At 51.1% G+C, this 114,953-nt stretch carries 115 protein-coding genes and 9 tRNA genes (2 of these 124 only partly in view); 23 read left to right on the top strand and 101 right to left on the bottom strand.

All coding sequences use genetic code 11. The annotated features are described in order from the left end of the window. The 6 genes from HMPREF0044_RS07025 to alr all read right to left on the bottom strand — a co-directional run. Positions 1-1,472, bottom strand: the 5' portion of a protein-coding gene (locus tag HMPREF0044_RS07025) for a fumarate reductase/succinate dehydrogenase flavoprotein subunit (RefSeq protein WP_006547437.1). Its footprint begins 502 nt before the window's first position; only the first 1,472 of its 1,974 coding nucleotides appear in the window; it begins with the start codon at positions 1,470-1,472; its stop codon lies beyond the left edge, outside the window. Positions 1,473-1,483: 11 nt separating this feature from the next. After that, positions 1,484-2,188, bottom strand: coding sequence for a succinate dehydrogenase cytochrome b subunit (locus HMPREF0044_RS07020; RefSeq protein ID WP_006547436.1), 705 nt, complete (start codon positions 2,186-2,188; stop codon positions 1,484-1,486). A gap of 217 nt (positions 2,189-2,405) precedes the next feature. Next, positions 2,406-2,957, bottom strand: a complete 552-nt coding sequence (locus HMPREF0044_RS07015) for a GNAT family N-acetyltransferase (protein WP_006547434.1) — start codon at positions 2,955-2,957, stop codon at positions 2,406-2,408. A gap of 4 nt (positions 2,958-2,961) precedes the next feature. Further along, entirely contained in the window at positions 2,962-3,639 is a 678-nt protein-coding gene (tsaB, locus tag HMPREF0044_RS07010) for a tRNA (adenosine(37)-N6)-threonylcarbamoyltransferase complex dimerization subunit type 1 TsaB (RefSeq protein ID WP_006547433.1), read from the bottom strand. Beyond that, entirely contained in the window at positions 3,639-4,202 is a 564-nt protein-coding gene (gene tsaE / locus HMPREF0044_RS07005; protein ID WP_006547432.1) for a tRNA (adenosine(37)-N6)-threonylcarbamoyltransferase complex ATPase subunit type 1 TsaE, read from the bottom strand. The genes tsaB and tsaE overlap by 1 nt, the downstream gene beginning before the upstream one ends. 36 nt (positions 4,203-4,238) lie before the next feature. Continuing rightward, on the bottom strand, positions 4,239-5,432 hold the full coding sequence (alr, locus tag HMPREF0044_RS07000; RefSeq protein WP_006547431.1) for an alanine racemase: 1,194 nt from the start codon (positions 5,430-5,432) through the stop codon (positions 4,239-4,241). A 120-nt stretch (positions 5,433-5,552) separates the two neighbouring features. Here alr and coaA point away from each other — a divergent pair, with 120 nt between their 5' ends. Next, on the top strand, positions 5,553-6,521 hold the full coding sequence (coaA, locus tag HMPREF0044_RS06995) for a type I pantothenate kinase (RefSeq protein WP_006547430.1): 969 nt from the start codon (positions 5,553-5,555) through the stop codon (positions 6,519-6,521). A gap of 93 nt (positions 6,522-6,614) precedes the next feature. Here coaA and glmM read toward each other — a convergent pair whose 3' ends face one another. The 48 genes from glmM to HMPREF0044_RS06760 form a co-directional block, all read right to left on the bottom strand. Next, positions 6,615-7,970, bottom strand: coding sequence for a phosphoglucosamine mutase (glmM, locus tag HMPREF0044_RS06990; protein ID WP_006547429.1), 1,356 nt, complete (start codon positions 7,968-7,970; stop codon positions 6,615-6,617). Between the two features lie 233 nt (positions 7,971-8,203). Beyond that, positions 8,204-8,695: a 30S ribosomal protein S9 gene (gene rpsI, locus HMPREF0044_RS06985; RefSeq protein ID WP_006547428.1), complete on the bottom strand. Its 492-nt coding sequence runs from the start codon at positions 8,693-8,695 to the stop codon at positions 8,204-8,206. Between the two features lie 44 nt (positions 8,696-8,739). After that, positions 8,740-9,183, bottom strand: a complete 444-nt coding sequence (gene rplM / locus HMPREF0044_RS06980; protein WP_040313215.1) for a 50S ribosomal protein L13 — start codon at positions 9,181-9,183, stop codon at positions 8,740-8,742. A 225-nt stretch (positions 9,184-9,408) separates the two neighbouring features. Next, positions 9,409-10,317 carry a tRNA pseudouridine(38-40) synthase TruA gene (gene truA, locus HMPREF0044_RS06975; protein WP_006547426.1) on the bottom strand — a complete coding sequence of 303 codons (909 nt, stop codon included), beginning with the start codon at positions 10,315-10,317 and terminating at the stop codon, positions 9,409-9,411. Continuing rightward, positions 10,317-11,111, bottom strand: a complete 795-nt coding sequence (locus HMPREF0044_RS06970) for an ROK family protein (RefSeq protein WP_006547425.1) — start codon at positions 11,109-11,111, stop codon at positions 10,317-10,319. The genes truA and HMPREF0044_RS06970 overlap by 1 nt, the downstream gene beginning before the upstream one ends. A gap of 137 nt (positions 11,112-11,248) precedes the next feature. Beyond that, positions 11,249-11,746 (bottom strand): 50S ribosomal protein L17, encoded by a 498-nt coding sequence (gene rplQ, locus HMPREF0044_RS06965; RefSeq protein WP_006547424.1) that lies wholly within the window; start codon positions 11,744-11,746, stop codon positions 11,249-11,251. A 54-nt stretch (positions 11,747-11,800) separates the two neighbouring features. Continuing rightward, complete coding sequence (locus HMPREF0044_RS06960; protein WP_040313214.1) at positions 11,801-12,790, bottom strand: DNA-directed RNA polymerase subunit alpha; 990 nt, start codon at positions 12,788-12,790, stop codon at positions 11,801-11,803. A 132-nt stretch (positions 12,791-12,922) separates the two neighbouring features. Next, positions 12,923-13,327 (bottom strand): 30S ribosomal protein S11, encoded by a 405-nt coding sequence (gene rpsK, locus HMPREF0044_RS06955; protein WP_006547422.1) that lies wholly within the window; start codon positions 13,325-13,327, stop codon positions 12,923-12,925. Between the two features lie 38 nt (positions 13,328-13,365). After that, complete coding sequence (rpsM, locus tag HMPREF0044_RS06950; RefSeq protein WP_006547421.1) at positions 13,366-13,734, bottom strand: 30S ribosomal protein S13; 369 nt, start codon at positions 13,732-13,734, stop codon at positions 13,366-13,368. A 139-nt stretch (positions 13,735-13,873) separates the two neighbouring features. Beyond that, positions 13,874-13,990 carry a 50S ribosomal protein L36 gene (rpmJ, locus tag HMPREF0044_RS08110; RefSeq protein WP_006547420.1) on the bottom strand — a complete coding sequence of 39 codons (117 nt, stop codon included), beginning with the start codon at positions 13,988-13,990 and terminating at the stop codon, positions 13,874-13,876. Between the two features lie 36 nt (positions 13,991-14,026). Continuing rightward, on the bottom strand, positions 14,027-14,248 hold the full coding sequence (gene infA, locus HMPREF0044_RS06945; RefSeq protein WP_006547419.1) for a translation initiation factor IF-1: 222 nt from the start codon (positions 14,246-14,248) through the stop codon (positions 14,027-14,029). A 221-nt stretch (positions 14,249-14,469) separates the two neighbouring features. Beyond that, on the bottom strand, positions 14,470-15,312 hold the full coding sequence (gene map / locus HMPREF0044_RS06940) for a type I methionyl aminopeptidase (RefSeq protein ID WP_006547418.1): 843 nt from the start codon (positions 15,310-15,312) through the stop codon (positions 14,470-14,472). A gap of 135 nt (positions 15,313-15,447) precedes the next feature. Then, positions 15,448-16,053, bottom strand: coding sequence for an adenylate kinase (locus tag HMPREF0044_RS06935; RefSeq protein WP_006547417.1), 606 nt, complete (start codon positions 16,051-16,053; stop codon positions 15,448-15,450). Next, positions 16,050-17,342: a preprotein translocase subunit SecY gene (gene secY / locus HMPREF0044_RS06930; protein WP_006547416.1), complete on the bottom strand. Its 1,293-nt coding sequence runs from the start codon at positions 17,340-17,342 to the stop codon at positions 16,050-16,052. Before secY ends, HMPREF0044_RS06935 begins: the two co-directional genes overlap by 4 nt. A 235-nt stretch (positions 17,343-17,577) precedes the next feature. Beyond that, positions 17,578-18,030, bottom strand: coding sequence for a 50S ribosomal protein L15 (rplO, locus tag HMPREF0044_RS06925; protein WP_006547415.1), 453 nt, complete (start codon positions 18,028-18,030; stop codon positions 17,578-17,580). A gap of 2 nt (positions 18,031-18,032) precedes the next feature. Beyond that, on the bottom strand, positions 18,033-18,215 hold the full coding sequence (gene rpmD, locus HMPREF0044_RS06920) for a 50S ribosomal protein L30 (protein WP_006547414.1): 183 nt from the start codon (positions 18,213-18,215) through the stop codon (positions 18,033-18,035). Further along, on the bottom strand, positions 18,215-18,907 hold the full coding sequence (gene rpsE, locus HMPREF0044_RS06915) for a 30S ribosomal protein S5 (protein ID WP_006547413.1): 693 nt from the start codon (positions 18,905-18,907) through the stop codon (positions 18,215-18,217). The genes rpmD and rpsE overlap by 1 nt, the downstream gene beginning before the upstream one ends. A 26-nt stretch (positions 18,908-18,933) precedes the next feature. Further along, complete coding sequence (gene rplR, locus HMPREF0044_RS06910) at positions 18,934-19,302, bottom strand: 50S ribosomal protein L18 (protein ID WP_006547412.1); 369 nt, start codon at positions 19,300-19,302, stop codon at positions 18,934-18,936. Continuing rightward, positions 19,302-19,838: a 50S ribosomal protein L6 gene (gene rplF, locus HMPREF0044_RS06905; protein ID WP_006547411.1), complete on the bottom strand. Its 537-nt coding sequence runs from the start codon at positions 19,836-19,838 to the stop codon at positions 19,302-19,304. The genes rplR and rplF overlap by 1 nt, the downstream gene beginning before the upstream one ends. A gap of 11 nt (positions 19,839-19,849) precedes the next feature. Further along, complete coding sequence (gene rpsH / locus HMPREF0044_RS06900) at positions 19,850-20,248, bottom strand: 30S ribosomal protein S8 (RefSeq protein WP_006547410.1); 399 nt, start codon at positions 20,246-20,248, stop codon at positions 19,850-19,852. A 71-nt stretch (positions 20,249-20,319) separates the two neighbouring features. After that, entirely contained in the window at positions 20,320-20,505 is a 186-nt protein-coding gene (locus HMPREF0044_RS06895) for a type Z 30S ribosomal protein S14 (RefSeq protein ID WP_006547409.1), read from the bottom strand. 4 nt (positions 20,506-20,509) lie between these two features. After that, the gene (rplE, locus tag HMPREF0044_RS06890; RefSeq protein WP_006547408.1) at positions 20,510-21,055 is read right to left on the bottom strand and encodes a 50S ribosomal protein L5; all 546 of its coding nucleotides are present in this window, start codon (positions 21,053-21,055) and stop codon (positions 20,510-20,512) included. After that, the gene (gene rplX / locus HMPREF0044_RS06885) at positions 21,052-21,498 is read right to left on the bottom strand and encodes a 50S ribosomal protein L24 (protein WP_006547407.1); all 447 of its coding nucleotides are present in this window, start codon (positions 21,496-21,498) and stop codon (positions 21,052-21,054) included. Before rplX ends, rplE begins: the two co-directional genes overlap by 4 nt. Next, a complete protein-coding gene (gene rplN, locus HMPREF0044_RS06880) occupies positions 21,498-21,866 on the bottom strand; it encodes a 50S ribosomal protein L14 (RefSeq protein WP_006547406.1) in 369 nt (122 codons plus the stop codon). Before rplN ends, rplX begins: the two co-directional genes overlap by 1 nt. 400 nt (positions 21,867-22,266) lie before the next feature. Continuing rightward, the gene (rpsQ, locus tag HMPREF0044_RS06875; RefSeq protein WP_040313093.1) at positions 22,267-22,539 is read right to left on the bottom strand and encodes a 30S ribosomal protein S17; all 273 of its coding nucleotides are present in this window, start codon (positions 22,537-22,539) and stop codon (positions 22,267-22,269) included. A 5-nt stretch (positions 22,540-22,544) separates the two neighbouring features. Then, entirely contained in the window at positions 22,545-22,781 is a 237-nt protein-coding gene (gene rpmC, locus HMPREF0044_RS06870) for a 50S ribosomal protein L29 (protein WP_006547404.1), read from the bottom strand. Next, positions 22,781-23,200, bottom strand: coding sequence for a 50S ribosomal protein L16 (gene rplP, locus HMPREF0044_RS06865; RefSeq protein ID WP_040313092.1), 420 nt, complete (start codon positions 23,198-23,200; stop codon positions 22,781-22,783). The genes rpmC and rplP overlap by 1 nt, the downstream gene beginning before the upstream one ends. Positions 23,201-23,203: 3 nt before the next feature. Beyond that, positions 23,204-24,019, bottom strand: a complete 816-nt coding sequence (gene rpsC, locus HMPREF0044_RS06860) for a 30S ribosomal protein S3 (RefSeq protein ID WP_006547402.1) — start codon at positions 24,017-24,019, stop codon at positions 23,204-23,206. Further along, the gene (rplV, locus tag HMPREF0044_RS06855; RefSeq protein ID WP_006547401.1) at positions 24,020-24,388 is read right to left on the bottom strand and encodes a 50S ribosomal protein L22; all 369 of its coding nucleotides are present in this window, start codon (positions 24,386-24,388) and stop codon (positions 24,020-24,022) included. A 41-nt stretch (positions 24,389-24,429) separates the two neighbouring features. Then, positions 24,430-24,711 (bottom strand): 30S ribosomal protein S19, encoded by a 282-nt coding sequence (gene rpsS, locus HMPREF0044_RS06850; protein ID WP_006547400.1) that lies wholly within the window; start codon positions 24,709-24,711, stop codon positions 24,430-24,432. A gap of 15 nt (positions 24,712-24,726) precedes the next feature. Further along, a complete protein-coding gene (rplB, locus tag HMPREF0044_RS06845; RefSeq protein ID WP_006547399.1) occupies positions 24,727-25,563 on the bottom strand; it encodes a 50S ribosomal protein L2 in 837 nt (278 codons plus the stop codon). Between the two features lie 24 nt (positions 25,564-25,587). Then, complete coding sequence (gene rplW, locus HMPREF0044_RS06840) at positions 25,588-25,890, bottom strand: 50S ribosomal protein L23 (protein WP_006547398.1); 303 nt, start codon at positions 25,888-25,890, stop codon at positions 25,588-25,590. Further along, positions 25,887-26,525: a 50S ribosomal protein L4 gene (gene rplD / locus HMPREF0044_RS06835; protein ID WP_006547397.1), complete on the bottom strand. Its 639-nt coding sequence runs from the start codon at positions 26,523-26,525 to the stop codon at positions 25,887-25,889. Before rplD ends, rplW begins: the two co-directional genes overlap by 4 nt. Before the next feature lie 2 nt (positions 26,526-26,527). Then, positions 26,528-27,193 (bottom strand): 50S ribosomal protein L3, encoded by a 666-nt coding sequence (gene rplC, locus HMPREF0044_RS06830; protein ID WP_006547396.1) that lies wholly within the window; start codon positions 27,191-27,193, stop codon positions 26,528-26,530. A 14-nt stretch (positions 27,194-27,207) separates the two neighbouring features. Continuing rightward, positions 27,208-27,516 (bottom strand): 30S ribosomal protein S10, encoded by a 309-nt coding sequence (gene rpsJ / locus HMPREF0044_RS06825; RefSeq protein ID WP_006547395.1) that lies wholly within the window; start codon positions 27,514-27,516, stop codon positions 27,208-27,210. A gap of 381 nt (positions 27,517-27,897) precedes the next feature. Then, positions 27,898-29,085 carry an elongation factor Tu gene (gene tuf, locus HMPREF0044_RS06820; RefSeq protein WP_006547394.1) on the bottom strand — a complete coding sequence of 396 codons (1,188 nt, stop codon included), beginning with the start codon at positions 29,083-29,085 and terminating at the stop codon, positions 27,898-27,900. A gap of 245 nt (positions 29,086-29,330) precedes the next feature. After that, complete coding sequence (gene fusA / locus HMPREF0044_RS06815; protein WP_006547393.1) at positions 29,331-31,448, bottom strand: elongation factor G; 2,118 nt, start codon at positions 31,446-31,448, stop codon at positions 29,331-29,333. Positions 31,449-31,491: 43 nt separating this feature from the next. Then, entirely contained in the window at positions 31,492-31,962 is a 471-nt protein-coding gene (gene rpsG, locus HMPREF0044_RS06810) for a 30S ribosomal protein S7 (RefSeq protein ID WP_006547392.1), read from the bottom strand. Further along, entirely contained in the window at positions 31,962-32,336 is a 375-nt protein-coding gene (rpsL, locus tag HMPREF0044_RS06805) for a 30S ribosomal protein S12 (RefSeq protein ID WP_006547391.1), read from the bottom strand. Before rpsL ends, rpsG begins: the two co-directional genes overlap by 1 nt. Positions 32,337-32,769: 433 nt before the next feature. After that, positions 32,770-36,681 carry a DNA-directed RNA polymerase subunit beta' gene (locus HMPREF0044_RS06800; protein WP_006547389.1) on the bottom strand — a complete coding sequence of 1,304 codons (3,912 nt, stop codon included), beginning with the start codon at positions 36,679-36,681 and terminating at the stop codon, positions 32,770-32,772. 15 nt (positions 36,682-36,696) lie between these two features. After that, positions 36,697-40,272, bottom strand: a complete 3,576-nt coding sequence (gene rpoB / locus HMPREF0044_RS06795) for a DNA-directed RNA polymerase subunit beta (RefSeq protein WP_006547388.1) — start codon at positions 40,270-40,272, stop codon at positions 36,697-36,699. 273 nt (positions 40,273-40,545) lie between these two features. After that, a complete protein-coding gene (gene rplL / locus HMPREF0044_RS06790) occupies positions 40,546-40,926 on the bottom strand; it encodes a 50S ribosomal protein L7/L12 (RefSeq protein ID WP_040313088.1) in 381 nt (126 codons plus the stop codon). 119 nt (positions 40,927-41,045) lie between these two features. After that, a complete protein-coding gene (rplJ, locus tag HMPREF0044_RS06785; protein WP_040313087.1) occupies positions 41,046-41,567 on the bottom strand; it encodes a 50S ribosomal protein L10 in 522 nt (173 codons plus the stop codon). Between the two features lie 445 nt (positions 41,568-42,012). Further along, entirely contained in the window at positions 42,013-42,729 is a 717-nt protein-coding gene (rplA, locus tag HMPREF0044_RS06780) for a 50S ribosomal protein L1 (RefSeq protein WP_040313085.1), read from the bottom strand. A 67-nt stretch (positions 42,730-42,796) separates the two neighbouring features. Next, positions 42,797-43,228: a 50S ribosomal protein L11 gene (rplK, locus tag HMPREF0044_RS06775; RefSeq protein ID WP_006547384.1), complete on the bottom strand. Its 432-nt coding sequence runs from the start codon at positions 43,226-43,228 to the stop codon at positions 42,797-42,799. A gap of 144 nt (positions 43,229-43,372) precedes the next feature. After that, complete coding sequence (nusG, locus tag HMPREF0044_RS06770; RefSeq protein ID WP_006547383.1) at positions 43,373-44,110, bottom strand: transcription termination/antitermination protein NusG; 738 nt, start codon at positions 44,108-44,110, stop codon at positions 43,373-43,375. A 139-nt stretch (positions 44,111-44,249) separates the two neighbouring features. Beyond that, entirely contained in the window at positions 44,250-44,474 is a 225-nt protein-coding gene (gene secE / locus HMPREF0044_RS06765) for a preprotein translocase subunit SecE (RefSeq protein WP_006547382.1), read from the bottom strand. 40 nt (positions 44,475-44,514) lie between these two features. Beyond that, positions 44,515-44,587, bottom strand: a tRNA-Trp gene (locus tag HMPREF0044_RS06760). A 163-nt stretch (positions 44,588-44,750) separates the two neighbouring features. Here HMPREF0044_RS06760 and HMPREF0044_RS06755 point away from each other — a divergent pair. After that, positions 44,751-45,998, top strand: a complete 1,248-nt coding sequence (locus HMPREF0044_RS06755) for a pyridoxal phosphate-dependent aminotransferase (protein WP_006547381.1) — start codon at positions 44,751-44,753, stop codon at positions 45,996-45,998. A gap of 151 nt (positions 45,999-46,149) precedes the next feature. Here the strand turns inward: HMPREF0044_RS06755 and HMPREF0044_RS06750 are convergent, their stop codons facing one another. Further along, positions 46,150-46,935 (bottom strand): alpha/beta fold hydrolase, encoded by a 786-nt coding sequence (locus HMPREF0044_RS06750; protein WP_006547380.1) that lies wholly within the window; start codon positions 46,933-46,935, stop codon positions 46,150-46,152. A gap of 140 nt (positions 46,936-47,075) precedes the next feature. On the opposite strand from HMPREF0044_RS06750, the gene HMPREF0044_RS06745 reads away from it, so the two are divergent. Both HMPREF0044_RS06745 and HMPREF0044_RS06740 read left to right on the top strand, forming a co-directional pair. After that, positions 47,076-48,095, top strand: coding sequence for an adenosine deaminase (locus tag HMPREF0044_RS06745; RefSeq protein WP_141553869.1), 1,020 nt, complete (start codon positions 47,076-47,078; stop codon positions 48,093-48,095). Beyond that, positions 48,074-49,645, top strand: a complete 1,572-nt coding sequence (locus HMPREF0044_RS06740) for an alpha/beta hydrolase (RefSeq protein ID WP_006547378.1) — start codon at positions 48,074-48,076, stop codon at positions 49,643-49,645. Before HMPREF0044_RS06745 ends, HMPREF0044_RS06740 begins: the two co-directional genes overlap by 22 nt. 587 nt (positions 49,646-50,232) lie before the next feature. Here the strand turns inward: HMPREF0044_RS06740 and HMPREF0044_RS06735 are convergent. From HMPREF0044_RS06735 to HMPREF0044_RS06710, 6 genes are all read right to left on the bottom strand, one after another. Continuing rightward, positions 50,233-51,402 (bottom strand): UDP-N-acetylmuramate dehydrogenase, encoded by a 1,170-nt coding sequence (locus tag HMPREF0044_RS06735; protein ID WP_050754377.1) that lies wholly within the window; start codon positions 51,400-51,402, stop codon positions 50,233-50,235. A gap of 47 nt (positions 51,403-51,449) precedes the next feature. Then, positions 51,450-52,652 carry an MFS transporter gene (locus tag HMPREF0044_RS06730; RefSeq protein ID WP_006547376.1) on the bottom strand — a complete coding sequence of 401 codons (1,203 nt, stop codon included), beginning with the start codon at positions 52,650-52,652 and terminating at the stop codon, positions 51,450-51,452. Positions 52,653-52,749: 97 nt separating this feature from the next. Further along, a complete protein-coding gene (gene rpmG / locus HMPREF0044_RS06725) occupies positions 52,750-52,920 on the bottom strand; it encodes a 50S ribosomal protein L33 (RefSeq protein ID WP_006547375.1) in 171 nt (56 codons plus the stop codon). 90 nt (positions 52,921-53,010) lie between these two features. Then, positions 53,011-53,084, bottom strand: a tRNA-Met gene (locus HMPREF0044_RS06720). 49 nt (positions 53,085-53,133) lie between these two features. Next, positions 53,134-53,206, bottom strand: a tRNA-Thr gene (locus tag HMPREF0044_RS06715). Between the two features lie 100 nt (positions 53,207-53,306). Then, a tRNA-Tyr gene (locus HMPREF0044_RS06710) sits at positions 53,307-53,387 on the bottom strand. A gap of 220 nt (positions 53,388-53,607) precedes the next feature. Here HMPREF0044_RS06710 and HMPREF0044_RS06705 point away from each other — a divergent pair. Next, on the top strand, positions 53,608-54,102 hold the full coding sequence (locus tag HMPREF0044_RS06705; RefSeq protein ID WP_006547373.1) for a YajQ family cyclic di-GMP-binding protein: 495 nt from the start codon (positions 53,608-53,610) through the stop codon (positions 54,100-54,102). A 147-nt stretch (positions 54,103-54,249) separates the two neighbouring features. On the opposite strand, the gene htpX is transcribed toward HMPREF0044_RS06705, so the two are convergent. Both htpX and HMPREF0044_RS06695 read right to left on the bottom strand, forming a co-directional pair. After that, positions 54,250-55,116, bottom strand: a complete 867-nt coding sequence (htpX, locus tag HMPREF0044_RS06700; RefSeq protein ID WP_006547372.1) for a zinc metalloprotease HtpX — start codon at positions 55,114-55,116, stop codon at positions 54,250-54,252. 159 nt (positions 55,117-55,275) lie between these two features. Continuing rightward, positions 55,276-56,706 (bottom strand): FAD-dependent oxidoreductase, encoded by a 1,431-nt coding sequence (locus tag HMPREF0044_RS06695; protein ID WP_006547371.1) that lies wholly within the window; start codon positions 56,704-56,706, stop codon positions 55,276-55,278. A 685-nt stretch (positions 56,707-57,391) separates the two neighbouring features. Here HMPREF0044_RS06695 and HMPREF0044_RS06690 point away from each other — a divergent pair. Together HMPREF0044_RS06690 and HMPREF0044_RS06685 are read left to right on the top strand one after the other, a co-directional pair. Next, positions 57,392-57,751 (top strand): DUF11 domain-containing protein, encoded by a 360-nt coding sequence (locus HMPREF0044_RS06690; RefSeq protein ID WP_006547370.1) that lies wholly within the window; start codon positions 57,392-57,394, stop codon positions 57,749-57,751. A 35-nt stretch (positions 57,752-57,786) separates the two neighbouring features. Beyond that, complete coding sequence (locus HMPREF0044_RS06685; protein ID WP_006547369.1) at positions 57,787-58,815, top strand: LPXTG cell wall anchor domain-containing protein; 1,029 nt, start codon at positions 57,787-57,789, stop codon at positions 58,813-58,815. A 255-nt stretch (positions 58,816-59,070) separates the two neighbouring features. Here HMPREF0044_RS06685 and HMPREF0044_RS06680 read toward each other — a convergent pair whose 3' ends face one another. From HMPREF0044_RS06680 to HMPREF0044_RS06600, 17 genes are all read right to left on the bottom strand, one after another. After that, a complete protein-coding gene (locus HMPREF0044_RS06680) occupies positions 59,071-60,069 on the bottom strand; it encodes a polyprenyl synthetase family protein (RefSeq protein WP_006547368.1) in 999 nt (332 codons plus the stop codon). Positions 60,070-60,076: 7 nt separating this feature from the next. After that, entirely contained in the window at positions 60,077-61,645 is a 1,569-nt protein-coding gene (nuoN, locus tag HMPREF0044_RS06675; protein ID WP_006547367.1) for an NADH-quinone oxidoreductase subunit NuoN, read from the bottom strand. Then, on the bottom strand, positions 61,642-63,186 hold the full coding sequence (locus HMPREF0044_RS06670; RefSeq protein ID WP_006547366.1) for an NADH-quinone oxidoreductase subunit M: 1,545 nt from the start codon (positions 63,184-63,186) through the stop codon (positions 61,642-61,644). Before HMPREF0044_RS06670 ends, nuoN begins: the two co-directional genes overlap by 4 nt. A gap of 18 nt (positions 63,187-63,204) precedes the next feature. Continuing rightward, positions 63,205-65,175 carry an NADH-quinone oxidoreductase subunit L gene (gene nuoL / locus HMPREF0044_RS06665; RefSeq protein ID WP_006547365.1) on the bottom strand — a complete coding sequence of 657 codons (1,971 nt, stop codon included), beginning with the start codon at positions 65,173-65,175 and terminating at the stop codon, positions 63,205-63,207. Between the two features lie 10 nt (positions 65,176-65,185). Continuing rightward, the gene (gene nuoK / locus HMPREF0044_RS06660; protein WP_006547364.1) at positions 65,186-65,485 is read right to left on the bottom strand and encodes an NADH-quinone oxidoreductase subunit NuoK; all 300 of its coding nucleotides are present in this window, start codon (positions 65,483-65,485) and stop codon (positions 65,186-65,188) included. Continuing rightward, complete coding sequence (locus tag HMPREF0044_RS06655) at positions 65,482-66,447, bottom strand: NADH-quinone oxidoreductase subunit J (RefSeq protein ID WP_006547363.1); 966 nt, start codon at positions 66,445-66,447, stop codon at positions 65,482-65,484. Before HMPREF0044_RS06655 ends, nuoK begins: the two co-directional genes overlap by 4 nt. Beyond that, positions 66,444-67,112, bottom strand: coding sequence for an NADH-quinone oxidoreductase subunit NuoI (gene nuoI / locus HMPREF0044_RS06650; RefSeq protein WP_006547362.1), 669 nt, complete (start codon positions 67,110-67,112; stop codon positions 66,444-66,446). Before nuoI ends, HMPREF0044_RS06655 begins: the two co-directional genes overlap by 4 nt. Continuing rightward, a complete protein-coding gene (gene nuoH / locus HMPREF0044_RS06645) occupies positions 67,105-68,463 on the bottom strand; it encodes an NADH-quinone oxidoreductase subunit NuoH (protein ID WP_006547361.1) in 1,359 nt (452 codons plus the stop codon). The genes nuoI and nuoH overlap by 8 nt, the downstream gene beginning before the upstream one ends. Continuing rightward, on the bottom strand, positions 68,460-71,042 hold the full coding sequence (locus HMPREF0044_RS06640) for an NADH-quinone oxidoreductase subunit G (RefSeq protein ID WP_006547360.1): 2,583 nt from the start codon (positions 71,040-71,042) through the stop codon (positions 68,460-68,462). The genes nuoH and HMPREF0044_RS06640 overlap by 4 nt, the downstream gene beginning before the upstream one ends. Then, positions 71,039-72,373, bottom strand: coding sequence for an NADH-quinone oxidoreductase subunit NuoF (gene nuoF / locus HMPREF0044_RS06635; protein ID WP_006547359.1), 1,335 nt, complete (start codon positions 72,371-72,373; stop codon positions 71,039-71,041). The genes HMPREF0044_RS06640 and nuoF overlap by 4 nt, the downstream gene beginning before the upstream one ends. Continuing rightward, complete coding sequence (gene nuoE / locus HMPREF0044_RS06630; RefSeq protein ID WP_006547358.1) at positions 72,373-73,047, bottom strand: NADH-quinone oxidoreductase subunit NuoE; 675 nt, start codon at positions 73,045-73,047, stop codon at positions 72,373-72,375. The genes nuoF and nuoE overlap by 1 nt, the downstream gene beginning before the upstream one ends. After that, a complete protein-coding gene (locus tag HMPREF0044_RS06625) occupies positions 73,047-74,396 on the bottom strand; it encodes an NADH-quinone oxidoreductase subunit D (protein WP_006547357.1) in 1,350 nt (449 codons plus the stop codon). The genes nuoE and HMPREF0044_RS06625 overlap by 1 nt, the downstream gene beginning before the upstream one ends. Next, the gene (locus tag HMPREF0044_RS06620; protein ID WP_245528827.1) at positions 74,396-75,094 is read right to left on the bottom strand and encodes an NADH-quinone oxidoreductase subunit C; all 699 of its coding nucleotides are present in this window, start codon (positions 75,092-75,094) and stop codon (positions 74,396-74,398) included. Before HMPREF0044_RS06620 ends, HMPREF0044_RS06625 begins: the two co-directional genes overlap by 1 nt. A gap of 26 nt (positions 75,095-75,120) precedes the next feature. Continuing rightward, positions 75,121-75,675: an NADH-quinone oxidoreductase subunit B gene (locus HMPREF0044_RS06615; protein WP_006547355.1), complete on the bottom strand. Its 555-nt coding sequence runs from the start codon at positions 75,673-75,675 to the stop codon at positions 75,121-75,123. 15 nt (positions 75,676-75,690) lie between these two features. Further along, the gene (locus HMPREF0044_RS06610) at positions 75,691-76,053 is read right to left on the bottom strand and encodes an NADH-quinone oxidoreductase subunit A (protein WP_006547354.1); all 363 of its coding nucleotides are present in this window, start codon (positions 76,051-76,053) and stop codon (positions 75,691-75,693) included. A gap of 53 nt (positions 76,054-76,106) precedes the next feature. Then, entirely contained in the window at positions 76,107-77,417 is a 1,311-nt protein-coding gene (locus HMPREF0044_RS06605; protein ID WP_141553867.1) for a geranylgeranyl reductase family protein, read from the bottom strand. 339 nt (positions 77,418-77,756) lie between these two features. Then, positions 77,757-78,479, bottom strand: a complete 723-nt coding sequence (locus HMPREF0044_RS06600; RefSeq protein WP_006547352.1) for a class I SAM-dependent methyltransferase — start codon at positions 78,477-78,479, stop codon at positions 77,757-77,759. A gap of 131 nt (positions 78,480-78,610) precedes the next feature. Here HMPREF0044_RS06600 and HMPREF0044_RS08010 point away from each other — a divergent pair, with 131 nt between their 5' ends. Next, a complete protein-coding gene (locus HMPREF0044_RS08010) occupies positions 78,611-79,870 on the top strand; it encodes an isochorismate synthase (protein ID WP_006547351.1) in 1,260 nt (419 codons plus the stop codon). Here the strand turns inward: HMPREF0044_RS08010 and HMPREF0044_RS08005 are convergent. The 9 genes from HMPREF0044_RS08005 to HMPREF0044_RS06550 form a co-directional block, all read right to left on the bottom strand. Next, positions 79,867-80,847, bottom strand: coding sequence for a hypothetical protein (locus HMPREF0044_RS08005; RefSeq protein ID WP_050754376.1), 981 nt, complete (start codon positions 80,845-80,847; stop codon positions 79,867-79,869). The two genes, HMPREF0044_RS08010 and HMPREF0044_RS08005, sit on opposite strands and share 4 nt — an antisense overlap. A gap of 52 nt (positions 80,848-80,899) precedes the next feature. Beyond that, a complete protein-coding gene (locus HMPREF0044_RS06585; protein WP_006547349.1) occupies positions 80,900-81,382 on the bottom strand; it encodes a DUF3180 domain-containing protein in 483 nt (160 codons plus the stop codon). Further along, positions 81,375-83,210 carry a 2-amino-4-hydroxy-6-hydroxymethyldihydropteridine diphosphokinase gene (gene folK / locus HMPREF0044_RS08000; RefSeq protein WP_006547348.1) on the bottom strand — a complete coding sequence of 612 codons (1,836 nt, stop codon included), beginning with the start codon at positions 83,208-83,210 and terminating at the stop codon, positions 81,375-81,377. The genes HMPREF0044_RS06585 and folK overlap by 8 nt, the downstream gene beginning before the upstream one ends. A 96-nt stretch (positions 83,211-83,306) precedes the next feature. After that, positions 83,307-84,137, bottom strand: coding sequence for a dihydropteroate synthase (gene folP / locus HMPREF0044_RS06575; RefSeq protein WP_006547347.1), 831 nt, complete (start codon positions 84,135-84,137; stop codon positions 83,307-83,309). Beyond that, positions 84,137-84,706 (bottom strand): GTP cyclohydrolase I FolE, encoded by a 570-nt coding sequence (folE, locus tag HMPREF0044_RS06570; protein ID WP_006547346.1) that lies wholly within the window; start codon positions 84,704-84,706, stop codon positions 84,137-84,139. The genes folP and folE overlap by 1 nt, the downstream gene beginning before the upstream one ends. Next, positions 84,696-86,708 carry an ATP-dependent zinc metalloprotease FtsH gene (gene ftsH, locus HMPREF0044_RS06565; RefSeq protein WP_006547345.1) on the bottom strand — a complete coding sequence of 671 codons (2,013 nt, stop codon included), beginning with the start codon at positions 86,706-86,708 and terminating at the stop codon, positions 84,696-84,698. Before ftsH ends, folE begins: the two co-directional genes overlap by 11 nt. A gap of 89 nt (positions 86,709-86,797) precedes the next feature. Further along, entirely contained in the window at positions 86,798-87,349 is a 552-nt protein-coding gene (hpt, locus tag HMPREF0044_RS06560) for a hypoxanthine phosphoribosyltransferase (protein ID WP_006547344.1), read from the bottom strand. A gap of 54 nt (positions 87,350-87,403) precedes the next feature. Next, positions 87,404-88,504 carry a tRNA lysidine(34) synthetase TilS gene (gene tilS / locus HMPREF0044_RS06555; protein WP_006547343.1) on the bottom strand — a complete coding sequence of 367 codons (1,101 nt, stop codon included), beginning with the start codon at positions 88,502-88,504 and terminating at the stop codon, positions 87,404-87,406. Further along, on the bottom strand, positions 88,504-89,859 hold the full coding sequence (locus HMPREF0044_RS06550) for a D-alanyl-D-alanine carboxypeptidase (RefSeq protein WP_006547342.1): 1,356 nt from the start codon (positions 89,857-89,859) through the stop codon (positions 88,504-88,506). The genes tilS and HMPREF0044_RS06550 overlap by 1 nt, the downstream gene beginning before the upstream one ends. Before the next feature lie 111 nt (positions 89,860-89,970). On the opposite strand from HMPREF0044_RS06550, the gene HMPREF0044_RS06545 reads away from it, so the two are divergent. Next, positions 89,971-90,468 (top strand): inorganic diphosphatase, encoded by a 498-nt coding sequence (locus tag HMPREF0044_RS06545; protein WP_040313079.1) that lies wholly within the window; start codon positions 89,971-89,973, stop codon positions 90,466-90,468. 302 nt (positions 90,469-90,770) lie between these two features. Next, positions 90,771-91,901: an alpha/beta hydrolase gene (locus HMPREF0044_RS06540; protein ID WP_006547340.1), complete on the top strand. Its 1,131-nt coding sequence runs from the start codon at positions 90,771-90,773 to the stop codon at positions 91,899-91,901. A 102-nt stretch (positions 91,902-92,003) separates the two neighbouring features. Here HMPREF0044_RS06540 and HMPREF0044_RS07995 read toward each other — a convergent pair whose 3' ends face one another. Next, a complete protein-coding gene (locus HMPREF0044_RS07995) occupies positions 92,004-93,248 on the bottom strand; it encodes a hypothetical protein (protein ID WP_006547339.1) in 1,245 nt (414 codons plus the stop codon). A 207-nt stretch (positions 93,249-93,455) separates the two neighbouring features. Here HMPREF0044_RS07995 and HMPREF0044_RS06530 point away from each other — a divergent pair, with 207 nt between their 5' ends. After that, positions 93,456-93,872: a cupin domain-containing protein gene (locus HMPREF0044_RS06530; RefSeq protein WP_006547338.1), complete on the top strand. Its 417-nt coding sequence runs from the start codon at positions 93,456-93,458 to the stop codon at positions 93,870-93,872. Between the two features lie 168 nt (positions 93,873-94,040). Here HMPREF0044_RS06530 and ppdK read toward each other — a convergent pair whose 3' ends face one another. From ppdK to HMPREF0044_RS06505, 5 genes are all read right to left on the bottom strand, one after another. Next, positions 94,041-96,743, bottom strand: a complete 2,703-nt coding sequence (gene ppdK, locus HMPREF0044_RS06525) for a pyruvate, phosphate dikinase (protein ID WP_006547337.1) — start codon at positions 96,741-96,743, stop codon at positions 94,041-94,043. A 368-nt stretch (positions 96,744-97,111) separates the two neighbouring features. Beyond that, the gene (locus tag HMPREF0044_RS06520) at positions 97,112-99,754 is read right to left on the bottom strand and encodes an ATP-dependent Clp protease ATP-binding subunit (RefSeq protein WP_006547336.1); all 2,643 of its coding nucleotides are present in this window, start codon (positions 99,752-99,754) and stop codon (positions 97,112-97,114) included. Between the two features lie 160 nt (positions 99,755-99,914). Then, positions 99,915-100,358 carry a septum formation family protein gene (locus HMPREF0044_RS06515; RefSeq protein ID WP_006547335.1) on the bottom strand — a complete coding sequence of 148 codons (444 nt, stop codon included), beginning with the start codon at positions 100,356-100,358 and terminating at the stop codon, positions 99,915-99,917. A gap of 95 nt (positions 100,359-100,453) precedes the next feature. Beyond that, positions 100,454-101,512 carry an inorganic phosphate transporter gene (locus tag HMPREF0044_RS06510; RefSeq protein WP_006547334.1) on the bottom strand — a complete coding sequence of 353 codons (1,059 nt, stop codon included), beginning with the start codon at positions 101,510-101,512 and terminating at the stop codon, positions 100,454-100,456. A gap of 3 nt (positions 101,513-101,515) precedes the next feature. Next, positions 101,516-102,142 carry a DUF47 domain-containing protein gene (locus HMPREF0044_RS06505; protein ID WP_006547333.1) on the bottom strand — a complete coding sequence of 209 codons (627 nt, stop codon included), beginning with the start codon at positions 102,140-102,142 and terminating at the stop codon, positions 101,516-101,518. 349 nt (positions 102,143-102,491) lie between these two features. Here HMPREF0044_RS06505 and HMPREF0044_RS06500 point away from each other — a divergent pair, with 349 nt between their 5' ends. Genes HMPREF0044_RS06500 through dtd form a run of 4 tightly spaced genes read left to right on the top strand, consistent with a single transcriptional unit; the run spans position 102,492 to position 105,741 of the window. Beyond that, on the top strand, positions 102,492-103,439 hold the full coding sequence (locus tag HMPREF0044_RS06500; protein WP_040313078.1) for a hypothetical protein: 948 nt from the start codon (positions 102,492-102,494) through the stop codon (positions 103,437-103,439). 42 nt (positions 103,440-103,481) lie between these two features. Beyond that, on the top strand, positions 103,482-104,138 hold the full coding sequence (locus HMPREF0044_RS06495; protein ID WP_006547331.1) for a heme-binding beta-barrel domain-containing protein: 657 nt from the start codon (positions 103,482-103,484) through the stop codon (positions 104,136-104,138). A gap of 2 nt (positions 104,139-104,140) precedes the next feature. Further along, positions 104,141-105,298, top strand: coding sequence for a CAF17-like 4Fe-4S cluster assembly/insertion protein YgfZ (gene ygfZ, locus HMPREF0044_RS06490; protein ID WP_006547330.1), 1,158 nt, complete (start codon positions 104,141-104,143; stop codon positions 105,296-105,298). Positions 105,299-105,312: 14 nt separating this feature from the next. Further along, on the top strand, positions 105,313-105,741 hold the full coding sequence (gene dtd / locus HMPREF0044_RS06485) for a D-aminoacyl-tRNA deacylase (protein WP_006547329.1): 429 nt from the start codon (positions 105,313-105,315) through the stop codon (positions 105,739-105,741). A 44-nt stretch (positions 105,742-105,785) separates the two neighbouring features. On the opposite strand, the gene HMPREF0044_RS06480 is transcribed toward dtd, so the two are convergent. From HMPREF0044_RS06480 to HMPREF0044_RS06455, 6 genes are all read right to left on the bottom strand, one after another. Then, entirely contained in the window at positions 105,786-106,547 is a 762-nt protein-coding gene (locus HMPREF0044_RS06480) for a type 1 glutamine amidotransferase (RefSeq protein WP_006547328.1), read from the bottom strand. Further along, entirely contained in the window at positions 106,544-107,803 is a 1,260-nt protein-coding gene (locus HMPREF0044_RS06475; RefSeq protein ID WP_211205093.1) for a MurT ligase domain-containing protein, read from the bottom strand. The genes HMPREF0044_RS06480 and HMPREF0044_RS06475 overlap by 4 nt, the downstream gene beginning before the upstream one ends. A 35-nt stretch (positions 107,804-107,838) precedes the next feature. Then, entirely contained in the window at positions 107,839-109,119 is a 1,281-nt protein-coding gene (locus HMPREF0044_RS06470) for an NUDIX hydrolase (RefSeq protein WP_245528820.1), read from the bottom strand. A 131-nt stretch (positions 109,120-109,250) separates the two neighbouring features. Then, positions 109,251-109,889 carry a hypothetical protein gene (locus HMPREF0044_RS06465; protein WP_040313077.1) on the bottom strand — a complete coding sequence of 213 codons (639 nt, stop codon included), beginning with the start codon at positions 109,887-109,889 and terminating at the stop codon, positions 109,251-109,253. Positions 109,890-109,998: 109 nt separating this feature from the next. Then, positions 109,999-110,075, bottom strand: a tRNA-Asp gene (locus HMPREF0044_RS06460). 14 nt (positions 110,076-110,089) lie between these two features. Further along, positions 110,090-110,162: transfer RNA gene (locus HMPREF0044_RS06455), tRNA-Glu, on the bottom strand. Between the two features lie 220 nt (positions 110,163-110,382). Here HMPREF0044_RS06455 and HMPREF0044_RS06450 point away from each other — a divergent pair. The 8 genes from HMPREF0044_RS06450 to HMPREF0044_RS06415 form a co-directional block, all read left to right on the top strand. Then, positions 110,383-111,996, top strand: coding sequence for a mechanosensitive ion channel family protein (locus HMPREF0044_RS06450; protein ID WP_006547324.1), 1,614 nt, complete (start codon positions 110,383-110,385; stop codon positions 111,994-111,996). Beyond that, positions 111,993-112,418: a peptide-methionine (R)-S-oxide reductase MsrB gene (msrB, locus tag HMPREF0044_RS06445; RefSeq protein WP_006547323.1), complete on the top strand. Its 426-nt coding sequence runs from the start codon at positions 111,993-111,995 to the stop codon at positions 112,416-112,418. Before HMPREF0044_RS06450 ends, msrB begins: the two co-directional genes overlap by 4 nt. Then, on the top strand, positions 112,405-113,313 hold the full coding sequence (locus HMPREF0044_RS06440) for a hypothetical protein (RefSeq protein WP_006547322.1): 909 nt from the start codon (positions 112,405-112,407) through the stop codon (positions 113,311-113,313). The genes msrB and HMPREF0044_RS06440 overlap by 14 nt, the downstream gene beginning before the upstream one ends. Then, positions 113,310-114,173 carry an EamA family transporter gene (locus tag HMPREF0044_RS06435; protein WP_006547321.1) on the top strand — a complete coding sequence of 288 codons (864 nt, stop codon included), beginning with the start codon at positions 113,310-113,312 and terminating at the stop codon, positions 114,171-114,173. The genes HMPREF0044_RS06440 and HMPREF0044_RS06435 overlap by 4 nt, the downstream gene beginning before the upstream one ends. 7 nt (positions 114,174-114,180) lie before the next feature. Then, positions 114,181-114,432 carry a GlsB/YeaQ/YmgE family stress response membrane protein gene (locus HMPREF0044_RS06430; protein ID WP_006547320.1) on the top strand — a complete coding sequence of 84 codons (252 nt, stop codon included), beginning with the start codon at positions 114,181-114,183 and terminating at the stop codon, positions 114,430-114,432. Between the two features lie 53 nt (positions 114,433-114,485). Further along, positions 114,486-114,561 (top strand) — tRNA-Lys (locus tag HMPREF0044_RS06425). A gap of 240 nt (positions 114,562-114,801) precedes the next feature. Continuing rightward, positions 114,802-114,875 (top strand) — tRNA-Asp (locus HMPREF0044_RS06420). A gap of 44 nt (positions 114,876-114,919) precedes the next feature. Continuing rightward, positions 114,920-114,953 (top strand) — tRNA-Phe (locus tag HMPREF0044_RS06415) (it continues 39 nt past the right edge of the window).

The following is a 114,953-nucleotide window of genomic DNA, read 5'->3' as shown; positions in this document are numbered from 1 at the left end:
TTCTCATCAACCTTGTCGAAGCCGAATGCGCCAGCCAAGTAATCGTTGATGGTGTTTGGCAGAACGAAGTAACCATCGGACAGCCCCTGCATCAGAGCGGAAGCGCCCAGACGGTTTGCACCGTGGTCAGAGAAGTTAGCTTCACCAGCTACGTACAGACCTGGCAGGTTGGACTGCAGATCGTAGTCTACCCACAGACCACCCATGGTGTAGTGAACTGCTGGGTAAATACGCATTGGGAATTCGTATGGGTTGTCGCCAGTGATGCGTTCGTACATGTCGAACAGGTTGCCGTACTTAGCGGAAACGGTGTCACGACCCATACGGTTGATTGCATCTGCGAAGTCCAAGTAAACGCCACGTGCTACGCCGTCGATTTCTGGACCTACACCACGGCCCTCGTCACACATGTTCTTTGCCTGACGGGATGCGATGTCACGTGGAACCAGGTTACCGAATGCAGGGTAGATGCGTTCCAAGTAGTAATCGCGATCTTCTTCAGGAATGTCGCGTGGATCCTTCTTGCAGTCTTCCTTGCGCTTTGGAACCCAAATACGACCGTCGTTACGCAGGGATTCTGACATCAGGGTCAGCTTGGACTGCTGGTCGCCGTGCTGTGGAATACAGGTTGGGTGAATCTGGGTGTAGCAAGGGTTGCCGAAGTAAGCGCCCTTACGGTGTGCACGCCATATTGCCGTGCCGTTACAGCCCATTGCGTTGGTGGACAGGAAGAATACGTTACCGTAACCACCGGTTGCCAGTACGACTGCGTCAGCGGTGTGGGTTTCCAGTTCACCGGTAACCATGTCACGAGCGATGATGCCGCGTGCACGACCATCCACAACGATCAGTTCTATCATTTCGTGGCGTGGGAACTCGGTGACGGTGCCAGCCTTAACCTGGCGTTCCAGTGCCTGGTAAGCACCAATCAAAAGCTGCTGACCTGTCTGACCGCGTGCGTAGAAGGTACGGGATACCTGTACGCCACCGAAGGAACGGTTGTCGAGCAGACCGCCGTATTCGCGTGCGAATGGAACACCCTGTGCTACACACTGGTCAATGATCGCTGCGGATACTTCAGCCAGACGGTAAACGTTGGTTTCACGTGCACGGTAGTCGCCGCCCTTTACGGTGTCGTAGAAGAGGCGGTAAACAGAGTCGTTGTCGTTGCGGTAGTTCTTCGCAGCGTTGATACCACCCTGTGCAGCGATGGAGTGTGCACGACGAGCGGAGTCCTGGTAGAAAAATGCAGATACCTGGTAACCCATTTCACCCAGGGAAGCAGCTGCCGCGCCACCTGCCAGGCCGGTACCTACGATAATTACCTTCAGCTTACGACGGTTAGCTGGGTTAACCAGCTTAGCGTTGAACTTACGGGTCTCCCAGCACTGTGACAGTGGCACATCGAGAGGAGCCTTGGTGTCCGCGATTTTTTCGCCTTCGCGGTAGAGGCCGTGGATCAGTTCAGACATATCACGTTACCTCAGGAAATAAAACCAACAGCGATTGCTACTGGTGGAGCCATGAACAGTACGAATACCAGAGCTGCAACAGCGCCGCCGGCTACAGTTGCTACGTGCTGGGTGTTACGACGCAGCCAACCGATGGACTGGAATGCAGACCAAATGCCGTGGCCGATGTGCAGTGCCAGTGCGCCAACGAAGATTGCGTAGAGAACTACCAGGCCTGGGTTCTGGAATGCGCCAACCATTCGCATGTATGGGGACATTTCAGTAGCTGCGAAGCCAGCTGGAATGTGTGCGGTGGTGAAGTGCAGGATGTGGAATACTACCATCGCCAGCAGGATTACTGCGGTCATGCGCATGGTACGTGCGGCGTAAGAGTCAGCTACGTTCTTCTTTACGGTGTAGCGGTCTTTACGAGCACGGTTAGAAATAATCCAGGTATGGAAAGCTGCGCCGATGTGTAGCAATGCCATAGAAATCATGGCGAGTCGGAAAATGATGATGAGGCCGCCGTGTGGTAGCAGTGGGTAGAAGGCTTCGCCCTTCAACCAGTGTGCATAGTGATCATATGCTTCCTGGCCCAGGAACATCTTCAGGTTTCCGTATGCGTGAACAATTACGAACATTACGAAGAAGAGGCCGGAAATTGCCATGAGCTGCTTAACGAATACGTTAGTGCTCCAAGCCCGACGCTTCTTCGGGGTGACAGTTTTATTTGACATGTGTCCAGATTACCGAACCCATAAAGTGCCTTAATACGTCTTGGGTCCTAATGGCCCCGCCACCCTATTTAGGAAACACATAGAAACCGCAGTATAGAAGTGAAAACTTAAAGTTTGCTAGATTTTCGCAAATCCTATTTTTCCCGCCCTCGGGAAAGAAAAACCGCTTAAAAAAACGTTCTTTTCGCAAGCCCTGTTTTTCTAAATAAAAATCCACCTACGAAACCGGCGCAGATTTCGTTAATTCCATGATCATCACCAATGCATCTTCCACCGGGTGACGATAGTATTTCTTAATATGCCCTTCGGTTTCAAACCCCAACGAACTATACAGGTTAATCGCCGCCAAGTTCGATTCCCGTACCTCCAAAATCACACGTTCCACTCTGCGCACCGGTCGCGCAATATGACCTGGGGATACAAAATCAACCTCGGGAGCCAACGGATCCTGAATAAAAATCGAATGATCAGGTGCAAAACGCACGCTGGCAACGCGACGTAATAATTCTTTCACGAGGGCGCGCCCCACACCTCTGCCCCGCTGCAACGGCAAAACCCCCACCGTCATCAAGTCAGTATCCCAACCCAAACGCACACCAGCATAGCCAAGCAAATCCTCACCCTGGTAAGCGCCAATATACAAACGGTCAGGCAACGTCAGCTCATCCATCAGCATGGATTCACTCCACGCTTCCGCACCAAAAATCACCTGCTCAAGTTCAATCAACAAAAACAGGTCAGCTTCCGTTAAAACCTCGAAAGAAAGCATCAGCTCAAGCGTTTTTACCAGGATGCACGTCAGGGCGTCGCAAATACAGAGGCTCAGTATTAAAATCCGTCTCCCCTGCCTGCAAACGCGCCTTCACCAACCGGTACGCCACCTCAAAACGCAGCGGCTGCAGTGGAATCGCACTAGAGAAAACCTCACTATAAACCTGCGTACCGGCACCCGCATACTTAACCGGACGAGCCATAAACTGGTTCGCTACATCAGCTGCAGAAGCCACCTGTGGACCATCCAAACGCAACACATCATCCGGACCATTCTCACGGTAATGACCGAAATACACTTCCTTACGACGCGCATCAGTCACCACTACCAGCTCCTGATCAGAAGGAAAACTATCCAAATACTGGCGGGCAATCACGTCTAAAGAACACACGCCCCGCACCGGCACGCCACAAACCTTACCTAAAACTCGCGCAGTCACCAGCCCCGCACGCAAACCAGTGAAAGGAGCAGGACCAGTACCCACAATAACCTGAGTTAAACCAGCCTGCTTTGCTTGCGCCGGTAAACCAGCTTTCTCTAAAGCCTCACACACCAACAAAGACAAACGCTCAGCATGGGCTTTAGAAGACTCTTCCGAAACCACCGAAAGCACCTGACCGGATTCAGAAACCACCGCCACAGTTGCGCCGAAAGAAGTATCAATACACAAAGTAGTCATCAGTTTTCCTCAACTTCCGCAGCCTGCGCTGCCTCCAAAGCCTGCTGTAAAGCCAGTTGCAAGTCACATTCCTGCCAACGCGAACCCACCGGGTTAAAACGAATCACCCGATGACCAGAATCCATACCCTCTAAATCCGTAGAAAGCTCCTCAAGATTCAAAGCATCACCGTGCAAAGTGATCTCCAAACGCTCTTCAGACAATGCTTCAGTCTTACCTTCGCCCCATTCCACAACCACAACAGCTTCGCGAAGTGCCGTATCCAAGTCCAAAGTTTCCAAATCATCTAAGTCCGTAATACGGTAAGCATCCACATGCACTAAATCAGGAGATTTAACGCCCTCGGCTGAAATCTTCCCACGATGCGTACGAGAAATAATGAAAGTCGGAGAAGCCACGCGCCCCTCCACATTCATGCCACGCCCCAAACCCTGCGTAAAAGTAGTCTTCCCCGTGCCCAAGTCGCCCGTCAGCATCAGCAAATCGCCCCCGCGAACCAAAGCACCCAAAGCCTCACCCAAAGCCTGCGTCTGCGCAGCCGAGGCAACATTAAACTCAAACATCACATAAATCCTTAAAAACCAGTCACTACTTATACGCTACACGTACTCGCGGGGAACACGCGAACCTAAGCGCGTCACAATCTCATAATTAATCGTGTCACACGCCTGCGCCCAGTCATCCACCGACGGACACCCCGGAAAACGCTCCGGATTACCAAACAAAACCGCGGTATCCCCCGCCACTGCCGGAGCCGGCAAATCCACGCCCTGCGCATCCACAGCAGGGCCCAAATCAATCATGAACTGATCCATACACACGCGCCCCACCACCGGACAGCGCATAACGCGACCACCCGCGTAAACTGAAACCTCCGCATGGTTAGAAGCATGACGAGGCACCCCATCACCATACCCCAATGGCACCAACCCCAACCAACGATCAGTCTCAGCTACCCAAGTCCCCCCATAGGAAACCTTCGCTCCCTGCTTAATACGCTTAACCTGCATCAAATTCGCACTCAAATTCATCACCGGCATCAGCCCAAGTTCCTCAGAACTAGCCGTCTCCGGATTAGGAGTCAAACCATAAATGCCAATCCCATCGCGCACCATGTCATACTGCAGCTGCGGATGCCACAAAGTAACTGAAGTAGCACCTAAATGACGGGTGAAATCCCGCACCCCATAGTCACTCAGCATCTGACAAGCCCGGTCAAAAACATCCTTCTGCGCATTAGTCGCAGCCATACCGTCCTCGGTCAGCTCATCCGCGCAAGCCAAATGCGACCATACGCCCACAATCTTGATATTCGGAGCTGCCAAGGCATCCTCAATCAGCTGCGCAAACTCATCTAAAGTAGCTCCCGCGCGACTCATCCCCGTATCGATTTTCAAATGCAACCGAGCAGGATTACGCAACATCGCACAGTCATTAAGCATGGCCACCTGCACAGGCGTCGATGCGGCAACCTCAATGCCACGTTCAATCGCCTCACTTGCCACCAGTGTGCCATCCGCTGGAATCACCCACGAAAACAGCATGACATCATAAAAACCAGCAATATCCAAAGCATCCCGCACCGCGAGCGCCTCTTCGATTTGCGCCACCCCAATAGCCCGGTAACCAGCACGCGCTAAAGCCACCGCCACAGAAGCATGCCCATGCCCGTAAGCGTCAGCCTTAACAACCCCTAAGTGCTGCGTATTCGGAGCCTTCGCTAACAGTAACTTCGCATTATGCGTAATCGCGGCAATATCAATCAGTGCGCGCGCAGGATACGAATAAACCACTGGTGCTCCTATACTAAAAGCCCTAGAAAGAACAGAACTTAACCCATTTTATAACTTTCTGCGCCATTTCTGCGTCCGAGGAAGTCGCATTTTCAGTTTCCCTCAGGCACAATTACAGGCGTGACTTATAGCTTCAGCTTAGAAAGAAATCCCGCAAAGCCAGGGATTTTCCAACATTTTTCAAGGCAAACCTGGCGACGTTTAGCAGAGGCAACTCCCCTGCCACTCACCAGTGATGACATTACGACCCTCACTTCTTTAGGTGACCGGTTAGATATTTCTGAAGCTGACACAATCTACCGTCCTCTCTCAGCACTGTTAGAAATGCATGTTGAAAATAAACGACGGTTAGATGCCGAGCGGAAACTCTTTCTACATAACTATGAGTCGCCTTCTACCCCATTCATTATTGGCATCGGTGGTTCTGTAGCAGTTGGTAAGTCCACGATTTCTCGTTTGCTATTAGAACTGCTGCGGCGCTGGCCGAATACTCCGCGAGTACAGTTAATCACCACTGACGGTTTCCTCTACCCTAATGCGGTTTTGGAAGAGCGAGGATTGATGACTCGCAAAGGGTTCCCAGAGTCCTATAATCGTGCGCGTTTAATTGATTTCCTGGCTCAGGTAAAAGCTGGGGTTGAACGCGTAACTGCCCCGGTCTATGACCATGTCACCTATGACATTACTGCGGAAGAAGCAGTAATCACCCGGCCCGATATTCTTATCGTCGAAGGTCTCAACGTGCTGCAGCCAGCTCGTTCTGGTCCGGATTCGATTGGTACAACCGCGGTTTCTGACTACTTTGATTTCACGATTTATGTGGATGCAGATCCGTCTGATATTGAAGCTTGGTATATTTCGCGGTTTAAGTCCCTGCGGCAAACGGCGTTTAGCCGTAAGGATTCCTATTTCCGCAACTACGCATCTTTAACTGACGAGGAAGCTGTTACGCGAGCACGCCAGATTTGGCGCACTATCAACTTAGTGAATTTAGAGGAAAACATTCTTCCTACCCGCGACCGCGCTTCCCTGATTATCCGCAAGGGCTGTGACCATAAGGTGGAAGGGCTTTACCTGCGCAAACTCTGAACTTACGTTTGCGGATTATTAATTCTCGAGGGCGGACCCTTACTGTAACAGTAAAATCCGCCCCCGAAAATATTAAACTTTACGAACGAACGCTCAGATGCTTAAGCGCTCACGCACCACTTCAGCCAAAGCAGCGGCCTCAGAATCAGCGATTTCCTGAGTAGCTGCCTCAATCATTACGCGCACCAAAGGTTCCGTACCAGAAGAACGCAACAGAACTCGACCGGTACCGCCCAAGCGTTCTTCACAAGCCGCTACCGCTGCCTGCACGCCCTCGTCAGTTGCTGCGCGAATCTTATCCACATTTGGTACATTCACCAAAGTCTGAGGCAAACGCTGAATGAACTCAGTCAGCTCAGCCAAAGACTTGCCGGATTCCTTCACCATACGGGCAATCAGCAAGGAAGTGAGCACGCCATCACCCGTAGTTGCGTGGTTAGCGAAAATCATGTGACCAGACTGCTCACCACCCAGGGTGTAGCCGTGTTCCTTCATGCTTTCCAGAACATAACGGTCACCTACCGCGGTCTGCACCGTGTTAATGCCCTTTTCAGACATAGCCAGTAGCAGCCCCAGGTTAGACATTACAGTGACTACCAAAGTGTCCTGTGCCAGCTCACCACGTGCCTGCAAATCAAGTGCCAAAGCACCCATAATCTTATCGCCGTCAATCAGGTTACCCGCGTGATCAACTGCCAAACAACGATCAGCGTCACCATCATAGGCAACCCCAAAATCAGCGCCTGCAGCGACAGTTGCAGACTGCAGCTGTTCGGGATGGGTAGACCCACAAGCATCGTTGATGTTGCGGCCGTCTGGGCTGGCGTTAATTACAACAACGTCCACACCCGCTTCACGTAGTGCTTCTGGACCCAGCTTTGAAGCAGCACCATTAGCGCAGTCCACTACCACGCGCAGACCTGACAAGTCGCAGTTAGTAGCAGAAACCAGGTGCTCAATGTAGGACTGAGCAGCATGGGTGTCATTGAACTCAATCTCACCAACTGCAGCGCCGATTGGGCGTTCCCACTCAGTGGCTAGCAAAGCTTCAATCTGGTCTTCCACAGCATCTTCGAGCTTAAAACCACCATGAGCGAAGAACTTAATGCCGTTATCTGGCATAGCGTTATGGGATGCAGAAATCATTACGCCCAGGGCAACATCATCATCGGTAGCACTCAGGTGTGCAACAGTTGGGGTGGTAACCACGCCAATACGCACTACGTCCATGCCAGCGGCTGCAATACCTGCTGCCAGGGCGTGTTCGAGGAATTCACCGGAAATACGGGTGTCGCGTCCGATGATTGCTTTTAACTTGCCATGCTTTGGGGCAGGTTCATGGTTGATGATGTAACGTGCGGCAGCTTCACCAAGTTCCAGCGCTAGAGCTGGAGTAATCTGACGGTTTGCAAGACCGCGTACGCCGTCAGTGCCGAATAGACGTGCCATGAATTACCTCCTGTTTGATTCACATACAGGAACTATTTTACGGGTTGCATTTGCGGATGCGAGGACGGCGCGGTGGTTTCCGAAAGGTCAGATGTCGTAGTGTATCTGGAGATAAACCCGACTTGCCACATAATGGTGGTGCTTGCACGTCAGATTCAGAAACGTAGATAAAAGAAATGCCCCCACACCGTAGTGCGAGGGCATTTATTAAAGTCCGAAAGTCGGAAGGCGAATCAGCGCTTGGAGTACTGAGAAGCCTTACGTGCCTTCTTAAGACCGGCCTTCTTACGTTCGATTGCACGAGCGTCACGAGTGAGGAAACCAGCCTTCTTAAGAGCAGGACGGTTTGCGTCACGGTCGATAACGTTCAGCGCACGGGAAATACCCAAACGCAGAGCGCCTGCCTGGCCGGAGATGCCGCCGCCGTCAATGCGTGCAACAACATCGAAACGACCTTCAATGTCAAGCAGAACAAACGGAGCCTTAACCAGCTGCTGGTGCAACTTGTTTGGGAAGTAATCTTCCAGAGTGCGTCCGTTGATCTTCCATTCGCCGGTGCCCGGAACCAAACGTACGCGAGCAACTGCACGCTTACGACGGCCCAGACCTGCACCTGGAGCGGTGATGGACTGACCTGCACCCGCTGGAGCGGATTCGGTCTCAGTTACATACGTGCTAGGGGTTGCTTCCTCTTCAAGCACGTCGAATTCGGTGGTATCAGCCACAGTTCTCCTCAGCTTTTCTCACTGGCGTCCATAGCGCTGGGCGCTTACTGGGCGACCTGGGTGATCTGGTATGGAATCGGATTCTGTGCTACGTGTGGGTGCTCAGAGCCACGGTAGACCTTGAGCTTACGCATCTGTGCACGTCCGAGGGTGTTCTTAGGGAGCATGCCACGAACTGCCTTTTCAATGGCGCGTTCTGGGTACTTTGCCATGAGTTCACGGTAAGAAACTGCCTTCAGACCACCTGGGAAACCAGAGTGGTGGTAAGCGAACTTCTTATCAAGCTTGTCGCCAGTCAGAGCAACCTTGTCAGCGTTAATAACGATAACGAAGTCACCCATGTCCATGTGAGGGGCGAAAGTTGGCTTATGCTTCCCACGGAGTAGTTTGGCAGCTGCTGCTGCCAGGCGGCCGAGGACGAGGTCGGTAGCGTCAATGACGTACCACTGCTTGTTAGCGTCCCCTGGCTTTGGGCTGTAAGTGCGCACGGGCGTGGCCTTTTCTTCTAGTAATTCAGGGCATTCCTTGGACAACATATCCGTGTCTACAAGAAACGCTCACTTTATAGGATTTGCTCGCGTCATTGCGTCCGGGCTGAAGACCAGTGAGTGGGAATAAATAACTGGTCAGCGCACACTAGACGCACAACATGTTCAATATTAGCGACTCCGAACCTAAATCGCAAAGACTGTTAAAAATTAGTGGCAGAAACCTCATTCACCACAACAGCCAGAATCCGCAGCAAGATCAACTAATCCGCCCTCGGAAAAATCTGCAACCGAACGCAACCGACGCGTCTTCTGCTGCTGCGCCGCCCACTGCTCTGCCGGCGGATAATCCACCGCTCGCAACGTCAAACCATGCGGCGGCGCCAACGGAGCAGCCTGCTCCCGAGACGGGAACGCCACTAAATCAGCAATCCAAGTCACTGGCTTACGTCCGCGCCCCACTTCCACCAGCGCCCCCACTATTGAACGCACCATCGAATGACAAAACGCATCCGCACTCAACCGCACTTCCAAACCCGTATCCGTCTCAACTAAATCCACGGCTTCTAAAGTACGAATCGTAGAAGCACCCTCGCGTGGCTTACAGAAGGACAAGAAATCATGCTCCCCCACTAAAGCCCGCGCCGCCTCACGCATAAGGTGAATCTGCAATGGCTCCTCCACCCACCAGACACTCTCCGCATAAAGAGGATTACGCCCGGCCACGTCAGCTACCCGATACACGTAGTGGCGTCGTAAAGCAGCAAATCGCGCGTCAAAAACATCTGCCACCGGCTCAATAGAATACACCACTACATCAGGTAAACCCGAAGCATTACTATCCGCGCGTCTAATCAACCGATTCAGCCGACGCGTCAGCGCCTCACACGCATGCACGACTTCCGCCTGTTTCGTCACCTGCATCAACCGGTCAGCACACACATCAAAATGTGCCGTCTGCGCAGAAGCATGCACCCCCGCATCTGTGCGACCCGCGACCGTAAGCTCCACCGGCTCACGCAACACCAACGCCAACGCCTCTTCTAAAGTACCCTGAACTGTCCGCAACCCCGGTTGCTTCGCCCAGCCCCTAAAGAATGTCCCCCTGTACGCGCATTCTAAACGAAACCGCATCACATCCCCATTCCTTTAGAAGGCTGCTGTCCACGCCCCAAGATCTCTAGCTCCCAAGCGCGCGCTCCCCCGCGGATACCGGCATCATTAGGCACAATCACCACATCGTCTCCTAACTTTGCCCGGATACTTGGAGTAATCCGCGCAGAGTTTCCGCCGCCGAGGTACAGTCGATCCCACATGTACATGGGGCGTAGACCCGCAATCACGCGGCGAATACGACGCGACCAATGTGCATCCCCTAACCGCAAACGCTCATGCTCTCCCACATAGTCGTCGTAGGTTAGCCCCCAGCGCACCGGCCCCTGCGAGATTTCCACATGTGGCGCCAAACAACCGCCATCGAAGACTGCGTTCCCCAAGCCAGTTCCCAGGGTGATAATCATTTCTAGTCCCGTGCCCGTTACTGCACCAGCACCGGCAACTTCCGCATCATTAAGAACCAGTGTGGGTTTCCCGAGGGCGTCCTGCACAGCTTTACGCATATCAAACAGCTGCCACTGGGGAACTAATTCGGGTAATACTTTAGAACGTGGGCCGTCTTTCGTAATGTAGTGTGGCGTTGCGACCACTACGCCGTGGCGTATCATGCCCGGCATACCTACGGTAATACGATCAAAATCAGGTAACTGGCTGGCAAGATACTTAATAGTCTCGACCAGCAGTTCCGGTGGAAGGGGGTATGGGCTGGGTGTCCGCACTGCCGGAGTCACCATCATTCCATGTGCGTCAAGCACTGAAGCTTTAATACCGCCACCACCGCAGTCCACGGCTAAAGTTAGTTGATTACTCACAGCTTCATCATACCGTTAGGATTAGTTTTCTAAACGCCGGAACTGCGATTCGCACGCAGAATATTAAAAAGTGTGGGTGGATCCTTAAGGACCCACCCACACTTTGTAGCTATTAGCGTTGATTAGCTAACACTGAATCACTTGTCTTCAGATTCAACAACTTCTTCAGTAGCTTCTGCTTCAACTACTGCTTCTTCAACTGCTGGGGTTTCTTCAACTTCAACAGCCTTTGCAGCGGTTTCTTCAGCCTTAGCAACAACAGCTTTCTTTTCTACCTTTTCGGTAACCAAAGAAATAACGCACATTGGAGCGTTGTCACCACGACGTGGGCCAACGTTCACAATACGGGTGTAGCCACCCTGGCGTTCTGCGTCAATCGCTGGAGCGATAACGTCGAACAGGCGGTACAGTACGTCCTTGTTGCGGATGGTTTTAGCAGCGGTACGGCGGGCGTGTAGGTCGCCGCGGCGAGCCTTGGTGATCAGCTTTTCAGCCAGTGGCTGCAAGCGGCGTGCCTTAGCAACGGTGGTCTTAACCTGACCGTGCTGGAACAGATCCTGCGCAAGGTTCGCAATCATTAGGTTCTCGTGTGCGGCGGAAGAGCCGAGACGAGCGCCCTTGGTGGGCTTAGGCATGATATCTCCTAGTAAAAACTCTCGAATGAGGGACGGTAAGATCCGTCAGGACGATTATTCGTCGCTGAACTGTAGTGAGCCGGAGGACTCAGCGCCACCTACTGGCAGTACAGAATCCTTCAGGGTCATACCCAAGCCAGCCAGCTTCTCCTTGATTTCTTCGATGGACTTCAAACCGAAGTTACGGATGTCCAGCAAATCAGCTTCGGAGTGAGCAACCAGTTCGCCTACGGACAGGATGCCGCGGCGGCGCAGTGCATTGTAAGAACGGGACTGCAGGCCAAGGTTCTCAATTGGCAGGGCCAGGTCTGCTGCGAGGGTTTCGTCAGTTGCGGAAGGACCAATTTCGATGCCTTCTGCTTCAACGTTTAGTTCGCGTGCCAGACCAAACAGCTCTACTAGGGTCTTACCAGCGGATGCAAGCGCGTCGCGAGGGGTAATCGCAGGCTTCGTCTCAACGTCTACAATCAGACGATCGAAGTCGGTACGCTGCTCAACACGAGTAGCTTCCACCTTGTAGGTAACCTTCAGCACTGGGCTGTAAATCGAGTCGATCGGAATGCGAGAAATTTCTGCATTTGGATCCTTATTCTGCATCGCAGAAACGTAGCCGCGGCCACGTTCTACGGTGAGCTCGATTTCAACCTTGCCCTTTTCGGACAGGGTTGCGAGTTCCAGTTCTGGGTTATGGATTTCCACGCCTGCTGGAGGGGTGATGTCACCAGCGGTAACAACGCCCGCACCGGTCTTGCGCAGGTACATAACTACAGGTTCATCATTTTCGGATGAAAGTACGATGTTCTTGATGTTGAGAATAATCTCAGCAACGTCTTCCTTCACTCCCGGCACGGTAGAGAATTCGTGCTGGACACCGTCGATGCGGATAGAAGTAACCGCAGCGCCTGGAATCGAAGATAGCAGGGTACGACGGAGGGAATTACCCAGAGTGTAGCCAAATCCTGGTTCGAGTGGTTCGAGAATGAAGCGTGAGCGATTATCGCTAACCTTCTCTTCTGTCAGAGTGGGTCGCTGTGCAATGAGCACGTCTTTTCCTTTCTTCCCGGCATCCGCCATATGACGCCGGTTTATTCTCCAGAGTATCTGGAACAGGTGTTTATGTTACGAGCATAGGACTCGTAACTCGACGTGGAGACTACGAGGTCTCGTTGAATACGCTCAGACGCGGCGGCGCTTGGGCGGACGGCAACCGTTGTGTGGCTGAGGGGTAACATCCTGGATGGAACCAACCTCAATACCGGTAGCCTGCAGGGAACGAATCGCGGTCTCACGGCCGGAGCCTGGACCCTTAACGAAAACGTCAACCTTCTTTACGCCGTGTTCCTGTGCGCGACGAGCAGCAGCTTCAGCAGCAAGCTGTGCAGCGAAAGGAGTGGACTTACGAGAGCCCTTGAAGCCAACCTGACCGGAGGATGCCCATGAAATAACAGCACCAGTTGGGTCGGTGATAGAAACGATCGTGTTATTGAACGTTGACTTAATGTATGCGTGGCCGTGGGTAACATTACGGCGTTCCTTACGCCGTCCCTTACGGGCCACCGTTGAGCGTGACTTAGCAGCCATTCTTTATCTCCTACGAGTTTAGTGGTGAACCCTGAGGGTTACTTCTTCTTACCGGCAACCGTACGCTTTGGACCCTTACGGGTACGAGCGTTGGTCTTCGTACGCTGGCCACGAACAGGCAGACCACGACGGTGGCGCAGACCCTGGTAACAGCCAATTTCAATCTTACGGCGAATGTCAGCCTGAACCTCACGGCGCAGGTCACCTTCAACCTTGTAGTTACCTTCGATAAACTCGCGGAGCTTTACGAGGTCTTCTTCAGTCGCGTCCTTAACACGCAGGTCTGGAGAGACGCCGGTTGCTTCCAGCGTTTCAGCGGCGCGGGTGCGTCCAACGCCGTAAATGTAAGTAAGCGCAATCTCCATTCGCTTTTCGCGAGGGAGGTCAACGCCGGCAATACGTGCCATAATTCACTCCATTGGTGAGGGAGGTGGTCACTTCATCATCCGATAACCTTTGCTACCAGCCCCGGCCTCCTGTCCGAGGGTCCCGTTAGAAATCTAACGACCGATGAAATGCTTATTCAGTTAGCTAAACGTTCAGGTCTCAGCGACCCTGACGCTGCTTGTGTCGCGGATTGTCACAGATAATCATGACTTTGCCGTGGCGACGAATCACCTTGCAGTTGTCACAAATCTTCTTGACACTTGGCTGTACCTTCATGGCTTATCCTCCGCCGGAAATCCGGCTAGTGTCTGATCACTTGTAGCGGTAGATGATGCGGCCACGAGACAGGTCGTATGGGCTAAGCTCCACAACAACACGGTCTTCAGGCAGGATACGAATGTAGTGCTGACGCATCTTCCCGGAAATGTGCGCAAGCACGACATGGCCATTTGCCAACTCCACGTTGAACTTTCCATCGCGAAGGGCTTCTACGACCGTGCCTTCCATTTCAATGACGCCGTCTTTTTTCGCCATATTCCTTGATCATTCCCCTACAGTTAACTACATGCCCCACCGCATTTTGCGAGAGGCCAAGTTTGCTTCAAGGCATAGATATGCCTATAAACCAAACCCGAATTACTACTTTAGTCAAAACACCCCCCTGAACTAAAGCCCAGGAGGGTGTTAAATCACTCACTATTACAAATCCAGTGGGCGAAAACAATTGCAAAACGCCCTCGGGAACGTAATAAAACTTAAGAAAGCGGCGTCGGTTTAATCCCAAACGGAGCCAAACCAGCCACGCCCCCATCCGGAGCCGTCAAAACCCAAATCCCACGCGTAGTAATCGCCACCGTATGCTCCCACTGCGCCGCCAAAGAACCATCGGTAGTAACAACCGTCCACTCATCTTCCAGAATGTCCGTATCCGCCCCACCCGCGCTAATAATCGGCTCAACTGCCAACACCATGCCGGGCTTTAAACGTGGCTGCAAACCACGCGCAGAATAGTTAATCACCTCAGGTTCCATGTGCATCCGCGTGCCAATGCCATGCCCGGTGTACTCTTCCACAATGTCACCGGTAAAACCGCGGTCACGATAGTCCGCAAGAGTTGCCTCAACCGCATCCCCCACACAAGAAACCCGCTTGCCATCATGTAACGACGCAACCGCAGCCCACATTGCCTCATGAGTGAACTCATTCAACAAACGTGCCTCATCTGAACCATGCTCATCACCACCCACAATCATCGTGAATGCCGCGTCAGCATGCCACTGCTGTCCCTCGCGCTCAACGTAGGCACCACAGTCAAAGGTCACTAAGTCACCCAGTTCCAGTTTCTGCGAAGTCGGAATCCCATGTACCACAACTTCGTTAACAGAAATACAAACAGTCGCTGGGAAACCGTGATAACCCAAGAAATTCGATTTAGCACCATGCGCCTTAATGGTCGCCGCGCTAACCTTATCAAGCTCCAGCAGGGTCACCCCCGGCTGCGCAGCCTCACGTAGCGCCTTATGCATGGCAGCTACTACCAGACCTGCTTCACGCATATAACGGAGCTGTTGGGGAGTTTTCAGTTCAATACGAGCCATATTAGTTTCTCTTTACAGACTTTCGCCAGGCCGGCAGGCTGGCTGGAAAATACCTGACGGGCGCCCTGTGCGAGCACCCGTCAGTTTTGTTTTATTTTCGAGGGCGGATCATACTACTTACCGCCACCCACAAACTCAGTTTCGTGCGAAACCAGCGTCAAGCAATGCCTTTTCAATGCGTGCCCAAACTTCATCAATGGTGCCCATACCATCAACCTGTACCAGCTTATCCTGGTCAGCATAGTAGGTTGCCATTGGTTCAGTCATCTCACGGTAGACTTCCATGCGGTGACGAATTACTTCCTCGTTGTCATCCGCACGGTGTTCGATTTCCGCACGCTTCAGCAGGCGAGCAATAACTTCTTCCTGGTTAGTTACGATTTCCAGGACCAGGTCGATTTCCTTACCCTTAGATGCCAGTGCATCACGCAGGTAGTGAGCCTGTTCCACGGTACGTGGGTAGCCATCCAACAGGCAGCCGTTATCTACGTCTGGTGCTTCCAGGCGGGCAGCTACCATTGGGTTGGTAACTGAGTCTGGCACGAACTCACCCTTGGAGATGAATTCGTTAGCGCGCTTACCCAGCTCGGTTTCTTCCTTAATGTTCTGACGGAAGATAGCGCCGGTAGAGATGGATGGAACGTTCAGGAACTGAGCGATCCTTTCAGCCTGAGTACCTTTACCAGCTCCCGGAGCGCCTAGAATCAGGACGAGAGGAGCCTTCTTTTCAGTTGCGATCATACCAAGAATCCTTCGTAAGAATGCTTCTGCAGCTGGGAGTTAATTTCCTTAACGGTCTGCAAACCAACACCCACGATGATCAGCAAGGTGGTGCCACCGAATGGCAGACGCCCCTGGCCGAGGTTTAGTGGAATCATTGCGATTGCTGGCAGGATTGCCACAATCAGCAGGTAGATTGCACCTGCAGTGGTGATACGGGTGATTACGTATCGCAGGTATTCAGCGGTTGGACGACCAGCGCGGATACCTGGGATGAAGCCACCGTAGCGCTTCATGTTATCTGCAACTTCATCAGGGTTGAAAGTGATGGAGGTGTAGAAGAAGGTGAAGAAGAGGATCAGCAGGCCGTCGAGTAGCAAGTAAACCCAAGAGGTCTGTCGCATATTAGCCTGAATCCACTGTGCCCAGCTGCCGTGTGGATTTGCGAAGTTCGCAAACAGGGCTGGCATAGCCAGGATGGAGGTGGAGAAGATTACTGGGATAACACCAGACATGTTGATCTTCAATGGGATATAGGTGGAGGAACCACCCATTACGCGACGACCAACCATGCGCTTTGCGTAGTGGACTGCAATACGGCGTTGTGCCTGTTCTACGTAAACGACAGCCATGGTGATGATAATGATGATGGCTACAATTGCCACTACCTTACCCCAACCGGTGGAGATACCGATGTTGTACAGCTGTGCTGGCAGGGTGGCGGTAATGGAGGTAAAGATAAGCAAGGACATGCCGTTACCAATGCCGCGTTCGGTGATAAGTTCGCCCAGCCACATGATGACGCCGGTACCAGCGGTCATTACCAAAACCATGGTAATGAAGGTGAATGGAGAGGCGTGTGGTACAACTGGCAGGCCACATCCTGGGAATAGCGCGTTAGAGAATGCCAGGGAAACGATGCCAGAGGACTGCAGGACACCTAGGAAGATAGTTAGGTAACGGGTGTACTGAGTTAGCTTCGCCTGGCCAGCTTGGCCTTCCTTGTGCAGGTCTTCGAAGCGTGGTACTGCTACGCGCAGCAGCTGGATGATGATGGAGGCCGTAATGTATGGCATGATGCCCAACGCGAAGATAGAGAGCTGGAGCAACGCGCCACCGGAGAACAGGTTTGCGAGGTCAAGTAATGAGGTGTTGCCTTGGTTTGCTAGACACTGCTGTACGTTGACGGTGGACACACCCGGCGCTGGGATGAATGAGCCCAAGCGGAAGAGCGCCATAATCAGCAAGCTGAACAGCAGCTTGGAGCGCAAGTCTGGGGTGCGGAATGCTTGAGCGAATGCTGCGAACAAGCTTCCTCCTAAAACTAAGTCGAAAATAAAACAATAATCCAGAACAAGGTTACACGATTTACGCTATTTATTCGAGGTCGTCTTACGTGAGCAATTAGGCAAAACCCTCTGTCCTGTAGTTTTCTTTCCGCTTTTATTTTCCCGAGGGCGGATATTCTTTGTTTTCTTATGTCGGTAAATGTAAAAAAGTAGGCTTCTCAGCCTAAGCTGAGAAGCCTACTTTAATGTTTTATGATCAGCGAGCAGTCAGGGAACCGCCTGCAGCGGTAACCTTTGCTTCTGCGGAAGCGGACCACTTGTCAACTACGAGGTTGAACTTAGCGGTTACTTCGCCCTGACCCAGGACCTTAACCAGCTGACGTGGGCGAACAGCACCAGCAGCTACCAGATCCTCAACGGTGATGTCTCCACCCTCTGGGAAGAGTACCTGCAGCAACTCAAGGTTTACTACCTGGTATTCCACACGGAATGGGTTCTTGAAACCGCGGAGCTTTGGCAGGCGCATATGCATTGGCATCTGGCCGCCTTCAAAGCCGACTGCTACCTGGTAACGAGCCTTGGTACCCTTGGTACCACGACCAGCGGTCTTACCCTTAGAACCTTCACCACGACCAACGCGGGTCTTAGCCTTCTTAGAGCCTGGTGCTGGCTTCAGGTCATGGAGACGGAGAATGGTGTTTTCAGCCATGGTCAGTTGACCTCCTCTACCGTAACCAAGTGGCGAACAGCGAGAATCATGCCACGCAGTGCCTTGTTGTCTTCGCGTACTACGGACTGACCGATCTTACGCAGACCCAGGGCGCGCATGGTGCGACGCTGTTCCTGTGGACGGCCGATGTCAGAACGGACGCGGGTAATCTTCAGGTTTGCCATTACTTGCTCACTCCTGCCGCTGCCGCTTCGTTTTCAGCCTTTTCAGCTTCAGCACGTGCTTCTGCAATGCCTTCTGCGCGTGCACGCAACATGGATGCAGGAGCTACGCGCTCCAGTGGAAGTCCACGACGTGCTGCTACTGCTTCAGGCTGTTCCAGCTGCTTCAGAGCGGCAATAGTTGCGTGGACAATGTTGATTGCGTTCGAAGAACCGAGGGACTTCGAAAGTACGTCGTGGACACCGGCGCATTCCAGAACGGCGCGGACCGGACCACCGGCGATAACACCAGTACCAGGAGCTGCTGGACGAAGCAGAACAACGCCTGCTGCGTCTTCGCCCTGTACGAGGTGGGTGATGGTACGACGAATCATTGGAACGCGGATGAAGCTCTTCTTTGCTTCTTCAACGCCCTTTGCAATAGCCTGTGGAACTTCCTTAGCCTTGCCGTAACCTACACCTACGGTGCCTTCGCCATCGCCAACGACTACAAGTGCGGTGAAGCTGAAGCGACGACCGCCCTTAACTACCTTGGACACGCGGTTAATGGTAACCACACGTTCGATGTACTGGTTCTTTTCTTCGTTGCGACGGTTGTCGCGACGTTCGGACTGACGTCCTCCGCGGCGTTCACGACGTTCGGTGTCGCGGCCTTCAGAGGTGCCCTGACCTTTGTTTCGCTGCGCTGCAGCCATCAGTATGCCTTCTTCCTTCTGGTCGCTCAGAGCGCCAGGCCACCCTCGCGGGCGCCTTCTGCTACAGCTGCGACACGGCCGTGGTACTTGTTGCCACCGCGGTCGAAGACCACAGCGGTGATGCCAGCTTCCTGCGCACGAGCTGCAATCAGTTCGCCTACGCGGCGAGCTGCTTCAACCTTGGTGGAGGAACCGTCGAATGCTGCTTCCATGGTGGAGGCAGATACCAGAGTGTGACCCTTGTAGTCATCGATAACCTGTGCAACCATGTGGCGGTTAGAACGGGTTACAACCAGACGTGGACGCTCTGCAGTACCGTTTACGTTCTTACGAACACGCTGGTGGCGGCGCTTACGAGCAACTACCTTGCCCTTGCCCTTAACGGTGTAAGACATTACTTACCAGCCTTTCCGACCTTGCGACGTACGTTTTCGCCTGCGTAGCGAATACCCTTACCCTTGTAAGGTTCAGGCTTACGGATCTTGCGAATGTTCGCAGCGACCTCGCCAACAAGCTGCTTATCAATGCCGTTAACCGAGAACTTAACCTGGTTATCAACCTTGAATTCGATGCCTTCTGGAGCCTTAACCACAACTGGGTGGGAGAAACCAAGAGCGAATTCCAGATCAGCGCCCTTCGCTGCTACACGGTAACCGGTACCAACGATTTCCAGACCCTTGGAGTAACCCTGGGTTACGCCAATGATCATGTTGTTGATCAGAGTACGAGTCAGACCGTGACGTGCACGAGAATCGCGGTGATCGTCTGGGCGAGTGACCAGAATCTGGCCTTCTTCGATGGAAGCGGTGATTGGGGAAACGATTACGTGTTCCAGGGTGCCCTTTGGACCCTTAACGGTAACGTTTGCGCCGTCAATCTTAACCTCAACGCCAGCAGGGATTTCGATAGGAGCTTTACCAATACGAGACATGGGTTTCCTCCTTACCAGATGTAGGCGAGGACTTCCCCACCTACTCCCCTGTTAGCTGCTTCGCGGTCGGTGAGCAGACCGGAGGAAGTTGACAGAATAGCAACTCCCAGGCCGCCACGAACGCTTGGCAGGTTGGTGGACTTTGCGTAAACGCGCAGACCTGGCTTGGAAACACGCTTCACGTCAGTGATAGCTGGTTCACGGTGCGCGTTGTACTTCAGTACGAGAGTGAGGGTCTTACCCACACGTGCATCCTCAACGGAAACGGAAGATACGTAACCTTCAGTTACCAGGATGTCGGCAATAGCTGCCTTCAACTTGGAGTGTGGCATGGACACCGTATCGTGGTGTGCCGCACTCGCGTTACGCAGACGCGTAAGCATATCTGCGATTGGATCAGTCATAGTCATTTGGGGGATATCCCCTTCCTCATCGGGGTTTCCTATCAGCGCTTATCGCTGACGGACCTACGATGTAGTCGTTACCAGCTGCTCTTAGTCACGCCTGGGAGCTCGCCCGCGTGAGCGAGTTCGCGAAGGCAGACACGGCACAATCCGAACTTGCGGTAAACCGAACGTGGACGGCCACAACGGTTACAGCGAGTGTAAGCACGCACCGCAAACTTAGGCTTGCGAGCTGCCTTTACTTTCAGAGAAGTCTTCGCCATGTGCTCAGTCCTCCTTGAATGGGAAGCCCAGTGCACGCAACAGCGCACGGCCTTCTTCATCGGTCTTTGCGGAAGTGACGATGGTGATATCCATGCCACGTACACGGTCAATGCTATCCTGGTCGATCTCGTGGAACATAGACTGTTCAGTCAGACCGAAGGTGTAGTTGCCGTTACCGTCAAACTGCTTTGGGGACAGACCACGGAAGTCGCGGATTCGTGGCAGAGCCAGAGAAATCAAGCGATCCATGAATTCCCACATGCGGTCGCCACGCATGGTTACGTGTGCACCAATTGGCTGACCTTCACGCAGCTTGAACTGTGCGATAGACTTACGAGCTTTAGTGACAACTGGCTTCTGACCGGTGATTACGGTCAGGTCGCGCAGTGCGCCGTCCAGTGCCTTGGAATCACGTGCTGCTTCACCAACACCCATGTTGACAACGACCTTGGTCAAGCCGCCAACCTGCATTGGGTTAGAGTGTGCGAATTCCTTGATCAGCTGTGGACGAATTTCGTCAACATACTTCTGCTTCAGGCGAGGGGTCATGCTCCGATTTCCTTTCCAGTTTCGAGGTTACGCTTAGCGCCACCACGAACTACGCGGATCGGGTTACGGTTAACGCGCTTGCCGTTTTCATCAACGTCAACACGGAAACCAACACGCACACGCTGCTTGGTTTCTGGATCTACCAGAGCAACCTTAGAGATGGAGATTGGGGCTTCAATCAGCTGAATGCCGCCGGTTACCTGTCCCTGTGCGGACTGACCTTCGCGTACGTGACGCGTCTTGAAGTTCACGCCTTCAACGAGAACCTTCTGTTCCTTAGGGAACACCTTGATGACGCGACCCTGCTTGCCCTTGTCGCCTGGCTTGAGTGGTTCCAAGCCTTCAGCTACACGACGTGCGTTGCGTTCATCAATCTTCTTCTGGTCTGCGGTACGACCAGCAATGACCTCTACCAGGTCACCCTTCTTAATTTTAGCGGCCATCAGATTACCTCCGGAGCGAGGGAAACGATCTTCATGAACTTCTTATCACGAAGTTCGCGGCCAACTGGGCCGAAGATACGGGTTCCACGTGGTTCGCCATCGTTCTTCAAGATGACAGCTGCGTTTTCATCAAAGCGGATGTATGAACCGTCTGGGCGGCGGCGTTCCTTACGGGTACGCACTACCACAGCCTTAACGACATCACCCTTCTTTACGTTGCCGCCGGGAATAGCGTCTTTTACGGTTGCGACGATAGTATCGCCAACGCCCGCGTAGCGCCGACCCGAGCCACCGAGAACGCGAATGCAGAGGATTTCCTTTGCACCCGTGTTGTCAGCAACCTTTAGTCGCGACTCCTGCTGGATCATTCGTTTTCTCCTGTCGTCGAGCTGGTTCTCTTGACGGAACCTCCGCCAGAGCCTAGCCGAACGTATACGGACTTTTGTGCAACGATTGCTACACAAACGGACATTCTTTTGTGCAGACGCGAGTTCACTGTTCAACGACCCAAGAACTTGTGTGCTAACAGGAACTTGGTCTCTGCACTTGGAAGGCTGCAGATTACTTTCAGGAAAGTATGTGGACATACTCATCCTGCTAAATAAACTACAACTTATACAGATTACGTCATTTGCACTCAAATTGGGAAGTCTTATTCTTAACTCGCCCTGTGCATTGCCTCACCCTCGTTCAATAAAAGGGAAATCCCTCGCAAGTTGCTTTGCGGGGGATTTCCCTTTGGTTAGCTTCTCTAAAAGATGGCTTCGATCACTTAGCGCGTTCGATAACCTCAACCACGCGCCAGCGCTTGGTTGCGGACAGCGGACGGGTTTCCATGATCAGAACGTAGTCGCCTTCGTGCACATCGTTGAGTTCATCGTGTGCCTTGACCTTGTTCTTACGGGTCATAACCTTGCCGTAGAGAGGGTGCTTTACGCGGTCCTCGAGTTCTACAACAACGGTCTTGTCCATCTTGTCAGATACTACGTAGCCGCGACGGACCTTACGGTCGTTGCGAACTGCTGCGGTGGTATCGCTCACTTGGCTCACTCCTTGGTGTTAGGGGCGGTGCGGATGCCAAGCTCACGCTCACGCGCCACGGTGTAGATACGTGCGATGTCGCCACGCACGGCGCGCATGCGGCCGTGGTCTTCCAGCTGGCCCAGAGCCTTGGAGAAACGCAGGTTAAATAGTTCAGCCTTTGCGGTTTCCAGTGCCTTTGCAAGCTGTGCGTCGTCCATCTTATCCAGCGCGGCGGTGGTCAGAGTCTTCTTATCAGCCATCAGTTGTCACCACCCTCTCGGACTACGAATCGTGTCTTCATTGGGAGCTTGTGCTGTGCACGGCGCATAGCTTCGCGAGCTACGTCTACTGGCACACCCTTAAGCTCGAACATAATACGACCCGGCTTAACATTTGCGATCCAGAATTCTGGAGCACCCTTACCAGCACCCATACGAGTTTCTGCTGGCTTCTTGGTCAGTGGGTGGTCTGGGAAGATGTTAATCCAAACCTTACCACCACGACGGATGTAACGGGTCATTGCAATACGTGCAGCTTCAATCTGACGGTTGGTGATGTAAGCATGTTCCAGAGCCTGGATACCGTAATCACCGAAGTTGATTTCGAAGCCACCCTTAGCCATACCACTACGGGTAGGACGGTGCGGTTTGCGGTACTTAGTCCGCCTTGGGATAAGCACGGCTCAGGCCTCCGTTCCGTTGGACTCAGCTGGAGCAGCAGCTTCTTCAGCTACTGGTGCTTCAGCTGCAGTGTTCTTCTGCTGTTCGTTGCGACGACTACCGCGACGTGCGCCACCACGGCGTTCGCCACGACGTCCACCGCGGTTGCCAGCTTCTAGCTGCTGCTGTGCGAATTCACGATCGGTTACGTCACCCTTGTAGATCCAAACCTTAACGCCGATGCGGCCGAAGGTGGTCTTAGCTTCGAAGGTGCCGTAGTCGATGTTTGCACGCAGGGTGTGCAAAGGCACGCGACCTTCACGGTAGAACTCTGCGCGGGACATTTCTGCGCCGCCCAGACGACCGGAACACTGTACACGGATACCCTTTGCGCCAGCACGCATTGCAGACTGCATAGCCTTACGCATTGCGCGACGGAAGGATACACGAGCACCCAGCTGTTCTGCGATGCCCTGTGCAACCAGCTTAGCGTCCAGTTCAGGGTTCTTAACTTCGATAATCTTCAGCTGAACCTGCTTGCCGGTCAGCTTTTCCAGCTGAACGCGCAGACGGTCTGCTTCAGCGCCGCGGCGACCGATAACGATACCTGGGCGAGCTGCGTAGAGATCAACGCGAACACGGTCGGTGGTGCGTTCGATCTGAATGCGAGCTACACCAGCGCGTTCGAGGGTTTCGTTCAGAAGCTTGCGGATTGCAACGTCTTCTGCAACGTAGTCGCTGTAACGCTGTCCCTTAGTAGTGGAGTCAGCGAACCAGCGGGAGCGGTGCTCGGTAGTGATACCAAGCCTAAATCCGGTGGGGTTTACCTTCTGACCCATTTACCGGCCTTCCTTCCCATTGTCCTTCGTGCCTACCACCAGGGTGATGTGGCTCGTACGTTTGAGAATCTGGGATGCGCGGCCCTGTGCACGTGGGCGGAAACGCTTCATGGTTGGGCCTTCGTTTACGAAAGCTTCAACTACGAAGAGGTCTTCTTCGCGAAGAGTTTCACCTGCGTTAGCGGCCTTCACCTTTGCATTGGCGATTGCGCTCATCAGAATCTTACGGACGTCGGCGGCGACTGCCTGCGGTGCGAACTGCAGCAAGTCGGCTGCCTCAAGAGCGCGCAGGTTGCGAACTTCGTTCACAACGCGGCGCGCCTTCATTGGCGTGACGCGGATGTAACGCGCCTGTGCCTTGGCTTCCATTTTTTCCTGCCTTACTTCTATAGCCTCGTAAGTGCTGCGCCTCAGCGGCGACGGCCCTTACGGTCTTCTTTCACGTGGCTACGGAAGTTGCGGGTCGGAGCAAACTCGCCGAGCTTGTGGCCAACCATTGATTCCGTAACGAAGACTGGTACGTGCTTGCGTCCGTCGTGCACCGCGAAGGTGTGCCCCAGGAATTCTGGGGTAATGACGGAGCGGCGAGACCAAGTCTTGATGACATTCTTGGTACCCTGTTCGTTCTGAGCGTCCACCTTCTTCATGAGGTGGTCGTCTACGAAGGGGCCCTTCTTCAGACTGCGTGGCATTTTCTAGCTCCTCTATCAGCGCTTCTTGCCGGTCCGGCGACGACGCACAATGAACTTGTCGCTTGCCTTGTTTGGACGACGGGTACGGCCTTCAGGCTTACCCCATGGTGATACTGGGTGACGACCACCAGAAGTACGGCCTTCACCGCCACCGTGTGGGTGGTCAACAGGGTTCATTGCAACACCACGTACGTGTGGGCGACGGCCCTTCCAACGCATACGGCCTGCTTTACCCCAGTTGATGTTGGACTGTTCTGCGTTGCCAACTTCACCTACGGTTGCGCGGCAGGTAACTTCAACGTTGCGGATTTCGCCGGATGGCATACGCAACTGCGCGAAGCGACCTTCACGAGCTACCAGCTGCACAGAAGTACCTGCGGAGCGAGCAATCTTTGCACCGCCACCTGGCTTCAGTTCAACTGCGTGCACAACGGTACCAACTGGAATGTTGCGCAGAGGCAGGTTGTTGCCTGGCTTGATGTCTGCTGCTGGACCGGATTCAACGAGGTCGCCCTGGTTCAGCTTAGATGGTGCCAAGATGTAACGCTTGGTACCGTCTGCGAAATGCAGCAGAGCGATACGTGCGGTACGGTTTGGATCGTATTCGATGTGCGCGACCTTTGCTGGTACGCCATCTTTGTCGTTACGACGGAAGTCGATTACACGGTATGCGCGCTTGTGACCGCCACCGCGGTGACGAGCAGTAACGCGACCGTTTGAGTTACGACCACCGGTCTTGGTCAGCGGGCGAACCAGAGACTTCTCAGGAGTAGAGCGAGTAATCTCTACGAAGTCCGCAACGCTGGAACCACGACGACCTGGGGTCGTTGGCTTATATTTACGGATACCCATTGTTTTCCTCTAACTCTCCGGTTCTCAGGCGAGATCGCCGAAGATGTCGATGGTGCCTTCGCTGACAGTGACAATGGCGCGCTTGGTAGCCTTACGCTGACCAATTCCGTCACGGGTACGGTAACGCTTACCCTGTCGGTTCTGCGTCGCAACGTGAGAAACCTTTACACCAAAGATTGCTTCGATTGCGAGGCGGATTTCGGTCTTGTTGGAGCGTGGATCAACCAGGAAGGTGTACTTGCCCAGGTCCATCAGTCCAGAAGACTTTTCGGTGATAACCGGTGCGAGGATAATGTCGCGAGGGTTCTTTGACTTTTCGAGACTCACTTGTCGTCCTCCTTCGCTGCGAGGAAGGTTTCCAGAGCGACCTGGGTGAAGACTACGTTTTCAGAGCGCATTACGTCGTAGGTGTTGAGCTGGTCAACGAACAGTACGTGTACCTGTGGCAGGTTACGTACGGACAGTACTGCGGTTACATCTTCACGGGATACGACAACCAGAGTGTTGCGCAGACCGCATAGGCCTTCAAGCAGAGTGCGTGCTGCCTTGGTGGATGGCTTTTCGCCTTCTACCACAGCAGTAACTACGTGGATACGGCCGTTGCGTGCACGGTCAGACAGAGCACCGTAAAGAGCGCCTGCCTTCATCTTCTTAGGGGTACGCTGGCTGTAGTCACGTGGCTGTGGGCCGTGTACTACGCCACCACCGGTGAAGTGTGGTGCACGGATGGAACCCTGACGAGCACGACCGGTGCCCTTCTGGCGGTAAGGCTTCTTACCACCACCAGCAACCTGACCGCGGGTCTTGGTTGCGTGGGTACCCTGGCGTGCAGCTGCAAGCTGAGCTACAACAACCTGGTGAATCAGGGGAACATTGGTTTCGGCATCGAAGATTGCTGCTGGCAGTTCGATGGTGCCTGCAGACTTGCCGTTAACTCCGGTGATTTCAACTTTAGCGGACATAATCACGCACCCTTCACGGAGTTACGAACCAGTACAACTGCGTTCTTTGGACCAGGGATTGCGCCGTGGATCAGCAGCAGACCCTTTTCAACGTCCACTGCGTGGATGTCCAGGTTCTGTACGGTGCGACGTACGTTGCCCATACGACCAGCCATACGAACGCCCTTGAATACGCGACCTGGGGTCGCACAAGCGCCGATGGAGCCTGGCTTACGGTGATTACGGTGTGCACCGTGGGATGCTGGAGCACCACGGAAGCCGTGACGCTTCATAGCGCCAGCGAAGCCCTTACCCTTGGACTTGCCGGAGACGTCAACCTTATCGCCAGCTTCGAAAACAGAAGCCAGCAGTTCCTGGCCCAGTTCGAATGCGTCAACATCGGAAGTGCGAACTTCAACGAGGTGACGGCGTGGCGCAACGCCTGCCTTTTCAAAGTGTCCAGCCAAAGGCTTGGTAATGCGGCGAGCGTCTACCTCGCCAAAACCGATCTGTGCGGCAGTGTAGCCGTCTACTTCTTCAGTGCGCACCTGCGTTACGACGTTGGTGCCCACCTGCACAACCGTTACAGGAACGACGCGACCGTCGTTGTCCCATACCTGGGTCATGCCGAGCTTGCGACCGAGAAGCGCCTTTACTGGCGCTACCGCATGCTTGGTGTCTTTAGTCATTTTTACAGGTTTCCTCAGAGTTTGATATCGATTTTTACGTCCGCTGGAAGGTCCAGTCGCATCAGGGAGTCAACTGCCTTCGGAGTCGGGTCGATAATGTCGATGAGGCGCTTGTGGGTGCGCATCTCAAAATGTTCGCGGCTGTCCTTGTACTTGTGTGGCGAACGGATAACAACGAAAACGTTCTTTTCCGTTGGCAGTGGCACTGGGCCAACTACGGTTGCGCCTGCACGCTGTACAGTCTCGACGATCTTACGTGCCGAGCTGTCAATGACCTCGTGGTCATAAGACTTCAGCCGGATGCGGATCTTCTGTCCCGCCATACCGTCTTACCTCTCTAGTTTGACCGATACCCGCACTCGGGCGTGTCGCATTATGATTTACACAAAATGCCGACTATTCCTTGGCGAATATTCGATCATGTGATTAACAACTTGGAGCATGATACCCCTTTAACATCATCCAACCTCTGGATGAGTCATTATTCTTAGTAGATATAGCTCTTCTAAGACAACTACTCTAGTTTGCCATGTTTACGCAGCTTTGCCAAGTGGGATTGAGTGAGACTTAGCGCGCATTTAATTTACAGCGCACACAATCCCAAGTTTTGGTAGTACAGATCGAGTGCTACTAGCCAAGCATAAAGTTATCCCCCGAAGGAGTCCTTCGGGGGATAACTTTAAGTGTTTAACTTAAAAGTTAGATCACTTGATAACTTCGGTCACACGACCGGAACCAACGGTGCGGCCACCTTCACGGATAGCGAAGCCGAGGCCTGCTTCCATTGCGATTGGCTGAATCAGCTCAACAGTGATTTCGGTGGTGTCACCTGGCATAACCATTTCGGTGCCTTCTGGCAGTTCGATGATGCCGGTTACGTCGGTGGTACGGAAGTAGAACTGTGGGCGGTAGTTGGAGAAGAATGGCTTGTGACGGCCACCTTCTTCCTTCTTCAGGATGTAAACCTGGCCCTTGAAGTTGGTGTGTGGGGTGATGGAGCCTGGAACAGCTACAACCTGACCACGTTCAACTTCGTCACGCTTGGTGCCACGCAGCAACAGACCACAGTTTTCGCCTGCCTGTGCGTAGTCCATCTGCTTGTGGAACATTTCAATACCGGTAACGGTGGTCTTCTGTGGTTCACGGATACCCAGAATTTCAACTTCAGAGTTGAGGTTCAGGATGCCACGTTCTGCACGACCGGTAACAACGGTACCACGACCGGTGATGGTGAATACGTCTTCGATTGGCATCAAGAATGGCTTGTCCAGATCGCGTTCTGGGGTAGGAATGTAGGAGTCAACATTGTCCATCAGTTCCTTAACCTTTGCGCCCCATTCTGCGTCACCTTCCAGTGCCTGCAGAGCGGAAACGCGAACGATTGGAGCGTCTTCGTCGAAGCCCTGGGAAACCAGCAGTTCGCGAATTTCTTCTTCAACCAGTTCCAGCATGTCTTCGTCGTCAACTGCGTCAGACTTGTTCAGTGCAACGAGGATCTTTGGAACGCCAACCTGGCGAGCCAACAGAACGTGTTCACGGGTCTGTGCCATTGGGCCGTCAGTTGCAGCAACAACCAGGATTGCGCCGTCCATCTGTGCAGCACCGGTGATCATGTTCTTAACGTAGTCAGCGTGACCTGGAGCGTCGATGTGTGCGTAGTGACGTTCTTCGGTCTGGTATTCAACGTGGGAAACGTTGATGGTAATACCACGTTCACGTTCTTCTGGAGCGTTGTCAACCTGATCGAATGGGGTGTATTCGTTCAGTTCTGGGTAGGTGTCGTGCAGAACCTTGGTGATTGCTGCAGTCAGGGTGGTCTTACCGTGGTCAACGTGACCGATGGTACCGATGTTTACGTGTGGTTTGGTACGTTCGAACTTGGCCTTAGCCACTTGTGTCCTCCTGGACTAGGGTAGATGATTTTCAGCCTATGGCTACTTATAGAGTAACACTAGGAAAAAAACCACGCTACAGGGTTTTACTTGTTGTGTGCGTATTAACGCTTAGATATTTCCGAGGGCGGAATCCTCAACCTTCCGCCAGCAAGATAATCTTACAGCTTCAAGCTGCAGAATCCGCCCTCGAGAATATTAAAACTCTGTTTGGAAGCCGCCTGGCCCCCGCGCAGAAAACGGGATCAGGCGCCCGTTGCCTTGCCGATTACCTCGTCAGCAACTGCACGAGGAACTTCAGCGTAGCTGTCGAACTGCATGGAGTACACAGCGCGACCCTGGGTCTTGGAACGCAGGTCGCCCACGTAACCGAACATTTCGGACAGTGGAACCTGGGCACGTACAACCTTAATGCCGTGAGCGTCATCCATAGACTGGATCATGCCACGACGAGAGTTCAAGTCGCCGATAACGTCGCCCATGTATTCTTCTGGGGTACGTACTTCAACAGCCATGATTGGTTCCAGAAGAACTGGGTTAGCCTTCTTTGCACCTTCACGGAATACCATTGCACCAGCAATCTTGAACGCCATTTCAGAAGAGTCAACATCGTGGTAAGCGCCATCCATCAGCGTTGCCTTGATGCCAACCATTGGGTAACCAGCCAGAACACCGTTCTGCATAGCTTCCTGGATACCTGCGTCAACAGATGGAATGTATTCACGAGGAACACGACCACCGGTAACTTCGTTTGCGAATTCGTAGGTGTTTTCACCCTCTACTTCCAGAGGCTCAAACTTACACAGAACCTTCGCGAACTGACCGGAACCACCGGTCTGCTTCTTGTGCGTGTATTCGACCTTATCCACAGTCTTGCGGATGGTTTCACGGTAAGCAACCTGTGGCTTACCAACGTTAGCTTCAACCTTGAATTCGCGACGCATACGGTCAACCAAAACGTCAAGGTGAAGTTCGCCCATACCACCAATAACGGTCTGACCGGTTTCTTCATCCAGCTTCACAGAGAAGGTTGGGTCTTCTTCTGCCAGCTTCTGAATAGCGGTAGACAGCTTTTCCTGGTCAGCCTTGGACTTAGGTTCAATAGCAACGTGGATAACTGGATCTGGGAAGGTCATGGATTCCAAAATCACAGGTGCGTCCGGAGCACAAAGGGTATCACCGGTGGTAACATCCTTCAGGCCAATGAATGCATAAATGTGACCAGCGTGTGCAACATCAACAGGGTTTTCCTTGTTGGAGTGCATCTGGAACATCTTACCGATACGTTCTTTCTTGCCCTTAGTGGAGTTAATCACCTGAGCGCCAGATTCGACAGAACCAGAGTAAACGCGGATGTAGGTCAGCTTGCCGAAGAATGGGTGTACTGCAATCTTGAATGCCAGTGCAGAGAATGGAGCATCCTCAGAAGCTTCACGAGTGGTGATTTCTTCTTCCTTGTTTGGCAGGTGACCTTCAACTGCAGGAACGTCCAATGGGGATGGCAGGTAAGCAATAACGCCATCCAGCATTGGCTGTACGCCCTTGTTCTTAAATGCAGAACCACAGAATACAGGGTAGATTTCGGAAGCGATAGTACGCTTACGGATACCAGCCTGAATCTGTTCGATGCTCAGCTCACCGTTTTCCAGGTATGCTTCCATCAGTTCTTCAGTAGCTTCAGCTGCTGCTTCAACCAGTTCTTCACGGTAAGCTTCAGCCTGATCCTGCAGTTCAGCTGGGATTTCAGCATATTCCAGGATTGCACCGTTGGTTGCCTTGCCGTTTTCGTCTACTTCTGGGAAGTAAACTGCACGCTGGTTCAGGATATCTACAACACCCTTGAAGGTATCTTCAGCACCGATTGGCATAACCATAACAACTGGGGTTGCGTGCAGACGTTCACGAATGGTCTTTACAGAGAATTCGAAGTCAGCGCCCAGCTTGTCCATCTTGTTGATAAAGCAGATACGTGGAACGTTATACTTGTCAGCCTGACGCCAAACGGTTTCGGACTGTGGTTCAACACCTTCCTTACCGTCGAACACTGCTACAGCACCGTCAAGAACGCGCAGAGAGCGTTCAACTTCAACGGTGAAGTCAACGTGTCCAGGGGTGTCAATGATGTTGATCTGATTGTCACTCCAGTAACAGGTGGTTGCTGCGGAGGTAATGGTAATACCGCGTTCCTTTTCCTGTTCCATCCAGTCCATGGTGCCTGCACCATCGTGGGTTTCACCGATCTTGTAGTTAATACCGGTGTAGAACAGAATACGTTCAGACACAGTGGTCTTACCAGCATCGATGTGAGCCATGATGCCGATGTTGCGGACCTTCTTGAGGTCGGTAAGCACTTCAAGTGCCACGTTAGTTTCCTTCGCTGTTGAGCTTGCTTAGGACCGTGGTTGATTACCAGCGGTAGTGAGCGAAAGCCTTGTTGGATTCCGCCATCTTGTGCATGTCTTCACGACGCTTGCATGCTGCACCCAAACCGTTGGATGCGTCGATGATTTCGTTCATGAGACGTTCAGTCATGGTGTGTTCGCGACGCTGACGAGAGTAGTCAACCAACCAACGCAGAGCCAGGGTGGTCGCACGTGCTGGGCGAACTTCAACTGGAACCTGGTAGGTTGCGCCACCAACGCGGCGGGAACGAACTTCGAGGTGTGGGCGGATGTTTTCCAGAGCGCGCTTCAGCACGGTTACTGGATCCTGCTCTGTCTTTGCTGCTACACCTTCAAGTGCGCCGTAAACGATGCGTTCTGCAACGGACTTCTTGCCGTCCAACAGCACGCGGTTAACGAGCTGAGAAACAACCTTGGAGCCGTATACTGGATCGTCTACCAGTGGGCGCTTTGGAGCTGGGCCTTTACGTGGCATTACTTCTTCTCCTTCTTAGCACCGTAGTGGGAACGTCCCTGCTGGCGACCACGAACACCCTGGGTATCGAGTGCGCCACGGATAATACGGTAACGAACACCTGGGAGGTCCTTCACACGACCACCGCGCACCAGCACGATGGAGTGTTCCTGAAGGTTGTGACCTTCACCTGGGATGTATGCGGTTACTTCAACACCGGAAGAAAGGCGCACACGGGCTACCTTACGAAGTGCTGAGTTTGGCTTCTTAGGGGTGGTGGTGTACACACGAGTACATACACCGCGGCGCTGAGGGGAGCCCTTCAACGCTGGGGTGGCTGCCTTCGCGCGCTTGGTGCTGCGTCCTTTACGCACCAACTGCTGGATGGTAGGCACTACTTCTCCGTCTTTCGTTTTCTTCTTTTCAGTCTTCGCGACGCCGGTTTGAGAAAGTTACTTTTACAAGCTTTCTCCCCCATTCGGACATACTTGTTTCCGTCAGGGGCCGGCTCGCCATGACGATCCGCTTACTGCGTAAATACGCGCGGCTCGGAGAATGACGCCCGGAGCTCCGACGGTTACATCAAGGAGCCCGATCGAGGTACTACTAGAGTCTCGAGATACCCGGCGACGCGGGTACCGAATTAAAGTCTACAGATTTTCACGCTTTTTAACAATATGGGGTGGCTCGGCTGGCAGGTTAGTTAAGCCACACTTCCCTCCCCTATTTTTCCCGAGGGCGTTCCATACACCGCCCTCGGAAAAGAAAACCGGCGCACCCACCCGCAGGTGAATGCGCCGGCTAATGCCTAATCAGCTAACGGTTCTCTCAGAACTCGCCGCCGAAGAAAGCAGAGCTGAAATCAATGCTTTCCAGAGAAGCCAAGAAATCTTCATCAACTTCACCGGTTACAAAATCAGCCTCAGAGTAGTTGGATGCTGCCATTGCCTCAGCGGTAGGCTCAACGCGAATATCGGTGTAACGAGCCAAACCGGTACCTGCAGGAATGAGCTTACCCAAGATAACGTTTTCCTTCAGACCAATCAGAGGATCAGACTTGCCGCTCATCGCAGCCTCAGTCAGAATCTTCGTGGTTTCCTGGAAGGAAGCCGCAGCCAACCAAGAATCGGTTGCCAAAGATGCCTTGGTAATACCCATCAACTCTGGACGACCAGCTGCAGGACGACCGCCTTCAGCAACGGTCGCACGGTTAACGCGCTTGAATTCAATCTCGTCAACCAGCTGGCCAGGCAACAGGTTAGTGTCGCCTGGATCGTCCAAAACAGTTACGCGACGTAGCATTTGACGAACAATCACTTCAATGTGCTTGGAGTGAATGTCTACGCCCTGGGAACGGTACACTTCCTGTACTTCGTTCACCAGCTGACGCTGAGTTTCAGACTTGTTGCGGATACGCAGCATCTTCTTAGGATCAATACGACCAGCAGTCAATGCAGTACCGACCGCAACATGCTCACCATCTGCCACCAGCAGTTCCTGACGGCGGGAAACTTCCAGAACCAAATCAGCTTCAGCATCGTCACGAACAATCACAATCTTACGGTGAGTAGGATCAGAATCGTCGATCTTAACGCGGCCAGCTGCTTCAGCCATCAAAGCCTCACCCTTAGGGGTACGAGCTTCAAAGAGTTCCTGAACACGAGGCAGACCCTGGGTAATGTCAGCTGCAGAAGCTGCGCCACCAGTGTGGAAGGTACGCATGGTCAGCTGGGTACCTGGTTCACCAATGGACTGTGCCGCAATAATACCTACTGCTTCACCAATGTCCACACGCTTACCAGTCGCCAACGAACGACCGTAACAAGCCGCACAAGTACCAACTGCTGATTCACAAGACAGTACAGAGCGAACCTTAATTTCGGTAACACCCGCTGCAACTAGCTCGCGAATCAAAACGTCACCAACATCTGCACCAGCAGTTGCTACTACTTCACCCGTAGCATTCTTAGCATCGGTAGCCAAAGTACGAGCGTAAGCAGTGGTCTCTACAGTGTCCAGCTGAACAGCCTCACCGTTAGCGTCCAGTTCTGCAATCTGCATTACCAGACCACGGCGGGTACCACAGTCAGCTTCGTGAACGATAACGTCCTGAGAAACGTCAACCAGACGACGGGTCAAGTAACCGGAGTCAGCGGTACGCAGTGCGGTATCCGCCAGACCCTTACGAGCACCGTGGGTCGCGATGAAGTATTCCAGAACGGAAAGGCCTTCACGGTAGTTGGACTTAATAGGACGTTCAATCAGCTTCTGCTTAGGGTCAGACACCAGACCACGCATACCAGCAACCTGACGAATCTGATCCCAGTTACCACGTGCACCAGAAGAAACCATACGGTACAGGGTGTTACGTGCAGGGAAAGCAGATTCCATGGTCTTTGCAACTTCCTGAGTTGCAGCAGTCCAGGTTTCAACCAGGCCGTTGTAGCGTTCATCAGCGGTAATCATACCAATTTCGTAGTCACGCTGAATCTTCGCAGCCTTTTCTTCGTACTTAGCCAAGATTTCTGGCTTAGAAGCTGGGCTGACGATGTCAGGGAATGCGATGGTGATACCGGACCAAGTGGACCAGTAGAAGCCAGCGGACTTCAATGCATCCAGGGATTCTGCAACCAGAACCTTAGGGTACAGTTCAGCCAAATCGTTAACGATCTTACCCAGCTTCTTCTTGTCAACTACAGCTTCCACGTATGGGTATTCAACTGGCAACTGTTCGTTGAAGATAGCGCGACCCAGAGAGGTCTCCAGTTCAATCGCATCGCCTGGCTGCCAACCTTCTGGAGCAACCCAGCCAGCTGGTGGCTCAATACCGTACAGACGGATACGAGCGCGAGCATTCAAGTGCAGGTGACCGCGGTCAAATGCCATGATTGCTTCAGCCATGGAGGTGTAGCGTGGAACGATTTCGTTACCGTCAGCGTCCTTGGCAACTTCCAGGTTTGGATCTGGTTCAGAAGTCAGGTGGAACAAACCAATAATCATGTCCTGAGAAGGCATGGTTACTGGACGACCATCGGATGGCTTCAAAATGTTGTTAGAGGACAGCATCAGAATACGAGCTTCAGCCTGTGCTTCCGCCCCCAGTGGCAAGTGAACTGCCATCTGGTCACCGTCAAAGTCAGCGTTGAACGCACCGCAAACCAGTGGGTGTAGCTGAATAGCCTTACCTTCAATCAGCTGAGGTTCGAATGCCTGGATGCCCAGGCGGTGCAGGGTTGGTGCACGGTTAAGCAGAACTGGGTGTTCGCGAATAACCTCATCGAGAACGTCCCAAACCTCTGGGCGGGAACGATCAACCTTACGCTGTGCAGCCTTGATGTTCTGAGCGTGCTTCTTTTCGATCAGACGCTTCATCACAAAGGGCTTGAACAGTTCCAGTGCCATCTGCTTTGGCAGACCACACTGGTGCAGCTTCAGCTGTGGACCAACCACGATAACCGAACGACCTGAGTAGTCAACACGCTTACCCAGCAGGTTCTGACGGAAACGACCCTGCTTACCCTTTAGCATGTCAGAAATCGACTTCAACGGACGGTTACCTGGGCCAGCAACTGGGCGACCACGGCGACCGTTGTCGAAGAGCGCGTCTACAGATTCCTGCAGCATACGCTTTTCGTTGTTAACGATGATTTCTGGAGCGTTCAGGTCAAGCAGACGCTTCAGGCGGTTGTTACGGTTGATTACACGACGGTACAGGTCGTTAAGGTCAGAGGTTGCAAAGCGGCCACCATCGAGCTGAACCATTGGGCGCAAGTCTGGTGGAATCACTGGAATTGCATCCAGAACCATTGCTTCTGGCACGTTGTCGGTGGTCAGGAAGGCGTTTACTACCTTCAGACGCTTCAAAGCACGAGTCTTACGCTGACCGGTACCGGTGTTAATGATTTCGCGAAGGGCTTCAGCTTCTGCTTCCAGATCAAAGTTCTGAAGGCGCTTCTGAATTGCCGCTGCGCCCATGGAACCTTTGAAGTAGATGCCGTAGCGAGCCTGAAGTTCACGGAAGATTAGTTCGTCACCTTCTAGGTCGCCGACCTTAAGGTTAAGGAACTTGTCCCACACCTGTTCCAGGCGCTCCAACTTGATTTCGTAGTTCTTACGAATCTGGTTCATATCACGTTCAGCGTTACGACGTTCGCGTTCACGGGTTTCAGTTTTGTTACCCTTAGCTTCCATCTCTGCTAAACGTGCTTCCAAAGCTTCCGCGTAAGCGTTAATTTCAGCTTCGCGACGTGCTTCCAGACGCTTACGTTCTACTTCCAGTTCGTTACGTAGGGTTGGCAAGTCCTCGTGGCGAGCTTCTTCATCTACCTCAGTAATCATGTAGGCAGCAAAGTAGATAACCTTTTCGAGGTCCTTTGGAGCCAGGTCCAGCAGGTACCCCAGACGGGAAGGGACACCCTTGAAGTACCAGATGTGGGTAACTGGGGTTGCCAGTTCGATGTGACCCATGCGTTCACGACGAACGTCAGCACGAGCTACTTCAACCCCACAGCGTTCACAAACGATGCCCTTGTAACGGACACGTTTGTACTTACCACAGCCACATTCCCAGTCGCGGGTTGGGCCAAAGATTCGTTCACAGAACAAACCTTCTTTTTCTGGCTTCAGGGTACGGTAGTTAATGGTTTCCGGCTTCTTTACCTCGCCGTGGCTCCATGCCCGGACATCGTCGGCAGTTGCCAGTCCGATGTGGAGCTTGTCAAAGGCATTAGCATCAATCACAGTTATTGCTCCTTATCAGATTTCGTCCAGGGTTGCGCCTGCGTTCGGACGGGTATCCAGGGTAATTCCTAGTTCCTCAGATGCCGAACGACCGGTGTCGCGAGAAGTGGTTAGGTCGATTGCGTTACCTTCCTTGTCCAGTGCTTCAACATCCAGACACAGGGAACGCATTTCGTACATGAGGACTCGGAAGGATTCTGGAATACCAGCTTCTGGAATGTCTTCACCCTTAACGATGGAGTTAACGACGGAGACACGGCCCTTCATGTCGTCAGACTTGACGGTTAGAAGTTCCTGTAGCGCGTAGGCAGCACCGTATGCTTCCAGCGCCCAAACTTCCATTTCACCGAAGCGCTGGCCACCGAACTGTGCCTTACCACCCAGAGGCTGCTGGGTAATCATGGAGTAAGGACCGGTTGAACGAGCATGAATCTTGTCGTCAACCAGGTGGTGTAGCTTCAGCATGTAGGTGTAGCCAACTGCGATTGGGTAAGGGAATGGTTCGCCGGAACGACCGTCGAACAACTGTGCCTTACCGTCTTCGTTAATCAGGCGCATGCCGTCACGGTTTGGCAGGGTGTTTCGCAGCAGACCCATCAGAGTATCCTGTTCAACACCATCGAATACTGGGGTTGCAACGTTGGTACGTGCAGGTGCAGACAGACCTTCTTCAGGAATGTACTTAGCCCAGTTTTCACCGTTCTTAACAGCTTCGCGGACATCCCAACCCATAGCTGCGATCCAGCCTAGGTGGTATTCCAGAACCTGACCTACGTTCATACGACCTGGAACACCCAGTGGGTTCAGGATGATATCGACTGGAGTACCGTCTTCCAAGAATGGCATATCTTCAATAGGTAGAACCTTAGATACAACACCCTTGTTACCGTGACGGCCAGCTAGCTTGTCACCAATGGTGATCTTACGACGCTGAGCCACGTAGACACGAACCTTACGGATCACGCCTGGCTGCAGGTCATCATCATCATTGTTAGCTTCACGAACGCCGATTACGATACCAGATTCGCCGTGTGGAACACGCAGGGAGGTGTCGCGAACTTCGCGAGCCTTTTCACCGAAGATAGCACGCAGCAGACGTTCTTCAGCGGTAAGTTCGGTTTCACCCTTAGGGGTAACCTTACCTACCAGAATGTCGCCGGATTCAACTTCTGCACCAATACGGATGATGCCGCGTTCGTCCAAGTCTGCCAGGGCATCTTCTGATACGTTTGGCAGGTCACGGGTGATTTCTTCGTCACCCAGCTTGGTTTCACGGGAAGCAACTTCGTATTCTTCGATGTGAATAGAGGTAAGTAGGTCTTCTTCAACTACGCGACGGGACAGAATAATCGCGTCTTCGTAGTTCAGACCTTCCCAAGACATGTAGGCAACCAGCAGGTTCTTACCCAGTGCCAGTTCGCCAAGGTCAGTTGCTGGACCGTCTGCAATTAGGTCGCCAGCTTCAACGCGGTCACCTTCAACTACTACTACGCGCTGGTTGGTGCAGTTACCAGAGTTGGAACGCTGGAACTTTTCCAGGCGGTAGGAGTCGTAGGAACCTGCGTCGGTAGCCACGGTTACCAGGTCAGCGGAAACTTCGGTTACTACACCTGCGTTGCGAGCGAGAATCATTTCGCCAGCGTCGGATGCAGCACGACGTTCAATGCCGGTACCTACCAGTGGAGCTTCGGTGCGTAGCAATGGAACTGCCTGACGCTGCATGTTCGCACCCATAAGTGCACGGTTAGCATCGTCGTGTTCCAGGAATGGAATCATTGCAGTTGCCACGGAAACCATCTGGCGTGCGGAAACGTCCATCAGGTCGATTTCTTCGACTGGAACCAGTGCAGGGTCTTCGCCGGAGATACGGCACAGAACCTGATCTTCTACGAAGTGTCCGTCTGCAGTAAGTTCAGCGGAAGCCTGTGCGATTGGGTGGCCGTCTTCTTCGTCTGCAGTTAGGTAGTGCAGTTCGTTAGTAACCTGGCCGTTGCGTACCACACGGAATGGGGTTTCAACGAAGCCGAATGGGTTAATACGAGCGAAGGTAGCCAAGGAACCGATCAGACCAATGTTTGGACCTTCAGGGGTTTCAATTGGACACATACGACCGTAGTGGGATGGGTGAACGTCTCGAACTTCCATGCCTGCACGGTCACGAGACAGACCACCTGGGCCCAGCGCGGACAGACGACGCTTGTGGGTCAAGCCTGCCAGCGGGTTGTTCTGGTCCATGAACTGGGACAGCTGGGAGGTTCCGAAGAATTCCTTAATAGCTGCGGTTACTGGGCGGATGTTAATCAGGGAGGTAGGCGTAATTGCTTCCGCATCCTGAGTGGTCATACGTTCACGGATGGTGCGTTCCATACGTGCCATACCGGTACGTACCTGTGCCTGAATCAGTTCACCTACTGCACGGATACGACGGTTACCAAAGTGGTCGATATCGTCGGTTTCCAGTGGCAGTTCTACTGGTTCGCCGTTGCGTACGCCAGCAAACTTCATACCGTCACGGTCACGACCGGTTGCCAGGCCACGCTTGTGTAGGCTCAGCAGGTATTTGACGGTGGTGACGATGTCTTCTATACGCAGTACGGACTCGGTGAGCGGAGTATCCAGACCGAGCTTCTTGTTCAGCTTGTAGCGGCCGACCTTTGCCAGGTCGTAACGCTTGCCGTTGAAGTAGAAGTTTTCCAGCAGGTTACGAGCTGCTTCTGCGGATACCTGTTCGCCTGGGCGAATCTTACGGTAAATATCGGTAAGTGCTTCTTCTTCAGTCTTTGCGGTGTCTTTTTCCAGGGTTTCCAACAGGACTGGGAAGTCAGCAAATTCCTTACGCAGGTCAGCTTCAGACATCCCCAGTGCCTTCAGGAAGTGGGTTACTGGCTGCTTACGCTTACGGTCGATACGTACGCCGACCGAGTCGCGTTTGTCGATTTCAAATTCCAACCAGGCACCGCGTGATGGAATGATTTTTGCGGAGTAGATGGTTCGGTCAGAGGTCTTGTCAGACGTTGCTTCGAAGTACACGCCTGGGGAACGGACCAGCTGGGATACGACAACACGTTCGGTGCCGTTGATGATGAAGGTACCACGTTCGGTCATTAGTGGGAAGTCGCCAAGGAAGACGGTCTGTCCCTTGATTTCACCGGTGGTGTGGTTCATGAAGTCAGCCTGTACGTATAGTGGCGCTTCATAGGTCTTATCTTTTTCGCGACATTCTTCGACCGAGTATTTTGGTGGTTCGAAGTGGAAGTCACGGAAGACGAGGGACATGGTTTGTCCCATATCTTCGATTGGGGAGATCTCAGCAAAGATATCTTCCAAACCGGAGGTGGTTGGTAAGAGGTTATTGCCGGATGCGTTGGCAGCTTCCACACGCTTACGCCATTCTTCAGTGCCGAGTAGCCATTCGAAGCTTTCAGTCTGAAGACTTAGTAGGTTTGGAGCCTGCATTGGTTCGCGGAGTTTCGCGAACGAGATACGTTCTTTAGTATGCTTTGCGGCAGAGTTGCTCTGTGCAGCCAAAGGAAATCCTTCCCTGCTTTCACGGGGTGGCGCGCAGCACCTGTGGCCCCTATCTGACTCCATTCGTGGACATGCGTAGCGCTTTATAGCATGTGGATATGGGTCACCTCGGACACAACAGGCGCAAATATACATATTACGCTTATATTTTGTTGTGCGCTATAGCTTTTAGAGGTGGAGTGTTGCAACTCACTTTACTTTGTGCTTGGATTTACTGTTGCGGAGGGGGATTAGGTGGGGCGAGTTCTTTCTTTTTTCGAGGGCGGATGGTGCAGGGTAAGGGAAAACCCCCGTTTCTGACGAAACGGGGGTTTCAAAAGACTAAGTGAAGTGTAATCACTTAACGGTAACGGTACCGCCAGCTGCTTCCAGTTCACCCTTTGCCTTTTCAGCGTCTTCCTTGGAAACGCCGGACAGGATTACAGAAGGTGCACCTTCTACCTTTGCCTTTGCTTCGCCCAGGGAGTCACCGGTCAGGCCCTTAACTGCCTTGATAACTGCAACCTTCTTGTCGCCTGCGGATTCCAGAACAACATCGAATTCGGTCTGTGCTTCGCCAGCTTCTTCAGCAGCAGCTGGTGCAGCAGCTGCAACTGCAACTGGAGCAGCAGCTTCTACGTCGAATTCTTCTTCGAACTTCTTGATGAAGTCGGACAGTTCAACCAGGGTCAGTTCCTTGAACGCGTCGATTAGTTCTTCAGCGGTCAGCTTTGCCATTTTGGCACTTCCTTCCATTAGGTCCTGCTATAAGCAGATTTTGGTTTATTGGCGGCCAGTGTTTTTTAACTAGCCATTCGTTTGGTGTTGCTAGTTTCAGCAAACCAGATGGGGCCGAATCAGGCCGCCTTTTCCTGCTTTTCGCGCAGGGCGTCGATGGTGCGAACTGCCTTGGAAGCAGGCGCAGCGAAGAGGAACGCAGCCTTGGACAGACCAGCTTTGAGTACGCCAGCGGTCTTGGCCAGCAGAACTTCGCGGGATTCCAGGTCAGCGAGCTTCTTAACATCGTCAGCAGAGAGAGCAGCGCCCTCCATTGCACCGGCTTTCAGAACCAGTGCTGGGTTTTCCTTAGCGAAATCACGCAGTGCCTTAGCAGCGTCAACTACTTCGCCGTTTACGAATGCGATAGCGGTTGGGCCATTCAGGTTTTCTGCCAGGAAATCCAGACCGGCTTCCTTTGCAGCAATCTTTGCCAGCGTGTTCTTCGCCACGGTGTACTGAGCGTTACCAGCGAGTGCGCGACGCAGTTGAGTAATCTGCGCTACGGACAGGCCACGGTATTCGGTCAGCACAACAGCGCCAGAGGAGCGGAACAGTTCCACTAGCTCTGCTACTGCAGCTTCTTTGTCAGGCCTTGCCATGGGCCCTCCTTCCGTGATCATCCATCGGTGCCACTTGTTGGCTACGTCGCGGGTCTTACCGTATTCTCGTGGGGTAATAAAAAATCCCTTGCACGCCACACTGGTAGGCATACAAGGGTCTACTCTTAGAGAAGTCTCATGTTAGAGTTTCGTTTGCATCACCTACGCAGGTTCGGTTTCCCGGATTACACCTCGAAGAGGTACCGACGGTCTTTGGCTCCTTTAAGCCTACCGTTTTGATCTGCAAATTCCAATTCTTTTAAACGTGGAACAGCTCACGTATCGTCTGCACTGCCGTCATTTATGGACAATTTTTACGAAATTACCCATAAACCCCACTTTCAGTTCATTCGCCGACACCTAAGGATTCAAGAAATACAAAAATCCCGGCACTTTCAAGCTTATAGAAAGCTAGTGCCGGGATTTTCAGAATCCAGAGTTAGGATCAAGCAGGCTGATCGGTGTCCAGAAGACGAGTCTTGGTGACATCCAGTGGAATACCAGGACCCATGGTAGTGGATACGGTGCCCTTCTTCAAGTAACGACCCTTAGCTGCGGATGGCTTCAAACGCAGTACTTCTTCCAGAACTGCTGCGTAGTTTTGAGCCAACTGTTCAGCGGTGAAGGAGGTCTTACCAACGATGAATGCCAAGTTAGCGTGCTTGTCAACACGGAACTCGATACGACCACCCTTGATTTCCTTAACTGCCTTAGCAACATCCATGGTGACGGTGCCGGTCTTTGGGTTTGGCATCAGACCACGAGGACCCAATACGCGACCCAGACGACCAACCTTACCCATTAGATCTGGGGTAGCAACTGCAACGTCGAAATCAGTGTAGCCCTTAGCTACCTTTTCGATCAGTTCGTCGCCACCAACTTCGTCAGCACCTGCATCAAGTGCTGCCTGTGCGCGATCGCCCACAGCGAAGACCAGGACCCGAGCGGTCTTACCGGTGCCGTGAGGAAGAGTTACGGTGCCACGAACCATCTGATCTGCTTTACGCGGATCGACGGATAGACGGAACATAACTTCAACAGTTGCGTCGAACTTGGTGGTGGAAGTTGCCTTTGCCAGCTCCATTGCCTGGAGCGGGTTGTAAATTTCGCCTGCGTGTACCTTTTCGGCTGCAGCGCGGTAGTTCTTTGAGCGCTTCATAATCTGCTTTCTCCTTGCAGTCGTGGTTGCTGGGCGAAGCTTGCCCTGCCACTAAAAGTTTTCTAAGTTATCAGGCTTCTACGGTAATACCCATGGAACGCGCGGTACCAGCAATAATCTTCATTGCGGCTTCCACGTCGTTTGCGTTTAGGTCCTGCATCTTTGCTTCAGCAACTTCACGTAGCTGAGCTTCGGTTAGGGAACCTACCTTCTGGGTGTGTGGAACGCCAGATCCCTTTGGAACGCCTGCGGCCTTCTTAATCATCTGGGACGCTGGTGGCGTCTTGGTGATGAAGGTGAAGGTACGGTCTTCATACACGGTGATTTCAACTGGAATGATGTTTCCACGCTGAGATTCGGTAGCCGCGTTGTAGGCCTTACAGAATTCCATAATGTTAACGCCGTGCTGGCCCAGAGCGGGACCAACCGGAGGTGCTGGGTTAGCAGCACCAGCCTGGATCTGAAGTTTGATCAGGCCGACAACCTTCTTCTTAGGTGCCATAGTATTTCGGGTCCTTTTACTTTATCGGTACGCACTTCCCTTACGGAGAGTGCCTTACGGATTGTGCCCATCTGCTTACATTCCTGAAATCAGACAGTACACAGTCTTTTATCTTAACGCGCTTTGAGGACGCAATCAATCTGGTTAGGACAGTTTCTTAACCTGATCGAAGTTAAGTTCAATTGGGGTTTCACGTTCGAAGATAAGGATGGAAACCGTGAGTTTACGGTGCGCAGCGTCAATTTCGGTGACGGTTGCTTCCATAGATTCGAATGGCCCATCAACAACTGTGACGGATTCGCCAATTTCGAAAGTGATTGCTGGAGCAGTAATAATTTCGGTTGCTGCTGCCTTTTTGAGCGCAGATGCTTCCCACATTGGCGCTAGCAGAGAGACTACTTCGTCAATGGAAAGTGGCACTGGATTCTGAGCGTCACCTACGAAGCCGAGTACTGCTGGGGTGTCTTTAACTACGCGCCAGGAAGCTTCGGTCATGATGGTGCGGACGATTACGTAACCGGGAATGCGTGGACGTTCAACGGTTTTTTTACCTGACTTGGTGAGTTCGGTAACGGTTTCCATTGGCACTTCAGCTTCGAAGATGAAGTTTTCCATATTCTGGGTTTGAATTCGCTGTTCGAGGTTTGCTTTAACGCGTCGTTCGTGGCCGGAGTAGGTGTGGATTACGTACCAGTCGCCAAGCTGTTCCATGAGTTCAGCGCGTTTGGTTGCAACGATATCCATTTCAGCTGGTTCTGGGATGATTTCTGCTGCGGTTTCTGCTTCTGCTAGGGTTTGCGCCGCGGTTTCTTCCACGAGGGCGGTCTCTGCTACTTCTTCTGTAGGGACAAAGGTTTCTTCAGCGTCAAACTCGTTGCTCACGTGAATCTCCTGCCATTAGTTTTCGGGCTAAAAAGTAACACACCCTAGTATTTCTTTACTGGGTGTGCAAATCATTCTTTTTAAGTGTAAAACAAAACCGCTGGTTTTACTACCAGCGGTACTTGTTTAAAAGTGTGATTTAGCCAAAAACTAATACTGATAACCAGCTAAAGAGAAGGTCCAATAGGCCGGTGAACGCCATGATTGCGCCAACGAATACCAGCACTACAAGGAAGTAAGTCTTCCACTCGTCAACGGTTGGCCAAACTACCTTCTTTAGTTCGCCAATAACCTGCTTTACGAATAGAACGATGCGGGCAAAGAAACTTTCAGTTTCCTGCTGCTTCTTAACTTTTCCTGCCACAGCATCCTCCTTTTCGATAAAAGCCTGTATATAGCATTAGCAGGGCAGGAGGGACTCGAACCCACAACCGCCGGTTTTGGAGACCGGTGCGCTACCAATTGCGCCACTACCCTACGCATTCAGTTCTATGTTTTATAAAACTGCGTGCTAGATAACTCTAAATGATTTTCACTCAAAAGTACAACTCGACACCAAATAACGTGATGCGCGCAACTTAGGTGTCTTAGTTTACCTAATGATTTCAAACTTCTTCGAATACTCAAAATATGAACTGTAGTGACAAAGCTAACCGCCCTCGGGCAAACTGAAAACGTGAGTACATTAAATAATCATCCCCGTGTTTCTCTTCGCCTAGGTGCCATTGCGCCTTCCGCAACTCTTGCTGTCACGAAACGTGCTAAAGAGCTGGCGGCCGCTGGTAAAAACGTCATTGGCTTTGGTGCTGGCGAACCAGATTTCGCTACCCCAAATTACATCGTTGAGGCCGCAATTAAGGCTGCTCGCACCCCAGCCATGCACAAGTACACCCCAAATGACGGGCTTCCAGCCCTGCGTGAAGCAATTGCCGCAAAGACACTACGTGATTCCGGCTATGCTATAAACCCCACTGATGTTTTAGTTACGAACGGTGGCAAACAGGCAGTTTTCCAGGCTTTTGCAGCAGTAGTCTCTGCCGGTGATGAAGTCCTCCTTCCCTCTCCCTACTGGACCACCTATCCAGAAGCTATCGCACTAGCCGGAGGTGTAACTGTAGAAGTTTTTGCTGACGCTGCTGCAGAATACAAAGTAACTGTCGAACAGCTTGAAGCTGCTCGCACGGAAAAAACTAAAGCGCTATTATTCTGTTCCCCGTCTAATCCCACCGGTTCTGTCTACACTCCCGACGAAGTTAAAGCGATTGGCGAGTGGGCGCTCAAACACGGCATCTGGGTACTAACCGACGAAATCTACGAGCATTTGCTTTATGAAGATGCTCAGCCGGCGCATATCGTGAAACTAGTTCCAGAACTAGCAGACGCCTGCATTGTCATGAACGGCGTCGCAAAGACTTATGCTATGACCGGCTGGCGAGTAGGCTGGATGTTCGGTCCCTCTGACGTAATCAAGGCAGCTTCTAATTTCCAATCTCACCTGACTTCTAATGTCAATAACATGGCACAGGTAGCTGCTTTAGAAGCAGTTTCAGGTCCACTGGATGCCGTATATGAAATGCGGGAGGCCTTTGATCGTCGCCGTCGCCTGATGGTTTCCATGCTTTCTGAAATCCCTGGGTTTAAGGTTCCTAATCCTAAAGGCGCTTTCTACGCCTACCCTTCCGTTGAAGAACTGATTGGCCAGGAAATCGGTGGCACGTTGATTACATCTTCCGCTGTGTTATCCGATGTTATTTTGGAAAAAGCTGAGGTTGCGGTTGTCCCTGGAGAAGCATTCGGTCCTTCTGGCTTCATTCGCTTATCTTACGCATTATCCGACGCGGAACTAATTGAAGGCGTAGAGCGTATCCACAAGCTAATCGCGAGCTGACGTTCACCGATACGAAAACCCGATTTTTCATATCGATAAACGTTCCTAAGCTACATTTACCCCCATGATAACCCTACTTCTCATGGGGGTAAACACTATGCTCAACACCTAATAAAAACTAAAACTCCTACTTACGAAGAGCTACCTACGTTCACAAATGCTGCTGTAACCACTCAACCGTAAGCGCCCGTAACTGCGGGGCTTGATCCCCGTTGAAAACCTCATGCTTTTCGCCCTCGACTATTAAATGAGTAGCGTCGCACCCAGCAGCCACCGCCTGCTCCACCAAAAAAGCCGAACCCGCAGGATCAGTCAACGTATCATGCTCACCATGCAAAACCAACAAAGGCACTGCCCACCTGGACGCGTTAGCGTGTACGAAATTCGCCCACCCCGTAATCGTCACTCCAATGAGTAACGGAACTGGTCCCGTATAATTCAACGGATCCTCCAAATAAGCGTCTACAACCTCAGGACGCAACGCAACTTCATCAGCGGCTAACCGTAAAGTCCTCAACCCGGGGAAATATTTAGCAACCACAGAAGCCACTGGAACCAGCCACTGAGGAAGCTTGGATGAAACTGCTGGCCCAGACAGCACAACCCCCAGCAACCCCGCTGGATTCTTTAACGCCGACGCGGCAGTTACCAAACCGCCCATGGAATGTCCGAAAAGAAACAGCTTCCCTGTCCGCGAGCGCACACTAATCAATTCACGGATTCGCAGGTGATCTGAAACTAAACGCGCTACATCTACTTGCGCGCGGGGGCCGGGAGTTTCCCCATGGGACCGTTGATCGTAGGAATAAACGTCAAAACCCGCCTCATTTAACGCCTGGATGAAGGGGAAATAGCGGCGGTGGTGCTCAGCTAAACCGTGTGTAACCAGCACATCTGCAAGCGGAATACCTACCGTAGCGTAGTGGTAAATTTTCATGGTTTGAATCCGCCACCTTTCAAGTTAGTGCATTAGCTGACGTTTCCCTGCTGAAGTGCACTGTTAGTTACGGGGTGTTCTACAATAAATACTAGCTTCCTACCCGACTTTTAGCTGTTTGAATCATTTTGAAAGAAACCGTGAGAGATTTAGCGAAACTTCCGAAAGCCCATCTGCACCTGCATTTCACGGGGGCAATGCGCCCGTCAACGCTTGTTGATTTAGCCCAGCAACAAGGAGTGCGGCTTCCTGCACATCTCCTGGAAAATGATCCGTTGACTGTGCCAGCGAACTCGCGGGGCTGGTTTAGGTTCCAACGTTCTTATGATGCGGCACGCGCGTTAGTGCGATCTGAAGCAGTCATGCGACGTCTAATTGATGAGGCGATTGAGGATGATGTCCGGGAAGGCTCGGTCCGTTTAGAAATTCAGGTGGATCCGACGTCTTATGCTCCGTGGGTGGGAGGTTTAACTCCGGCTTTAGAGATTATTTTGGATCAGGTTAAGGCTTCGTCAGTTAAGCATGGTCTTTCTGTTGGTGTGATTGTGGCTGCTTCGCGTATCCGCCACCCTCTGGATGCGCGTACTCTGGCTCGTTTGGCAGCCCAGTATGCGGGTACAGGTGATGGTGAAGTAGTGGCGTTTGGGCTTTCTAACGATGAGGCTGCGGGCGTTACTTCTGAGTTTGCGCCTGCTTTCCGTTTGGCTCGTAAGGCGGGGTTGCCGGGGGTGCCGCATGGGGGTGAGTTGTTGGGTCCAGACCACGTGCGTCAGGTGGTTTCTCATTTAGACCCGCGTCGTTTGGGCCATGGTGTGCGTACTGTTGAGGATCCCCGTTTGTTGGATGAGCTAATTGAAGCTGGGATTGGGTTTGAGCTTTGTCCTGCTTCGAATGTTTCACTTGGAGTTTTCGCTGATCTTTCTAGGGTTCCTTTGCGGGATTTATTTACTGCGGGTGGTTTAATCGCTTTAGGTGCGGATGATCCACTTTTGTTCCGGTCTCGGTTGTTGACTCAGTATGAGTATGCTCGGGAAGCGGGTTTCAGTGACGTGGAGGTGGCGCAGTTGGCGGCTTCTTCGATTGAGATTTCTTTAGCGTCTGCGGAGCAGAAAAGAATTTGGCAGGCTCAGGTGGATGCGTGGCTGGCAAATACCATGTGATTAAAGGTGTTTTTAATGCGGGTGGCGTGCGCGTGCGGGTCACCCAGTTGCGTCGTGATTTTGTGGACGAGGGCGATCCGACTTTTGTTTTAGTACATGGGATTGGGGTTAATTCTCAGTACTTCCAGGATTTAGCTGAGCTTTTAGTTCCTTTTGGGGATGTTCTCATGTTGGATTTGCCTGGGTTTGGGAAAACCCCCCGTCCGGCTTTCCCGTTATCTATTGCGGGTTTCGCAGCGGTTGTGCACCAGGTAATGCTTTATGAAAAAGTTACTAATCCGGTGGTTTTGGGTCATTCGATGGGTGCGCAGATTGTGACTGAGTTGGCGTGCCGGGATCCTAAGTGGATCCGTAAGATTATGTTGGTGGGGCCACCGATAAATGTTTTGGAACGTGCTTTCCCTCTGGTTGTGTGGCGGTTCGTGCAGTCCTCGTGGTATGAGGCTTCTAAGGTTACTTCTTTTGCGATTAAAGCGTACTTGCAGTCGGGGTTAGTTTGGTTTGCTAAGACTATTCCAGCGATGTTTCAGTATCCGATTGCTTGTCGCTTGGCTGAAACCGACGCGCGGGTAGTGTTGATGCGTGGGGAGTTTGATTTTATTGCTTCCAGAACTTGGATGCAGGATTTACTGTTAGCGACTGAGCATAATAATCCGCATCCGTCTAAAGTGCTTGAGGTTAAAGGTGGGGCTCATTCAGTTATTGTGCGTTTCCGTAACCAGGTAGCTCAGGCTCTTTTAGATTTAGCTGCAGAGCCTGCGTTTCCTTCTAAAAATTCACTTGGGGTTTTATTTTCTGTGTCTGAGGCTAATGCTGTAGCGGAGCAGAGTGTAGTTATTCCTAATGCGGTTCTTAAACCTTTAACTGTCCCGCAGGCTTACGCGCGTGACTACTTGGTGGCGGCTAAGCAAAGCCTGTCAGCAGTGAAACAGAATGTTTTAACTAATTTTGGTGTTGGAGATTGTCCTTCCGTTTACCGTAATCCCGGTGGGCTGCCGGTTGTCTTAGTTCCTGGTGTCTATGAGTCTTGGTATCAGATGCGTGGTTTAGCGTCGTATTTGAAGGAGCGTGGTTTTGACCCGCATTTGTTACCGCAGTTGGGTAATACTTTAGGTCCTGTCGATTTATTAGCGCGCCGGGTCTTAGCGTATTTGCATGAAAATAATCTGCGTGATGTCTTTTTGGTTGGTCATTCTAAAGGTGGTTTGGTTTCCCGTTGTGTGCAACTTGAGGCTGATTTAGGCGTAGTACGTGGGATTGTTACTTTGGGAACCCCGCACCGGGGAGCACGTTTAGCTGCCTATACTCTGCCGTCTTCTGGGGTGCGTGATTTAGTTCCTACTAACCCTTTGATTCAGAAAATGTTTGCTGATACACGGTTTAGTGACCGGGTGGTGTGTTTGCAGGCGCGCTGGGATCAGCATGTTCCCGAGGGCGCTTCTTTACTACTTGCCCGTTTGGAAATTGTTGACGTGGTAGGTCATAATCGGTTGATCACTGAAGAGGTAGCTTTTGAGGCGTGTGTCCGGGCGTTAGATTTTTTACGGTAGTCCACCTTTTGCTGGCTTGTGTTCACGTCACGTAGACTGACTTGGTATTGAGCCGGTTATTTCACATTACATACGTTCGCCAATAGTTTGTCGTAGTTATGTTGCTCCATGTTTTTCAAAATGTGGTCAGTAATTTTATCCGCGTCGATTGTGATTATCTCTATCTGTGTTGATTGATGGAGATTATCTGATCCGCACAGGCAGTTTCTCAGCGCTCATTTGGGGTTGTTTTTTAGATAGCTTAATATGGCACCAGACACGCCCAGTGTTGCCAGTACTACCGCAACTATTACAGTTATTCTCAGCCTTCGCATTCTACGTTACTACTTGCAGTAAATATGGTTAGAACAACGGTTAAATGCGCTTAGCCTACTAGAGTATTCGGTTCGGACTACCCGCCCACTAGCTAGTACATCTTTTTAATACGATAAGTAAACCTGTTTCCCTTACCGATTTAGTATGTAACCCCAGGCGTACCTGCATTGACCACAGCCGCAGTTAAACCTTTATTAGTATGCACTAATATCTTCCTGAATAATGGTTACAAAGATTCCGAAACACATATTTTATGTTTTGATAGTAAAGCTTCAACCCACAAAAACCGGCTCCGGAACTAAATCTACGCCGAACCTATCTTTAACTCCTGCCTGCACGGCAGCAGCCAATTCAAAAACTTCCGCAGAAGTTGCTCCCCCGCGGTTAGTTAAAGCCAACACATGCGCCGTAGATAAAGACACGTTAGCATCCTCACGTACTTTAAAGCCCTTGGGGAAACCAGCATGCGAAATCAGCCAGGCAGCGGAAGTTTTAATCTGCTCACCGGAAACAAATTTTGGAGCGCCCTCGGGAAGTAAATCCGCTGCCTCTGCAGATAGCAGTGGATTCGTAAAGAACGAGCCCGCCGAATAAGTATTCCGGTTCGCATCATCCAAAACCATTGATTTCCCCTGACGCAATTCCAAAACCGCTGCCCGTACGTCACGAATATGCGGACGCTCCCCCAGTTTCACACCTAACTTATCTGCCAGCTCCTGGTAGGCAATCGGCGCTGCCAAAGACGCTGCCCGCGTCGCAAACTCAACTGAAAGAATAATCCAACGGCCAGACGCCCCCCAGGAACGCCCCTGTGACAGTGCCGGATCATGAGCAGAACGCTTAAAAATAGAAGTCCGGTACCCAGCCTGCATGTCGGAAGCAAAAATCGTCTTAGTGCGTTGCTCCAAACGGTCATAAACACGAATAGAGGCAATCATTGAGGCTACTTCCTGGCCGTAAGCACCAATATTCTGCATCGGAGCAGCTCCCACAGTGCCAGGAATCCCTGAAAGAGACTCGAAACCTCCACCCCACTCGTTTTCAACGGCTGCAGAGACTAAATCATCCCAGCTCATGCCAGCAGTCGCTACGAAACTCACACCACCGCAAGCTGAATCATGCGTGAGCTTTAGTTCAGAACGCAGGTCTCTTACAACTACCCCGTCAAAACCCGTGTCAGAAACCACCAGGTTAGATCCCCCACCGATCATCAACACTGGTTCGCCAACGGCATCAGCCTGCTTCACCGTGTCAATAATCTCTGCCTCAGACTCAGCTAACACCATGCGTGTAGCTGGACCTCCCACACCGAATGTTGTCCAGTCTGCCAGTAGTTTAGAATCCCGTTGATACTGACGGTGGGAAGGTACTCGCTCAACCGGCGTTACATCAGTGACTGTATAACGCAAGTTGCATGCTTGGTCTTCTAAGAAACCACTCATTCTAGGTCCTTAACTTTTAGGTTCGTTGCTTTCAGCTTAGCGTAGGTTCAGTGTCGGGTTTGTGTGTCTTCACGTAGTTGCGTAGTTAAAAGCAGTGAAATCAGCCCTGGTATGATGATGACTCCCAATGCTAGTTTGTAACCAACATATTCCGCCAGGTAACCAATCACTGCTGGTCCGGCTATGGATGATCCGAAAGAAATTGTGCTCATCACTGACAAGCGGGAGGCGCTGCGTAGCGGGTCAGTTGCAAGCACCGAGGCGCTCAGCGGGTAGCCGAGTGCCACACCAATCCCCCATAGCACTGCACCGATTAAGGCAATTGGATAGTGTCCTGTGAAAGCTACCAAGGCAACGCCTGCTAATCCAACAGCAATCAGGCGACGCAGTAAACGATCCGGCGAGTATTTTCCCTGCATGCGTGGTGAAAATAGGCGTGTCGTAGTCAGTGCAGTCAGATAAATAGCTAAAGTCATCGTGCCGTACCAGGCTGGTTTTTCAAAACCATCTACAACTGCCAAAGACATCCAATCTGAGGCACTTCCTTCCATCAGCCCGGTACCAAATACCATTACGCCGATTAAGAGAGTGCGTTTTTCTTTCCATGTGTCCCACACGCTTGGTTTGGGCGAATTGGGATCAGCTTGGGCGGCTGCGTGGTCCTGTAGTTTTTTAATTACCGAGGGCGGCAAGTAAAACTTTAATGCCACGAACATAGCTACCACGTTGAACACCATAATGGCCGTTAGGTGAGTGATAGTGTGTACACCATACTTTGTGCTGCCTACACCTATGAGGGCGCCTGTTACTGTGCCGATTGAGAATGCCGCGTGGTACCAAGCCATGCGTGGTGTTTTAGCGGCGACTTCTACGAATCCGCCTTCAACGTTGATGGAGGCGTTGATTAGGAATGCGCCTACATTCGCGGTGATGTATGAGCATATGAGTAACCATCCGGCAATGCTGTGGTAGGCCAAAAGCATCCCGCTGATACCTGTGGCCCAGAGGGTTATTCCAATGAAGCCGACTACGCGGGGTCCGTGTTTTGCAACTAGAGATCCTGAGATTGGTAGTACGAAAAACGCTCCGAAGGCTGCTGATAGTAGCAGGTTTCCCATTTGTGCTGGAGTGTATCCAAAATTATCGCGAATTGCGGGTATCTCTGATAGGAAACTAGAGATGCCTAGTCCAAGGATGAAAAAACTTAGGAGAGTGGCTTTAGAAGCGTTGCTGACAGTTTTAGACGGCATAGCAATCTCTCAAGGTAGATTGGATTTATTTCTAGAATAAGGGATTTTAGGTAAAACAAAACCCCCACTTTTAAGTGGGGGCCGTTCAAGATTAAACTCAGCGAGTCTCGCGGTGAGCCACGGAGCGGCGGCAGCGCGGGCAGTACTTCATGAGTTCCAGACGATCCGGCGTGTTACGACGGTTCTTCTTGGTGATGTAGTTGCGCTCCTTGCACTCCGAGCAGGCCAGAGTAATCTTTGGGCGAACGTCAGATGCCTTGCTAGCCATGATGTTTTCCTTTTTTAAGACTAAAACTTACTGCTCGGCGGTTCCCCTTGCGTCTACCCGTTTTGGGTTTCCTTTAAGGGTTTGAGCCGGTAGCGGGAGCGGGGTTCGAACCCGCGACCTCACGATTATGAGTCGTGCGCTCTCACCAACTGAGCTACCCCGCCGCATGAGGTTTGCACTTAGACAAGATTACTTGTTTTTAAGCACAAACAGAGCCCCGAAAGGGAATCGAACCCTTGACCTTCTCCTTACCATGGAGATGCTCTGCCGACTGAGCTATCGGGGCAACATAGACAATCTTAACGGTTCGATTTTATTACTGTCAAATCGTTTTCCGTGATGATTGCCACTTTGGTTTTTCAAGCTATATCAGCCTTTTAAACCAGTGGTGGAGGAGGGATTTGAACCCCCGAAGCTTTCGCATCTGATTTACAGTCAGGTCCCTTTGGCCGCTCAGGAACTCCACCAGCGCATCCTCTATTTCATTTCTGAAACGTTCGGTGCTTCATTAGCTTAACAGAAAACTAATTAAAAATGCCAACTCAATTTTCCCAATTTCCACATTTAGTGATGCACCTCCCAGACTACCGCACGCAAACGTCGCATTTTAAACGCAGATTGATTACCCTGGTAAAGAAGACTTTCCCTGAAATCTTAATGATTTCAGCTAATCATTAAGGAGGCCTCATGGCAGATTCCTCATTCGACGTAGTATCTGAAGTAGACCGTCAAGAAGTAGATAACGCTGTAAACCAAGCAGCTAAAGAAGTGAACCAGCGCTACGACTTCCGCGGTGTAGACGCACTACTCACTTTCAAAAGCGACGTCATCACCATGGAAGCTAACTCCCCCGAACGAGTCCTGGCAATCCTCGACGTACTGCAATCAAAACTCATTAAACGCGGCGTTTCCCTCAAAGCCCTCGACTTGGGCGACGGCGAACCAAAAGCCTCTGGCAAAATCTACCGTTTAGCAGCTCCACTTAAAGAAGGTCTCTCCACCGAAAACGCAAAGAAAATCTCTAAGATTATTCGCGATGAAGGCCCAAAGGGTGTAAAGGCCACTATCCAAGGTGATTCCGTGCGTGTTTCTTCTAAGTCTCGTGACGACCTGCAAGAAGTTATTGCCATCCTAAAGAAAGCAGATATTGACGCTGCCCTGCAGTTCACCAACTATCGCTGATTCTATATATCAACTTCTAAAAACTAGTGGGTCAGGATCCTTGTAAAGGCTCCTGACCCACTAGTTTTGTATTTTACCTGCGTCGTAACACACGCCCACGTTTAATCAGCACATGAGCTCAAACTGCCACATAGGAAAATCATAGTTTCAGTATCCCGCCAACTTCTCAAGACGCGCAATCCGCTCTCCCATCGGAGGATGCGTAGAAAATAAGCTACGCACTAACCCGCGGAAAGGATTCGCAATCATCATCGCCGCCACATTTGTATGATTCGGCGTCCGCTGTAGGGGCACTTCACTAACTCCTCGTTCAATCTTACGTAAAGCCGACGCTAGCGCTAGCGGATCCTGAGTCAATAACGCCCCATCATGATCCGCCTCATATTCGCGGGTACGCGAAATCCCCATCTGCAAAATCGTAGACGCCAACGGAGCTAAGAAAACTAACAAAACCATCGCCAACACGTTAAAACCACTACGCTCACGCTGGTTTCCACCCATCAGTGAGCCATAACCCATGATCTGTGCCAATGCCGTAATCGAACTAGCCATACCCGCAGCCAACGTGGAAGTCAAAATATCGCGGTTATACACGTGCATCAGCTCATGTCCTAAAACTCCACGCATTTCACGTTCATTCAACAAATGAATAATCCCCTGCGTACAGCAAACCGCAGCATTACGTGGATTTCGGCCAGTAGCAAACGCGTTCGGAGTCATCGACGGAGAAATATACAAACGTGGCATTGGCTGCCCCGCACGTTCAGCTAATTCCCCCACCATCGCATACATCCACGGAGCTTCCTCTAAAGTAACCTCACGCGCATTCATCGAACGCAAAGCCAAGTTAGCCGAATTCCAATAGGCGTAAAAATTCATTCCCATGCCCACTAAAACAGATAGGTACAGCGGAGCATAACTACGTGTCCCCACAGACATCAAAGCACCGACCGCCACAATCAAACCCCACATTGTTGCGAACAACATCATGGTTTTGAAAGTATTTTTACCCATCTGAAACTCCGCTTTACTAAACCATTTAACTTTAAGGATCCAACCTCAGGATAACCCGTGAACCTAAAAGTTTCCTGTAAAAGTTCAGCACCCCCACTGGAAACTCACATAGATACACTTCGAGGGCGAAGTTTCGCACTCCGCCCTCGAAAATAAAAGCTACTCGCCAGGCTGGCCAATCAAATCTAAGCCTTCAACGCTCTCCCCCAAAGAAATCGCTGTCATAGCTTTACGAGAAACCACCTTAATTCGCTCACGTGGACCACGCCCACCTTCAACCTCACCGTAGGCTGCGCCAAGCTGCTCCTCATAAGCATTAAGCAACTCCCACCCTTCCCAAGTGGTAAATGGCACACCTCGTTCTGTCAATAGCTGCACTATCGCTTCATGCCCTACTGCATCAGAAGTTGCGTGTAATTTACCTGCCTGTGCATCCGCAACCAAGTTACCAATAGTTTCTTGCGCATCAGACTTAGTGGAACCAATCAAGCCCACTGGACCACGCTTCACCCAACCGGTGGCGTAAATACCTGTCAAAGGCTCGCCATCTTCACCCAGTACGCGTCCACCCGCATTTGGAATCACACCGCGCTTAAAGTCAAATGGAACACCTTCAATAGGGGAAGAGAAATAGCCAATCGCGCGGTAAACAGCCTGCACCGGAGTCTCCACAAACTGTCCAGTGCCCTCAACTGAGCCGTCTCCAACCAGACGAGTACGTTCAGTCTTCAACGCACGCACATTCCCAGACTCATCCGCCAAAATCTCAACAGGAGAGTGGAACATGTGAATGTGAATACGACGGCTAGCAGTATGCTCATCCTGCATCGCATAGTTAGTGAGTGCCTTCACAACCTGCTTAGTCTGGTTCGATGAAGCAATCGCTTTTTCAGAGCCTTCATCAAAATCAAAGTCTTCTTCATACACGATTACATCAACGTCAGGTTGATGTCCCAGTTCACGCAATTCTAATGGGCTAAACTTCACCTGCGCCGGCCCGCGCCGACCAAAGACATGCACGTCAGTAACTGGGTTCTTCCGAAGCCCTGCCGCAACGTTTTCTGGAATCTCTGTTACCAAAAGGTCCTCAACGTGTTTAGCAAGCACGCGAGCAACATCCAAAGCCACGTTGCCTACGCCCAATACTGCGATTTCTTTTGCTTCCAACGGCCATTCACGCGGATAGTTAGGGTGTCCGTCATACCAGGACACGAAATCTGCCGCCCCATAGGACTGTGGCAGGTCAGCGCCTGGAATGTTAAGTGGAGCGTCCTTGTCTGAGCCGGTTGCAAAGATGACTGCATCATAGTGTGCATGTAGGTCTTCTACCGTAATGTCTGTGCCTACGTTTACGTTTCCAAGTAAGCGAATGTCACCGCGTTGCAAAATTTTATAAAGAGCGACGATGATCTGCTTGATCCGAGGGTGGTCTGGGGCTACACCGTAGCGAACCAAACCATAGGGAGCTGGGAGACGCTCGAACAAGTCGATATCTACATCTAGTTCTGACTTTGAAAGGATATCGGAAGCGTAGATGCCTGCTGGTCCTGCACCAATGACGGCTACTGAGAGTGGTCGAGTTTGGGTCACGTTTCCCCCATTTTGTTTCGTTGGCTGGTGTGATTTTATTTTCCCGAGGGCGGTATTTTAGCCCTCACACCAGATATTAAGTCACCCCTAGTTTACGTAAAATTTATACTGTTTTGCATTTGGGGTTTGTTTTGTGGCATTTACCAAGATTTTCTTAAAAGAATGTTCGGTTTGCAGATGTCATCTACAATAAATAGCATTACAATTAACAACTGAATAATTATTTTGTTTTATTCAAGAAGTATTCAACGTGTTTAATTCACGCAAAACGTCACGGGCAACACACTGGAATGTGCTCACCTGTGTACTTATGGCGCTGGTAGGGGAAGTCTTTTTGCCCCTACTTGCAATGGCGCCGCGGCCTCTGCCGCAGAAACCGCGAAAGCTGACCTAGTTGTCAACTTTGTTAATACGCCAACTACCGGCGCTGTTGGTGAGGCTTTTTCTTACGAAGTCTCTCTCCGCAACTTAGGTCCTAACGCAGCCGATAGCTCTCAGATTCGTTTTGACCTGGGTGAAGGCGTAACCGAAGGGACTGTTATTTGTAAGGAAGCACAGTCTGGCGCAGAATGTCCTGTTGACCTAAGCAACATGGAAGCAACAATTACTAAGCTTCCTGCACAGTCAAACATAATCTTCACTGTTTCAGGTAAATTCCCCTGGCAGCACCTCAGTTACCCCGATTGTGACTGCTGAACTACCTGCTGGAATCACCGATGTAGATAATGCTACTAACACAGTGGATCAGCAGATTGCTTTACGTCGCCCAGATAGCTCAATCCTGAGCGTAACTAAAGTACAAGATAAAGAAACAGTAGCTTCTGGTGAGACTCGTACTTATACGGTGACTTATCGAAATACTGGGGATAAGGCTTACACGGTTGACTTAACAGATGCTTATTACGGAGTTGCAGCATCAAGAAAAGATGTTGTGCGTCCAGGGACTTATTCTGTTTCTTGTGGTGCTAATACTGTTGGGGTTGAGTGTCCTGCTGAGTTTGATGGCTCCGAAAAACAGATTAAAAAGGTGATTATACACTTTTAGTTGAGAAACGTGATTTTGTTTTGCCGGCTAATTCGGTGTTGGAGTTAAAGATTCCGGTTACTGAATACCCTTCATGTACTCCGGTCGGATACTATGAGGTAAATAATACCGCTGCAATCGACTATAAACAGACTAAGCATAGTGTTAGAAAGCAAGTCTACGGTCGGATTAAGTGTGTTGATGTTTCGTCTTCTGTTAATGCGTTGGTGAATGGTTTTGCTGCTGATAGTAGTGAGGTTATTGCGGTTGTTAATGGTGATCGGGTTGTTTTGACTTCTCGTTTGGAGAATTCTATTGGTGAGGCTACGAATGTTCCTTGGACTATTAATCTTCCTAGTACTTTGAGTATGGTTGATGCTTCGGGTCTTCGTTGTTCTTCGCCTTCGGGTGTTGGTTGTCCTGTTGATTTGCGTTATAACGCTGATTCTCATACGGTGACTGGTACGGTTGCGCGTCTTCCTGAGAGCGGGTTTGTTGAGGTTTCTTTCGATACTAGTGTTGTGTTGAGTGAAGGTGCTTTTAAGTCGGATAAGGTGAGTGTTACTGCTCCGACTGAGGGTGATATTTTGCCTGAGCCTAGTACTTCGAATCCGTCTAGTTTTACGTTTGGTTATAATCCGAAGGTTATTCCGTTACCTGTGAAGCCTGGGGTTAATGATTCTTGTGGTGTTGGTAATGCTGCGTGGGTTAAGCCTGCTGATACTGATCAGGTTGTTTGGGAGTTAACTGATGCTGTGCACCTGGTGGCTCACACTACCCTAGCTCACGCTTTCCAAGATCCTAAGACCTCCGACTTAATTCGCAGCTACGACTTCGGTGTGGCAGAAGAAACTAACACCGAAGCCTGTGTAGTAAATCCACCAGATGGTAACACTACCCCACCAGGTGGAGACACTAAGCCACCAGTAAAGACTCCGTCAGTTCCACCTACCGTGAAGCAACCAACACCGAAACTAGCTAACACTGGTTTCACTGGTAACTCACTCTTAGGTACAACCGCGGCACTACTCGTCGCAGGTATCGCAATGACCACCTACCGACGTAAAAACAAACAAACTAACTGAATAAGTTAATAAATCTTGTGGGGGATTGGCTAGTGCCAATCCCCCACAAGATTTATAACACCAACAAAGCTCCAACAATACCGCAAACAAACCAAAACCCAAACAACACCATATTTCTACTATCCTGAACGCATCTCCAGCGCGCCAATACCACGCGGCACTCTCCCCGCGCCCCAAGCACACATTAAACGCCCTGCTAAAACAAAAAATGAGCGCCTTCGGAAAATCCGAAGGCGCTCAACTCAAAAGTGAAAATTAATTCATACGATCAACCATCATTTGCGCTAAATCAACCAAAGCCTGCTTAGCAACAGAATCCTCTAACGGAGCCAAAGCATCAACTGCAGCACCCGCCCAATCCTGAGCAATCTGACGGGTTTCAGCGACAACTTCAGAATCACGCAAACGCGCAACAACTGAAGCTAGCTTCGCAGAATCACTCAAATCTGAATCAATATCAGCAAGCAAACGCTGTCCCTCCGCGTCCAAAGTGCCTGCACTCAAACGCTCACGCAGCAACAAAATAGGCAAAGTAGTTACCCCCTCAACCAAATCAGTACCCGGAGTCTTACCAGAAACCGAACCATCCGAAGTTAAATCGATAACATCATCCGCCAATTGGAAAGCCACGCCAATACGTTCGCCGTACACGCCAACAGCCTCTGCAACTTCATCCGTAGCACCACCATGCCAAGCTCCAAAAACAGCTGCCGTATTAATCAAAGAACCAGTCTTATCAGAAAGCACCTTGATATAAAACTCAACTGGATCAAAATCAGTCTCAGGACCAAATGTCTCATTCAACTGACCGATACAGAGACGCTCGAAAGTCTGCGCATGGTAATCAATCGTACGCTGCCCCAAGCGCGCAACCAAGCGAGAAGCACGTGCAAACAACACGTCACCAGCCAAAATTGCGCGATTGTTACCCCACTGATGTTGTGCTGCGGGAACACCTCGACGCTGCGGAGCAGAATCCATCACATCATCATGGTACAAAGTAGCCAAGTGAGTTAGCTCAACTGCAGTAGCAGCATCAATAACATCCTGCGAAGCAACCTGAGAAGGTGAACCTAACTGTGCACAAATCAAAACCAAAAGCGGACGCATCCGCTTACCACCCGCATTAGACAAGTGGGAAGTCAATTCATCAACCAGTGCACCAGAGCCAGTCACTGACTTATACAGCAGGTCTTCAACCCGCTCCATGTCAGCACCTAAAAGGGCTTCCAACTGTTCCTGAGTCATTTTCATACCGCGCTTACGGGAGTAAAACAACAACGTTTGACAGTAACTCTAACACCGGGCCAGGGAATACGCCCAACAGTACCGTCACTGCAGCAGCTAAAACTACCGCCACGTAACTGTAACCTTCAGAACGAACAACCGCAGTATTCTCACAAGGTTCAGTAAAGAACATGAGCACAACCAGACGGAAGTAGTAGAAAGCAGTCACAGCAGAGCAAGCTAGACCCAAAACAACGAGCCAAAGCAAACCGCCCTCGATACCATCTGCAAAGACTAAGAACTTACCAACGAATCCACCGGTCAAAGGAATACCAGCAAACGAAAGCAAGAAAATCAGCATCGCAACAGCCAGCCCCGGAGCCTTACGACCCAAGCCCGCCCAGTTAGCCAAAGCAGTTGCTTCACCATAAACGTTTCCAGCCGTATCCACCTGGCGCACCAAAGCAATAGCACCAAAAGCACCAATAGTAGAAACACCGTAAACCAACAGGTAGAACAATACTGACGCGGAAGAAGTCGCAGTCACCGCAAACAAACCAATCAACACGAACCCAGCGTGCGCGATCGAAGAATAAGCGAAAAGACGCTTAATATCAGACTGAACCAGACCAACAAAAGTACCCACCAATAAAGTCAGCACAACAACCGCCACCAAAACAGGAGACAAATCCCATTCAAGTGGAGCAATCAAAGTCAAGTACAGACGAACCATCGCAGCAAAAGCAGCTACCTTAACAGCGGCTGCCATGAAACCAGTGATAGGGGTTGGAGCACCCTGATAAACATCAGGAGTCCAAGCATGGAATGGAGCTGCACCAACCTTAAACAGCAAGCCAACCAGCACCAGCAAGCACCCTACCAGGCCAAACAGCAAAGCTGGCGACTGTGGCAGTACCCGAGCCATCATAGACAAAGATAAAGTACCCGTAGCACCATATAGCAAAGCGCCACCCATCAGCAGGAATGCTGAAGCAAAAGCACCCAAAATAAAGTACTTTAATGCGCCTTCCTGAGACAGCTGACGGCGACGACGAGCAGTCGCAACCATTACGTACAAAGGCAATGACATTACTTCCAAAGCAATGAATAAAGCTACCAGAGAGTTAGCTGCTGGAAATACCATCATGCCACCCAAACTGAAAAGAATCAGCGTGAAAATTTCCGTACGCTGGTAACCCTTCTCATTAGAAAGGTCCTCATCGACAGAACCTGGACGATCAGCTGGCTGAGCAGCGAAAGCACCATCACCCAGTTCAGAACGATCAGCAACAACCAGTACAGCAAGCAGGCCGATAATCAACAAAATCCCCTGTGTAGTAACAGTCAAAGGATCCTCAATGTATTCAGGAAGGGACATTGGATATTCCAAAACCTCAGTGAGGCGGAATGTGACCATCACAATAGCTGCCACAATAGTTATCAGTGACAGAATCAACTGTACTGGGCGACGTCCCTTAGCAGGTACGAAGGCTTCAACCAATACTGAGACTACTGCACCACCGAACACTACCAGGATTGGTAGCAGTGACAGCCAAGGAACTTCAGGTGCCTGCAGAATGTGAGTATTTTCCAGAACGTTCACTTTGCGTTCCTTTCGGTTTCAGTAACCGTAATCATCCCGGACTTAAAGAATTCTACTGAATCATCGGAAACTGGGTTCAGAGCATTTACAAGAGGTGCAGCCCAGATACCCAGGACTGCCATTGCCACTAGAAGCGGAGCAACAACAACCTTTTCTCGCAAGTTCAAGTCAGTGTACTTATCCTTATCGGCAGGTACAGGACCAGTGAACATACGCTGGTATGGCATAAGCAGGTAGAGAGCCGCTAACACCACACCGAAAACCGCTACTGCAGCTGCAGCTGGAGATACCTTATAGGTGCCGATCAACACTAGGTATTCAGGGACGAAACCGGACAAACCTGGCAGAGCTACAGAAGCCAAGCCAGAAACCAGCCAGGTACCTGCCAGCACTGGGGTTACGCGTTGCATACCGCGGTAAGCTGAGATTTCCTGAGTGTGACCGCGGTCAGAGAGGAAACCAGAGATGAGGAACATAGCGGCAATGGAAACACCGTGCGCAACCATATAGAACATAGCGCCAGTTAAAGCCACTGTAGAACCGATGTAGATACCCAGTACCATGAAACCAAAGTGGGATACGGAGGTGAAGGATACCAGTCGCATTATGTCCTTTTGACCGATAGCTGCCAGAGCACCGTAGATAACGGAAATCAATGCAAAAATAATGATTACCGTAGCTGCTTCAACTGAAGCGTGAGGGAACAGTGGCAAACATAGAGCAATCATCCCGTAGGTACCGATTTTATCCAGTACACCAACCAGCAGAACGGATGTTCCTGGTCGCGCTGCGGCCGCGGTATCTGGTAACCAAGTGTGCACTGGAACCATGGGAGCTTTGATTGCGAATGCAATGAAGAAGGTTACGAATACTCCCATTTCAACTGCAGCGGGGAGCTGGAGTTGTGCTAGGTTTTCGATGAGGAAAGTTCCTGCTTGACGGTCAGCGTAAACGTAGAGGGTGATTACACCCACCAGCATCACCAAACCACCTGCCAAGGAGTAGAGCAAAAACTTAACTGCAGCTGCCTTGGCGTTGTTACGCCCGAAGTTGCCGATCATGAAGTACAGCGGAATTAGCATGGCTTCAAAAGCAAAATAGAAAACTGCTACGTCACGGGCTGAGAAAATCAGCACCATGAATGCTTCCAGAATGAGGATTAGTGCAGCGTACTTACCAGCTTTTCCTTCGCGTGCATTTTCAGCGTCTTCATTCCAAGCTGCCAGGAGGACGATTGGCACTAGGGCGACTGCCAGCAGAATCATTGCCAGGGAAAGTTGAGTTACGCCTAGCGCCCAGCTAATACCAAGCTGTGGAATCCAAGTGTAGGTTTCTGCTAGCTGGTAAGTTGCTTTGGCGGACCAATCAATCATGAAAGCTGCAGAAAGCGCCAAAACAATTTCCAAGGTGGATACGGAAAGGGCGATCCAACGACCGGCTATACGTAATGGCTTTACAGCTAGTACCAGGACACCTGCCAGGGCTGGCAAGGCGATTAAGAGTGAAAGCACTGGGAACGTGCCGTTTAGAATTTCAAACATATCTTTTCTCCTTGGTCCTTAGTACTGAAGTGCCAGAACTGTAATCAGGGCCAGAGCTACGCCTGCCAGAATATACCCGGCGTAGGCGCGTACGTAACCGGTTTGCGTGCGGCTTACCAGACTTCCGAGTTTTGCAGAGGCCTTGGCAATGCCGTGAACGCTACCGTCGACCACGTGTTTGTCGGTTGCGACCACCCCATTCATAAGGGCGGTACCTGGGAGCATGAACAGGTTTTCGTTCAGGCTGTCCTGGAAGAGATCGTTACGAGCAGCGTGTACGAGGGCGTTACCTGCAGGTACTGCCACCGGCACATCTGCTACGTGGTACATCTTGTATGCCAGGCCGGCACCTACAACTACGGACACCAGGGTGAGAACCTGAATCGCGATGATTGGGATTACTGGTTCGTGGTGTTCGCCGTGTCCCAGCACTGGCGCCAACCAGTCTACGAAAAGGTTGTTCCAGGTGAGAATGCCACCCAGGACTGCTGCGCCGGCCGCCAGAATAATCATAGGGACGGTCATCAGTGCGGAGCCTTCGTGAGGATGGTATTCGGATTCAGACCAGCGTTGTTTACCGTGGAAAGTCATGAAGAACAGGCGGGACATGTAGAACGCGGTAATACCAGCGCCTACCAACGCAACCATGCCGAATACCCAACCAGCCCAGACAGCGTCGAGGTTTCCGAAGTGGTTAGCAGTGAAAGCGTGTTCAATGAGCTTATCCTTTGACCAGAAGCCAGAGAAGGGTGGAACACCTAGGATAGCGAGCCAACCAAAGGCAAAAGTAATCCAAGTTACCTTCATTACTTTGTTGAGAGCACCGAAGTTACGCATATTTACTTCGTCGTTCATCGCATGCATGACTGAGCCAGCGCCGAGGAACATGAGGGCTTTAAAGAACCCGTGGGTGAAGAGATGGAAGATTGCGAATGCCCAGCCGATTGGTCCCAGACCAGCACCCAGCATCATGTAGCCAATCTGGCTCATGGTGGAAGCTGCCAGTACCTTCTTCATATCGTCCTTAGCGGTACCCACGATTGCCCCGAAGAGCAGGGTGATTGCACCGATTACAGCTACTGCAGTAGCAGCGATTGGAGCTTCCAAGTAGATTGCGCCAGAGCGGACTACCAGATACACGCCAGCGGTAACCATAGTTGCTGCGTGAATCAGTGCGGATACTGGGGTTGGACCTGCCATTGCGTCGCCAAGCCATGCTTGCAGTGGGAACTGCGCGGACTTACCACAGGCTGCAACCAACAGGAAGATACCGATTACGGTAGCTACCTGCGCTCCCATTTCTGGAGCTTCGTGCGCAACTACTTCGAAATCTACGGAACCGTAGGAAGCGAACATTGCCATCATGGCAAGTAGCAGGCCCATGTCACCGACACGGTTCATCACGAAGGCTTTCTTAGCTGCAGTTGCGTATTCAGGAACGTAGTTCCAGAAGCCAATCAGCAGGTAGGATGCCAAACCTACACCTTCCCAACCGACGAAGAGAACGGCATAGGAGTTTCCTAGAACCAGCGTCAGCATAGCTGCGATAAAGAGGTTCAGGTAGGCGAAGAAACGACGGCGGTCAGTGTCGTGTTCCATGTATGCTACTGCGTAAACGTGGATGAGAGAACCCACGAAGGTTACTAGCATCACGAAAGTCAATGACAGTGGGTCCAGAAGCAAACCAAAGTTTACGCTGAAGTCTCCCGCTGGAATCCAACTAAATAGATCCAAGCTCAAACGGCGGTGGTCTGGGTTTAATGCCAGTAACTGGAACAGGATTGCTAGTCCAATACCGAAGGAGGTCCAGGACGCTAATACTGCTACCCAGTGGCCCCACTTGTCAGTGCAACGCCCTGCGATTAAAAGGCAAAGGGAAACTGTTAGTGGAACTGCGATCATCAGCCAAGCGTAGGAAGCGATTCCAGTGGCTGCGATTGTCTCTACAGCTCCTTCAGCATGCAGAGGAAGATGCATTAGTTGAGTCATGTTTCCTTCCTCAGTTCTTCAGTAGGTTAGATTCGTCAACCGAAGTGGTTCGACGGGATCGGAAAATAGTCACTACGATTGCCAGACCAACTACAACTTCAGCGGCAGCAACGACCATTACGAAGAATGCCATAACCTGTCCGTTAAAGTCACCGAAGATACGAGCAAAAGTTACGAATACCAAGTTAGTGGCATTCAGCATGAGTTCCACACCCATCAGAGAGATGATGGCAGAACGACGTACCAGCACGGTTGCAGCCCCAATCGCGAAAAGGGCGAGTGCCAGGAATAGGTAATAGTAGAGGCTCATCGGTTTTGTTCCTCTCCTTCAGTAACTTCAACAGTTGCTGGGTTTTCTTCGTACTGCACCAACCCAGTTGGTGCTTCCTTACCACTCATACCCCAGGCTTCAGATTGGCCTACTCGAGAAACTGCGTAAGTCCCATGGATTGCATGGGTGCTATCTCCTTGCTGAGCATCGCGTAAACGAGTTGCCAGTTGTGGATCTAGGTTGCCGATAGAGCGGTCCAGCCCACGTACTCGCAGTACACGCGGAATAGATTCAGTGACTACGGTCTGGGTTTCACCAGAGAGCGCGCCCACATCAACGGAGGTTGACTGCGCGTAAACACCTGGAGCAGTGTGCTGGCCAACGTGGCGGCCCCGCGCTGCGTATGCTGCCATCTTTGCTTCCACAACTGAACGCTGTGTGTGTCGCTTTGTCAGACGGTCACCGTTTGTGAGGAGGACTGCTCCGATTACTGCGACAATCAGCAGGGTGCCAGCAAGTTCCATGGAAAACCAGTAGTTTGCGAACAGGGTTTTTGCAAGTTCTTCGACGGGGGCGTCAGAAAATGCATCTACCTTGAACTCTTGGGTTTCACCCATCGCAGTGTAGGCAACTGTAATACCGAAACCTGCAAGCAGTACGGTCGCTAGAGTTACTGCCATGGTGATGTAAGTGCGGTTTTGCGACTGGTATTCGTCAGATGCGTTCAAACCAATCATCATGAGGACAAACAGGAACAGCATCATAATCGCGCCGGTGTAAACCACTATCTGTACGATGCCCATGAATGGGGCACCGTGTAGCAGGTAGAGAACTGCCAGCCCAACCATCACTACTACCATAGAGATTGCTGCGTAGGCCGCTTTCTTTAAGAAAAGCACACCCAGTGCACCAGCAATCATGGCGGTAGCTACGAAGAAGAATAGTACTGCTTCGCTGGAGCTAGCCATTTGTGGGGTATTTTCTAAGAACGCTGGCATCATTTTGCCGCCTCCTGAGTTTTATCTACAACTGCTTTGGCAGCTGCCTGCAGAGTGGGATCTTCTGGACGGTGTTCACGTACCCAGTCAACCTGTGCTTGCGTTGGCCCAGTTACTTCACCGCGGTAGTAGTCACCGTCAGTAAGACCTTCAACCATTGGGTGTGGTGCAGCAAGCATTCCCTCTTCGAGTGGAGCCAGAATTTGTGGCTTTTCGAAGATAAGGTCCGCACGCTTGTAGTCTGCCAGTTCGAAGTCGGTAGACATAGTGAGCGCACGGGTTGGGCATGCTTCCATGCAAAGACCACAGAAAATACAACGCAGGTAGTTCACCTGGTAGACACGACCGTAGCGTTCGCCCGGTGCGTACTGTGCTTCAGGAGTGTTATTAGCTGCTTCAACTAAGATAGCGTCCGCTGGACAAGCCCAAGCACAGAGCTCACAGCCGATACACTTTTCCAGACCGTCAGCGTAACGGTTTAACTGGTGACGCCCATGGAAGCGTGGCATTACATACGGACCCTCGAAAGGATACTGTTCTGTAACGGTTGGGCGGAAAAATGAGGTGATGGTGACCCCGTAGCCAGCAACCGGTGCGAATAGTTCTCCCAAGAATCCTTTCGGATCATGCTCATAAAGCATTTCGTCTGCTGGTTTCTGCTCAGTCATCTTCACCCTCCTTTACAGCAGTTACGGAAGCAGTTTCGTTCTTTTCCGAGGACGTCTTTACACGACCTGCGCGAGGAGAGGCAGGTAGTACCTGTCCTGGCAGTGGCGGAACTGGATAACCACCGGCAAATGCGTCAAATTCAACTGTCGCAGGCTTCGTCTTTGTTTCTTCTTTATCCCCTACCAGGTAAGAAACTACGAGGACTGCGGTGAGTAGACCAAAAATGCTACCAAAGAAGTAGTTGTTTGCTTCTGGAGCCCAGTTGTTGATTGCACGCATGATTGCTACTAGTACCAACCACACTAGGGAAACTGGAATGAGAATCTTCCATCCCAATGCCATGAACTGGTCGTATCGGAAACGGAGCAACGTACCACGAGTCCAAACCATGAAGAAGAATACTGCCCATAGTTTCACGGTGAACCACAGCATGCCCCACCAGCCCGCATTAAAGTCAATGAATGGGATGTAGGACAGGAAGAACGGTGCGTGCCAACCACCTAGGAATACGGTGGTTGCAACAGCGGAAACGTTAAACATGTTGATGTATTCGCTCAAGAAATACCAGGCGAACTTCATGGAGGAGTATTCGGTCATGTGTCCTGCCACGATTTCACCTTCTGCTTCTGGAAGGTCGAATGGCAGTCGGTTCACTTCACCAATCATAGAAATGATGTAAATAATGAAGGCTGGTGCCAACGCAAAAGCCCACCAAACGCGGTCCTGAGAGGCAACGATCTGAGAGGTGGACATGGACCCTGCCACAATAAACACCGATACCAGGGACATGGACATTGCTAGTTCATAAGAAATTACCTGTGCCGCAGAACGGACGGACCCCAGCAACGGTAGCGTGGACTGAGAAGACCAACCGCCCAGCACAATGCCATACAGCCCTAAAGAAGCAATCGCCAGAATGTAGAGGATTGCTACTGGCATATCGGTGAGCTGCAGTGGAGTAGAGTGACCGAAGATGTTTACGTTTGGTCCGAATGGGATTACCGCAAACACCATGAATGCAGAAAACGCTGAGATTGCTGGCGCAGCAAAGTAGATTAACTTGTCTGCTTTATCAGTCCAGATGTCTTCCTTGAAAAGCAGTTTAATTGCGTCAGCAAAGGCTTGGAACAACCCCAGTGGCCCAGCCACGTTTGGTCCTGGACGAGTCTGCATACGTGCCAAGCCACGACGTTCCACCCACAGTGCCATAATCACGGATGCAATCAGGAACACTACGATGAAAAGTGCCTTGATTAAGGTCAGCCACCAGGTTTCTTCAGAGAAATCTGCTGGTGTAGTAGTTGGTGGCGCAAATGGGAACGCCAGTACAGCCAGAAGTTCTAAACTCATCGAGTCACCTCCGCGTTAGCTGCGATTGTTACTACAGAGCCGTTCTTAGCTCCAAGAGTGTCATGTACGAAGGATCCAGTAGAACATTCTGGTACCCAAACTACTGACGCAGGTAAGTCTGCGATTACCAGTGGCAACGTGATAGTGCCCTTGTCGGTGGAAACATTCAGTATAGCGCCCTCTGAAATTCCCAGAGTCCCAGCGGTTTCCGCACTCAGGCGGGCAACTGGCTTACGAGCCGTACCTGCCAGCTCAGTTGCACCTGCCTGTAGTAGACCCGCATCAAGCATTGGCTTGTGGGTAGCCAAAATTGCCTGCCCCGCACCAACTTCAACAGCTGTGCTTGCATCAACTGCTGGCTGTTGTAAACGTGCTCCTCGGTAGCCCATCAGCTGATTAATCTCAGCGTGAGTGGCCTTAAGAGTTTCCAGCCCCATTTCGTAGCCGAGTTCCAAAGCTAAACGGTTCAAAACGTCGCGGTCAGTGAGCGCGCGACTTGCCAGTGCCTGTCCGAATGGACGCAGACGACCCTCCCAGTTAATGAATGTGCCGTTCTTTTCAGCTACCGGAGCAACCGGCAAAACTACGTCAGCAAGCTCGGTAACAGCAGTACGATTCACCTCCAAAGCAACAACGAATTCAGCCTTATGCAGGGCTTCGGTGAGTTCTGCAGAGGATGGGAAGTCGCGAGTGTCAATACCACCGGTGATGATGGCATCGTAAGATTCAGTTGCCGCTTTAGCAACGATGTTTCGAGTGCAGTGTGCGTGTGCTTCTGGCACCTTCACACCCCAAATAGCTTCGACTTCTGCACGAGCAACAGCATCGGCAACTGGTCGTCCGAATGGCAGCAAGACTGGGTTAAGACCTGCGTCCAGACCACCTCGTTCACCTGCACGACGAGGAATCCAAGCCAGGCGAGCACCGGTACGCTGCGCTAGGCTCGCCACTGCAGTGTAGAGTCCAGGGGTTTCGCCAGCGCGTTCACCTACCAGAATAATTCCGTTGGCAAGTTCTTCCACGAGGGCGGAATCCAAGTTGTTTAGTACTGAAACTTCAGTACCCGGGGTGGCTTGCAAGAGCTGCGCGGACAGCTTCTTAGTGGAGTTAGAAGTAAATGGTGCAAGCACCGTTACTTTAACTGCCCCAGCTAAAACTCCCTTACGGAGACGTAGAAATACGGAACCGATTTCGTCTTCAGCTTCCAAACCTACCATTAGTACACGACCAGCAGTTTCTAAGTCACTGTAGGTTACGTCCAAGCCTTTACCAGCAACGAAGCAACCGAGGAACTGAGATTCTTCACCGGAAGTGTAGCGAACACGCTGGTCAATCTGGTTAGTTCCCAACGCTACGCGAGCGAACTTAGACCAAGCGTAAGCATCTTCAACAGTTAGACGACCACCTGGCAACAGTACAGAACGTCGAGTTTCCTGCGCTTTGCGTAGACCTGCTGCTGCTACCTGCAGTGCTTCAGACCAGGAGGTTTCAACCAATTCGCCGTCTTTACGTACCAGAGGCTTGTTGAGACGGTTTTCAGTGGTTGACCACTGGTAGGCAAAACGATCCTTATCAGTAATCCATTCTTCGTTTACCTGTCCGTCTTCACCAGCTAGGCGACGCACCACTTCACCTCGCCGAATATCAACGCGAATAGCGGAGCCAGACGCATCATGTTCGGAAACTGACGGAGTGGATACCAGGTCGAATGGACGACCACGGAAACGGTAAGATGCTGCCGTCAGTGCGCCTACTGGACAAATCTGGATGGTATTGCCAGAGAAGTAGGAAGCGAATGGACGACCAGTTTCATCGAGTTCAGCATCACCGGTTGGGCCAGCAGTGAGGCTACCAGCAACACCGGGTTTTCCGTATGGGCCAGCATATTCGTCAGCTGGAGTTAAATCATGCCCGGTCGGGTTCAATTCTGGGTTGTAGAAACCCAGCACCTGAGTATCAAAGGTACCAATCTGTTCACCCATGAAGTAGTGATGATCAGTTGGTGCAGTACCTGCGCCACGTCCCTGCAGATCGATGAACGCGTCTCCTGCGATCTGCTTTGAGAAACGGACACAACGCTGACACAGAATGCAGCGTTCCCGGTCAAGCATAATCTGTGTAGAGAGTTTGATTGGCTTTGCGAAAGAACGCTTAGCATCAATGAAACGGCTCTTTTCACGACCGTCACTCATAGCCTGATTCTGCAGTGGACATTCGCCACCCTTGTCACAAATTGGACAATCGAGTGGGTGGTTAATAAGCAGAAACTCCATGATGCCCTTCTGTGCTTTTTCAGCTACTTCAGAAGTGCGCTGGGTCTTAACTTCCATTCCTTCCATTACCGTCATAGTGCAGGAAGTCTGCGGCTTAGGCATTGGTCGAACTACGCCTTCGCGGTCAGGCATTGCTACTTCAACCAAACACTGACGGCAAGCTCCAGCTGGCTTCAACAGTGGATGGTCACAGAAGCGCGGAATACGAATCCCGATCTTTTCGGCGGCACGGATAATCAGAGTTCCCTGTGGGACGCTGACTGGGGTGCCGTCGATGGTTAGATTAACCATGTTAGGTGCGCTCATCGAGTGCCTCCCTGGTTGAATACGGCGGATGCTTCATATGGGAATAGTTCCCGAGCTGGGGTCGTAAGGCCAGCTTCGAACTCTTCACGGAACTTAGCGATACCACTGCGAACTGGCGTTGCAGCTGCATCACCTAGGGCGCAGAAGGACTTGCCCGCAATGTTGCCTGCAATTTCGTCCAGCAGATCAATATCGCCTGGCTTACCACGCCCGGCTTCCAGGCGCAGCATAATTTGCTTCATCCAGTAGGTGCCTTCTCGACATGGAGTACACTTACCGCAAGATTCATGCTGATAAAACTCAGTCCAACGGGTAATAACACGAACTACAGAAGTAGTTTCATCAAATACCTGTAGCGCACGGGTTGCCAGCATAGATCCAGCTGCTCCAACTGATTCGTAGTCCAACGGCACGTCCAGTTCAGCTTCAGTAAAGATTGGGGTTGAGGAACCACCGGGAGTCCAAAACTTTAACTGGTGTCCGTCGCGAATACCACCCGCCATTTCAATGAGTTCACGCATAGTGATACCGAAGGGTGCTTCGAACTGACCTGGGTTATTTACGTGTCCAGACACTGAGAAGAAACCGTGACCGGTGGACTTTTCAGTACCCATAGCAGCAAACCAGCCTTCAGGGTTAGCGAAAATGCCTGGCACCTGGGAGATGGATTCCACGTTGTTCACAACGGTAGGACGTGCGTAAAGACCCGCAACCGCTGGGAATGGAGGCTTCAATCGTGGGTGTCCACGGCGTCCTTCTAAGGAATCTAACAGCGCGGTTTCTTCACCACAGATGTATGCACCTGCACCTGCGTGGGCGGTGATACGCAGGTTAAAGTCACCGTTTGGTCCCAGTCCTTGACCGATTAGACCTGCTTCTTCAGCTTCACGGACTGCTGCCAGCAGACGGCGGTAAACGTGAGCTACTTCGCCACGCAGGTAGATGAAAGCGTGTTCACAGCGGATTGCGCGGGCAGTAATCGCCATGCCTTCAATCAGTGCATGTGGGTTTGCCATTAGCAGTGGAATATCTTTACACGTACCTGGTTCAGATTCATCTGCGTTTACTACCAAGTAACGGGGCTTTCCGTCATCTGGTGGTAGGAATGACCACTTTAGACCGGTTGGGAAGCCCGCGCCACCACGACCGCGGAGGCCGGATGCTTTTACCATGTCGGTAATTTGCGTTGGTTCCAGGGTGAGTGCTTTTTCCAGCCCTCGGTAGCCACCGCGAGCGCGGTAGGAATCTAATGTCCAAGAACGGTCGTGGTCCCAACCGTGTGAGAGGATTGGGGTCAGGGTGCCTGGCTTAGTAAAAGTTACTTCACTCATCAGTTCTGCCCTTCCTGTACCTGTGGAGCAGTCCAGCCCTTTTCCTGTGCAATTTTTAGACCGCGGAGGGAGGCTTCACCGGCACCTGGGCCTTCGTCTACCAGTCCATCTTCGAATCCTGCTAGTAGGTGTGAGATTTCTTTGAAGGTGCGAATCTGGTTTGGGCCTCGCGTTGGTGCTACTGGGCGACCTGCTACTAGGTCATCAACCAAAGCGATGGTAGATTCTGGGGTCTGGTTATCAAAGAATTCCCAGTTCACCATTACGACTGGCGCGTAGTCGCAAGCTGCATTACATTCCAGGCGTTCTAGGGTAATTTTTCCATCTGCTGTGGTTTCGTCATGTCCGATTCCCAGGTGGCCTTCAACAGTTTCCCAAATTTGGTCGCCACCCATGACAGCGCAGAGGGAGTTGGTGCACACCCCTACGTTGTAGTCTCCGTTAGGGTGACGTTTGTACTGTGAATAGAAGGTAGCTACTGCAGAGACTTCTGGGCGGGTAAGGCCCAGAACATCTGCGCAGAGGGCGATGCCGTCTGCAGAGACGTAGCCGTCTTCAGACTGTACTAGGTGCAGCATTGGCAATAGGGCGGAACGTTCATGTCCCTGTGGATAACGTGCCACAATCTGCGCGGCTTCGGCGCGTAAGCGGTTTTCGGTTTCTGCATTGTACATTAGCGGTCTACACCTCCCAGTACTGGGTCGATTGAAGCGAGGGATACAACCACATCCGCTAGCTGGCCACCTTCAGTCATCATTGCGAAAGACTGTAGGTTAGAGAAGGATGGGTCACGGAAGTGTACGCGGTAAGGACGGGTGCCGCCCTCAGATACTGCATGACAGCCGATGATGCCCTTTGCGTGTTCGACGGTTTCATATACCTGCCCAGCAGGTACCTTGAAACCTTCAGTTACCAGCTTAAAGTGGTGAATCAACGATTCCATGGAGTGTCCCATGATTTCACGAATGTGTTCCAAGGAGTTGCCTTGCCCGTCGGTGGAGACGGACAGTTGGGCTGGCCACTTGATTGCTGGGTCTTGCACCATCACTGGTTCACCTTCGGTTTCATCCAGGTGTGCCAGACACTGGTTGATGATGCGAAGTGACTGGTAGCATTCGTCAAAACGTACCTGGACACGGTTGTAGGCATCCGACTGGTCACGTACTGGCACGTCAAATTCCAGCTGGTCGTAGCCCCAGTATGGCTGGGTTTTGCGTAAATCCAGTGGCAGGCCGGCAGCGCGCAGACATGGCCCGGTCATACCTAGCGCCATCATTGCTGGCAACGACATGTAACCGACGTTTACGTGGCGTAGCTTAAAGATTGGGTTTTCCTGAGTGAGGTCCTGTAGTTCGCCAATCCCCTTACGGATCTTTGGGAGTAGTTCTCGGATGTAGGCGGTAGTTCCTTCTGGAATGTCCTGTGCCACACCCCCTGGACGCATATACGCGTGGTTCATACGCAAACCAGTGATGCGTTCGAGGATTCGCAGGATTTCTTCACGTTCACGGAAAGCGATGGTCATCATGGTGGTAGCGCCAAGTTCGTTACCGCCGGAACCGATTGCAACTAGATGAGAGGCAATGCGGTTGAGTTCCATCAGCAGAATACGGATCCAGTTTGCCCGCTGTGGCACCTGGTCAGTAATATTCAGGAGTTTTTCAACTGCTTTCACATAGACGGCTTCGTTGAACAGTGGGGCTACATAGTCCATACGAGTACAGAAGGTTACGCCCTGTGTCCAGGTGCGGTATTCCATATTCTTTTCAATACCGGTGTGGAGGTAGCCGGTGTTCAGCCGAGACTCACGAACGGTTTCACCGTCAATTTCGAGGATTACACGTAGAACCCCGTGAGTTGATGGGTGTACTGGCCCCAAGTTAAGCACAATGCGTTCGTTTGAGATCTTTTCGATTTCTGAGAGGACGTCTTCCCAGTCACCACCCATGGCGAGTACTTCTGGAAGTTCCTCTACGTCCAGTGCCGCTGCGGTGGCACGGAATGCTGGAGTTTCGTTAATCATTAGTTGTACGACCTCCGGGTGTCTGGTGGTGGAACGGTAGCGCCCTTGTATTCAACTGGAACGCCGCCCAGTGGGTAGTCTTTACGCTGCGGGTGTCCTACCCAGTCATCTGGCATTGCGGTTCGGGTTAGCCCTGGGTGGCCGGTGAAGATAATCCCCATCAAATCCCAGGTTTCACGTTCGTGCCAGTCATTGCCTGGGTAAATGGAAACAACGGAAGGAATCCGGCAATCCATATCGGGGCAGGTTACTTCCAAACGCAAGTTGCGGTTGTGGGTTACGGACATGAGTGCATAAACTGCGTGGAATTCACGTCCTTTATCGCCTGGATAGTGAACACCCGAAACGCCCAGGCAAAGTTCAAAACGCAAGTCCTGGTCATCACGCAGCCATTGACATACCTGTAGAAGGTGTTGACGGCTGATGAAAATGGTGAGTTCGTCACGGTCAACTACAACGCGTTCAATCACGTCTTTTACTGCCAGGCCTTCTGCTTCGATAAGCTCTTCGAGAATATCTACTACCGAATCGAACCACCCGCCGTATGGACGGGCAGATTCGGAAGGTAGCGTAATCTCGCGGATAAGACCGCCGAAACCGGTGGTGTCACCAGAGCCATGAACTCCCCACATACCGTGGCGGACGCCGATAGTTTCGCCTTGTGGAGCGCTACGTTCAACCTGCTGGTTGAGTCCCATTACTTCTTCAGAGGGGACGATTTCACTCATGCTAGGAGTCCCTTCATTGCTGCGGTCGGAGTAGCAGCCAAAGCTGCTTCTTCTGCACGACGGGCAATTTCTGCACGGTGTGCGCCAATCGGTTCTTTACTGATTTGTTCACGCAGAACCAGGATGGAGTTGATGAGTGCTTCTGGGCGTGGCGGACAGCCTGGAAGGTAAACATCAACTGGTACAATGTGGTCTGCTCCCTGAACCAAAGCGTAGTTATTGAACATGCCACCACTGGATGCGCAAGCGCCCATAGCGATTACCCACTTGGGTTCTGGCATGGAGTCGTAGACACGACGTACAATCGGCGCCATTTTATGTGACATGCGCCCAGCAATAATCATCAGGTCAGCGTGACGTGGCGATGCGCGGAACACTTCCAGACCAAAACGTGCCATGTCGAAACGTGGCGTACCTGCTGACATCATTTCGATGGAGCAGCATGCCAAACCCATGGTCACTGGCCACTGAGAGTGCTTGCGTGCCAGGTCCAGAACTGCCTCAATTGAGGTCAGTGCAACGCCTGATGGCAAGCTTTCTTCAATACCCATTTGTTTCTTCTCCTATCAGTCCCATTCCAGGCCGCCCCGACGCCATTCGTAAATGAATGGGACGGTGACCAGGGTGATGAACGTGAGCATTGCGGTTAGCCCAAATAACCCGAGCTGGTCGAATGCGACTGCCCATGGGTAGAGGAAAACAACCTCAATATCGAACACAATGAATGCCATAGCAACCAGATAGTACTTAACTGGGAATCGGCCCATTTCTGCGTCTGCGTGGATTGGGTCAACACCACATTCGTAGTTGCTGTACTTAACGGTATTCTTCTTGGTTGGACCAAGAATTGCCGATGCTGCCAGACCGCCCAACGCTACTAAAAGCGCCGTTCCTGCCATAATCAGCAGCGGGAAATATGGGTTATTCATGTGTTTCCGCCTTTTTCTTTACTTTAGTTTTATCTACTTACGCAGATAGTGCCTTATACCTTTGGAACCATGCGGGAGAGCGTGTTGATAAGGTAATCATCGATGTCGCCTCCCTTCCGTTCAAAGGAATCAGACAAAAGCTTGTGGACCAGTTTCATTAAGCGTGGTCGAGGCAGACCATACTTAGTACAGATCTGCATGATTTTAGGATTTTCAATCAATCGCACGAATACACGTCCCAACTGGTAGTAGCCACCCCAGTCAGCTTGCAGCGCTTCAGTGTAGCGTTGCATTGCCAGGTCGAATCCTGCATCACTTTGACGTGCCAGCGCTGAAACCATTGCTTCTGCAGCGTAACGCCCTGCCCGCATTGCTGGTGCAATACCTTCTCCGTCAAATGGGGATACCATACCGCCAGCGTCACCAACTATTACTAAGCCGTTTGCATAGTGCGGTTTGCGGTTGAATGACATTGGCAGAGCTGCAGAACGCAACGGACCAAGCATGGTTTCTTCAGTCATTTCCCATTCTTCAGGGAGGTTAGCAATCCAGGTTTTAAAAATATCCTTGTATGGCAGGGTAGTGGCTTTCGCTGTTGAGGATACAGAGCCCAGACCGACGTTTACAATGCCGTCTCCTAGGGGGAATACCCAACCGTAACCTGGTAGCAGGTCAGATTCGCCCGGTTTTCCACTCCAGAGTTCCAAGTGGGAGTCCATCCACTCGTCGTTACCACGAGGGGATTTGAAGTAGGCGCGTGCGGCCACACCCAGTGGGCGCTTCGGATGTTTTTCAACACCTTCAGAGGTCGCCAGTCGAGCTGCAACACCGCCAGCTTCAACCACTACCTTGGCGTGTACTTTAATTTCGCGGGTTTCTTTGCCTTTACCAATTTTGACAACTACCCCGTTTACGCGACCACTTGCACTGTGTAACGCTCCGGTGACGTTGTAACCTTCGTAGAGTCGCACGCCAGCCGATTGGGCACGTCGTGCCAGGGATTCATCCAGATCCATGCGGGCGCGACACATACCGTAGTCGGGGGTGGATTTCTGTTCTGGCCAAGGCAGATAGATGGAGTGTCCGCCACCAATTACATTTAGCCCCTTGTTACGAGCCCAACCGGTGGTATCAACACCCATGAGGTGGATTTCAGCTACGGCAGCTGGGGTTAGACCGTCACCACAGATTTTATCGCGTGGGAATTCTGATTTTTCGAGGAGTGCTACGTCTACGCCAGCGCGCGCCAAGTAGTAGGCGGTTGAAGACCCTGCTGGTCCGGCACCTACGACTACGACGTCAGCGTACAGGTCAGTTTCCTGCTGTTCTGCGACCGCCTGGCTTTCGAGCGTTTCGTCGTTCATTTTTCCCTCTCGCTTCTGGGTTGCATTCCAATGCACGCTAGCTGATTTTGCGCATAGTGCACCCAAGTCATACATATCTACACTACAGATTTCTCAGGTTACACTCAGGAAAACGGGGTTTTTCGTTGAAATATTAAGGTTTATCTGCGGACACCCTCAGAAAACATATAGGATATTTAGCAACACCGACGTTACGTATTTCCGTCATAAAATCAAATCGTGAAACAAGGCACACAAAAAGACGAGATGGACCTCATTTTAGTGAGAATCCACCCCGCCCTCGTGAAAAAATCCGAAAAGCCGCCCAGCAAAACCCAAACGCCCTGCCAAGCACTCAACTCACCGACGCAAAGCGCGATGAATCGCCACCACTCCTCCAATGAAGTTACGATACTTCACATGCTTAAAACCAGCACCCTTTATCAACACACCAAGTTCCTCTTGATCATGCCAATCCAAAACTGACTCCAAGAAATACTCATAAGCATCCTCATCAGAAGAGAACCAACTCGCTGCCGGAAGCATCACCTTACCCAAGTAAAAACGATACCCCTTCGCCAAAGTCGGATTAACCAACTGCGAGCTCTCCAGAATCACCAAGCGACCACCCGGCTTCAAAACACGCGCCAACTCAGACAAAACCTTCTCCGTATCTGGAATGTTACGAATCCCAAAGGAAATTGTCACCGCATCAAAACTCTCATCAGAAAACGGTAAATCCAACGCATTACCGTGCACAAACTCAATCTCTGGGTGACGCTGACGGCCAACCTCAATCATGCCTTCAGACAAATCACATGCCACCAACTCAGCCCCAGTTTCCAACAAAGCTGCCGTCGAAGCACCCGTTCCCGCTGCCAAATCCAAAACGCGCTGCCCCGGACCAACATCCAACGCCTCACGTACAGCTTTACGCCAGGTACGCAGCTGTCCCACAGTCATAATTTCATTCATTAAGTCATAGCGTTTCGCCACTTTATTGAACATTCCCGCGATCTCTTCCGGACGTTTTTCTAAAGTCGCCCGAGACACGTCAGCTGCCTTAAAACCTTTATTCGTCATGGGTCTAGTGTCGCACGCACCCGAAAAAGTCGCCAACCAGGCTACACACTTTCCGCTCAACCGACTCCCCCCTCCCTCAGTAAATTATGGGAAAATAAAACTAGTTTTAGCAATGAGAAGGCAGATTCTAAATGAAACTTCGCATCCAACCAACAACTACGGTAAATGGTTTAGCCCACGCCCTTACCACCCATTTCCCTACTCCCCCAGGCACTCAGCTGGATTCGTCGCAGCTATCCATCTGGCACGGCCCAGCGCTAATGGATGCCAATCAACCACTTTTAATCGGCTACGGTAACAGCATCCAGTTCCCAGCTACTCTGCAAACAGCAAACACCACCTGGACCACAGCCCGCGACACACTTTCACCTACCGACGATTCACTTTCTTTTGAAGAGTTCTTTTCCCAATCCCACCTGCAGGCTCCCATCGGGTTCTTTTCCTTTGGCTTCAACCAAGAAACACCCGGAATCATACAAATCCAACAGCGTACATTTGTACAGACCAGTGCAGGGGCATGGCTCCTAGAAATAGAAGGCGATACTCCCCTAACTTTTGTTCCAATCCCTGGCGTGGATCCCGTTTTCAACCTGATTGATGACACGCAAGCAAGCTGGCTTACTTCAGTTACCGGTTTGGTGCAGGATCTGCAGGCAGGTGTAGCACAAAAAACTGTGCTGGCAAGAGATGTGATTATTCAATCTTCCACCCCGATTGACCTATCCCTAGTTTTACGCAAGCTAGCGGATGCTTACCCAACTTGCTGGCAGTTCGCGGTTGCAGGTTTGGCAGGGGCGACGCCTGAAATGCTTGCTGATGTGCGTTTAGGCTTGGTTCGCTCTCGCGTGCTCGCAGGCACCTGCACACCCGGCAATGAAGCTGACTTAGTTGATTCTATTAAGGATTTAACGGAACATCGTTTTGCTGCTGATTCAGTAAAAGATGCGTTGGCTCCGTTGTGTACGCAGCTCAGTGCAAATCAAAAGCCTTTTATTTTACAGCTTCCAAACGTTAGTCATTTAGCGACGGACGTGCAGGGCGAGTTGGCAGAAACTACTGTTTCCGAGGGCGCCCCACTCATCTCAGTTTTACAAAAACTGCATCCCACTGCAGCTGTTTGTGGAACTCCGCGGGAGGTTGCGTTTGAACTTATCGCTAAACATGAGACAACTCTGCGTGGGCGATATGCAGGACCTGTTGGGTGGATGGACGCCGCTGGTAACGGAGCGGCTGGTTTAGCTTTGCGCTGTGGCCAGCTACAGGCAGACAAGCAGTCTATGCAGCTTCTAGCCGGATGCGGAATCATGCCTGATTCAAACCCGGAAGCTGAGTTAGCTGAGACGCGCGCTAAACTCCGGCCAATGCTGAGTGTGTTTGGTTTAGTCAGCTAGTTCGTGGGCTTTTCCGTCGGAGCTGGTTCTTTAGTTGGTTTCGCCACGATGGTAAGTACCTGCGGGGTTCCCACTGGTTTATCACCATTTAGCAGTGTTGCCACGTAAGTACCAGGTTGCGCTTCCTTAGTTGGGTTGCAATCTACCCAAACTTTCCCGTCCCAGGGGAGTTCCATATCCCAGGATTTACCGCGCCCTAATAGTAGCGGAATCTGCGAGTCTGTGGCTGCACATTTCAGGCTATTAAAGACTTCAACTTCTCCTGATTTGATTTGGAAACCGTAGCGGTTTGGGCCGCCTTCGGTGTAGCAGCTGCGGATTCCTTGGTTTTGTAGCGTAATTTTCGCATCCCACAGGCTGCCACTTTCTAAAGTAAGGGCGTTGGAACTGATATTCACCTGTAAGTCACTTGGTTGGCAGTTTGCAATTACCTCTGGTTTATCAGTGCTGGCTTCAATCTTGGCTGCTTTACGTGCTTCGTTTGCGGTTTTAACGTAAGAGACTGTGAACCAGGTGGCTACGATAGCTACAATTATCGATATTATTATTAAACTGATTTTCATCAGAATACGGTAATTCACTTGTGCTTTAGCAGTTGGTTGCTTACGCTTTCGACGTTTCACAGAGCTACTTCCATCAGTACGGCTTGCTGTGTGCGCTATGGGCCGTCGGTGTCCAGAGTTTTTTGGTGTGCCATGGGAAGCAGGCTTAGTATGTGGGTTGGGTTCAGTACGTCGGCTGGCTTTTTGTGAGGATGCAGATGTGGAACGAGGGCGACGTGGTTTAACTACACTTGAGCGAATATCGTCCCAGGATTCACGGACTAAGAATGAGGCGTCGCTACCTTGACGAGGTTTTTCTGAACCGCGTGCTTCCGAACGTTTTGAGGCGGAGGCTCCACGCGACTGTGGTAAAGAACGTTTAGCGGGGTCTTGCGGGCGACGTGTCAGACGCCGTGGCTGATTACGATCATTCATGCTGTTCCCCTTTATATGAAACTCAGTGTCGGAATGATTCTACCTTTGTGTTTTAAGGAATTGTCGTAGCACCCGCGGACTGCGGGTCCTCGTCATCATCTAAACGACACCAGGATTCAACGATAATACTGATTCCCCACACGGTAATTGAAGCAATCACACATAATATGTTCACGATTGTAACTTCGTTAAGTTCAAACTGCGGCATGTCAAGATACCAAGGGAGCGTAATGCCGATATACCAGCCAGTAAGTAACGCTCCTGTCCAGGCACTTGCATGCGCCAGCAAAGTTACAAAATAGGCAGTTAACCCCTTAAACTTTGGTGGTTTATTAGCATTACGACGAATTCCCCAGCCGAAGTATAAGAGAACTACAGCAAGAACTGTGAAAGTGACGATGAATGAAGTTCCACCACGTGGTAAGCCATAGGCATTTACCAGCAAAATATGAGTAAAAATGTAGCCCACTACCGTGGAAGCCACTGCCAAAAGAGACGTGTACTTCCACTTTAATGGCTGCAGTTTATTATTCATGGTTCCGCGGAATCACCGGGATAGAGCCAGTGGGGTCTGGACGTAAAATCTGGCGACGCCGCAACCCCTGATAGGTAGTTGGAATCTGCGCAGTATCAGTACAAGGTTCAACTAGAGAAGTAGTTTTCTCTGCTGATTCTGAAACTTGTTCTGTTGAAGTACCTGCAGGTTTATCTGAAACAGTCACAGCCGTCGGCTCATCAACAATACGAGGTTCTACAGGGGTAACAACCCGCTTCCAAGAAGGCATCCGCAAAACAGGTGCCTCTGACTGCGTAGTTTTAATACCGAAAACAATCTTCTCAAAGTCACTGTACTGTTCCGGCTCCGACTGCTTCACCGGTTGTAACTCAGTTGCCAAAGTATCTAACGCAGAAGAAACCTCTGCTTCTTCTACCATTTCAACTGGCACAGACTGCAAGGGAGGAAGTTTCGTTGGAACAGGAATATCTAAAGAAGGTAAACCCTCTACCCGACGGCGCTCCTGAGCTGCCGTAGCTTCCTGCGCAGCTTTTTCTTCCGCAGCCTTTAAAGCCTGAGACATTTCCCAGTCACGGTCAATCTGATGCTTCGTTAGAATCCACTCAGTCTGCAAAGCCGCACGCTTAGCAGCAAACTGAGCAAAAATAGGTGACTCCGTTTCCTCCGCATTTGCCAAACGGTAAGTCTGACGAATCGAACCCGTCGCCACAGCTGGCTCCACCTCAGAAGCTACTGGTTCTACACCAGTTTCCGCAGTAAACGGCTCAGGCACGTGAACAAACTGGGTTTCAACTACTGGCTCAACCACAGAAACAACTGGCTCAACTGAAACTGCCGGCGAAGCTTCAACTACCTCTGGGACAGCGGAAACAGCAGACACAACGCCCTCGGAAAAATGCCCAGCTAAAGCATCCTCAACCCACAGCTCAGCCAGCAACTCAACGCTCTGATCCTGCACCTGCTGAACCAAAACTTCCACGCGGCCACGCGCACCCACACATGCCTGCGGATTAATCTGCAACCACGGTTGCAGCACAAAAGCTCGCTCATGCGCACGCGGATGAGGCAAAACTAAACGCACATCATCACTATGTAAATCGCCATAAGTCAAAATATCCAAATCCAGCGGACGAGCTTCCCACTTTTCCTTACGCACCCGCCCCGCCGAGGCTTCTAACTCATGTAGCGTGTCCAGCAGCGCCAACGGACTAAGAACCGTCTCAGCCTCAATAACCGCATTGAAATAATCAGGTTGTGGAGCCTGCTCAGGCAATAAAATCGGAGCCGTACGGAATAAACCAGAAACCGCAGTAACATTCACTCCTGGGCACTCATCCAAAGACACAATCGCCTGCGCTAAAGTAGCCGGAGCATCCCCCAGGTTAGCACCCAAAGCCACTGTCGCTGTCACCGGGCGCACCGGAACAGCAGTTAAATCAGCCACTGCAACTACCGGAGTAACTTCAGAAAGGCTACTGCGGTCACGGAAAATACTTAAGGTTAAATCTGAAAAAGCCACGTTCAAAGGTGCTTCCGGCTTATGCACCTGCACTTCAACTGCGTGCACCTGCGGGAAAGACAAAACCCGGCGAGCAATCGTATCCGCTAAAGTTTCAAGCAGATTAACTGGAGTTCCCTCAAGGATTTTCGCAACTTCCACCGCGACCTGAGAATAGTCCACCGTATAAGAAAGATCGTCCGTAACCGCTGCGGTGCGCGTATCCACGGTCATCTTAATATCGACTTTGAATTCCTGACCCGCGCGACGCTCCAACGGATAGACCCCATGCAAACCGCGAGCAGTGATCCCTTCAATATTGATCACATCAAAAACAGATTCTGTCACTGTTTTCCTCTTTCGCGGTAAGGTCCGATTGCTAAGTCTTAATTCTATACTACTTTTAGGCGGAATTTCAGATTTTTTATGGCTGGTGGCGGTAAGTTACGCCATGCGTTGCGCCACCCGAATCGCAGCTAAGTTCGCAGCCGGCTCATGTACGCGCACACCCCATACTCCAGCCTGAGCAGCCACTAGGGATGTTGCCGCTGTAAGCTGGTCAGTATCAACTGCCCCACCAGCTAATTCCTTAACCATACGTTTACGAGAAGTCCCCACTAAAAGTGGTAAATCCAAGGTTTTTTGAATATAAGGCAAGGATTTGAGAATTTCCCACGAACCCTGCGTATCTTTCGCAAACCCAAAACCTGGGTCTAGAATCACACGTTCTTTTTTGACGCCAGCAGCTAAAACTGTAGCCACTTGGGACTGCAGTTCAGCAATCAAAGTGGGAATAACATTTTCTGTAAGTAGGCGCTCTGAACCAGTGCCGGGGAAACCTCGCCAGTGTTGAATGATCACTACTGCGTCAGTTTTCGCCATTACTTCAGCCATTCGCGGGTCATGACACCCCCCGGAGACGTCATTAATTATCGTAGCGCCTGCTTCTGCGGCAAGTTCAGCAGTGGTTGCATTAACCGTATCTACCGAAATAACGTATCCGTGCTGCGCTAGGTGCTCCACTACCTGCAAGACGCGTTCTTGCTCATCGAGGGCGGTAATACGACTACTTCCCGGGCGAGTAGACTCTCCACCCACGTCAATGATGTCTGCACCATTTTGCACCAGGTATTCAGCACGCTGTACTGCTCTTTGCGGGTCGTTCCAACGCCCTCCGTCAGAAAATGAATCCGGGGTGACATTAAGAACCCCCATCACCAGGGTGCGGTCAGTTGGTAAAGAAACTGGTCCTTTGAAAACTGGTAGCCACTGCATTAACGGTTGCCACCCATAACTAAAGTCATCATTTCCTGGCGAGTAGCGGAATTATTCATTACCCCACAGAGTTTTGACGTAACAGTGGTGGCACCGGTTTTACGAATACCGCGCATAGTCATGCACAGGTGCTCAGCTTCCATGATTACGCACACTCCCTGCGGGTTAAGCTTTTCAACTAGGGCTTGAGCAATCTGAGTAGTGAGGCGTTCCTGCACCTGCGGGCGACGCGCATATCCTTCAACCACGCGTGCTAGTTTCGACAGTCCCGTAACTTTGTTGTCGCGAGGAATGTAGGCTACGTGAGCGCGCCCGTGAAATGGTAGCAGGTGATGTTCACAAACAGAGTGAAACTCAATGTCGCGCACCAATACCATTTCATCAGTTTCAACTGTGAAGTGCTTTTCCAAATGCTTTGCGGGATCTTCATCTAAACCAGAAAGTAACTCTTTCCACGCCCGCGCTACTCGAGCAGGGGTTTCTAAAAGACCTTCGCGTTCCGGGTCTTCACCGACTGCAATTAGCAAGTCTCTAACTGCAGCTTCAGCTGCCCGTTGGTTAAAACTCATTTTCCGTTCCCTCAGCAGAAGTCTCTGCACTGTCAGGTTCTGAAACTGGTTCAACAGGCAAGGCTGGAACAGTAGTTGATTTAGGAAGCTCCCCGAAGAAAGCTCCTTCTACTGCGGCATCAGCCTGGTAGTTCCACACTGGGCGTTCTTCCTGCTTCACCAAGTCCTTGAAGATTTCTTCCAAGTCGTGTTCGAGCAGCGTTTCTTCATCCAGCAGACGCATTGCCAAAGTGTCTAGGACAGCACGGTTCCTAGAGAGAATCTGCCACGCTTCACGCATAGCGTTATCCAACAGAGCGCGAACTTCACGGTCAACTGCGGCCGCAGTTTCTGCAGACATTGGGTGATTTTTACCTGGACCACCCGCTGGACCAAATGGATTACCGTCTGCCTTACCCAGCTTTGCTAAGCCCAGCTGGCTAGTCATACCGTAGTCAGTTACCAAAGAGTAGGCAGTGGAGGTTACCTTCTCAATGTCATTAGACGCCCCAGTTGAGGGGTCGCGGAAGACTAGTTCTTCTGCAACACGCCCACCTAAACCATAGACCAGGTCGTCAAGTAGTTGGTTTCGAGTCTTTGAGTAACGATCTTCAGTTGGCATTACCATGGTATATCCCAAAGCACGACCACGAGGCAGAATCGTCACCTTAGTTACTGGCGAAGAGTAGCGTCCTGCGGCCGCGCAAAGAGCGTGACCAGCTTCGTGATAGGCGGTGACTGCACGATCGTGATCATTCATAACGCGAGTACGTTTTTGTGGTCCAGCCAGTACTCGGTCAATCGCTTCATCTATTGCGCGCATGTCAATCAAGTCAGCATTTGAACGGGCTGTCAGCAACGCAGCCTCGTTAAGCACGTTAGCTAAATCTGCACCCGTGAAACCAGGGGTACGTTTAGCGATTAGACGCAGGTTCACGTCGTTTGTCAGTGGCTTACCGTTGGCATGTACTTTCAGGATTGCCTCACGGCCCTTCATGTCAGGCGCTTCCACTGAAATCTGACGGTCAAAACGACCCGGACGTAGTAACGCAGAGTCCAGTACGTCTGGACGGTTCGTTGCTGCAATGACTAGTAGGTTAGTGGTGGCGTCAAAGCCATCCATTTCTACGAGCATCTGGTTCAGTGTTTGGTCACGTTCGTCAGAACCACCTCCATAACCACTGCCACGCTGACGACCGACTGCGTCAATTTCGTCGATAAAAATTATGGCGGGGGCAGCTTTCTTAGCTTTGTCAAAAAGTTCCCGCACGCGTGAAGCACCCACACCTACGTAAAGTTCCATGAATTCTGAACCAGAGATGGAGAAGAATGGTACTTCGGCTTCACCCGCTACAGCTTTAGCGAGCAATGTCTTACCCGTACCTGGAGGACCGTAGAGTAAAACACCGCGAGGAACTTTCGCCCCTACCTTTTGATAGCGTTCAGCATTCGCTAGGAAGTTCTTGATTTCTTCTAGTTCTTCTACAGCTTCGTCTGCACCTGCTACGTCAGAGAAACGTACCTGTGGGCGTTCCTTATTAAAGTCACGCTTCTTGCCACCCAGTGGCCCGCCCATACCACCGGCGCCACTGAACTTAGTGGCGAAGAAATAGAACAGCGCCCCCAGTAACACCAGTGGTAACAGTAGGTTAAGGATACTTACCAGCACGGAAGGCTGTGGGTTGATTACGTCATAGCCACGCTTTAACTTTGTTTCCGCAATCAGTGTGAGAACTTCTGGACCCTGATCTTGGGAGAAAGTGAAAGCTACACTCTTACCATGATCTTTTTCACGGTCGCCAATACCAGTTGATTTGTGAACAAAAGGTTCTTTAAGAGTCAGTGTGACATAACGGGTCGAGTCATTTACCAGCACGTATTCTGCTTTATTTTCTTTTAGCAGATTAAGTGCTTCAGAAGTTTGGATCAAGGATGGCTGGAACAGGGACCACAACATCCACAGGACTAGGGAGAACGCCAGCAAGGGCACAGCAATGAACCCGAACTTACGGTATTTTTGCATGCCGGTTTTTTCTTGTGGAGCTCCAGAGTTGTGTGGGTCTGGTTGTGGGGTTGGTTTATGCTTAGCCACCTAATCTTTACCTTTCAGTTTTAGGCGTAAACGTGTGGTGCCAGGGTACCTACGAACGGCAGGTTACGGTACTTTTCTGCATAGTCCAGACCGTAGCCAACTACGAATTCGTTAGCGATATCAAAGCCCACGTACTTAACGTCGATGTCTACGCGTACTGCTTCTGGCTTACGCAGGAATGTTGCGATTTCAACGGACGCTGGGCCGCGGGAGCTCAGATTTTCCTTCAGCCAGGACAGGGTGAGACCAGAGTCAATGATATCTTCTACGATTAGGACATGGCGACCGGAAATGTCGGTGTCCAAGTCCTTTAGGATACGTACTACGCCGGAGCTCTTGGTACCCGAACCATAGGAGGAAACTGCCATCCAGTCCATGTGCAGTGGGTTTTTCAGAGCGCGAGACAGGTCTGCCATCACCATGATAGCGCCACGCAGTACACCTACCAGAAGCAGGTCTTTGCCCGCGTAGTCGCGGTCAATTTCAGCAGCCATTTCCTGAATACGAGCACGAATCTGTTCCTCAGTGAGGAAAATTTCTTGCAGGTCAGTTCCCATGTCTTCAGCGTTCATTCCAACCTCCACTTGGAATTAAAGTTTTGTTACCAGTATTTAGTGTTCCACAAATCAGTTTTTTTGTTCTACCAGAATGCGTTTGTGGACAGTTTTGTACCACTTTTCACCCTGTTTTGTTTTTTCTTCCCACCTGATTCGTCTTGCCTGCCAGTTTCCGGGCAGGCTCACAGCTTTCTGCCCTTGCCAGTCCGTGATTAACCGGTCGAGTTCCTGCAGTTGTCTGGAGGTGAGTTGAATGTGGCTATGCTGGGCAAAAATGAGTTTCCAGATTCGCATTCGCACGGCTTTTGCTTCTTTTTCGAGAGCGTCAACCCTCACTCCCCACTGATCTTGAAGCTCTCCACTTTCCCAGCGTTTCAACGCGAAGTTGAAGATAAAGTCCTCATCCTCGCGGGCTTGTGACGCAACCCGATTTAAAGCTGGTATTGGATCCTGACCTAGCGCGGTTTTTAACTGTGGCAAGACTTGATGGCGGAGAGCTACGCGTGGCAGAGCCTGACCGGCTTGGGTTTTCCACGGGCCATCAAGGAAATTTGTTGGGTCCTGGACATACTCTAACCCCAGGCAGTTACAGAATTCTTCAGTTTGTCTGCGGCGAATCTCAGCTAGAAATGGGCGGTGAAACTTAATACCCTGCGGATTACGCCACTGCTGCGGCATTCCTGCTAAAGCTTTCATTCCAGCTCCGCGAGCGAGTTTTAACAGTACTGTCTCAGCTTGATCGTCTTGAGTGTGCCCCACTAGCACCGCTGTAGGCTGGTTAAGTGTATTACAGAAATCAACAAGCGCTTGGTAGCGAGCTTCCCGTGCCTGCGCTTCAATCCCCTGCCCCGCACGAACTTGGGCTTTAACCACTACTGCCGGGATCTTATTGGCTATTAAGTCAGCTGCTACACTGGCAGCTTCCGCAGCTGATTCAGATCGTAATTGGTGATCTACAATAACTGCGGTGAAGTCTTTATTCAGCCGGTGACACCAATCTGCGGTAGCAACTGTTAATGCTAAAGAATCAGCTCCGCCTGAGCACGCCACCACCCAGTGGTCTACACTAGGTTCGCTACACAACAAGTTCCCCACGCAGAGGGAAACTTCCCGTAAAACTCCCCGCGGTTTCGCACCGATCATCTCAGAAGCCCGAACTCCCGGAATCATCAGCGATTAACCAACGCTTCCATGAACTTGTCTAAATCAAGACGGGTTGCTGCAGCGCCCTCGGGAACTTCTGTGGTCTGCACGTGGAAAATCAATGGACGCCCACTTTTCGTAACTGCCACGCCCGCCAGCGCCGCCGCAGAATCTAACAAACCAGATTTAGCCTGTACGCGCCCAGCCGCCACTGAATCGGTCATCCGGTTCGCTAACGTACCGGAATAAGCAGAAACCGGATTCATACGCAGTATCTGCTTCTGCTGAGGTGTTCCCAGGCGCCATAGGTAATAGAAAAACTCCGCGGTTGTCTGCGGTGAAATCCGATTCGCCTCAGTTAAACCCGAACACGCTGTCACTGAAAAACCCTCCGTCGGAATCGGAAGCTCACTAATCCGTCTCATTAAATTTGCCGAAGCCGACTCCGGAGACGAATTTCCCGTCTGTTTCTGCGCTGCCAGGCGACACAAATGCTCAGCTAAAGTATTATCCGAACGTTCCAGCATTAGCCTGGTTATCTCCAAAATAGAAGCCGAAGAAACCTGCGCCACCGGTTTATCTCCCTGATATGGGTCATCAGAATAAGAGACTTCTACCGGAGCTCCCAGAGAGGCAAAATGCTCGGCTAAAGTGTCGCCCACCAGCTGGATCGGAGCCTGATTATTACCACCCTGACCGTAGCCAGCATTAATCGCTACCGAACCCTGCGGACTAATCCAATTCAACAAATCCTTCTCAATCCGGGGATCTACCAGCGGACCGTCGTGGAGTTTCTGGTGAATCACTAGTCGCTGCGGACCTGTCCCAACTTTAGCCACCGCTTGGCGAGCCAAATCCCCCAAGCCAGCGCGTCCACTCACTTTCTGCGGGTCTCCTTCATCTGCCCCCAACAGTAAGTCCCCCTCACCCACCAGGTGCAGTGTGTTCCCCTCCAGATAGATTCGAGTTTCCAAAGTATCCTGTGGATCAAGTGCGTCTAAAGCCACAAAAGCAGCAAAAACTTTAGTTGTAGAAGCAGGCACCACTGGTTTCATTTCATTCTGTGCAAAAACTACGTTACCGGTAACAGCATCGATCACATAGGCTCCCGCACCCCATTTACCTTGCGTAGAGTTATTTAACTCATCCCATACGGGTTGCAAATCGCTTTTCTTCAGTGGCTGCAAATCTTGCCGAATCTCACGAGGCAAAATCGTATCAAACTGACCTTGTGGAATCTCAGGTGCAGATTCACCCACAACAGGGGCTTTTTCCGTAAAATACCCGGGAGCCACATCTTTAATATCTGCCACAACATAGCCGGAAACCCCCGCTAGTAAAGTGGTGACTGCCAACACTGAAAAAAGTGAGCGTTTTGCCATGTGGACTCCAAGAAATGTAAAAAATGTTCTATTCCTAGTGTAGACTGCCAAAACGTCATTACTAATGCGGTATCCTGGAATTCACAATACTTGAAGGAAGGGAACACTACCGTGGAATTCGACGTAACCATTGAAATCCCTAAAGGAAACCGCAATAAGTACGAAGTGGACCATGAAACCGGTCGCATTCGCTTAGACCGTATGCTGTTCACCTCCACTCGCTACCCAGATGACTATGGTTTCATCGACAACACCCTAGGTGAAGACGGCGACCCACTTGACGCTTTGGTACTGCTGGAAGAACCAACTTTCCCTGGTTGTGTAATCCGTTGCCGCGCACTGGGTATGTTCCGCATGCGTGACGAAATGGGTGGCGACGATAAAGTCGTGTGTATCCCCGCAGCTGACCAGCGCGCCTCTTGGCGCACTGATATTGATGACGTATCTGAATTCCACCGTTTGGAAATCCAGCACTTCTTCGAAGTTTACAAGGATCTGGAACCAGGCAAGTCTGTTGAAGGCGCGCACTGGGTGGGTCGCGAAGAAGCCGAAGCTGAAATCTTAGCTTCTTTCAAGCGTGCCGAGGAAGCTGGCTACAATCACCACTGAGGTGAAGCTGTCAGCGCATTAGAAACTTAATAATATGGTGTGGGGCTTTAGAGATAATCCCCACACCATATTTGTTTAAGTTCTGTTGCTTGTCGACTTCTCTAGGTCGGGGCATTCAGTTTCTGATGCGACCGTCTAACTCCTATCCCTACTCTGCATACGATAGTCTCTTTTCCCTGTGAGTTTTAAAAGCAAATGTGCCTACACCGCAAAACTGTTCACCATATATGCTTTTCGTTGATAATCTGCGTCGCAGGACAGAACTTACCCTGTGTAGAGTGAAAACACGCTAGGCTGGAAGAATGAGTGAAGTTTTTGAGCTAACTGATGCATTTGGAGATACTTTAGTGCCTCGCCCTGGTTTTTGGAGTGAGGATATTCTAGGTCCAGGTTTTGAAGCCCAAGCGATTCAGCTACTTCCCGATGAGGAAGGTGAGGTGGTTGCCACTGTTGTCCGCCACGTTCCAGCTAAAGACCCTTTAGTTTTTGAAGGCACACCTGAAACTCCTGTGTTTCGCACTCTTTACATTCACGGTTGGAATGATTACTTCTATCAGCCGGAACTTGCACGCCATATTGCTTTAGCTGGCGGTCAGTTCCACGCATTAGATTTGCGTAAGTATGGGCGTTCCCTACGTCCCGGACAAACCTTCGGCTGGGTGCAGAATTTAAATGAATATGATGAGGAAATTTCTGAGGCGCTGGAACTAATTGGCGATGATTTGCCGGTAGTGATGATGGCTCATTCAACGGGTGGTTTGACGGCTACTTTGTATGTGGCGCATCATCCGGGTCGTTTTGCGGGTCTTTGGTTGAATTCTCCTTGGTTAGAGTTACATCCTTCTCCTTTGATGCGTTATGCAACTGAACAGCTTGTGGATGTTGTTGCTCCGCGTAATCCGCGGCGGGTTATTCCCACAGGCGGTAATAATTTCTTCGGTGATTCCCTGCAGGGTTGGAATGTGGAACGAGAGGGCGAGTTACCTGAAGAATTGTTGCCTTTTGCTGATGATCCTTCGGTGTCTGGATGGTTTCCGAATCCAGTGTGGAAGAATGATACGCGGGTTAGTTTCGCGGGCTGGCTGGCTGCAGTGTCGAATGGGCATCGTGAGATAGCTGCTGGTTTAGATATTGATTGTCCGATTTTGTGTATGTCTGCGGCAGAGTCTTTTGTTGAGACTGAGTGGTCTGCGGAGGTACGCTTCCGCGATTGTGTTTTAGATGTGGATTCGTTAATGTATCGGGCGACGATGATTGGTAAAGATGTAACTTTACGTAGATTCCGTGGAGTTCATGATTTGACGCTATCTTTCCCAAATGTGCGCCAACAGGTGTGGGAGGCTACGCATCGTTGGCTTTCTGCAGTGTTCCCGGGGCGCGCGGATACTATGCGGGGTGTGGCTGCAGTTGAGCTTCCGTTAGCTCCTCGCTGATTATTTCCCGAGGGCGTTAAGCTAATCTTTCCATCCTCTTAAAACATCTTAAAAAGTATAGTAAATAGGGGGCGTAACCTATCCGGTTACGCCCCCAAAAAACTAGGCTTTACGCGCTCGTTTACCCCGATATTGTGACTTAGACGCAGCTACAATCTCACGGTTTATCTCAGCTAATGCTTCCCGCAAAGTTGGTCCCGAGTCAGACCCTAAACGCCAAACTTCCCAGCCATCAAAATCACTAATAGCTCCAACTGAACGAACCGCCCAATGCGGATCATCCGTAGTGAAAGAATCAATTACAATCACGCCTTCAGGCTTCAACTTAGCGAAATAGCGTTCCCGCTCAGTCAGCTTCCACACTAGCTCAATCTCACTACCCACAATTTGTGCAATAGCGTAAAGGCCAGTCGCATCCTCACCTAAAGTTTCGGCCTGCACACCAGAAGTAGATGATTCTTGCGTAACAACCGGTGGCACTGCTGCAGCTGGCGTCGGTTCACGTAAAAACTCAGGCTTAACTACTTCCGCAGTATGACTTAAAACCGTTGAACGGCGCAGACGCCGAGAACTACGTTTCGGCAAACTTGACCTTTCAACCATGGCAACACCTGCTACAGACGGTTGTGCAAACACTGGTTTTTCAACTCTTTTCGGAGCCTCAACCAATGCAGGTTCAACTAATGGCGCGGGAACAGATTCTGCAACGCCCTCGGGAATCTCCACCGATTCCTCAGCTAACACTTCCGTACCCGGTAAATTCAACTGCCCCGTGCCCTGCAGTAAAAGATTCGGATTATGCCCGTAAAGACGCGGACCAACCGCCTGAACTTCCACAAAACGACGCCCATTACTCATCTCACGCAACGCCAACTCGTGCACTTCAACACCAGAAGTAGCTAACACATCCAAAACCGGACGCACCGCATCAGCAATCTGCGCAACCACCAGAATCAAACGTGGCCCCGGAGCCGGAGAAGGAGGCATCATATTGCGAAACTCTGCCCACCCAAAACGGAAACTCTGCACTCCCCCAGGATAAGCAGTCGCCAGCTCATTCCACCCCATATTCGCAGTCTCAGCTAAACGAGACAAACACTCAATAATCGTCGCAGAATCCAGTAGTGACAAAACCTCTACAGAAACCACTTGTCCCGAAGGGTCCAACGCAGTTAAGCGAGGCTGATTAACGGAATCTTCCCAAACAATCGGAAACAAAGGGCGGCCAATAATTTCTAGAACCTGGTCGCGAACACTACCTAAAATATCCTGGTCAATGCCAGCTGCTACGGTACGACCGAACTGGGCAGGAATCAACACCCCACCGTCAAGTTCAAATAATGGCATTACCGCACCTCTCCTTCACAAACACAGTTACTTCTATTGTCTCATGCTTGAGCAGGGTTTTGTACCACTGAAAACGTACCACACCCCATAGTTTCCAAACACACCCTGCCCGCGCTTTTCCTAAAATCCTGCGGTAAACTGAAAGTGAACTCCGGAGCGAAACACACCGGAATCTAAAAATTCAAAACCACCAGCTAAGGAGACACCATGACCGACCACGGTCCAAATCCATACGTAGTAAACATTGAAAAAGAAACCCTGCAGAACACCAACTACCGCACCACTATCTGGACCGGCCAGGAACTGCAGCTAACCGTTATGTCCATTGAACCAGGTCACGACATCGGCTTGGAAAAGCACGATGACCACGATCAGTTCATCCGCATAGAATCCGGCACCTGCTTAGTACAGATGGGCCCAGCAGAAGATGACCTTAACTTTGAAGTTACCGCTGGTGATGACGACGCTATCTTCATTCCTGTAGGTAAGTTCCACAACGTAACTAACACCGGTGACGAAGCTCTGAAGTTGTACTCCATCTACGCACCAGCTGAACACGAACACGGTACTGTTCACGTTACCTACGAAGAAGCTATGGAAGCTGAAGCTCACCACCACCACTGAGTTTTAACATAGCTACTTGGGGACGATTCTGTGAATCGTCCCCAAGTTAATTTCTAAGTAGTATGATTATATGAATCCCTCTCCCGCAGTTTACTTTAATGCTACTTTCAAATAATTTTGGGGCTGGTAGGAGAACCTACCAGCCCCAAAATTTTAGGGTTCTACAGCTCAGTCAGCTAGCACTGCTGCACGACCTGCTTCCAGACGTGCGATTGGCACGCGGAATGGAGAGCAAGAAACGTAGTTCAAACCTACTTCATGGAAGAAGTGGATGGACTCTGGATCACCACCGTGCTCGCCACAAACGCCCAGTTTAATATCTGGCTTAGTGGAGCGAGCACGCTCAACACCCTCACGAACCACGCGACCAACACCATGCTGATCAATAGTTTCAAACGGGGATACGCCGAATACTGCTTCCTCAATGTACTTAGGGATAAAGACACCTTCAACGTCATCACGTGAGAAGCCCCAAACAGTTTGGGTCAGGTCATTAGTTCCGAAGGAGAAGAAGTCTGCTTCCTGAGCCAAGTCCTCAGCGGTCATTGCAGCACGTGGAAGTTCAATCATACAACCAACGTGAATGTCGAGCTCAACACCGGCCTTTGCTGCTTCTTCAGCAATAATCTGTTCTGCGTTGTGGCGGATGATGGCAAGTTCGCGGATGGAACCAACCAGTGGAACCATGATTTCTGGACGGGGGTCCAGACCTTCCTTCTTCAGTTCTGCTGCTGCCTGGGTGAGAGCACGAATCTGGAGGTCGAACAGGCCTGGCAGGTAGATGCCCAGACGGACGCCACGCAGACCTAGCATTGGGTTAGATTCATGCATACGACGAACAGCTTCGAGCATCTTTTCATCTGCAGGATCAGCCTTACCTTCCACTGCCTTCGCGACAGCGACCTTAACTTCGAGGCTAGTGAGGTCTGGCAGGAACTCGTGCAGTGGTGGGTCAATGAGACGAACAGTCATTGGCTTTGCATCAAGTACGCGCAACATCTGCAGGAAGTCGCCCTTCTGCAGTTCTTCGAGGGCGTCGAAACCAGCTTGACGGTCAGCAGAGCCTTCTTCAGCGAGGATGACTCGTTCAATCAGTACGCGACGGTCACCGAGGAACATGTGTTCGGTACGGCACAGACCGATCCCTTCCGCACCGAATTCGATTGCACGTTCGGAGTCTTCAGGGGTATCAGCGTTTGCACGTACTTTCATGGTGCGAACTGCGTCTGCGTGAGTGAGCAAGCGGTGAACAGAGTTTACTAGGTCAGCCATCTGCTCGTCAGCCCCAGCTGCTTCCAGGCCGGCCTCCAGACCGTGTGCCAAATAGGTGGTAACTACAGAGTCTACTACTGGAACGTCACCAGCGAATACTTCACCAGTAGTACCGTCAATAGCGATGATATCGCCTGCCTTAAGGATGCGATCACCGACTGCGAGAGTCTTTTCTTCTGCGTCTACACGCAGGGCTTCCGCACCACAAATACAGGTTTTACCCATACCACGGGCGACAACAGCTGCGTGAGAAGTCTTACCACCGCGAGCAGTGAGGATACCTTCAGCTGCAACCATACCTGGAAGATCTTCTGGGTTTGTTTCGCGACGTACAAGAATACACTTACGGCCTGCGCGGGCTGCAGCTTCGGCGTCATCATTATTGAAAACAATTTCACCCACCGCTGCACCTGGGGAAGCAGCCATTGCGCGAGTCAGCAGTTCCTTTGGAGCCTTATCGTCGAACTGTGGGAACATAAGCTGGGTAAGCTGTGCACCAGTTACGCGGGTAAGAGCTTCATCCATGGTGATGAGCTTTTCATCTACCAGCTGGGTAGCTACCCGGAATGCAGCTGCAGCTGTACGCTTACCTACACGGGTCTGTAGCATCCACAGCTTGCCACGTTCAATGGTGAATTCAATGTCACAGAGATCCTGGTAGTGGGTTTCCAGCTTACGCATGATACCCAGCAGTTCCTGGTAGGACTTTGGATCATGATCACCTAGGGTGGACAGTGGTTCAGTGTTACGGATACCTGCTACGACGTCTTCACCCTGTGCGTTCATCAGGTAGTCACCGTAAACTCCAGAGTGCCCGGTGGATGGGTCACGGGTAAAGCAAACGCCCGTGCCGGAGGTTTCACCCATATTACCGAATACCATGGTCTGCACGTTTACTGCGGTGCCCAGTGATTCAGAGATACGTTCGCGACGACGGTAGATCTTTGCGCGTTCAGTGTTCCAGGACTGGAAGACTGCTTCGATACCCATGTCGAGCTGTTCACGTGGGTCCTGTGGGAAGTCACGACCGGTTTCTGCTTTAAAAATTTCCTTAAAGGTTGCTACCAAACCCTTGAGGTCCTCTGCAGAAAGTTCGTGGTCGTAGTGTACTCCACGATCTTCCTTAAGCTTATCCAAAGCGTCAGAGAATCCATCGCCTTCAATGTGCATAACGGTCTTACCGAACATCTGGATCAGACGACGGTAGGAATCCCAAGCAAAGCGTTCATCAGATGCAAATTCTGCCAAGCCAACTACGGACTGATCATTCAAACCGATATTCAAAACGGTTTCCATCATGCCTGGCATAGAGAACTTTGCGCCGGAACGAACGGACATCAAGAGTGGGCCGGTTGGCTCACCTAGGCGACGACCAATTTCGTCTTCAACCTTACGGAGGTTTTTGGTGACTTCGGTAGCGAGTTCTGCTGGAACTTCGCCTCGTTTTAGGTATTCACGGCAGGCGTCAGTGGAAATAGTGAAGCCTGGAGGTACTGGCAGACCCAGTTTCGTCATTTCTGCTAGGTTGGCACCTTTACCACCTAACAGGTCCTTCATGTCTTTGTCGCCTTCAGAGAAGTTGTAGACGTACTTGACCATGCTTGGTCCCACTTTCTGTTATTTATTGTTCATATGCTTCGGCGCATAGCTTTTCGCGCAACGTAGACAGTCTACCAAAAAAATGGGACTAAAGTTGAATTTTTAATGACCTAACGCACATTTTCACAGGTTTTCACAAAGATCCGCACTGATTCTCTAAACACGGGTATTGAAAAGTGCTATAAGCATGATTATTTAAGCCCTTGCCAGTTTCCGGGTTCTGTTATGTAACGTGTGTTTAAAACAAATTTATGCTTACACTGCAGGTTGGTACTGTTAATAGTTTGCACCCAACACACCAGCATTAAAAACAGGGGGCTACTGGAAAACCCAGTAGCCCCCCTTAGTTCAAATCCTCACGGAAAGAATCAGAATCCGCCTTCGACAGAAGAAGGATCATCAGTAGATGCAGTTTCCTGCCCAGAATCAACAGTGCCTTCAGCCTCTGAAGTATCCTCTCCGTGTTCTAAAGAAGCTAGCTCCCAACCCGCAGTAGGCGCAACTTCAACAGATGCTTTCGCTGCAGAATCTCCCTCTTCTTCAACTACACGACGCACTGGAGTAAAAGTGAAGACCTGCTCCCCCTCTGCACCAGCAACATCAACTACCACAGTGTGGCCAGTCTTAACCTCTCCGAAAAGAATCTTCTCAGACAAGACATCCTCAACCTCACGCTGAATCGCCCGACGCAGCGGACGTGCTCCCAGCACTGGATCGAAACCTTTATCAGCCAACAAGCTACGCGCTGCCGCAGTCATCTCAAGGAACATCCCCTGGTCAACCATGCGAATAGCCAGCTTCGCAACCATCAGATCAACAATCTGCACAATCTGTTCCTTCTGCAATGGCGGGAACACGATAGTGGAATCAACGCGGTTCAAGAACTCAGGGCGGAAATGCTGCTTCAGCTCCTCATTCACCTTTTGACGCATACGTTCATAATCGTTCACCATCTCACCAGCAGCCTGGAAACCAGTCAATACACCCTTATTGATATCGCGAGTACCCAAGTTAGTGGTCATGATAATAATAGTATTCTTAAAGTCCACTACTCGCCCCTGAGAGTCAGTCAGACGACCTTCTTCCAGAATCTGCAACAAGGAATTAAAGATATCAGCATGCGCCTTTTCAACTTCGTCAAAGAGGACTACAGAGAATGGTCGACGACGCACCTTTTCAGTGAGCTGGCCGCCCTCATCATAACCGACATATCCAGGAGGGGCACCGAAAAGACGAGATGCAGTATGCTTCTCAGAGAACTCCGACATATCCAAAGTAATCAGAGCATCTTCATCATCAAATAAAAACTCAGCTAAAGCCTTAGCTAACTCGGTCTTACCTACACCGGTTGGACCCGCAAAGATGAAAGAACCACCAGGTCGCTTTGGATCTTTCAAACCAGAACGAGTACGGCGTATCGACTGAGAAATAGCCTTAACTGCGTCTTCCTGACCAACTACACGCTGATGTAATGCTTCTTCCATATTCAACAGCTTGTGGGATTCAGCTTCAGTTAGTTTCAATACTGGAATACCCGTAGACATTGCCAGAACTTCCGCGATTTCTGCTTCCCCCAACTCACTGATCACATCAGCATCGCCTTCACGCCAGGCTTTTTCTTTAGCTACGCGTTCTTCGGTAAGACGCTTTTCTTCATCTCGCAACGCAGCTGCACGTTCAAAGTCCTGGTCATCAATAGCAGATTCTTTCTGACGACGCAGGTCAGCTACCTTATCATCCAATTCATGTAGTTCAACCGGAGCAGTCATGCGACGGATACGCATACGCGCGCCTGCTTCGTCTACCAGGTCGATTGCCTTATCCGGCAAGAAACGATCCATAATGTAGCGGTCTGCCATTTGCGCTGCAGCAATAATCGCAGCGTCGGTGATGATGATGCGATGGTGTGCTTCGTAGCGGTCACGTAAACCTTTGAGAATCTCAATGGTTTCATCAACGGAAGGTTCTTCTACCTTCACTGGCTGGAAGCGCCGTTCCAAAGCCGCATCTTTTTCAATGTACTTACGGTATTCTTCCAAGGTGGTAGCGCCAATGGTCTGCAGTTCACCACGAGCAAGCATTGGCTTTAACATTTGCGCTGCGTCTATCGCACCTTCAGCAGCTCCAGCTCCAACCAAAGTGTGGATTTCGTCAATGAAGATAATGATATCCCCACGCGTCTTGATTTCTTTAAGAATCTTCTTCAAACGTTCTTCAAAGTCACCACGGTAACGGGAACCCGCAATCAAAGAGCCCATGTCAAGGCTGTAAATCTGCTTATCACGCAGGGTTTCAGGTACTTCATTACGAATAATCGCCTGTGCAAGCCCTTCAACTACCGCGGTCTTACCTACGCCCGGTTCACCAATCAGTACTGGATTGTTCTTAGAACGGCGAGACAGAATTTGCATGACGCGTTCCATTTCAGGGTGGCGTCCGACAACTGGGTCGAGCTGACCTTCGCGTGCAGCTTGCGTGAGGGAACGACCGAACTGCTCCAATAGAGCCGAGTTAGCTGGCTGTGGGTCAGGAGTAGATGCGCCAACTCCAACTGCTTCACGCCCACCGGTACGCTGGTAACCCTGCAAAAGTTGAATTACGCTTTGACGTAGTTCAGCCAAGTCTGCGCCGAGCTTCACGAGAACCTTTGAGGCAACGCCCTCACCTTCACGAATTAGTCCCAGCAGAATGTGCTCGGTACCGATGTAGTTATGCCCCAACTGCAGTGCTTCACGCAGGGATAGTTCCAGAACTTTCTTTGCACGTGGGGTAAACGGAATGTGCCCTGTAGGTGCGTTTTTACCTTCACCAATCATTTCAATGATGGATTCACGTACCTGTTCTCCATCTACGTTGGCCATTTCCAAGGCTTTAGCGGCAACACCTTCGCCTTCTTGGATTAAACCGAGCAACAGGTGTTCAGTACCAATGTAGTTGTGGTTGAGGGAGCGGGCTTCGTTCTGTGCCAGCACTACCACGCGGCGGGCGCGGTCAGTAAACCGTTCAAACATTTTTCCTCCTAAGTATCTACTTTCGATATTAGGGGGAGGGACTGACACTTTCCTGTTTGTTCACCATTAGGGGAATTTCTAGAGGGCGGTACCCCCATGTAAACTTTGGAACTTAAACACCCCTGTGAATAACTCTGCGAGCACCAAATAGCAGCTTTAGTTAGCGTCGAGAGTTTTTAAATGTTTTAGGAATTTTCTCATGCTGACTAATTGCTAAACAGATGATGGTACGATCATTTGCTCTTGTCCAGGATTCTTCTGTAGGTGAAAGTGGCACCAGATCCAAGATAGAGTCTTTAGCCTCTTTTCCAATATAGTTAGCAAAAGCTGTAGGACAGAATTCCTCAGCCCTTACGGTAAGGGTTTCCATTCCGGGGAAGTCTTTTTCAGGGAGACGAAGTACGCCTACGACTTCTGCATTATGTGGCTGAGAGCATGAGATAGCGGAGAGCCCTTCATATTCGAATTGCCCGTTAGTGAGCATTCCTTCCGCTAGGTCCAGGCAGTCACCTTGATCAAGTTCTACCACAGCGTCTGCACAGCTACTGAGGGCGAAACTAGCGACAATCAGTAGGCTAAGAACTTGCGTGGTTTTTAACTGCATGGATTTTCCTGTTTTTGAATGCTTTTGTTTTATTTTAGCTATAAACAATAGTGGGTTCCCAGTTTCTCTGGAAACCCACTATATGAGCTTTTAGTTTATGGAATCACCAGGTGTAGCAGTAGGTATATGATTGCTGCTACTGCCCCGGCTGCCGGGAGGGTGAGGAACCAGGCAATCACGATGTTACCAGCTACACCCCAGCGAACTGCAGAAAGTCGCTTGGTTGCACCTACACCCATGATGGCGGAGGTAACAGTGTGTGTTGTAGAAATCGGTGCGTGGAATACGAATGCAGTCAGGTAGAGTACGCCTGCTGCGACGGATTCAGCAACGAACCCTCGGGCTGGATCTAGTTCGATTACCTTACGTCCCAGGGTACGCATGATGCGCCAGCCACCGGAGTATGTTCCCAGAGTGATTGCACCTGCTGCGGCGAGCTTAACCCAGGTTGGCACTACCCAGTCGCCAGTGATTGGATCAACGATCTGGTGTGTTTCTCCGTAGCCACCTGCCATTAGTGCCATCACGATAATACCCATGGTTTTCTGCGCGTCTTGCAGGCCGTGTCCGAGTGCCATTGCCGCTGCGGAAGCAGTCTGGGCGTAGCGGAAGCGACGCATGGTGCGATGGTATGGGAGGGACTTCACCAGTGCGAGGACGAGCTTCATTAGCACGAAACCAAGGATGAAACCTACCATCGGTGAGAGGAACATAGGAATGACAACCTGCGCTAGGATTCCTCCCCAGAGCACGTCGGTTGCAGATGCCATGCCTGCACCTACCAGACCGCCAATAAGGGCGTGGGAAGATGAGGATGGCAGGCCAAACCACCAGGTGATTAAGTTCCAGGTGATTGCACCTACCAGCGCTGCGAGAATGATCCCCAGACCATGTAGCTGGGCTGTGTGGTCTGTGGATTGCGTGAATTGGTTGATGTCGATGATGCCTTTACCGATGGTCTTTGCAACTTCGGTACCCAGTAATGCACCGATAAAATTCATTACTGCTGCCATGCCTAGTGCAACTCGTGGGGTTAATGCACGAGTTGACACGGAGGTTGCAATAGCGTTTGCGGCATCGTGGAAACCGTTAGTGTAGTCAAAGCCCAGGGCAATGGCAATAACGACGATTACCAGGAATAGGGTGAGATCCACCGGTCAGGACTCCTTGATTGCGATGGTTTCTACGCCGTTTGCCAGGCTTTCGAAGCTGTCCACAGCCTTTTCCAGGCAAGCAATGATATCTTTCAGCTTGATTACCTGCAGTGGCTCCATGTCAGAGTCGAACAGCTGGGATAAGGTGTGGCGGTATGCCTTATCACCTTCATTTTCTAGGCGGTTGATTTCTACCCAGTAGTCGCGCATGGACTCTAGGGTTTCCAGGCGTGGCATTGCTTCTGCAGTTAGATCACAGCAACGCTGGATTACATTCAGCTGCTGGTAGATACCTGCTGGGAGGTCTTCAACCTTGTACAGTACGATCAGATCGCCAGCTTCGTCCATGTAGTCCATGCAGTCGTCCAGGCGACCCGCAATGTAGGCAATGTCGTCGCGGTCGAATGGGGTCACGAACGTCTGGTTAAGCTTGTTAATTACCGCGTGCGTAGCTTCGTCACAGGCGTGTTCTACGTCGTGCAATTCATTTCGTAGCGCGACGCGAGTTTCATAGTTTTCACCTGGGATACGGGCGAGCAGTTCTGCACCGCGTACCATCAGTTTCGCCTGCGTTGCCAGCAGGTCGAAGAAGCTTTCACTGTTTTCAGATTTCTTAAAACGCACTTCCATACTCCGTTTAGATTGATGGGCACATGCACTTCCAGACTAATAGAGTTTTCCGCTAAAGCATATGCGAGAATACCCAACTTTCTGCCACATTTTTTTGTTTAAACGGTTTTTAGGCGGAATTTCAGGGTTTTTTCAGAAACCAATCCAAAGGAGTGTGAGACGGATCACGATCACTTTCTGAATGACACGCGGAACACAATAAAGAAAAAGACATTGAGTTAAAAAGCGCCTGTCGGCGCGAAGGCCACTCGTAGTGGCAAAAGTTGGAGCCCGGGGCTTTATTAACTCAATGTCAGTTCCAATCTTAAAACTATTCGCCCTAACTGTCACATTATGGGAACATCTAAGTGTGAGTGAAGAATCTAAAACCCCCACCCCACTGCCAAAGCGCAGCAAAAAACTACACGCCTCCCATCCGGCAAATAAATCGCAGACAAATCGTTTCTTCTTTGACGTACTCAACCGAAACGACCAGTTCGGAAACTTAATTAAGCTCCCCCTCAGCTACCTATCAGCGTCTACCGTCGTGGTACTTTTATTTCTCACCACGGTACTTTTCGCCCTTACCCGCATACCTGATATCATCACTTTCACAGTAGTAATTGCCATTGTGATTTTGGCTTACGGGTGGAAAGACTTGGTCGAAGCCCCTTCAGAACATGGTGGCTTAATCACTATCCTAAGCGTCGGTATTCCAAATCTTTTAGTTATTCGTCTCACCGGTGACCTCGCCTGGGCAGGGATATCTTTGGGAATCACAGTTCTCGTGGCAGCTCTTTACGAAATGTCACGTCCACTACCTCGCGAAAACTTAGTTGAATCCCTGGCTTCTTCAGTTTTTGGTGGTATCGTCGCCATCGTTGGCTCCGCCTGGGTAGCGTTAGAATCTTCACAACTATGGGCAACAATTCTGCTAGCTTGCACAGTGATGGTAGCTGCAGCAGTAGTTGGCAATCAGTTCGGCTCTACACTGCGTGCAAATGCTATCGGCGCAATTTTGGGTGGGGCATTTTCCGGCGTAGTACTTGGTTTCATTGCGGTTGCCATAGATACTCACCAGCGTTTCCTACATTTAGCACTAAACTCTTTTCTAATGAAAGTCTCCCCCACTATTGGAATTCTGCTACTTACAATTTCTCTTGGCTTAGCCCTCGGTGCCGTAATCACCGCAATTGACGCATTATTCGGTGAACACAACCGCAAGTGTAGTGAAAAAGGTGCTTTCGCCCGGGGGGCGATGAAGTTCCTCTTAGCGGTACTCCCAATCTATGTGCTGGTGCGAACCGGTGCTTTCTGAGCGATAATTTAGGCAACTGTTAGTTTTGAAGAAAGCCTAGTGATGATTAACATTCCAGATAACCTGCCTTTAGCTGTTGCCCCCCTTACTTTCCTACTAGGTACGTGGCAGGGTTGGGGCGTCTTCACCGATACGCCCTCGGAAACTAATGAAAATGTCAATTCTGCAAACGTGCCGGTAAATGTCAGCCACTGCCTGTTGGAATATGACGCACAGGTGATCGATGATTGTCTGCGCGTGACTCGCACAGTTTGGAACACCCAAGATGGTGTGACTCTAGACAACGAAACACCTGTGTGGGAGGGTGTTAATGCCCTGCGCCGAACTTCTATCGCATGGCAGTCTACCGCATATTGGACGATTATTAAGCACCCTAACTATCCAGATGGCGTAGTAATCCAGGCTTTCGCTACTGCTAATACCGGTAATGTAACCCTGTGGAATGGTACTGCGAAGGGTCCGCGCGTACAGCTCACTTTAGATACTTCCGCCGCTGTTGCTTCGGCACGCACGTTGGAATACGGTCAGCAAATGCTAGGTATGGCTGAGAGCGATTTATTCTTGGTAGAGACTTTACAGTTTACCGATTCTGAACTGACCCTTTCTGGGCGTTTAACTAAAGTCGCTGAGGCTGATCCAATTGAGTTACTTTCTGATGGGCCGGCTTTAGCTGGCTACGCTGAGTTTACGGGAGAATAATTTTGACTGCTTTCACTGCAAGCGTGCACGGGGCGGTAGCTGACCCTGATTCTGGAGTAGTAGCTCATTACGGGGATTTTTCTGGTGAGCAGTGGGCGTTGGAATCTGCGCGCGCCCTGTGTGAGTTTAATGATTTAGGGCTGGTGCGCGTTGCTGGCCCGGATTGTTTTTCTTGGCTGACGACGTTATCGTCGCAGATTTTGACTGGCATGACCGCGGGTGAGTCGCGTGAAATGCTGTTATTGGATCCGCAGGGGCGGATTCAGTTTGCGTGCGGTGTGGTTGCTGGCGAGGGGGAAGTTTATTTACTTCTCGAGGGCGGGAAAGTCCCCGCTCTGGTAGATTTTTTAACTAAAATGCAGTTCATGTTGCGCGTGGAAGTCACGGATGTCTCTGCTGATTTTGCTGTTTTCGCAACGATTGTTCCCCAGGGGAAATTTTCTACAGTAATTAACAACCTCGCTACGTTACCTGGGGTCTTCGGACAGTGGGAAGATCCTTGGCCGGGAGTAGTCGAAGGCGGTACTACTTATACCCCTGTAGGATTTAAACATCCTGCTTTGGAACGTAAACGCGTTTTTGTTTTAGTCTCTGCAGGTGAGGCAGAATCTTTTACGCACGCTTGGGTTAGTTCTGTTTTTTCTGCTGGAGATTGTCCTTGGGCGGGTCGTAATGCTTGGGAGGCTTTGCGTATTGAGGATATGCGCCCCGATTATTTACATGAGGTAGATGATAAGTCACTTCCCCATGAGTTGGATTGGTTGCGCACTGCCGTGCATCTTAATAAGGGGTGCTACTGCGGACAGGAAGCTGTGGCTCGCATTGTGAATTTAGGCAAGCCCCCACGTCGCTTAGTGGTGTTGCAGTTGGATGGTTCTAACTCAGTACAAATTAAGGTTGGCGCACCGGTTCTGGCTGGGAAGCGTAGTGTTGGTGCAGTTACTTCAATTGCCCGTCATGCTGATTTAGGGCCGGTAGCTTTAGCTGTGGTGCGTCGTGGTTTAGCTTTGGAGGCTCCTCTAACGGTAGTGCAGGGTGAGGATGAAGTACCTGCTCTGCAGGAAGTAGTAGTTGATCTGGAAGGTAAGTCTTCAGCATCTCCGGCTCAACGTCCTGGCGCAGAGTTGCGTGGTTTGAATCTGCGTGAGCGCCAGGTTTAGGAGGGTATTTCTGGATGCGAGCATTGATTCAGAGAGTTAATGGAGCTTCTGTCTCTGTAGATGGTGAAATTGTTGGTTCTGTAAAGGGTAGCGGCTTGTGTGTCCTCTTGGGGGTAACACATACTGACACGCAGGCGGAGGTAGTTAAAGTTGCCTCAAAAATAGCGGGTTTACGTATTATGGAGGGCGAGCTTTCTGTTGCCGATACCGGTGGTGAGGTTTTAGTTATCAGCCAGTTCACACTCTATGGGGATTCCCGTAAGGGACGGCGTCCTTCCTGGGTCGCTGCCGCACCTGGTGAGGTAGCGGCCCCGCTGGTTGATGCGGTAGTTAAAGAACTTAGGGAAGTGCATGGTTTGACTGTGGCTACTGGAGTTTTCGGAGCAAACATGCAGGTTTCTTTAACTAATGATGGTCCAGTAACCCTGTGGGTGGAAGCCTAGCGCTGTAAGACCCACCGCACAAGTCGCTCCCGCACCTCTAAATGTTACCGAGAGCGCTTGAGTGCATCCTCATGTGCGGAACGAGCAATCTGGTCTACCTCAGTCAAAGGTAAAAGCCCAGTTTCTGCACTGTAGCCTTCCAGCTCATCTAAATCCCCCGTAACTGCGCGACGTTCTAAGGCTTTAGAAAGCAGATAATCAGCTACCTGTGGGTTACGTGGCAGCAAAGCTCCGTGCAAATATGTACCGATTAAGTTTTTTACCCAGGCTCCTTCCACACCGTCTGCGTCATTATTACCCGCACCTAGCTTTACAGTTCCGAAAGGTTTTACGCCAGCATCTAGGAAAGTTTGCCCACTGTGATTCTCATAGCCTACAATTGTGCCAAATTCAGCGTTTTCTAACGTGATATTGCCAATCAGTCGAGCTTCCATTGCCCGCGTTTCTGCTGGAATCACACCGATACCACGAATTTCCGTGCCTTCTCCTGTAAGGAAACGCCGTCCAAACATTTGGTAGAGCCCACAAATCATCAACATTGGCATACCATCAGCTACCAGTTCTCTCAGTATTTCTGAGTGAGCAAGTAAATCAGCTTGGATCGCAGCCTGCCCAGCGTCTTGACCTCCGCCACCAAGGATGATGTCAGCTGCGCGAAAATCAGTGCTATCACCTGGATTATGATCAACAACTTCTACTGGGATACCTCGCCATTCAAGGCGTTTTTGCAGGGTTAAAGTATTTCCCCAGTCACCGTAAAGATTCATGTCCTTTGGGTACAGCTGCAGAATCTGAATTGGTTTCATGAAATGTCCTCTACTTCAGTTTTTTCACTCAGCAGCTTTCGTAACGTTAGCATCGCCGTGTATGAGCAGAAAATCTGCTTATCTTTTCCAGGTTCACTATTTAGGAAGTCTTCTAACGCAACTTTCAAATCTGGCTGCACCTGGCCAATTTCTACCCCGTCATAGTGCAAGCGTAAAGCCATGTCAGCAGCACGTGCGCCGGTAACTGAGTGGATTCCTGACAGCAGGGTAAAGTCTACGTCCCAAAGCCAACTTAGGTCACGTCCATCAGCGTAGTTGTCATTGATAGCGATCATAGTTTGACGGTCACGTTTACCGAATGAGAGCAGGCTAAGGCGGAAACCTGAGGGGTTTTTCACCAGCAGTAAGTCAATCGCTGTGCCCTTGTAGTTAATGGATTCACCACGACCGAATGCTGGCTTCACTAACGCTACAGCATCAATGAAAGTCTGCGTTGGTGTTTGAGGCAGGATAGTTTTTGCCAAACTAAGCGCTGCAGCAGCGTTGAGCAAGTTATAAACACCGTTCACTGCTACTTCTGTCTGATAGTTGTCTGCTCCGATTTGGAAGGTCGCTACTTGGTCTCCTACTTCGGTGAGGAGCACTTCACAAGCTACTGCGTCATTTGCTTGGGCGTCCCCTGTTTTGAGGGAGTCATCTGAGGGCATTAGTTTTATTAGTTCTGTGGTTAAACCGAAGTATTTTGCCTGCGCGCGCGTGTGCTGGTGGATAGCGTAGACACGAGAGTCATCACGGTTAAGTACCACAGTTTCTTGCGTGGCTTCCGCAATCTTTTGCAAAAATCCGGCGGTGGTGTCGATTTCTCCGAAGCGGTCCAGTTGGTCACGCATAACATTTAACAGCAGCGAATACCGAGGGCGGACGGTTTTAACAAAGTGCACCGCCCAAGCTTCATCTAATTCGAGTACCGCAATATCTGCGTCGAGTTTGCCCATCCCATTGATCTCGCCTAGTAGTGACGCCACTACACCGCGAGAAAAGTTACTACCTGTACGGTTAGTAAAGACTTTTAAACCCGCAGCTTCCAGGAGTTCCACGACCATTTTTGTGGTGGTAGTTTTACCGTTAGTACCTGAAACTACCACTACTCCGCGGGGCAGGGTTTCCAGAGTGCGCGCCATGAATTGGGGGTCGATTTTTTCGACTATTAGACCGGGTAATGCGGATCCGCCGCCACGCAGACGCATAGCTGCGCGAATGGTTTTACCTATAGCTGTGGTGAGAACTTGTCGCATCATAATACTGAAAGTATATACCTCTGAGTGGGTTTCTAACCGCGTTCGGTGGCGCGGTGTACTTCTACGGCGACTACCTCTGGTTTATTTTCGTTACCGTGCGGGTAGGCTACGTGTACTACCGTCAGCTGTGCGGTGTGGTCATAGGCATCACCCTCTGGAAATTGTCGCGCTACGTTAATAGAAGCGGCTTCTACCAGGGGCTTGAGCATATATTCCACCAGCTCTGGGTGCGCGCTAACTGCCAGCGGTGTCCCCGGATGCGCGACTAGTTTTGCCACTACTTCGCGGGCACTTTCCAATTTCACTGCGGTGAACGGAATCTCAGGCTTAGCGACTGGTGCTTGAGGTTCTTCAACTTGCGTCGAAACTGCTGGAACTTTCAATTGCCCGGCGACGCGGGTAGCAAACATCGCTGGTGATGGAACGAGCCTCTTAGTGGCGGATGCTGGTTTAGGCGCTGGTACGTAGCTGTATTCTGGGGAGAGTTTAAGTTCGTCAGCGACGCTAAGAGTGGCTCCGGAAACCGTGGCATAAGGTTCTAAAGTACCTCGACAACGCTTTGCTGGGCTGGTGAGTAAGCGAGTTACTCCCAAAGCGGAAAGCATGTCGATGAGCTCAATTGCCTGACGAGTTCCTACGCGTGAGAGTGTACGTTCTGCTTCTACCCGGTGTTTTCCTACGCATTGGGCGTGAGACACAAAGGCGAGGGTAGCAGTAAATAAAGAGCCATTTTCGGCGCGCGCCACCAAGTCGTCTAAGAGACGGCGATCGCCACGTCGAGTCAACATTTCGCGAGCTTGCTCAGGCTTAACCCAGCGCGCCTCATCAATTTCTTTTTTCGGAGCGGGAGTTACCGGTGGGCGAGATATTGCGACTCCGGTTTCTGATACGGGAATGCCTACCCAGTAGTAGACTTCCTTAGTCTGTCCCATTCCTAGTCGGTATCGTTGCGCGGTGAGTGGCGCGTGAAGGCTGACTAGGATTCCTGTTTCTTCTTCTACTTCGCGTACACCGGCAGCTAGAAGAGGTTCGTTAAGTTCTGCTTTACCTTTTGGCCAGGACCAGTCATCGTAGCGAGGACGGTGTACTAAGAGAACTTCGATTTCGTCAGCTTTATATTGTTTTCCAACCTGCGGTGGCTGGGCGCTGTCTGCTGGACGCCAAACGAGCGCACCGGCGGAACGCACGATGCGTGAGGGAATAGGGCTGGGTCGGGTGAGGGAACCTCGACGCGCAATGGGTTTAGCATTACTGCCCGTAGTTTGTGGCCCGGATTTTTCTTTCGGACCGGGAACAGGATGAGCAGAGGACACGGCATATCTACTTATGTTTGTACTTGAACCCTCGGGTGCAAGATTTTACGAATAGGACAAATCTACTATCGATTCTACCGTGTTTATTCTGCTGGTACGAGGGCAGTGTTATTTTCCCATAAAACAACAGTTCAGAAGAGATTGCCAGAGGCGTCACGATCTGCCGCGAGTTTTAACTCTTCCGCGGTGGTGGAAAGCGCCTTCGCGCGGCGAGTTACTTCAGTAGCTAGTTCGTCGGCATCTGATTCAATCCAAGTATTTCCGTAGGTAGCACCGGTTGCGAGCACCCACATGGCAACGGCAACGCGTTCCAGAAGTGGGGTGAGGCGTCCCCATTCAGTTTGAGAAATACGGATTTCTCCGTTAAATAGTGCGTCAATTTCTTTCCCAAGGGCGCCAAGGTTGAGCTTTTCAACTGCGCCTGCATGTCCACTTGCCTGTAGCGTGAAAATACCTTCCGCAAAGCGGTTTTCAACAGTTTCTTTGTCGCGCTGATACCACTGGTGAAAGAGGAAGATGCGCCAGAAAGCTCCAGGAAGTGTGTAAGGTGGCTGGTTTTCCCAAAGGTCGGCGACTACGTCAATACCGTGTTCTTTAATGGTTTGCACCAGGTTTTGGGCAGCTTCTTCGGTAAATTCTTCGTCGGTGAGACCAATTAGTGAACGAGCTGCGGTTTGTGCCAGATGGAGAGTTACGGCTGGGTTTTCAGCGCCGATGATATTTTCTGCTTGTTCTGAGCTGAGCATGGCTGGGCGACGAAAACGAGTCATTTTTACGTTCCTTTGTTTTCCTGGCTAAGCGTTTTAGGAATGCAGTTTTAGCTGAACACTATTTTTACGGTAGATACAGAAAAACCCTCGCATCTTGCGAGGGGATTTGTGGCGACCCCGACCGGGCTCGAACCGGCGACCTCCGCCGTGACAGGGCGGCGCGCTAACCGACTGCGCTACGGGGCCAAAAATAAAAATAGTACCCCCAACGGGATTCGAACCCGTGCCGCCGCCGTGAAAGGGCGGTGTCCTAGGCCGCTAGACGATGGGGGCCTATTGTTCTTCCTGGTAGGCGACCCGGCTGATTCCTCATCCGGTTTCACTTTCCCGCTTGGAACTATTTAAGTCTATGCAATCTGCGTACCACAATGCAAATCAATAAGCCGTGACCCTGGTCACAAGCCTTTTGCACCTCTAAAAACCCCCAGAAAACTAAGGTAAAACCCAGATTTTGTAACAGCTATTTTTAGTTGCAACCGGTATTCTAAAAAGTATGGAAACCACTGAAACCGCAGTAGATGAAGCTGTAGATATCCTGCATTTTGTACTGAGTGCTGCCGTGGGCGCCCTCGTAACATTCCTAATCGGAGTTATCTGCTGGGCGATAATCCGCGTGATCGCCAAACGAAGCGAAGCCATCCGCATCCTCAATAAACGCATCCGCACCCCCTTCCTACTTCTCTTCCCCACCCTAGGAACCTGGCTCGGCATAAAATTTGCCCGCGAACAACTGCCCGCAGACGAAATATGGACTAAACCCATCCACCACATATCCCTAATCCTCACCATCGCCTGCGTAGGTTGGCTGTGCTACGCTGCTGCCAACACCATCCACGACGTCGCCCAAGCACGCTCCATGCAAAACGCTTCCCGACGCCTCACCACGCAAGCCCAGATGATTAGCCGCATCCTACAAGCAGTAATCGTCATCCTCACAACCGTTTCCATCGTGCTTACCTTCCCGGAAGCGCGCGTCCTAATGGGATCCTTACTTGCCTCTGCAGGCGTAATCTCCCTTGTTGCCGGCCTGGCCGCACAAGACTCCCTCTCAAACACCTTCGCAGGCCTACAACTAACCTTCACCGACGCTATCCGCGTAGGCGACCAACTCAGCGTCGATGGCTTAAACGGCACTGTAGAAGAAATCACCCTCACCTACGTAGTGCTTCGCGTCTGGGATGATCGCCGCATCATTCTGCCCTCAACCACTTTCACAAAAAACAAATTTGAAAACTGGACCCGCGTCCACGCCAAACTACTAGGCACCGTCGAACTCAAACTAGACTGGCGCGCCCCCGTAAACCTCATTCGCCAAGAAGTAGACCGTCTGCTAGCACACACTGACCTCTGGGATAAACGCACCGTAAACGTACAAGTTACAGACTCAAACGAACAATGGATTATTGTGCGCGTCGTCATCTCTGCAGATAACTCTGGCAAGCTCTGGGACCTCAAATGCTACCTAAGAGAAAACCTGGTGAACTGGATTATCCAAAATGCTCCTTATGCACTGGCACGCCACCGCTACCAGCAAGAAGAAATCACCGAAATCTTCTACGACCGCACAGAAGAAGAAATCGTAAAACTAGCACAAGAACTTGTCGCCCTCGAAAATGCCGAAGAAACCCAAGTTACCAAAGCCCATTCAGAAAACTCCCACAGCCCTGCTAAAACCGCGCAAGAAGCCCGCGTCCAAGCCTCAAAGAAACGCGCAGTCAAAGTACGTCGCAAAAGACTTAAAGACCGCGTCAGTGAGCTGCGCACAAATCCGGAAACAGAACCCATAAACTCCCCTACTTCCAACGCAGAACCTAAAGACGAAAACCCCACTCTGGTCATGTCTCACACAGAAGTTGGCAAACTCACCGCCAACCTCCATAACACCCAAGCACACGGACTCTACTCTGGCAGTGAAGACGCAGAAGCGCGCCAAAAACTCACCCAAGGCCCAGGCGCAGAAGCCTTCCGCCACAGAGAAGAATCCACCGTTATGCGCGCAATTCGCGATGGCGAAATGACCATTCAAGAAGCCTTAGACCGCACCACGGAGTATCCTGAACTACAGCAGAAAATCAAAGACACCTTCGCAGAAAAGAGAGAATCATGAGCGATTTTAAGATTGATATTGAAGCTGCCAAGCGCACCAACGAACAGTGGAAAGAAATCCTCACCCCGATGGAATACCACGTTCTGCGTGAAGCCGGCACAGAACGTCCCGGCACAGGCGCTCTGCTACACGAAAATCGGGAAGGCACTTACCGCTGTCGCGCCTGCAATGCGATCCTCTTTAAATCCGACGCAAAATTCGACTCCCACTGCGGGTGGCCATCATTCTACGCAGCCGAAGACACCGCAGTGCGACTGCTTGAAGACACTTCCCACGGAATGATACGTACCGAAGTTCGCTGCGCAAACTGCGACTCACACCTGGGACACATCTTTAACGACGCCCCACAAACCCCAACTGGACAGCGATACTGCATGAACTCCGTCAGCCTCTCATTCGAAGAAGCAGATGACGAAAACTAAAACCCTACTGAGCTGGAACATCCAATTCGGAAAAACTAACACACGGCAAAACGGATACACTCCAAGCACCCGTTTAGAAACCGAATTAGACAACCTGCTACAAGCAACCAGTCTGCAAAACCTGACAGCACTTGCCTGCCAGGAAGTAGACCGCTACCAAAAACGCTCCCAACTAAATAACCAGCCCACTGAAATCTGGAACACCCTACGTAAATACGGATTTCAGTGGGCAAGTTATGCCCCCACCTACCTGGGTTTAAATATAGGCATCCGGCTTCGCCCAGCCACATTCTTTCCCCTCACTTGGCAACGACTAATGCCCGCCAGCGGAGTGTTTCTAGCCCTCAAAGAAAAACCCCTGCAAGCACAATTCCTTCCACTGCAAAAATCCCCAGTTCGGTGGCATAATTTCCACACAAAAGCCCTGAAAAACCTAGCCTGGTGGCATCCTTTCAAACTCACTAAAGGCAAACCGATCTTCGGCGAATCCAGAGTTGCCCTCATAGCTGAAACTAACTCAACTATCTACGCCACCACCCACTTAGAAATTCACCCCGAAACTGCAGAAAAACAATTAGTAACCCTGCTTACCTACCTGCAAAAACTCTGCGACGAAACCAGAAAAGACACCTATCTTTTAGGCGACTTCAACTTAGAAGCCAAAACAGTCACCCGCATTATCACCCAACTCAAAAATGAAAATATGCACATAGCCACCACCCCAAGTTTTCCCGTGGTAGCGCCGAAAAAATCTATCGACTACTGCGTATACATTCGCCCTTGGGGAAAAATAGATAGCCCCACAACAACCGCATTTACACCCCAAATGCACGCAACCTCACTAAAATCTCCCATCTCAGACCACAGCCCAGTCCTAATTACCCTGGAAAAATGAATCAAATCCTGGCGAAAATCCTTAAGCCCATACCCGCACCAATACTCTTCATCGTCTCAGGCACCACCCAATATATGGGAGCTGCCGTAGCCGTCGGCGTATTCACCAAACTCGCCCCCACCGCCACCGCCTGGTGGCGCTTCGCACTGGCATCAATCATCCTCATGCTCTGGCAACAACCTTGGAAAGCTGGACTCACCAGCCGCCAAGTAAAAACCGCTGCAATCTTCGGCATCGTCATGGCCGGTATGAATATGATTTTCTACGAAGCTGTTTCGCGCATCGACTTAGGGCTTGTAGTCTCCCTAGAATTCCTGGGTCCCATTAGCCTCGCCGTCTATTTAAATCGCACCTGGCAAGCCCGCATCGCTGCCTTACTTGCATTAGGTGGAGTCATCTGCATTTCCGGCTTCGCCTTAGATTTCACCAACCCCAACGTAGAAGCCGGCATTATATTCTCTTTACTGGGTGGCACTGCGTGGGCCGGATACATTATGCTCGGCAAAAAAGTATCTGCAACCGGTGGGCTTCACTCCCTCGCAATCGGCTGTTTCACCGCCACCATCATTTATTCTCCGGTGGCTTTCAGTTCCTTCACTACCGTGGCACAAGACTTAAATCTCTTTAAGTCTCTCCTCATAGTTGCCACTATGTCTACTCTGGTGCCATACTCCCTAGACCAAGTCATCATGCGCCGCCTCGATGCTTCTACCTTTGCCCTGTTAAAAGCCCTGCTCCCCACAACTTCTCTGCTGATAGGTATCATCTTCCTGGGACAAATCCCCGGATGGATTGCGGTAGTCGGCCTGGTGCTGGTATCAGTATCAGTATGGTTAACCACCTCAAACAGTCGCATCTAGGAGCATCATGGGCACAGGAATCACGGGGTTCATCATCGTCGGATCTCTCTTCGGAGCAATCGCGCGACTGTTCATGCGGGGCACTTCCTCACTCATTTTAGTGTGGACGGTAGTACTCGGAGCTTTAGGAGCATTCCTGGGTGGCTGGATTGCCGGATTAGTACACACTCGCCCCGGTGGATTAGCCTCCTGGTTCTTCGCCGTCCTCGTCTCTATAAGCCTTTTAAGTATCTACGGTTTCTTTAACACCAAGGAGTAACAAACCCTACGTTTGGAGGTTTAGCAAAAAACCGCTAAACTAGACTTCGTGATGGGCCTATAGCTCAATTGGCAGAGCAACGGACTTTTAATCCGTGGGTTCAGGGTTCGATTCCCTGTGGGCCCACCATCTAACCCCGGTTTTCAGCAGAAAATCGGGGTTTTATTATACACATTTGCCACATAATAGAACCCCTCATACAAATCTTTAACCGTCACGTGACGCGTCCACACCACGTAGTTTCTTACTCCATTCACCGAAACAACGTCACCGCACCACAAAAACAGTCAGAGATAAGGGTCACACTCTAAACTAATAATCTGAATTTGCATTCACACGCTAAAACCAGATAGACTTATCAAGTCTTAAGGCCCCGTAGCGCAGTCGGTTAGCGCGCCGCCCTGTCACGGCGGAGGTCGCCGGTTCGAGCCCGGTCGGGGTCGCTGGATTGCCAGCGATACTTATAACTTAATATCGTGACAATCTTGCCTCTGTAGCTCAGTTGGTAGAGCGTTCGACTG

It is taken from the genome of Gleimia coleocanis DSM 15436 (assembly GCF_000159015.1).
Lineage (GTDB): Bacteria > Actinomycetota > Actinomycetes > Actinomycetales > Actinomycetaceae > Gleimia > Gleimia coleocanis.
This window is presented reverse-complemented; position numbering and strand designations above follow the sequence as displayed.

Bases quoted from the DNA above. Each gene is read 5' to 3' on its own strand.
- HMPREF0044_RS07020 (WP_006547436.1), bottom strand. From the start codon at position 2,188: ATGTCAAATAAAACTGTCACCCCGAAGAAGCGTCGGGCTTGGAGCACT.
- HMPREF0044_RS07015 (WP_006547434.1), bottom strand. From the start codon at position 2,957: ATGCTTTCTTTCGAGGTTTTAACGGAAGCTGACCTGTTTTTGTTGATT.
- tsaB (WP_006547433.1), bottom strand. From the start codon at position 3,639: ATGACTACTTTGTGTATTGATACTTCTTTCGGCGCAACTGTGGCGGTG.
- tsaE (WP_006547432.1), bottom strand. From the start codon at position 4,202: ATGTTTGAGTTTAATGTTGCCTCGGCTGCGCAGACGCAGGCTTTGGGT.
- glmM (WP_006547429.1), bottom strand. From the start codon at position 7,970: ATGGCACGTCTATTCGGCACTGACGGCGTACGCGGTCTTGCAAACCGT.
- truA (WP_006547426.1), bottom strand. From the start codon at position 10,317: ATGCGGTTTCGTTTAGAATGCGCGTACAGGGGGACATTCTTTAGGGGC.
- rplQ (WP_006547424.1), bottom strand. From the start codon at position 11,746: ATGCCTAAGCCCACCAAGGGCGCTCGTCTCGGCTCTTCCGCCGCACAC.
- rpsK (WP_006547422.1), bottom strand. From the start codon at position 13,327: ATGGCTGCTAAGTCACGCTCAACGGTGGCCCGTAAGGGACGGCGTAAG.
- rpsM (WP_006547421.1), bottom strand. From the start codon at position 13,734: ATGGCACGTATTGCCGGCGTTGACCTCCCTCGCGAAAAGCGAATGGAG.
- rpmJ (WP_006547420.1), bottom strand. From the start codon at position 13,990: ATGAAGGTACAGCCAAGTGTCAAGAAGATTTGTGACAACTGCAAGGTG.
- infA (WP_006547419.1), bottom strand. From the start codon at position 14,248: ATGGCGAAAAAAGACGGCGTCATTGAAATGGAAGGCACGGTCGTAGAA.
- map (WP_006547418.1), bottom strand. From the start codon at position 15,312: ATGGCTCGTATTGAACTGAAAACTCCCCAACAGCTCCGTTATATGCGT.
- HMPREF0044_RS06935 (WP_006547417.1), bottom strand. From the start codon at position 16,053: ATGATCGCAACTGAAAAGAAGGCTCCTCTCGTCCTGATTCTAGGCGCT.
- rplO (WP_006547415.1), bottom strand. From the start codon at position 18,030: ATGGCTGAAAACACCATTCTCCGTCTCCATGACCTGAAGCCAGCACCA.
- rpmD (WP_006547414.1), bottom strand. From the start codon at position 18,215: ATGGCAAACCTGAAGATTACCCGCGTCCGTTCTGACATCGGCCGTCCA.
- rpsE (WP_006547413.1), bottom strand. From the start codon at position 18,907: ATGGCTGCAGCGCAGCGAAACAAAGGTCAGGGCACCTCTGAAGGCCGC.
- rplR (WP_006547412.1), bottom strand. From the start codon at position 19,302: ATGTCTTACACCGTTAAGGGCAAGGGCAAGGTAGTTGCTCGTAAGCGC.
- rplF (WP_006547411.1), bottom strand. From the start codon at position 19,838: ATGTCTCGTATTGGTAAAGCTCCTATCGAAATCCCTGCTGGCGTTGAG.
- rpsH (WP_006547410.1), bottom strand. From the start codon at position 20,248: ATGACTATGACTGATCCAATCGCAGATATGCTTACGCGTCTGCGTAAC.
- HMPREF0044_RS06895 (WP_006547409.1), bottom strand. From the start codon at position 20,505: ATGGCGAAGACTTCTCTGAAAGTAAAGGCAGCTCGCAAGCCTAAGTTT.
- rplE (WP_006547408.1), bottom strand. From the start codon at position 21,055: ATGACCCCTCGCCTGAAGCAGAAGTATGTTGACGAAATTCGTCCACAG.
- rplX (WP_006547407.1), bottom strand. From the start codon at position 21,498: ATGGCCGCTAAAATTAAGAAGGGTGACCTGGTAGAGGTCATTGCTGGT.
- rplN (WP_006547406.1), bottom strand. From the start codon at position 21,866: ATGATCCAGCAGGAGTCGCGACTAAAGGTTGCTGACAACACGGGTGCA.
- rpmC (WP_006547404.1), bottom strand. From the start codon at position 22,781: ATGGCTGATAAGAAGACTCTGACCACCGCCGCGCTGGATAAGATGGAC.
- rpsC (WP_006547402.1), bottom strand. From the start codon at position 24,019: ATGGGTCAGAAGGTAAACCCCACCGGATTTAGGCTTGGTATCACTACC.
- rplV (WP_006547401.1), bottom strand. From the start codon at position 24,388: ATGGAAGCCAAGGCACAGGCGCGTTACATCCGCGTCACGCCAATGAAG.
- rpsS (WP_006547400.1), bottom strand. From the start codon at position 24,711: ATGCCACGCAGTCTGAAGAAGGGCCCCTTCGTAGACGACCACCTCATG.
- rplB (WP_006547399.1), bottom strand. From the start codon at position 25,563: ATGGGTATCCGTAAATATAAGCCAACGACCCCAGGTCGTCGTGGTTCC.
- rplD (WP_006547397.1), bottom strand. From the start codon at position 26,525: ATGTCCGCTAAAGTTGAAATCACCGGAGTTAACGGCAAGTCTGCAGGC.
- rplC (WP_006547396.1), bottom strand. From the start codon at position 27,193: ATGACTAAAGACACCAAGCATGCGGTAGCGCCAGTAAAGGCGCTTCTC.
- rpsJ (WP_006547395.1), bottom strand. From the start codon at position 27,516: ATGGCGGGACAGAAGATCCGCATCCGGCTGAAGTCTTATGACCACGAG.
- rpsG (WP_006547392.1), bottom strand. From the start codon at position 31,962: ATGCCACGTAAAGGCCCAGCTCCAAAGCGCCCACTGGTAGACGATCCA.
- rpoB (WP_006547388.1), bottom strand. From the start codon at position 40,272: ATGGAGTCAGATAGGGGCCACAGGTGCTGCGCGCCACCCCGTGAAAGC.
- rplL (WP_040313088.1), bottom strand. From the start codon at position 40,926: ATGGCAAAGCTGACCGCTGAAGAACTAATCGACGCGTTCAAGGAACTG.
- rplJ (WP_040313087.1), bottom strand. From the start codon at position 41,567: ATGGCAAGGCCTGACAAAGAAGCTGCAGTAGCAGAGCTAGTGGAACTG.
- rplK (WP_006547384.1), bottom strand. From the start codon at position 43,228: ATGGCACCTAAGAAGAAGGTTGTCGGCCTGATCAAACTTCAGATCCAG.
- HMPREF0044_RS06750 (WP_006547380.1), bottom strand. From the start codon at position 46,935: ATGAAAATTTACCACTACGCTACGGTAGGTATTCCGCTTGCAGATGTG.
- HMPREF0044_RS06735 (WP_050754377.1), bottom strand. From the start codon at position 51,402: ATGAGTGGTTTCTTAGAAGACCAAGCATGCAACTTGCGTTATACAGTC.
- HMPREF0044_RS06730 (WP_006547376.1), bottom strand. From the start codon at position 52,652: ATGCCGTCTAAAACTGTCAGCAACGCTTCTAAAGCCACTCTCCTAAGT.
- rpmG (WP_006547375.1), bottom strand. From the start codon at position 52,920: ATGGCTAGCAAGGCATCTGACGTTCGCCCAAAGATTACTCTGGCCTGC.
- HMPREF0044_RS06705 (WP_006547373.1), top strand. From the start codon at position 53,608: ATGGCAGATTCCTCATTCGACGTAGTATCTGAAGTAGACCGTCAAGAA.
- htpX (WP_006547372.1), bottom strand. From the start codon at position 55,116: ATGGGTAAAAATACTTTCAAAACCATGATGTTGTTCGCAACAATGTGG.
- HMPREF0044_RS06680 (WP_006547368.1), bottom strand. From the start codon at position 60,069: ATGAAAATGACTCAGGAACAGTTGGAAGCCCTTTTAGGTGCTGACATG.
- HMPREF0044_RS06670 (WP_006547366.1), bottom strand. From the start codon at position 63,186: ATGTTTGAAATTCTAAACGGCACGTTCCCAGTGCTTTCACTCTTAATC.
- nuoL (WP_006547365.1), bottom strand. From the start codon at position 65,175: ATGACTCAACTAATGCATCTTCCTCTGCATGCTGAAGGAGCTGTAGAG.
- nuoK (WP_006547364.1), bottom strand. From the start codon at position 65,485: ATGAGCCTCTACTATTACCTATTCCTGGCACTCGCCCTTTTCGCGATT.
- HMPREF0044_RS06655 (WP_006547363.1), bottom strand. From the start codon at position 66,447: ATGATGCCAGCGTTCTTAGAAAATACCCCACAAATGGCTAGCTCCAGC.
- nuoI (WP_006547362.1), bottom strand. From the start codon at position 67,112: ATGACTGAGCAGAAACCAGCAGACGAAATGCTTTATGAGCATGATCCG.
- nuoH (WP_006547361.1), bottom strand. From the start codon at position 68,463: ATGAGTTTAGAACTTCTGGCTGTACTGGCGTTCCCATTTGCGCCACCA.
- HMPREF0044_RS06640 (WP_006547360.1), bottom strand. From the start codon at position 71,042: ATGAGCGCACCTAACATGGTTAATCTAACCATCGACGGCACCCCAGTC.
- nuoF (WP_006547359.1), bottom strand. From the start codon at position 72,373: ATGAGTGAAGTAACTTTTACTAAGCCAGGCACCCTGACCCCAATCCTC.
- nuoE (WP_006547358.1), bottom strand. From the start codon at position 73,047: ATGTACAATGCAGAAACCGAAAACCGCTTACGCGCCGAAGCCGCGCAG.
- HMPREF0044_RS06625 (WP_006547357.1), bottom strand. From the start codon at position 74,396: ATGATTAACGAAACTCCAGCATTCCGTGCCACCGCAGCGGCACTGGAC.
- HMPREF0044_RS06620 (WP_245528827.1), bottom strand. From the start codon at position 75,094: ATGGGACTCAACCAGCAGGTTGAACGTAGCGCTCCACAAGGCGAAACT.
- HMPREF0044_RS06615 (WP_006547355.1), bottom strand. From the start codon at position 75,675: ATGGGTATTGAAGAAAGCTTGCCATCAGGCGTTGCACTGACCTCAATT.
- HMPREF0044_RS06610 (WP_006547354.1), bottom strand. From the start codon at position 76,053: ATGAATAACCCATATTTCCCGCTGCTGATTATGGCAGGAACGGCGCTT.
- HMPREF0044_RS06605 (WP_141553867.1), bottom strand. From the start codon at position 77,417: ATGAACGACGAAACGCTCGAAAGCCAGGCGGTCGCAGAACAGCAGGAA.
- HMPREF0044_RS06600 (WP_006547352.1), bottom strand. From the start codon at position 78,479: ATGACGAATAAAGGTTTTAAGGCAGCTGACGTGTCTCGGGCGACTTTA.
- HMPREF0044_RS08010 (WP_006547351.1), top strand. From the start codon at position 78,611: ATGAAACTTCGCATCCAACCAACAACTACGGTAAATGGTTTAGCCCAC.
- HMPREF0044_RS08005 (WP_050754376.1), bottom strand. From the start codon at position 80,847: ATGAATGATCGTAATCAGCCACGGCGTCTGACACGTCGCCCGCAAGAC.
- HMPREF0044_RS06585 (WP_006547349.1), bottom strand. From the start codon at position 81,382: ATGAATAATAAACTGCAGCCATTAAAGTGGAAGTACACGTCTCTTTTG.
- folP (WP_006547347.1), bottom strand. From the start codon at position 84,137: ATGCAGTGGCTACCAGTTTTCAAAGGACCAGTTTCTTTACCAACTGAC.
- folE (WP_006547346.1), bottom strand. From the start codon at position 84,706: ATGAGTTTTAACCAACGGGCAGCTGAAGCTGCAGTTAGAGACTTGCTA.
- ftsH (WP_006547345.1), bottom strand. From the start codon at position 86,708: ATGCAAAAATACCGTAAGTTCGGGTTCATTGCTGTGCCCTTGCTGGCG.
- hpt (WP_006547344.1), bottom strand. From the start codon at position 87,349: ATGAACGCTGAAGACATGGGAACTGACCTGCAAGAAATTTTCCTCACT.
- tilS (WP_006547343.1), bottom strand. From the start codon at position 88,504: ATGATTCCGGGAGTTCGGGCTTCTGAGATGATCGGTGCGAAACCGCGG.
- HMPREF0044_RS06550 (WP_006547342.1), bottom strand. From the start codon at position 89,859: ATGGCAAAACGCTCACTTTTTTCAGTGTTGGCAGTCACCACTTTACTA.
- HMPREF0044_RS06540 (WP_006547340.1), top strand. From the start codon at position 90,771: ATGAGTGAAGTTTTTGAGCTAACTGATGCATTTGGAGATACTTTAGTG.
- HMPREF0044_RS07995 (WP_006547339.1), bottom strand. From the start codon at position 93,248: ATGCCATTATTTGAACTTGACGGTGGGGTGTTGATTCCTGCCCAGTTC.
- HMPREF0044_RS06530 (WP_006547338.1), top strand. From the start codon at position 93,456: ATGACCGACCACGGTCCAAATCCATACGTAGTAAACATTGAAAAAGAA.
- ppdK (WP_006547337.1), bottom strand. From the start codon at position 96,743: ATGGTCAAGTACGTCTACAACTTCTCTGAAGGCGACAAAGACATGAAG.
- HMPREF0044_RS06520 (WP_006547336.1), bottom strand. From the start codon at position 99,754: ATGTTTGAACGGTTTACTGACCGCGCCCGCCGCGTGGTAGTGCTGGCA.
- HMPREF0044_RS06515 (WP_006547335.1), bottom strand. From the start codon at position 100,358: ATGCAGTTAAAAACCACGCAAGTTCTTAGCCTACTGATTGTCGCTAGT.
- HMPREF0044_RS06505 (WP_006547333.1), bottom strand. From the start codon at position 102,142: ATGGAAGTGCGTTTTAAGAAATCTGAAAACAGTGAAAGCTTCTTCGAC.
- HMPREF0044_RS06495 (WP_006547331.1), top strand. From the start codon at position 103,482: ATGATTAACATTCCAGATAACCTGCCTTTAGCTGTTGCCCCCCTTACT.
- dtd (WP_006547329.1), top strand. From the start codon at position 105,313: ATGCGAGCATTGATTCAGAGAGTTAATGGAGCTTCTGTCTCTGTAGAT.
- HMPREF0044_RS06480 (WP_006547328.1), bottom strand. From the start codon at position 106,547: ATGAAACCAATTCAGATTCTGCAGCTGTACCCAAAGGACATGAATCTT.
- HMPREF0044_RS06475 (WP_211205093.1), bottom strand. From the start codon at position 107,803: ATGCGACAAGTTCTCACCACAGCTATAGGTAAAACCATTCGCGCAGCT.
- HMPREF0044_RS06465 (WP_040313077.1), bottom strand. From the start codon at position 109,889: ATGACTCGTTTTCGTCGCCCAGCCATGCTCAGCTCAGAACAAGCAGAA.
- HMPREF0044_RS06450 (WP_006547324.1), top strand. From the start codon at position 110,383: ATGGAAACCACTGAAACCGCAGTAGATGAAGCTGTAGATATCCTGCAT.
- msrB (WP_006547323.1), top strand. From the start codon at position 111,993: ATGAGCGATTTTAAGATTGATATTGAAGCTGCCAAGCGCACCAACGAA.
- HMPREF0044_RS06440 (WP_006547322.1), top strand. From the start codon at position 112,405: ATGACGAAAACTAAAACCCTACTGAGCTGGAACATCCAATTCGGAAAA.
- HMPREF0044_RS06435 (WP_006547321.1), top strand. From the start codon at position 113,310: ATGAATCAAATCCTGGCGAAAATCCTTAAGCCCATACCCGCACCAATA.
- HMPREF0044_RS06430 (WP_006547320.1), top strand. From the start codon at position 114,181: ATGGGCACAGGAATCACGGGGTTCATCATCGTCGGATCTCTCTTCGGA.